This window comes from Ignavibacteriales bacterium, assembly GCA_026390815.1.
In the GTDB taxonomy this organism is placed as follows: domain Bacteria; phylum Bacteroidota; class Ignavibacteria; order Ignavibacteriales; family SURF-24; genus JAPLFH01.
The window spans coordinates 173,015-288,357 of record JAPLFH010000033.1; the positions used below are offsets into that span (position 1 = coordinate 173,015).

Below are 115,343 nucleotides of genomic sequence, written 5' to 3' on the forward strand. Positions count from 1 at the left end.
GGCGGCATAAGTTTTTTAATTTCATCAAGTATATGCAAAATTGCTTTTTCATGAATGTTTAATCGGTCAGTCAAATTTTTTTCTAACTCTTCCAACTTGTTGGATAAAACTTTGCTTGCTGAAAATGTTTGACGCATTTTGATAAAAGCTCTTACAATGAATAGACTCATTTGAATTGCCCTATGACTATTCAAGACGTTTGCCGCCATAATTGTTCCATGTTCTGTAAAAGCATAGGGAAATGTACGTCTGCCACCTCGACCAGTTTTTGACATCGCAATTTGCGATTTCAAAGAATTATACTCATCCTTTGTTAACTGAAATAAGAAGTCTTCAGGAAACCGCTCACGATTACGTTTAACTGCTTCATTAAGACGGTAGGTGGGAATCCCATAAATTTTCGCCAAATCAAAATCTAAGATTACTTTTTCTTCGCGTAGATTAAAAATAATTGTGTCGATATTAATAAGAAGTTCAGTTGTGTTGTGCTTAGATTTCATAAATATTTCCCCAAAAGTTTTAAAAATGTTTAATAACACTAAGAAAATTACAAAGAATAAATGATGGACACAATTAGAAAGGGAATTATAGGTTGATGAGGATATTTCCGTTCTTCATTCTGGTATTTTAATACCACCGTCAGTTATTCCAAATTATATATCCAACGGTGGTAGAAAAAATATACCTAAATAGTTTTGCTTGTTTTTATTTCTCCAATATCTGCGAAAAAGCTGCGTAGATAGCAGATGCCCCACAAATTAATCCTTCGAAGCCGGCAATCGTTTTAATTGTAGTGTTACCGGTAATATCAGAAAGTGCCAGAAGGAAATAGAGTATTGTTAGGGACGCAAACACAAATTGCAATTTTTTTGAAAGTTTTAAGGTGCCAATGAACATAAAGGCAGTGAATATTCCCCAAAGTAAAAGGAAGGCTGCCATTGCGATATTATCAGGAGCAGTTCCCCAACCAATTTTTGGCATTACCAATAATGCCACTAAAGATAACCAGAAAAATCCGTATGATGTAAAAGCTGTTGTTCCAAATGTATTTCCTTTTTTCCATTCCATCATTCCGGCTATAACTTGTGCAATTCCTCCATAAAAAATTCCCATTCCAAGAATCATTGTATCCAGCGGAAAGAATCCAGCATTATGAAGATTTAATAGAACGGTTGTCATTCCGAATCCAAGTAAACCAAGTGGAGCGGGATTTGCCGTTGTATCTTTAATTATTGTCAGTTCATTTTTGGAATTTGATTTACTGGAATCATTCTGCGCCACTGAAGCCTCCTTTGCTTTTTATATTATTTTGCTGTTAAAATATTGCTTGGCAAAATATACTGTTTACAAGTTAAAGTCAATTTCGGCTTTTGCGATAGTAAAATAAATTTTTAGTTTTTCCCCAATTGATTTTTTGTTATTAATAATCCCCCCCAAAAAATTGTTGGAAACTCAAAATGGATGTTCGAAAGAAAGATATAAAAACAATCCGGTTCTTGCCTCTGCATTAGTAATACTTATTGGAACAGCAATTCCAGGAACAACCTGGAGATCACCTATATCAATCGCATAACGTAATCCAGGACTAATAATATTTTCGCTGGTATGAACAGTTTTACCATCTTCGTTTATTTCAGCAAAGTAATTGAAAAGATATTCCATCATAACATTAAAATTATTTTTTGCTAACCAGATTAAACTAATACCGGAAAAGTACGAAACCAGATTCTGTTTTACCGACTGACCCAAAGTATTATAACCTTTAGCATTTGGAATATAAGTTAATCCAACATTGAAATGAGCAATCCAATAATTTGTTAGCCTTTTACTAACCGGCAAATTAAATTGAATTCCAGTTACATCATTTCCTAATCCCTTTTTATAATTTCCAGTGGGAAAAATAATGGAAACGCGTGGGGAAGCGGAAGCCCAATCTTCTTTATAAAATAATTGGTAGCGGTAGTTAACCAGAATATCACCAATACCGGAAACCGAATTGGAATTGTAACTATAGAATGGAATTGTGTAGCTGAGTTGATGCTTTTGACTAAAGAATGGCCACTCCTGAGTGAATGAAAATGTGAAATCTTTTTGAGGTTTGCTGTTGTACAAACCATTGGTTATATGCTGAACGACTCTATCTTCCTGGTTGTAAGCTTCTTCAATAAAAAAAGAATTATCCTCTATGGCTTCTGAAAACTGTTGTGCAAAAGCAAACGATGCACAGGTTATCAAAACAAAAAGTAATATGTAAAAACGATTCATTTACCATCTACTTTTTTTAATTAATAAGTCACGTTACGCATCGTTAGATATTTGAGCCAAAAAACTCATCTCCTTAGTCCCCTTCTCTTTCAAAGAGAAGGGGATTTGGGGTAGAGTTCAAAATGCTGCGTAACGTGACTTAATAAATTATTGGCAAACCATCACACAATTGTTTATTTGAATGTCAACGCTGCCTATTTCATTTTCGATTGGTTTAAGAGAATTAATTTTGCTGCAGTACAGTTACAATCTCCGGCACATGGAAGTATTTTCCTAAGTTTGTGTCTTTTGATTCTGGAACGAATCATAATAACTGTTGTTATTGCAACAAGCATAAAGGATATTATTTCCTGCCAGTTCATAAAAACCTCATATAAAATACAATCCAACCCGGTAAACAATAAATGTAACTATGTATGCCAATGCGGTCATATACCCCAACTGAAACAAAGGCCATTTCCACCCATTTGTTTCCCTCCTCATTACAGCAAGTGTGGACATGCATTGCATAGCCAGTACATAATAAACCATTATGCAAATTGCTGTAAGTACGTTAAACAGAGGCAGCCCGGTTGTGGGATCAATATCTTTCTGAATCTGTTTGCGTAAAGAAACTGTGTTATCATTTGAGTTTTGGATATTATAAATTGTACTGATTGTACTAACAAAAACTTCCCTTTGAAGAAGTGAAGTTAAAATTCCTATACCAACTTTCCAATCAAACCCAAGCGGCTTAATTACTGGTTCAATGATATGTCCGGCTTTTCCAACAAAACTATAGGATAGTTTTTCGGATGGAGTTCCGTGTTCCAGTTTTGGATACGTTGCAAGAAACCAAAGAATAATTGACACACCAAGAATGATTGTCCCCGCTCGTTTTAAAAACAGTAATGATCGTTCCCACATCTGAATAAAAGTGCTTTTCATGGATGGTATACGAAATGGTGGTAGTTCAAGAATAAATGGCGGAGTTTTTCCTTTTAAAATTGTTTTCTTAAAAATCCATGCCATCACCAATGCCATTATCAAACCGAGAAGGTACAGTGAAATCATTACGATACCCTGAAGATTCCAAAACCCAAAGATAAGTGTAGCCGGAATAAATGCGGCGATTAGAAGTGAATAAACAGGCAGTCGTGCACTACAACTCATTAATGGAACTACCAGCATTGTAACAAGTCTATCGCGTGGATTTTCGATTGTTCGTGTTGACATTATTCCAGGAATGGCGCAGGCAAATGAACTAAGCATCGGAATGAATGCTTTTCCATGTAGACCAACTTTATTCATCAACCGATCCATTATGAATGCGGCACGAGCCATATATCCGGTGTCTTCAAGAATTCCGAGAAAGAGGAAAAGCAATAAAATTTGCGGAAGAAAAGTTACAACTGCACCAACACCACTGATGACACCAAAAATTATTAAATCGTGCAAATCTCCCGGCGGAAGTAATGTTCCAACTTGTACTCCAAGCCAATCAAACATTTTACCTATAAAATTCATCGGTACGGTTGCCCAGGTAAAAATAGATTGAAACATTACAACCATCAAGACAAAGAAAATTATGTAACCCCAGAACTTATGTGTAACAACTGCATCAATCTTATCTGTATAATTTACTTTCCTTTTTCCAGCCGTACTTACTTCGCTGTATATTGAACGAATCCATTGATATCGCGACTCAACAAAAATAGAGTGGCGGTCATAACCGAGCGAATTTAATCTTTCATAATCCTTACTTACATGATCCAGAACTTCTTTAGTTATTTCGTGATTGAATTCCTGTAACTGGCGTGGTGTGGAAAGAAGCGTTGTTGCTTGATGAAAAGCTACATCTTCTTGTAAATGATCGTTAGTTATAAGAAGTCCAACAAGTTCTTCCTGCTCTTCACGAACCGCATCCGGTAAACTCCATTTTCGCACTGAAGGGGAAACTGCAAATCCGGAACGAAATGCAGATTTCAATTCTTTAATTCCAATTCGTTTACTGCCAATTGTGGGAATAACTTTTACACCTAAGGATTTAGAAAGTTTTTCGATATCGATCTTGATTCCGGCGCGCTCAGCAACATCAACCATATTAAGAACGATGATGAGAGGGTATCGTTGATCTATAATTTGGGAAACTAAATAGAGGTTACGTTCTAGATTGCTTGCATCAACAACGCAAACTACACCATCCGGGCGGGTTGTATCTGTGCGTTTTCCTAATAGAATGTCTGTAACAACTTTTTCATCCGGGGAATTTGCTGATAAACTATATGTGCCTGGCAAATCAAGCAGAGTAATCTCAAACCCGTCTTCATATGGAATCCTTCCTTCCTTTTTTTCAACGGTAACACCAGGATAGTTTCCAACTTTTTGCCGAAGGCCGGTTAGTTCATTAAAAATTGTTGTTTTACCACAGTTAGGATTTCCAATAATAACAATGTATTTAAGTTTTGAATTGTTCGAAATCATATTGATCATTTCACATCAATTAATTCTCGGATGAAACGATAATATCTTTTGCAATACGATGATGAATACCAATGCGGGTGTTGTGGACTTCACAAATAAGCTGGGAGGAACCATTTACAATATTGCGGATAACGGCATTTTCAGTAAATCCAAGTTCCCGTAACCGCAGACAAATTTCCGGTGATGATTGAATTTCATTAATAAAAAAATCGGTGCCTGTTTTAACTTCAGAAAGTTTTTTCTTTTTCCTTAACAATTCAAATTCTCCATTAGTCAATATCAAAATATTTCTGGATTAAAATTACCATCCTTAATAGGATTGATACAATCCCCATTTATAGTGATTTTGGCTGTGCATTTGGAGGAGCAAATTGCTTAAAAAAAAGATTATTCTATTTCTTTTGAGGAGACCAAGCCATTTAATAGAGCATAAACAGTTAAACCTGAAAGTGTTTTAATTCCAAGTTTGCGCGTAATATTTTTCCGGTGGGAGATTACGGTGTGCTGACTAATAGAAAGTTTATCTGCAATTTGTTTGTTTATGTAACCACGGGCAACAAGTTTAAGCACGTCAGTTTCTCGTAAAGTAAGTTCTTCCTGATGAGCTGTGTTTTTATCTTTTGAATATTTCTGAAAAATAGTTTTAAGGCGATCAATCAAATCTTCTTGCGTAAGTGTTACATTCAACATATCCGGTGCTTCCTGCAACTGTTCTTCAACTTCATAATTAGTAAAAATGATGATCTTACTTTTGATTACCTGAACATACCTGTGATGAGCAAGGTAAACGTCAGAAGGCATAAATATATAATCAGCAGTAGAATGATGAGTTGTATTTTCAAAAATGCTGGCAATAGAAATACTTTCCGGTGAAAAAAAATCCTCCAGAATTGTTTTCAATCCTAAGCAGAGTAACTGATTTGGAGAAATGATTAATACATGTTTTCTGGTAAGCATTGGCTTACACCTTCTTTAGGTTAAGTGATTTTTCCATCTCAGTAACAAGCGGCAACAGGATATTAGTTTCGATGCGCGCATGATCCATTATGTCTTTTTCAAGTCGGAAAAGTTCAAAAATGATTGTATTGCATGTAACCTCATCAAAATTACCGCTGATGTACTTGATAAGAATATTTTTAAGATCGTAAAGTTTATCGTCAACCTCGTCATGCTCCGCCTCATACATTTTCATCGAATAATTGAGATTAGATTTCTGCTTACGATTTTTTTGTTGAGAATTATACAACCTATAAACTTCTTCGATGTATGGAAATGTAATAGTTTCCTCATATTTCAAGTGTGTTAGCAATTCCTTTTTATAAACTAAAAAGAATTTTTTTAAAAGCTGAAGACTTTTATTTCGGCTGGAGGCTCCTTGTAAAAAAACTTTCAAATGCTTTTCAATAATTGGTATTTGAACTTCACGGTAATATTTGTGCGTCTTTTTTAAATACTCCACAATCATTAAAACATTGAAGGTTTGCATTTTCTTTTCAGGAAAGTAGTTTTCGTTGCTGAAAGCATTAATAATAGAAAGAAAAAAATCAATATCAATACCATGTTCTGTACAAACAGTGCGGATGGTATTTTCCCCAAATCCCAAAGGAATTCCAAAACGGTTTACCACTGGTATCAATAAGTAATTGCTATGGATTACATCAGCCATTTTTACATTTGGTGTTAATAGTTTCATATCATTCCTTAAGATTTTTCACTATGCTATTTTTCTAAAAATAATTTAATTGCATAGAATAGTAATAAGACAGCAAAACCTTTCTTAAGCCAGTATTCAGGTAAATCAATTGCCGCTTTTGAAGAGAAGTAGCTTCCGATTACAAAAGTTATTGTCATTATTCCTACTGCCCTCAAGTCGACTAATCCAGCTTTATAATAATTAAGAACCGCAAGAATTCCAATTGGCAGCAGAAGAAAACCAATGGATGTTCCCTGTGCTTGCTTTTGTGAAAAACCAAGCAATGCAACTAATGCGGGGATAATAATAATTCCACCGCCGACACCTAAAAAACCACTTAATATTCCTGCGGCTAAACCGATTAACAATAGAATAGCTATATCCATGTTTTCTCCATAAATAATAATTTATTCTTTGAACGCAAAGTTAATAAAAAGTAATCAAATGTTTGATGTTTGACGTTTGATGAATAATGGATAAAATCGAATTTATTAAGTTTCTTTCATCCATCAACTATTAACCATCATACATCATTTTACTTTGTAATCAGTTTTAGCAAGATTCTCTTTTACTTCTGCAACAGTAAATTCTTCCAGATTCATTTTACAAGTTGGGCAAGTATTAGGCTTATCATCAATGACGTTATAATCCATTGGGCATTCATAAACTTTTCCATCTTTATTCACATCAATTGCGGCAACATCAATAATTCCTTCGCGGACTATTTTATCATCAGTCTTTTTCTCAATTTGCGTTTGTTTAATTGCCTGCTCATCCTTCTTTTGCCCACAACCATCAATAAATAAATTAACTGCTATTAGAACAACAACTATAAAAAATATTTTTCCTGATTTCATATTTGTCTCCTTTGAATAAATAAATATTCTGTAAACAATATATTCTTTTAGAACTTATAATTTGTTAAAACAACAATCAACATTACAATTACAATAATTAATGAAATCCAGCTACCAAAAGTAGAACATTTTGATTTTGGTTCGCACTGCATTTTTTCTCCGATTGATTAAGAATAAATAATAATTTTCTTTCCGTTGTTTACATCAGTTAGATGTACTTTTTGCTAAAAAGATTTTATAATCCTTACTTAATTTACTCAACTAATTTTCTGGAGCAGTTAATATTAATATTTGAAGCAAAAGAATCTGCAAAATTTATTTTCAGGTTGAACTTTTATTTCTTTACCATCAGATTTAACCAATCCGAATGAAAAATTATTTTTATTCCAAATTGTATTTTTAAAAAGGACAGACATTTCTGTCTGTCCTTTAAACTTATCTAAGCAAATTCATCTTCTTAATTAAGCTATTACCATCAACACGCAATTCATAAAAATAAATTCCGGATGATAAAGCACCAGCATTAAAATTTGCTATGTGTAGTCCGGCTTCCATTTGTTTATTTATTAGTACTGCAACTTCTTGCCCTAATACATTATAAACTTTTAGGTTGATAAATGAATTGTTTTTTGTTTCGAATTCAATTGTAGTGGAAGGGTTGAACGGATTAGGATAATTTTGTTTAAGTGAATAGCCACCAGGAATGATTTCAGTATTCTTAACACCAGTTACATTATCAGAAGTTAAAATATAAAAACTGCTCATCTGGTTGGTGGAAAATGTAACAGTATTAGAAGTTAAATTAATAACTGCATCAGATATAACCTTCCATTTACTGTTTTGATCATCCCAGTACTTAACTTTAATAGTATTTTTATCTGTACCGTAAGCTTGCATCTGTTTATCATCAAAATGGAATTGGAAGTGACTGCTTGAACCGAAATTCATCATGCCTCCGCAACTACCACCTTGCATCATTCCGTTTGATCCTTTTGGATTAAACATCCCGAACTCATATCCCTTAAAAATATGTTCACCATTTCTGTTAGGAATATTAATAGGATTTAATTCCAGCATTCTACCGAATAAAGAATCCGACATCATTCCACCCATATTCCAACCACTATCCATCATCATAAAATCATTCTCATCAAATGGATTAAATACTTTATCATTTGGTTTGTTTTTGTGCATCCATCCGCCGCCGAAGTTTTTTCCAATTAATGTTGAATCCCGCCATACTTTATCATTTATCATATACACAATTACTACTGGTAATCCGGACGATTGTAACTTACCGCCAACTATTGTTATTGCATCACCGTTCTTTGGTCTGATAACTCCGGAATTTGGTTCATACCACCATGGACCGAAATTCAAATAATAATTCGGTTTCCCATCATTATTCTCATCAAGGTAATATTGATTCATGAAAAAAGTTGTATCCACTAATGCTAAGCCGGTTATGGTTACCTTGTGTGGGTTTGTGCCATTTGAACCAAAAGCATAACCCATGCAATTACCGGAGTGGTGTCCCATCATATGTGTACTATCGCCAAAGTCATTCCACATTGGATCAAATGGATCTCTCCATAGCTGACCGTTGATTTGATATACTATTATCATCGGCAAACCACCCATATTCATAATACTGTCGAGCTGCCCACCTTTAATTGTTACCTGATCTCCATTCTTTGGTCTTGTTGCAGTAGAATTATCCGGTTTATACCAAATGGGACCGAAGTTAAGATAGTATTCATTTGTTTCGTCCCCGTTTAAATCAAGATAATAAATAGGCATTACATGTAGTGTATCAACAGTTATCTTGCCGGATAGAGTAACTTGTTTTAATGTATCAGGAAACATAAAGCCTGTTCCACCGCCCATCATTGTTTGGGCAAAAACTGGAATTGCTGAAACCAGTATAAATAGTAACAAATTTATATATAGCTTTTTCATTTTTTCTCCTTTAATAAATAATAATAATTCAAATACAACCTTGCCTTTCTCAAAAAAATATAATAGACAATTCGCTTCTTTAAAGTAAAGAATTGTTTTCTATTGCTTAACCTTAAAATCATTTTTCTTTAGATTCGTTTTTGCTTCTTTAAGTGTAACTTCCTTTAAAGTCATTTTGCAAAGCGGGCACTTTCCTGCTTTATCTGAAATAACATTCCAGTGCATTTGGTCCTGGAAAACTTTGCCATCCTTATTTGCATCAATTACTTTCAAATCAATTACTCCTTCATGGATAATTCCGGTTGTATCTGTCATTTTATTTCCCTTCATATCCATTTTCATTCCCATATGATGGTGCATACCGTGTTTCATTTCCATCTTTTTGGTTTTTGTGGTGTCACCAAATGATTTTGCACTGACACTATTATTAGCCATAGTTATTAAAGCGAACATTAATAGTACAGTTAAGACTGAAAATGATTTATTCGTCGTTTTCATTTATTACTCCTTTTTTTTGTTAAACAATGTATTTTATTTTTAACGTTTTTAATTTTTATTTTGTCATGTTCATTCCTTTCATATCATCTGATGAAGACTTCTTTTGCTCTGTTGAAGTTGAACCACCATGCTGATGACCGGTTGGCATTCCGGTTTTAAGTTGGCTTTCAGAATCAATCAAGAAACCGCCGGTTGCTGCGATTTCATCACCTTCATTTAAACCTGAGAGTATTTGATATTTATCTCCGAATCGGTTACCAATTTGAACACTTCGGGCTTCGAACATTCCACCTGCCTGACCGGTAGGCAGGTCTCCAGTTTTTGACCAAACAACCGCTCTCTTTCCAGCAAATATAATCGCATCCGCCGGAACAAGTAAGCCTTGTCCGCTTGCGCGATTAAAAACAGTTTCGCCATACATCTGTGGTTTTAGCTTTCCGCCGTAGCTTGAAAATGCGCTTCTTACTTTTACGGTTCTGGTTTGAGAGTTGATTACCGGATAAATGAAGGTAACTCTTCCGTTAAATTCTTCGCCAGGATAAGCACGTAAGCGTAGTTTGACCGGACTCCCAACTTTTACATTTGATAAATTTTTCTCATATACCTCAGCAACATTCCAGAGAGTTGAAAGTTCAGCAACATCATAAATTTCAGTACCTTCATTCACATATACTCCTTCCTGCACTTTCTTTTCAATCACTGTTCCGCTAATTGGAGAAAAGTATGTTAGAGTAATATTTATCTCTCTTGTTTTCTCAAGTGTTTGAATTTGTTCTGAAGTCAATCCTAAGATTTCCAATTTCTTTTTAGTTGCTTTCAAAAGAGAAATCGAGTATGATGAATTGTTTAATGCAATTATATATTCATTCTGCGCTTGCACTAAATCAGGACTGTAAATTTCAAATAATGGCTGACCCTTCTTAATATAATCTCCGGTTTTATCAACCAACAGTTTCTCTATCCTTCCGTTGAACCGCGCCGAAATTGTTTTGCGATTGTTTTCAACAAAATCCAAATAGCTGTAAGCGGTTACTTGTTCCTGAAGATTTTCTTTCTTAACTACTATTGTGGAAACATTTGCGAGAATCATTTTTTTAGCGCTGAGTGTAACCATATTAGACATATCTTTATCATTTACTGGTTCTTCATTTTCATCTGCAACTTTTTTGATAAGATCCATTCCGCATATCGGGCAGGCGCCGGGTCTATCCATATGAACTTGTGGGTGCATGGTGCAGGTCCAATAATCTTTTTGTTTTACTACTGTGTGTTCATGCTTGCCTCTATCATCCGATTTTGAGCATCCGGATAAAACGAGAAAAATGGTAATAAACGGAATGAATAAATATCTGGCTGTTTTCATTTTTGTTCCTCTATTTAAACTTCTAATATTTTTCATGTTACCACCTAAAACTTTTTGAGTGTTGTTCCAACCATCATTTCAATCTCCGCTAGCGACATTTGCATGTCGGCTTGAGACATATAATAATTCATCTGCTGCATTAATAACATTCGGTAAGAATCAATTACGGTTGTAACGCTGGTTCTGTTATTTTGAAATGCCGAGACTTGCGATTCAGCTGCTTTGCTGTAAAGCGGAATTACTTTGTCTCTGTAGAGTTTTGATAAATCAACAGCAGTATTATATTTAACAAGAGTTGCTTTCAATTGAGATGTCATCTCGCGCTGCATATCGTTTTTTTCAAACTCAATGCTGCTGATTCCGGCATATAACTCTTCTTCCTTTGCCTCGTATTTATTTATTGACCAAGGAGCAAACGGAAGATTGATGGAGAACATTAATGAATACATATACTCGGTCTTAGGTGATTCCATCCAATCCATAGCCAAATAATTTTTTGAAGTTAGAATCATTCCCATCGGCATTCGCATAAACATTCCTTGAACCATTAAGTCTGGAATTAACTCACGGTTGTTTGCATTAATCATTGCTTTGTTCATTTCAATCATACTGCCCATTTTTTTTAGTGATGGATTAGAATAACCGAGCAACTCTTCCAATTTTGATTGAGAAGAAGAAAGCGTATCAACAGAAAAATCTGCAGCTACATAAACATCTTTTGAATCAAGATTGCGCCCGAGAAGTTTGTTGAGTTTATAAATCTCAGCCTCTTTTTGTTTTTCCAGAATCAAAAGCTGGGTTTCGTTAGAGGCAATTTCACTTTGTAGTGTAAGAACGTCTGCTTGATTGATCTTGTTTGTATAGTAAGATGATTCAATCGATTTGACAACCTCATTTATGAAAGAAATATTTTTCTTTTGAACTTCTATTTTTCTATCAATCAGCCAAAGTGAATAGTAAGACATTTTTACTTGTGCAGTAAGATTGATCTTATATATTTCATAATTATTTCCTTCCACCAAAGTATTCTTCTTTTCAACTTCTGCCATTGCATTCAACTTTCCGCCAATTGGAAACATTTGCGATAGAGCAAAGTTGTTTGAAATGGATTGATTGAGAATATCTATTGAGCTTGTTGGAACTTGAGAAAACTCAACGGACAAATTTGGCGCTGAAAGAGTGTTGATTGACTCGGTTCTCTTTTCTGATGCAGTAATTTTGTATTGCAATGATTTCAACTGCGGATTATTTCTTACCGCTTCATTTACCAAGGAATCAACAGACTGCGAATATGAAGTAGCAGACAAACTAATATATAATAGAGGAGCATACAACAAAATGCACAGAGATTGCACAGAGTACCAAAAAGAATTCTGGCTCCTGACCCCCGACTTCTTACTTCTAAATTCTACATTCTTCATTCTACATTCTACATTCATTTTATTCTCCCTCCTTCATCCAATCAGCCATTTTAGATAATTCTAATGTTCCTTTTTTTAGTGCGTGTTCTTTCATCATTGTAAAAAGAATTGGTGTAACAACAAGAACGTGAATAGCACTTGTAAGCAAGCCGCCAATCATTGGCGCTGTTAGCGGTTTCATAACATCGGAACCGGTTCCGGTAGACCACATTATCGGAATTAGTCCAACCATTGCTGTAAAAACAGTCATCAACTTTGGTCTTAATCTTAGAACGGAACCTTCAACGGTTGCATCATAAATATCTTCATTTGTAATTGGTCCGCGTAATCCTTTTTGATGCGCACGTAATTTTTTGTCGAGTGCTTCATGCAAATAAACAACCATTATAACACCGGTTTCCGTTGCAATGCCATATAAAGCGATAAATCCAACCCAAACAGCAACTGAAAAATTGTAACCAAGAATGTAGATCATATACATTCCACCGATAAGCGCGAAAGGAACAGAGAGCATTACAACTCCGGCTTCAACATAATTTTTAAGAGTGAAGAAGAGAAGGAAAAAGATTATCAGGAATACAACCGGCATAATAATTTCAATTGTCTGCTGTGCGCGGACTTTGCTTTCATATTGTCCGCTCCACGTATAAGAATAACCTGCGGGAAGTTTCAATCCATTTTCAATTATTTTTTTTGCATCAACCATTACGCTGCCCATATCACGTCCGCGTGTATTCATAAAAACTATTGATCGGAGCATTCCATTTTCGCTGCTTATCATTGGCGGACCGGTTACTAAGTTTATATCAGCTAATTCAGAAAGAGGTAAATAAGTAACGGCATTTTGATTTACACTCGTGAGCGAAAAATCATTTTGTGTATTAGATGCTTGGGGAATAATGCTTGCCTGGTTTGAACTTCCCATTGAAGAAGACATACCGCCTGAGTTGCCTTTTCCAACTCCACCACCGCTCATAGAGCTTGAGGAAGATTGTGCCGCCATTGGACCTGCCTGTCCGGCAGGCATGTTTGATAATGCAACAGGTACGATTAGGCTTTTCAGTTCTTCTATGTTATCACGGTAATCTTTTTGATAACGCATTCTAATTGGAAAGCGCATTCTTCCTTCTATAACAATTCCAAGATTTTGTCCGCCTATAGCAGTTTCAATTATATCCTGAAGATCGCGGATGTTAACACCATAACGTGCAGCAATATCGCGTTTGACATTTATGTCCAAGTAATAACCATTCTGGACTCTTTCAGCAACAACATCTGCAGCTCCATTTACTGTCTTCAATAGTTTTTCTGCATTTATTGCGTAAGCTTCTAGGGTATCGAGATTAGGACCGAATATTTTAAATCCAATATCCGTTCTTACACCAGTGGAAAGCATATTGATTCTATTGATGATCGGTTGAGTCCATCCGTTACGCACACCGGGTATTTGTAATTTGGAATCAAGTTCTGCAACGATGTCTTGCTTTGTAATACCGGGTCGCCACTCACTTTTTGGTTTTAGCAAAATAATCGTTTCGATCATACTCAATGGGGCATTATCGGTTGCAGTTTCAGCACGTCCGGTTTTTCCTAATACGTGATGAACTTCTGGAATCGATTTTATAATTTTGTCCTGTTCCTGTAAAATCCTATTCACCTCAGCAATAGAAGCGCCGGGCAAAGTTACCGGCATATAAAGAATTGAACCTTCATCAAGTGGGGGCATAAACTCACTGCCCGTATTTAGTATCATAGGAATAGTTATTAAAAGAGCGATTACATTAATTGCAATTGTAATTTTTCTGTGTTTAAGCACCCAATGAATTACCGGCGCATAAAGTTTAATGAAAAAGCGCGTGGTTGGATTTTTATCTTCCGGCTTGAACTTGCCGCGCATTAGCATCGTCATTAAAACTGGAATTAGAGTAATAACCACCAATGCAGATCCGATTAGTGCAAAAGATTTTGTGTAAGCCAATGGATGAAATAATTTTCCTTCCTGTCCGGTTAACATAAATACCGGAAGAAAAGAAACCAGAATTATTAATTCTGAAAAGAAAATTGCTCTACCGACTTGCTTTGCAGAATCAATTGAAATTCTTTTGTATTCATCCGGCGTTAAGCCTTGCTTACCGGCAGGCAGGTGTTTCTTTTCCTCCAACGCTTTAGCAAGATTGCGGTAGGCGTTTTCCACCAGAACAATTGAGGAATCTACTATCACTCCAACTGCTAAGATTATTCCACCAAGGGACATTATATTGGAGGAGATTCCGAAGAGGTACATTAATATGAATGCAATTAGAATTGAAATTGGAAGCTCAATAAGAATTCTTACAATGCTTCTAAAGTGAAGAAGAAAAATCATAACCATTATAGAAACCGTGATTGATGCTTCTACCAAAGCTCTTTCCAAAGTTCCAACAGCTTCTTTAATCAGGGTGCTTCTATCATACGAAGTTATTATTTCAACTCCAGGTGGAAGTCCGGGGGAGATTTCTTTTATCTTCTCTTTAATTCGGTCAATAACTTTTTGAGCATTCTCACCGGTTCGCATAACAACTATACCACCAACAACTTCTCCTTCACCGTTCTTTTCCAACGCGCCGCGTCTTATATCGCCTCCTAAAGAAACCGATGCAACATTTTTAATTAGAACTGGAATTCCATTAGAAGAAGTTTTTATAACTGTATTCTCTATATCATCTTTAGATTGAATGTAACCCTGTCCACGGACAAAATATTCAGCATCGCTAATTTCCAAAATTTTCCCGCCAACTTCGTTATTGCTTCTTTGAACAGCATTTACAACATCAGCAACTGTTAAATTATAAGCGCGTAAATCATTCGGGTTAACATCAACCTGATATTGTTTTACAAATCCACCGATGCTTGCAACCTCCGCAACTCCATCAACAGAAGAAAGTTTGTAACGGATATACCAATCCTGAACTGCACGAAGTGCACCAAGATCATATCCTTTTGCTTCAACAGTATACCAATATACGTGTCCAACGCCGGTTCCATCCGGACCAAGAGAAGGAACAACACCGGAAGGTAATTGTGCCTGAACAGTGTTCATTCTTTCTAAAACGCGGGTTCGTGCAAAGTATGTATCAACTCCATCTTCGAAGATTACAAAGACGAATGACATTCCAAACATTGAAGTTGCACGAACAGCTTTTACATGAGGCAATCCTTGCAAACCAGATACAATTGGAAATGTAACCTGGTTTTCAATTATTTCCGGAGATCGCCCCATCCATTCTGTAAAAATGATTACCTGATTCTCCGAAAGATCTGGTATCGCATCAACTGGCAAATTAATTACACTGTAAATACCGAACCCGATGACGAGTACATAAATTAGAATTACTATGAATCTGTTTTGCGAACTCCATTCAATTATTTTTTCGATCATTGTCTACTCCAAATGCTAAGACTGAGGAAATGTAAAGGGGTAAAACCAGCCAAAGCCATTTTAAAACATTAATTAAATACCAATCTTTTAAGTAAACTTTTGCCGTTGTATGCAAAAACTTCTTTTCACCTAAAAGAGATTTATGTTTTATAAATGAATTTTAAATAACTAATTGGAGATTCAGAATGAATAGAGAATTCCCGGGAATTATTGGAGGAGATTTTTCCAAAACATTGATTTTATCTTGAGTGTAATTGTTATTAGCATAATTAACATCAAGAGGAAATGTGATGATATCAGAAATCCTAATTTGGTCTTGGGAAAATTTTGAAGAAAGATAGTTTTCTGTTAACGGAGAGGCAGCAATTTTATTATTGCAGCAGTCGTTTATTCCGGAAAACTTAATTTCTTTTTCAGTGTTTGATTTTACAGTGCACATTGAGCAGGATTTTAATGATACTTTCCCCATCAGATGACAGAAATGCACAACAACCGGAATTCCAGTTGAAGAAAAAGTAAAGAGAAGTAAAACTACCACGACAATATGTTTGCTAATCTTGTGCATCTGCTTAAAAATTACTTATTACAGTTTGTTAAGTCAAGTTACTTATTCTAATACAAATATTTTAGAATTTAAGTTCCTGTTACTTTACAACTTGGTCAATGAAATTTAATCCGCCAATAAATTTGCCTTAAATGGTTAATGAATTACCACTTTATTTTTCTTATATTTCGTTCAGTTCGATGATGAAATTTTATTCTTAACACTATGAAATCCTTTAAAGAGTAATTAACAAGTTATAAAAAATAAATTAAGTAGAAAGATAGGACATAGGTAACTCAAGTTGGGTAATTGCTGTCCCGATTTATCGGAAGAGAGGAAAGTCCGAACTCCCAAGAAAAAAGTGCCGGGTAACGCCCGGGGTCCCGGTATATATCGGGATACGGAAAGTGCCACAGAAAAAATACTTTCCCGGTTAAAACCAAGTTTTAATTGGGATAAAGGTGAAAAGGCAGGGTAAGAGCCTACCGCTCCGGTAGTAATACCGGGGGTGTCAATAACATTGGCATCCCGCATTTTGCGGGACACGGCAAACCCCACTTGGAGCAAGATCAAGTAGGAAAGTATCCCGATTTCGATCGGGAGATAGGCGTTTGCCTTAAATACTTTCCGGGTAGATCGCTTGAATCCCGGAGCAATCCTGGATCTAGATAAATAATTACCGTCCCGATTAACATCGGGATTACAAAATTCGGCTTATAGACGTGAGTAACCTATGCTCTTTTTCTACTTTTTGGAATCCATACAATGTTACCAAAACAGTGGAAACTTAGAGAAAGTGCTGATGAAAATATTATTAAATTACTTACCGATTCATTAAAAATTTCTAATGTATTAGCAAACCTTCTTGCTGCCCGCGGCATTACCAGCTATCAATTAGCTAAAACATTTTTTAGACCCACTCTGGATGAATTGAACAATCCGTTTTTAATGAACGGGATGGAAGAAGCTTCACTTCGTGTTATTAAAGCAATTACCAGCAATGAACTTATTTATGTTTATGGTGATTACGATGTTGATGGAACATGTTCTGCTGCGCTGCTTTACTTATTTATAAAAGATCTTGGCGGGAATGCGGAGATTTATATTCCCAACCGATTAACTGAAGGTTATGGTTTATCCAAAGCTGGAATTGATGTAATAAAAAGCAAAGGTACATCTTTACTAATTACTGTTGATTGCGGTATTACTGCAATTGATGAGACAATTTATGCCAAATCTCTTGGAATGGAAATGATCATTTGCGATCATCATCAACCAGCTAATTCAATTCCTGACGCATTTGCAGTTCTTGATCCATTAAAGCCAAATTGCAATTATCCCTATAAGCATTTGTCAGGTGCTGGAGTTGCCTTTAAGCTTGCACAAGCTATTTGCGAGCGGATTGGCAAGCACGAATTGCCCCACAAGTATTTGGACCTTGTAGCAATAGCCGGAGCTGCTGATATTGTTCCGCTTACAAATGAAAACAGAATTCTTGTAAAAAAAGGATTGGAGTTAGTAAACACTAATCCAAGACCTGGTATTGCTGCACTAATAAAAAGTGCTGGCATGGTACCCGGTAATTTAACTGCCGGACATGTTGTATTTACAATTGCTCCACGGATAAATGCAGTTGGAAGATTGGGTGATGCAATCCGTGCTGTTGATCTTTTTATTACAGATGATAAAATAGATGCAATTAAACTGGCAGAAGTGCTTGAGGGAGAAAATTATCAGAGAAGAAAGATTGATGAGCTAACTTATTCCCATGCTATTAGTTTGGTGGAAAGTTCAATAAATCTGGATGAAGACATTGCAATAGTTTTGCACGAAGAAAATTGGCATCCGGGAGTTATTGGAATAGTAGCTTCTCGTTTAGTGGAAAAATATAATCGTCCAACAGTAATGTTAACTACTGTGGATGGAGTAGCTAAAGGTTCTGCAAGAAGTATTGTTGGTTTTAATATTTATGAAGCGCTTAAACAGTGTGAAGATCTGCTGCTTCAATTCGGTGGACACGAAGCCGCTGCAGGTTTAGCATTAGAATTAAATAAGTTGGAAGAATTCAAGGAGAAGTTTAACAGGATTGTAAAAAATACTGTTAATCCTGGGGATGTTAATCCTGAACTTTTAATTGATGATAAAATTACACTTTCCGAAATTACACCAAAATTTTTAAAAATCCTGGATGAGTTTTCACCATTCGGACCGGGTAATATGCGTCCAATCTTTATTGTTGAAAATGTTGAATTGGTTTATGCTCCAAGAATTGTCGGATCGAACCATATTGTAATTATGATAAAGCAGAATGGAACAGACAAAATATTTGATACAATTGGATTTAATCTTGGAAGTTTTGCTTCGCTTATTGATAAAGACAAAAATTTGCTGGATATTGCGTTCACGATTGAAAAAACTGAGCGCGATGGAAGAACTTTTCCTCAACTGCGACTTAGAGATATAAAAGTAAAACTAAAATTAAGCAGCTTAAAAGAAGAATTGAAACTAGAAATTTAATTAAGGAGAATAAAAATGTCCGGGCATTCAAAGTGGGCAACTATAAAAAGAAAAAAGGGAGCTTTAGATGCAAAGAGAGGAAAACTTTTTACAAAACTAATTAAAGAAATTACAATTGCTGCAAGAGATGGTGGTGGTGATCCCAATGGAAACCCACGCTTAAGATTAGCAATAGATAACGCTAAAGCAGCAAATATGCCGGCTGATAATATTGAAAGAGCTATTAAAAAAGCAACAGGTGAACTCGAAGGTGTTCATTATGAAGAAATTATGTATGAAGGATATGCTCCAGCGGGAATTGCTGTTTTGGTTGAAGTTGTAACTGATAATAAAAAAAGAACGGTAGCGGAAGTACGCCATATGTTTAGTAAAAGCGGCGGTAATATGGGTGAAGCGGGTTCTGTTGCCTGGATGTTTGATAAGAAAGGTGTTATTACATTACCACTACAGGATAAAACCGAAGATGACATTCTGGAAATAGTTCTTGATGCCGGTGCAGATGATCTTCAAACTGAGGAAGAAATTTTTGTTATTCAAACATCAGTGGAATCGTTTGAATCAGTTAGAAAAGCTTTAGTTGATAAAAAATTGGCAATAGAAAATGCCTCGATACAAAGAGTTGCAAAAAATCTTGTTGTTGTTTCCGGTGAAGATGCTGAGAAAGTGATGAAGCTGATTGAAGCTCTTGAAGATAATGATGACGTTCAAAATGTGTATTCTAATGCCGATATTGACGAAGGAGTGATTCAATAGAAAACAGAAATCAGAAAATAGAAATCAGAATTCGGAAAACAGAAATCGGAAACTAAAACAAGATTAGTCTGAGTTCTGAATTCAATACCGTACATTTTTATCAAATTAAATTTTTTTAGAATGATAATACTTGGAGTAGATCCCGGAACAATTTGTACTGGTTTTGGAATTATCAAACAGGATTTGAGCGAGATAAAGATAATTGCTCAAGGTGTAATTAAACCCTCGCCATTCAAACCACTTCCAATAAAATTAGAAGTAATTTACGACGAACTTGATAAACTAATAAAAAAATTCAGACCAGATGAATTTGCAATAGAAACTGCCTTCTATGGTAAAAATGTTCAATCGGCAATGAAGATTGGATACGCAAGGGGAGTTTCTCTGCTTGCTGCGGTGCATAATAAAGTTCCGACAACAGAATATTCCCCTCGGGAAATAAAAAAATCTGTGGTAGGAAATGGTGCTGCTTCAAAGAGCCAGGTTCAATATATGATCACACATTTGCTAAATTTGAAAAAAGAAAAAATGGCATTTGATGAAAGCGATGCCCTGGCGGTTGCGGTTTGTCATTCATTTAAAATAAAATCGCTTACTCCTAAAAGCGGAAGCTGGAAAGATTTTATCAAAGCAAATCCGGAAAGGGTAATATTATGATTGGCTACTTAATCGGCAAAATAATCTCCAAGAAACCAACAAGAATTTTACTTGATGTAAATGGGGTTGGTTATCTTGTCAATATTTCTCTAAACACATTTGATAAACTTCCTGATGAAGGAAGCAGCACGTCAATTCATACTTTTCTTTCTGTTAAAGAAGACTCTCTTACACTTTTTGGATTTTCAACAGAAGCTGAAAAACAGATGTTTGAATTGCTGATAAGTGTAAACGGCATCGGACCTAAGCTTGCACAAAATGTTTTATCCGGAATTCAAATTGATGATTTGAAGAACGCTTTAAGCATTGGCAATTTAAATAGATTAATAGCTATCCCCGGAATTGGAAGAAAGACAGCGGAGAGAATGCTTGTTGATTTGAAAGATAAGGTTGACCTGGTTGGTGAAGAAAAGGGATTTTCTGTTCCTAATAAAATAAAAGAAGATGCTGTTGCTGCACTTACAACTCTTGGCTACAACCAAAAGATTTCAGAAAAAATTATCCGTGATGTACTTGGTTCAAATCCTGCAATTCAAATTGAAGAATTGATTAAGCAGGCTCTTTTACAGATGAATAGTTAGGTGAAAGTGGTTGGTATTCTATTTATTGTTTTACCCCGCAATCCCAAATCCGCACTCCTCAATCCGAAAATCCCCATTCCGCAATTAAATTACTTCTGCCTCAACCTTAGCTATGTGAGTAATTTCTGCTTCAAGTTTATCACCTTTAACAACTCTGCCAACACCGGAAGGTGTGCCGGTAAAAATCAAATCGCCCTTTTCTAAAACCAAAACTGAAGAAATATATCGTACAATATCAGCCGGCTTAAAAATCATTTTATTTAGTTCGCAATTCTGTTTTATAACTCCGTTTAACTTAAGAGTAATCTTTTCATCAAAATTAAGCGGATGATCTTTCTTCAAATTTATTTCTGAAATTACTGCAGAAGTATCGAATCCTTTGGAGACCGTCCAAGGATGCCCCTTCCTTATTTCTTCTGATTGAATATCTCTCAAAGTCATATCTAAACCAACACCATATCCGGCAATTCCATTTTCAGCAGTTGTTAAATCTACATTTTTTAAATCTTCGCCAATCAATAAAACAAGTTCGGCTTCATAATTTAAGTTTTCAGAAAATGTTGGATGTACAATCTTATCTCCGCTGTAAATTAATGCAGATGTTGGCTTAAGAAAAATCAGTGGGAATTCCGGAACAACATTACCAAGTTCTTCCGCATGCTCTCTATAATTTCTTCCAACACAAATAATCTTGCCAATAATGTAGGTTTCATTTGAGTTTTTAATTTTTACTTGTTTCATTTCGATCCTAAAAATTTTGGACTTAATATACTTACTTATTAATAAGCATTCAATCACCGGCGAAATGAAATTGCGAAGGTAAGTAACAGAATTATTATTGCCTATTTAAACATTCTAAGTTCTGAACTCTTCACTCTACACTATTATCTATCAGGTTTTTTGTTTTTTCTTTTTGGCGGCAGGAAACAAAATATTATTCAAAATAAGTCTGTAGCCGGGCGAGTTTTTATACAAGCTTAAATCTGTTGGAGGATCTTGCACGGCATGCTGATAGTCTTCCGGATCGTGTCCACCATAAAAAGTAAATGTTCCTCTTCCAAAGTTACCGTGCAAATATCTAACTTGATCTGTCCCGGCTCTTTCCCCAAGAATGATAATAGACTTTTTAATAAATTTCTTATGGAACATTGTAGTTTGCCCCATAAATCCATGAACCACGTTTACATGATCCTGTGTTAGCATTGTTGGAACAGGATCGTACTTTGCAGAAAAGTCGAACAAAGTAAAATAGTCATTCTCCGGCGAACCAATCTCCAGAAGCTGAACATCAATATCGCTGTATTCGTAAACATAAGGATTCATTTCAAGATGAAAATTTTCGAAAGCAAATGTTTTGGAAAAATCGAGTTTCTTTTGAGCATCCGGATCTGGTGCATCTCCATCGTACATTTTATCACAAATATCTGTGTTCTCCGCAGCCAGCGCAATATCGTAGGAATCAGTTGCCGAGCACATTGCAAACATAAATCCGCCCTGACCAATATAATTTTTAATTGTTGTAACAACATCTTTTTCCATCTCGCTAACTTTTCTATAGCCAAGTTTTTTCGCTTCAGTTTCATATAGCATTTGTTGATCGACATACCATTGAGCGCTTGCAAAACTTGCATAAAATTTTCCATATTGTCCGGTAAAATCTTCATGGTGAAGATGAAGCCAATCATATTTACTCAACTCACCTTTAAGAACTTCATCTACCCAAATTTTTGTATAGGGCACTTCGGCATATTCAAGAGCAAGCGTTACCGCATCATCCCAGGGTCTAAATCCTGGTGGAACATAAACCGCAATGTTAGGGGCTTTCTCCAAGCGCATTACGTCCATATTATTTTCTTCACTTTGAACAAGTGAAAGAATTTCTACGGCTTGAGCACTGGAAAGAACATCGAATGCAACACCTTTAATCCGGCATTTGGCGGCAAGTTTATCAGAATAATTCAAAAGAAAAGATCCGCCGCGATAGTTGAGTAGCCAATCTGCAGTTTCATCTTCCTTCAAATCATTAAAAGTAATTCCATACGCTTTAAGATGATCGGTTTGCTGCAAATCCATGTAAATAAGTATTTTGGATTGAGGAAATACAATTGAACTAAATAACAGAATAAATAAAAAGCTCTTCATCTTAATCTTATAAAAATTTTTATTGATTGAAAATATTTTATATTATGCCAAAATGCTACCAGCTTGTATCGTAAAGAAAATAAAAAAGCTCCTTATAAAACTATGCTATAAGGAGCTTTGTTCCAGTAGAAAAAAAATTACGCCGATTTTCTATCAACCTCGTAATAAATTGGTTTTATACCTTCCAGAACGGTATCTCTTGTAACCAAACACTTCTCAACGTTTTCCATTGATGGAAGTTCATACATTATATCAAGAAGAAAATCTTCAACTATTGATCTAAGCGCTCTGGCTCCGGTTTTTCGTTCCATTGCTTTATCAATAATTGATTCAACAGCCAAAGGATCAAATTCCAGTTCAACACCTTCCATCAGAAACAACTTTTTGTATTGTTTTAGGATGGCATTTTTAGGTTCAGTAAGAATGTTTGTAAGAGCGTCCCGCGAAAGTGACTGTAACGGAGCAACTACTGGTAATCGTCCAATAAGCTCGGGGATAAGTCCGTACTTTAATAAATCTTCCGGGTGAACCATACTAATGAAATCATCCTGAGTCATATCGTGGCTGCCGGAAATTTCTGAGCCGAAACCCATTTTGTTTTTGTTTACTCTTGAAGCGATAATATTTTCGATGCCGGCAAAAGCACCACCACAAATAAATAATATATTTTTAGTATTAATGTTTATTAAACTCTGCTCTGGATGTTTTCTGCCACCTTTCGGTGGAACACCAGCAACAGTTCCTTCCAGAATCTTTAACAATGCCTGTTGAACACCTTCGCCGGAAACATCTCTTGTTATTGATGCACTCTCGCTCTTTCTGGAAATCTTATCAATCTCATCAATGTAAACAATTCCTTTTTGAGCTTTTTCCAGATTGTAATCAGCCGATTGAAGCAGTCGGACTAAAATCGTTTCTACATCATCGCCAACATATCCTGCTTCAGTTAGTGTTGTAGCATCGGCAATTGCAAATGGAACATCAAGAATGCGCGCAAGAGTTTGTGCAAGCAAGGTTTTGCCTACACCAGTTGGACCAATTAACAAAATGTTACTTTTCTCTATTTCAACGTCATCCAGTTCAAAAAATGTTGAGCGGGATTGAATTCTTTTATAATGATTATATACTGCAACTGATAAAACTTTTTTCGCTCTTTCCTGGTCAACAACATATTCATCCAAACTTTTTTTAATCATTGCCGGTATAAGCAAATAATCACTTCTGGATTTGCTGTTATATGCCGCAAGATTGTTTTTTAAGATGTCTACGCTTGTGGTTACACAAATATCGCAGATGTACACATCTGGTCCGGCAACCATGCTGGAAACTTCGCTGCCATCTCTTCCACAAAACGAGCATTTAACTGATTTTGGATTCGTTTTTTTGTTCATAAATTATTCATTGATTTGTTTTTTAACAGAGTAATGTTTTCTCGAGCGTCATCAAGATAGAGGCTATTGGGGAAATTTGCAAGTAGATTTTCGTAAGATTCCTGTGCTTTAATATTATCATTAATTCCAAACTGGTATACTTTGCCAAGAAGAAAAAGCGCTTGGTCCGAGTATATGTTTTTTTCTTTTTGTTCGGAAATATTTTTTAACATTGAAACGGATTCCGGAAGTTTATCTAAACCAATTAGCATTTCTGCACTACGTAATGATGACAAATCTTTAATAATTAACAAATTTTGATTGTCTGAAAGCGTGGAATAAATTTCTTTTGCTTCGGCATACTTATCCTGCTGAGTAAGCCGTTCTGCTTTTGCAAATTGAACCAGGCTTAATGAATCATTTTTTGTTGAATTGATTATCAATGATAATTCTATTGCGTCATTTGCATTGTTATCAGAAAGATTTTTAATAACAATGTTCAATAGCTTTGAAGCGGATGAAAAATTGCCGCGCCAGAATTCAATTTTAGCTTGCATTAATTGAGATTGATTTCTGTCTTCACTTGTGGCGCGCGGGGCAGAATTAATTTGATTGAAATAATCGAATGCAGCTTGAAGATTGCTCCGGCTTAATTCAATTGATGCCAGTTGATTATATGACAGGATTGAAAATCTGGAAAGCAGATTAAGTGTTAGAATTTTTTTAAAATATTTTTCTGCTTCTTCAACTTCACCAAATTTTTCAAAATAAATTAGTCCGATTCTATAATATGCTTCAAGCTCTACATCAGAATTTTTATTATTCTGTGTTAACTGCGAATAAGCAGAAATGGCTTCATTGTATTCCGCTGAATTTTTAATCCCCGGCTTAAAGTAAGGTTTCCAATTGGCAGTACCAAAATCATTTTTTTTATCAAGCATTGCTTCAAATGTTTTTGCATATCCAATTTTAGCGTTTGGTGTAAAGGGAGAATTCGGATAATCTGCAATTACTTTATTAAAGGCTTTTGCTGCTTCTTTATAATGCTCAGCTTGGTAAGCTTGCTGGGCAAAGCTGAATATATCGGATCCCCCATTATTACGTTGTGTTTCGATCTCTAAATATTTTTCGTATGCTTTATCAAATTGGTTGTTCTGCATGTAGAGCCAAGCAAGAAGAATTGGGAAGCTGTTATCGTCAGAATCCTTAGCCCATTTTTCTATTGTTTCAATTGTTGGAATTACAGCTTCCGGTTTATTTATGTAGGCAGACATTCTTGATTGAACTACGTTCAACTGCCCCGGTTGTTTTTTAAGTACTGAGCAGAACTCATCGGCAGCCTCTTTATATTGCATCAGAATGGAATAAAGATTTGCAAGCTCATAGGAAATATAAAAAGTATCATCAGAAAGTTTTTTACCTTTTGATAGAATTTCCACTGCTTTGTTAAAGGCTCTTCTTTCTATTGCGAAGTTGGCAATTACTCTGTAGTTAACAGTAGTTGGCGGTGATTGCTCAAGTGCATCATCCCAAATTTTAAAAGCTTTCTCTTCTTCATTTTTTAAGTAGTACGTAGCTCCAAGTAATCCTTTCAGATTTATATCCTGTGGATAGAAATTTAATCGTGATTCAATTAAAGATATTGATTTATCAAATTCTTTAAGCTGATTATAAATGCGGTTAAGCGCATCAAAAAACTGAAAATTATCCGGCTCATTTTTAATCAGGTCTTCATAAATTGTTTTTGCTCTCTGCAGATCACCAGCTTGTTCATAACTTTGTCCGAGCCTGAATCGGTTGAACATATCACCAGTTTGGGCGCTAATGCCGGAAGCAAAAAGTAAGAAGAAAAATATGTCTTTAATTTGTCTATTCACTATTTAAATATATGGAAACGACAAGATGGATTAAAGGGAAAATACTGTCCTGAATTAAAATCGGTTTTAATTGTAATGGATTGATGAATTGGCTAAGTTGCAATTAAAATTTCTGGCATTAGTTAGAATAACTCTGTTAAGCTGAATCGAAATTGGTGAATCATAAATTTATTATAGCGGAATATTTAACAACACATAAAAATTTAATTAATTGAAAATGAAAAAAGCTTGTTTATATTTTTTTATCCTGATTGCAATAACTCAATTTTATAATTTACATGCCCAGGAACGAAATATCATAGATCCATGTGGATTCCCAGATACATCCGATTTTTCCTTTCAGCTCAAAGCGCTTGGCAATTGGGGTTACGGATACGATTCACTAAAGGCGGATTTAAATAGATGGGGTAAAAGACCATTTGTAAAAATAGATTCGATAGGTGCAACGGTACAAAGTAGAACTATGTTTATGCTGACAATTCAGGATACTTCTGCAACAGCTACACCGAGGAAAAGGATTTGGATTCATGCACGAACACATCCGAATGAAGTACAGGGAACTTGGGTTACAAATGAGATTATAAAATTTCTTTTATCGGATTCTTTATTGGGCAAAAGGCTACTTGATAGTTGTGTGTTTAACATTGTTCCAATGTATAATCCAGATGGAGTAGAGTTAGGTAAGGGGAGAGAGAATGCGAATGGAATAGACATAGAAAGTAATTGGGACAAAAATCCATCGCAGGCAGAGGTTCAGGTTTTACGCAATACTTTTATCAAATTAATGGCTCAGCCAAATCCAATTCTTGTAGCATTAAATATGCATTCTTCTTATTCCTGTGAAAGATATTTTGTTTTTCACGATTCCACGGGAACGACAAATGAATTTGCCCGGCAGCAGCGGAAGTTTATTAATCTTGTACGGAATTATTCACCGAATAATTTTCAAACATGGGATTACCTGGTAAGCTGGGTTGGAACTCCTTCAACAAAGTATCCTGAAAGCTGGTTCTGGCAAAATCACCGCGAGAAAGTTCTTGCACTTACTTATGAAGATATGAATTGTACTGAAAACGGAAAGTACAATATAACTGCTGTTGCAATACTTAATGGCATTGCAAATTATTTGGAAGTTGGAAATGTAAATGTTGGAGTTTTTGCATCCAACTTAAAAGCGGAATCGTTTCAATTATCTCAGAACTATCCAAATCCATTCAATTCAATAACAAACATCCAGTTTCATATAAATTCTGAGTCGATAGTTTCATTTAGAATTTATGACATTCTGGGCAGGGAAGTAGCGTTGTTAATCAATGATAGAATGAATCCGGGAAGTTATCAAGTAAAATGGGATGCTGGGACACTTGCGAGTGGAATTTATTTTTGTAAGATGAATGCAGGAGAATTTACAAGGACGATAAAATTAATACTGAACAAGTAAAAGGAATTATAATATTTCGCAAAATTTATTATTTATGGTTCAAGGAGTAGGTTAGATAGTCTTATTTCAATTTATCTTTTTTAGTATTATTATCGAAAGATCATCATGTTGTTTTGCATTTCCAACAAAACGAACAACTGAAGTTAGAATTCTATTTCCTGCTTGTTCGGCAGATAAGCCACTAAAATTTTTAAGAATAGCATTTAACCGATTGTTCCCATAAAAAGCACCATATTCATTACAGGCTTCAGTTATACCATCTGAATATATTACAAGAAAGTTGTCCTTTTCAATTTCCAATGTCTGCTCTGTAAAATGTGCGTTTACCATAATTCCTAAAGCAGCTGAACCGCGGGATAATTCAATTGTTTCATTTCCTTTAACAATAACAGGTGGAAAATGTCCGGCATTAAAAAATCTTACTTCGCTTGAGTTCCCTTTTACTTCCAGGTAAACTAGAGATGCAAAAATATTTCTTAGTCCATCACGATGAAATATCCGGTTTACTTTTTCTGCCAATTCAGAAAGTGATTTGAAATCTGAAACTACTGCTCTTAAAGTAGCCTGCAATTTAGCCATCAGCAGGGCAGCACTTAATCCTTTACCTGCAACATCGCCCAGCGCAAAGCCAAACCTGTTTTCTTCAAGCTTAATAAAATCAACCAGGTCTCCGCCGACGTCGTTGGCCGATTGTGTATATAGCCAGGCATCCCAGCCTGGAACATCCGGTTTCATTTGGGGTTTAAGCGCATCCTGCACTTTTCTTCCTGCTTCTAATTCGCTTTTGGCGATCAATTTGTCTTTCAATTCAAGCATAATGATAAAAAGAAGAACCAGTGCTCCTAATTCCAAGAAACTATTCGGCTTCTCTGGTCTATTGGCTAATACCATTATTAGTCCTAATATTAACAGAATTCGTCTTGTAGGTGTTAGTTTTAAGAAAAGTTCTTTGAGCAGCCAGCCAACAGAATAAAAAAACCGCTTAAAGCCGTTCATATTCTGCAAACGATTCTTTCGTTCTTCGTGAAGATAAAAATCTTTTAAATCAGAATAATCTTGTTTAACCGATTTTTGAAAATCACCTCTACGGAAATCATCAAGAATTGTATGAACTAAGCGCGGATTATTATTTGAACCCTCTTCTGGCATATATTTCCATTTGTAAATTATTACTGTATTCCGTTTGACGAATGCTTTCTATCTAAGTTCCAACTTATTTAAGTGGTTTTTTATTAATTGTTGAATTCGGATTCACACGAACTAATAATCTTAAATTATAAATTCCTATCCTCTTTTGGGTCTGAAAAGATGTGTGCTCTGTCCATAAAAAACTTCAGCAGATTCCATAATTGTTTCTGATAAAGTTGGATGAGGATGAATTGAAAGTGCAACATCTTTTGCTAATGCAGCCATCTCTATTGCAAGAACTCCTTCGGAAATCATTTCTCCGGCTCCAACTCCGGCTATTGCCATTCCTAAAATTCTTTCAGTTTTAGGATCGATAATCAATTTTGTAACTCCATCATTTCTATCTAAGGTAGTTGCTCTGCCGGAAGCCTGCCACGGAAACCGGGCAACTTTTATCTCTATGTTTTTTTCTTTTGCTTCCGTTTCAGTTAATCCGCACCATGCAATTTCTGGATCGGTAAAGATAACTGCAGGAATAGCGGCTGGTTTGAATTCAACTTTATTACCTGCAATTACTTCTGCTGCCACTCTACCTTCGTGGGATGCTTTATGTGCAAGCATAGGATTTCCAACTACATCACCAATTGCATAAATATTTGGATCTGCGGTTTGAAGCTGTGAATTTACTTTTATAAATCCACGCTGATCAATTTCCACTTTTGTATTTTCTAAACCAATTCCTTTTGCATTTGGCGAACGCCCTACAGAAACCAGAACTTTTTCGAATACCTGTTCCGGTTCTTTAACACCTTCACCATCAAATTTAACTTTTATACCGCCATCAATTTCCTTCATCTCAATTACGCGCGTATTAACCATAATCGATTTCATCTTACGGTCAAGTGATTTTGCTAATATGTTCACTAAATCCCTATCTGCTCCGGGCAGTAAGCCCGGCATCATTTCAACAACTGTAACCTGTGTTCCCAATGCTGAATAAACACTCCCCAGTTCTAAACCAATGTAACCACCTCCAACAACCAACATCGATTTGGGAATATCTTTTAGCGCAAGCGCTCCGGTTGAATCTATAACCCGCTCAGAATCTAAATTAAAAGCCGGTATTTTTGTGGGAACTGACCCAGTAGCAACAATCGCTTTTTCAAATTCTATTTCTTCTGTACCGCCAGCAAGCAGCTCCACGCTTAGTTTGGAAGAATTAATAAAAGCAGCTCTTCCCTGGAGATAATTTATTTTATGTTGCTTGGCTAATTGTCCTGTACCGCCGGTTAATTTATCAACTACACTTTCTTTAAACTTTCGAAGTTTATCTAAGTCAATTTTCGGTTCACCGAATTCGATTCCCCATTTTTTTGCTTCCGCTGCTTCTGTAATTAATTTAGCAATATGAAGCAATGCTTTAGAGGGTATGCATCCGCGGTAAAGACAAACACCACCCGGATATTTTTCTAATTCAATTAATGTTACTTGCATTCCCAAGTCTGCTGCCAGAAATGCTGCGGCATACCCGCCTGGTCCGCCACCAATAATTGCTAATTGAGTTTTTAACGTCATAATTATTTCTCCAAACTTTATTAATTGTACTTGCAAGAGTAAGATTATGATTAAGAGTAAGAAAGTATTTTCATTCTCTTACTCTTAATCTTACTCCCTTCTATTCGTTTAAATAGAGTAAGATTATGATTAAGAGTAAGAAATGAATTCAGGTTTTTCTCATTCGACTATAATCAACCTTCCAATGCCATAAGGAATGGCTGCTGTATCGCACCGATAATCCATCTTAAAAATCGGATGGCATCTGCACCATCTATTATTCTATGATCATATGATAAAGATAATGGAAGCATCTGGCGAGGTTCAAATTTACCATCAATGTAAACCTGTTCTAAGCTGCCGCGCGACACGCCAAGTATTGCAACCTCAGGCGAATTAATTATTGGAGTAAAATATGTTCCACCAATACCGCCTAAGTTTGTAATTGTAAATGTTCCGCCATTCATTTCTTCTAAAGATAATTTCTTGTTTCTTGCTTTTTCCGCGAGTAGATTCATCTCCACAGAAAGCTCGATAATATTTTTTCTGTCGGCATTTTTTATAACAGGAACGAGTAATCCGAATTCGGTATCAACCGCAACTCCAATATTAAAATACTTTTTATAGATGACCGTATTATTAGCTATGTCTATACTTGAGTTAAACTGTGGGAAAGTTTTAAGTGCGGAAGTAATTATTTTAATTAGTACGGCAGTAACCGTTAGCTTGCCGCCTGCATTTTCCACGTGCTTGGAATACATCTTTCGAAGTTTCTCAAGTTCGGTTATATCTGCTTTATCAAATTGTGTAACGTGCGGAATTGTTGCCCATGCAAAACTTAAATGTTCCGCAGTTTTGCGCCGGATGTTACCCATTTCTTTCTTTTCAATCTCACCCCATTTTGAAAAATCCGGTATTTGTTCAGTTATAATACCACCATAAAATTTTTGTTCCGGTTTTGCTTCTTTTTGTCTATTCAGTTCTTGTGAAAAAGCTTTAACATCGTTGATGGATATTCTTCCACCAGGACCGGAGCCAATAACTTTATTTATATCAACTCCAATCTCTCTAGCAAACCTTCTTACAGTTGGGGCAGCAGGAGCTATTTTACTTGGGTCAACTGATGGTTTCTCTTCAATGTAAACTTTTTGTGTACCTGCTTTGGTTTCCGTTTGTACTTTAATTTCTTCGTTTATTGGTGAAAGTGGGTTAACCTCGTTAGCTTTTTCTATAATTATTGAGCCAGCAGTTTCAATAGTTAGAACATCTTGTCCAACTTTTACTTTGTCGCCTGCTTTAATATGAATTTCCTTTACTACTCCGGCAATATCAGAAGGTACTTCCACAGTTGCTTTATCAGTTTCTATTTCCAAAACAACCTGGTCTTTTTCCAGCTTATCACCAACCGCAACTTTCACTGATAGAACATCAGCAGACAAGATGTTCTCACCAAGCTCGGGTAACTTAAATTTTACCAATCCCGCTGTTACTGAAGTTTTAGATCCAGGTTTATTTTCAGTTTCTGTTTTTTTAACAGACTCAATTTTAACATCTTTCTGTTCTTGTTTTTCGCTCTTATCTTCATTTGCAGAATTAACATCTTCCAAAGTAAAAATCACTTGTCCGACTTTTGCTTTGTCGCCTTGCTTTACAAAAACCTCTTTTACAATTCCGGTAACATCAGAAGGGACTTCGATTGTTGCTTTGTCAGTTTCGATTTCAAGAACCACCTGATCTTGCTTAATTTTATCTCCGGCAGAAACAAGAACTTTTAATACATCTGCAGTTGTAATGTTTTCTCCCAGTTCGGGAAGTTTAAAATCTTTCATAGCCTACTCCCAACCCTCTCCCCAAGCCTGCCTGCCGGTAGGCAGGGGAGAGGGAATTAAATATAAAAGGAATATTTTTTTATTTCTTTCACTTAAATCGCAGTTTATCAATTCCGCTTTTTCCTTAAGTCCCCCTTAGGGGGATTTAGGAAGCTATGATTTAATTGGATTTAGTTTATCCGGATTTATTCCCAAATCAATCATTGCTTTTTTAAGAGTTTGCGGCTTTACTTTTTTATCCTTAGCCAGCGAAACCAATGTTGCCCAAACAATATGCTTTGCATCTACTTCAAAGAAGTCTCGCAAACTTGCCCTGTCCTCGCTTAACCCGAATCCAAAAGTACCGAGTGTTACAATTGGTTTAGGTAAATATTTGGAAAGAGAATCTGCCAGTATTTGAACATAATCCGATGCAGAAACAATTACACCCTCCGTTTTGCCGAGTTGTTGTTTAATAAAAGGAATTTTCTGCTCCTGTTCCGGATGAAGCATATTCCACCTTTCTGTTTCCATCGCTTCTGTATGAAGCTGTTTATAGCTTGTTACGCTCCAGACATCAACCGCAATATTATATTTCTCTTCCAAAATCTCCGAAGCTTTTAAAACTTCATTCATTATTGCACCGCTACCTAAAAGATTTGCTTTAGCCAGGTTATCATTCTTGCTCTTAATCTTACTCTCCTTAAAGAGATACAGTCCTTTCAGAATTCCCTCTTTGGCTTCTTTCGGCATTGGAGGCATTGCATAATTTTCATTCATCACAGTTAAGTAATAATAAATATCTTCCTGATCGACATACATTCTTTTTATTCCATCCTGTATAATCACTGCAATTTCATAAGCAAATGCTGGATCATAAGCCATTAAGTTTGGAATTGGATAAGCAAGCAGATGGCTGTTTCCATCCTGATGCTGCAAACCTTCGCCGGCTAAAGTTGTTCTGCCGGCAGTTCCTCCAACTAAAAATCCTTTGCAGCGAATATCTCCGGCTAACCAGGTAAGATCGCCGATCCGCTGGAAACCAAACATTGAATAGTAAATAAAAAATGGAATTGTGTTTATTCCATGAGTGGCGTAAGCAGTTCCTGCAGCAATGAATGACGACATTGAACCCGCTTCATTAATTCCTTCTTCAAGAATTTGTCCGTCGATTGCCTCTTTATAATAAAGCAAACTTTCTTTATCGACCGGATCATATAACTGTCCAACGTGAGAATAAATTCCAACCTGTCGGAATAATGCTTCCATTCCAAATGTGCGTGCTTCATCTGGAACAATAGGAACAACAAAATTACCTATTTCCTTATCCCGAAGAAGTTTTGCAAGAATTCTTACAAACACCATCGTTGTAGAGGCTTCTCGTCCTTCGGTACCAGCATAAAATTCTTCAAACAATTCATCATTTAGTGGTTTGATCGGTTTGGCTTTTACAGTTCGATTTGGTACAAATCCGCCAAGAGCTTTTCGCTTTTCCATTAAGTATTTAATTTCAGCGCTTTCTTTAGATGGTCTGTAAAATGGGGCTTCAGCAACTTCATCATCAGAAATTGGAATTCCAAACCTTGTTCTAAAAATTCTCAATTCGTCTTCGTTAAGCTTTTTTTGTTGGTGAGTAATATTCTTTCCTTCACCGGCTTCACCGAGTCCGTAACCTTTAATTGTTCTGGCAAGAATAACAGTGGGTTGTCCTTTATGTTCAACTGCTGCCTGGAACGCAGTATAAACTTTTTCGGGATCATGTCCGCCTCGCTTCATTTTAGCAATCTGTTCATCAGAAAGATGCTTTACCATTTCTTTAAGCTCTGGATATTTACCCCAGAAATGGTTACGAATATAATCACCATTTTCCACAATATATTTCTGTGATTCACCATCAAGAATTTCATTCATTCTTTTCAACAACCAGCCGCCGTTATCTTTATCAAGGAATGGATCCCACTCACCACCCCAGACTATTTTAATTACATTCCATCCCGCACCACGGAAATTTGCTTCAAGTTCCTGGATGATATTTCCATTACCACGTACCGGTCCATCCAGCCGCTGCAAATTACAGTTAATAACAAATATCAGGTTATCAAGTTTTTCTCTTGAAGCAAGTGAAATTGCACCGAGTGTTTCGGGCTCATCTGTTTCACCATCGCCAAGGAAAGCCCAAACTTTGCCATTGCCTTGCTGCTTTAATCCCCTGTCTTCAAGATAACGGTTAAAACGCGCCTGGTAAATTGATAGAATTGGTCCTAAGCCCATGGACACCGTTGGAAACTGCCAGAAGTCAGGCATAAGCCATGGATGCGGATAAGAAGATAAACCGCCACCTGGGCGAAGTTCTCTTCTGAAGTTTTTCAATTGTTCTTCAGAAATTCTTCCTTCAAGAAAAGCGCGGGCGTAAATACCGGGTGAAGCATGTCCCTGAAAATAAATTTGATCACCACCACTTTGATCATCTTTCCCTTTAAAAAAATGATTAAAACCAATCTCATACAAAGTTGCTGCAGAGGCATAAGTGGAAATATGTCCGCCAATTCCTGGCGATTTGCGATTTGCTCTAACAACCATTGCCATAGCATTCCAGCGGATTAAACTTTTAATTCTTCTTTCAATTTCTCTGCTTCCCGGAAATGGCGGTTGCTTATCTGCAGCAATTGTATTGATGTACGGAGTGTTTGCAGTAAATGGAATTTCAACCCCGTTCTTATGTGCATGAATCTGAAGTTCTTTCAGCAATTGCTGAACTCTTTCCGGACCGTTATGGTATAGGACATAATCTAACGAATCGCGCCATTCTTTGGTTTCTAACTTTTCAAGTTCCTTTCGATCAAAATTATTATCACACATTTTCTAAAAATCCTTAATTCATTAACGAAGTTTGACTTTCTTCTGATTCTAACAAAAAAAAAACCTTTTGCATTCCATTAATTTAGATTTTTTTCTATTCTAACAGTTCAAATTATAATAGATTTACCAAGAAAAAGCAAAATTAAATGCTATCCAACAAATAATTGCAGAAGTATAGCTCCTGTTCACATTGTAAATTATTGCTGGAATTTATCCGGTTATTACAAAATTGAATTGAAATAATTTGTTGTTTTGCTATCTTGAGAATAAAATTTTATTTTAACTTAAGAATTTAATAGAAAATACTTTGTTACCACTTAAACGATTTATAATCGTACTTACTAAATAAATATAGGAGGGAGAAAATATGACAAGGATAATACTTGAGTCTAAGAATTATAATGATGTATTATTGATTAAAGAATTGGCAAATAGATTAAATATCAAAATTGCTATACAGGATTTATCAGAACAAAGCAAAAATATTGACCAACTTTCAGTAAATGCTGATAAAATTATTGCTAAAGGTGTAGATATTTCTAACTTTGGCGACCCAACGGTATGGCAGAGTGAAGTTAGACAGAGTAGAAATTTTAATTTTGATTAATATGAAACTTGTTGACAGCAATATTATTATTTATTCAGCAAAAACTGAATTTGCTTTTATACGAGAGTTATTTAAGGAAGAAAAAATATTTGCTTCAGAAATTTCTCGTCTTGAAGTTATGGGTTATCCGAAGATAACAGAAGAACAAATTTTGTATTTCAGCGCTGTATTTTCGCTAATTACTATAATCCCGGTTAATTCATTTGTAATTGATGAAGCCATTATATTAAGAAGAAAATATAATTTATCAGTTGGTGATGCAATTATTTCTGCAACCGCCTCAATTAAAAACCTTATTCTAATTACCAACAACACAAAGGATTTTGAAAAAGTAAAAGAAATTGAATTGAACAATCCATTGCTTATTGGTTAAATAAACTTATAAATTATTTACAACACCCCGCACTCTCCTGCAAAACTCAAATAAATACTCATAAATTTTTTCTGGATTTTCAAACCTGTTCGGAATTATCAACTTCAATGTTTCTTTCTGCTGGTCAAATTTAATCTCGTTAAAATAATTTTCCAGAATAAATTTCATCAGTGCAGTGAATCTTTCTTTGTAATAATCTTCATTTGCGCCTTTCGGAAGAATTATCAAAATGTTTTTCTGCTGGATAATTATTCTTTCGAACAAAGCAAAGGAGGCATAGTATTTTAGAATTGCAGTTGCCACCAGTCTTTCTACAAAGATCGGAGGTTTTCCAAATCTATCTCTCAATTCATCTGTAATTTCTTTTGCTTCTTCCAGATTCTTTATGGAAAATAAAGCTGTGTAAAAGCTTAATCTATCGGCTTGATCTGGCATGTAAGCTTTAGGAATTCCAATTTCAAAATAAGCATCGATTGTTGGATCGGTTCTCAATTTTGGTTTTGGAAGTTCTTTAAAAACTTCAGCAAATTCCAAGCGCTTTAATTCTTCTACTGCCTCATCCAAAAGTTTTACATACATCTCAAAACCAACTGCATCAATAAAACCGGTTTGTTCTGTTCCCAAAAGATTACCTGCTCCGCGAATTTCCAGATCGCGCATTGAAAGATTAAATCCCGCACCAACATCAGTAAATTCTTCAATCGCCTGAAGTCTTCGTACTGATTTTTTATTTATAGAATCCAGCGAAGGAACAAGAAAATATGCATAAGCCTGCCGATCAGATCTTCCAACTCTGCCGCGTAATTGATGAAGTTCCGCCAGACCAAAACGATCAGCACGGTTAACAATGATTGTGTTAACGTTTGGAATGTCTATTCCTGATTCGATAATTTTTGTACAAAGAAGAACATCATATTTGCGGTTAAGAAAATCATAAATAACATTTTCCAATTGAAGCGGTTTCATCTGTCCATGTGCGATTCCAATTTTTATCTCGGGAATATATTTGTTCAGATAGTCGGCTATTTTATTTATTGATTGCACTCTATCGTGAACAAAGTAAACCTGTCCGGCGCGTTTTAATTCGTTCATTATCCATTCTCTAACTTTTTGAACATCAAAAGTTTGAACCAGAGTATAGATTGGTTGGCGGTTGGGCGGAGGTGTTGCAATGATTGATAGATCTCTTGCACCAAGCAATGAAAGATTAAGAGTTCTTGGAATCGGTGTTGCAGTTAAGGTAAGAGTATCAACATTCACTCTAAAATTTTTCAATTTCTCTTTTGCCATTACTCCAAATCGATGCTCTTCATCTATTATTAAAAGACCGAGATCTTTGAACTGTACATCCTTTGAAAGCAAACGGTGTGTTCCGATGATTACATCAACTTTACCTTCTCCTAATTCTTTTACAACATCTTTTTGTTTTGCTTTACCATGAAATCGCGAAAGTACTTCAACCTTAACCGGGAATTGTGAAAGCCTATCCTTGAATGTATTCAAATGCTGTTCGGCAAGGATTGTAGTTGGTACAAGCAAGGCAGTTTGCTTTCCATCGTTTGCCGCTTTAAAAGCCGCACGAACCGCAATTTCTGTTTTTCCAAATCCAACATCACCGCATACAAGCCGGTCCATGGGACTTTTGGATTCCATATCATTCTTTACTTCGTCACTTACTTTGGATTGATCTGGAGTATCCTCATAGATGAATGAAGCTTCCAACTCTTTTTGCCAGATAGTATCAGCACTAAATGTAAAACCTTGTGATGCTTTTCGTTTGGCATATAGTTGAATAAGTTCGCGTGCAGCTTCTTTTATTTTCTTCTTAACTTTCTTTTTTGTTGAATCCCATTCGCCGCTGCTAAGTGAATTTAATTTTGGTTCTTCACCTTCTTTAGAAGAGAATTTTTTTACAAGATTGAAATAGTTTAGATTGACATAAACAATTCCACCTTCAGCATAGAGAATTTTTATGCTTTCCTGGCTTACTTCACCGATTTTAATTGTTTCAAGTCCAACGTACTGTCCAATTCCAAAATTTTCGTGAACAACAAAATCTCCTTTTTTAATAGAAGCAAAATCTTTTGTTCTTGATTTCTTTTCTCTTTGAATAGAAGAAATTTTTGATCGGTACGGTTTGTTGAAAATCTGGTAATCAGTAAGCACAAGCAATTTTTCGTTACGTAAGATGAATCCCTTTCTTAATGCCAGCGTTTCTATTTTAACTTTTCCAGTTTCAATCAGTTCGGCAAGCTCTTCTTTGTAATCTGCAAGCAAGTCATATAATCGCTTCGATTGAAACTCATTCTCGGATGTAATTATGATTTTATAATCTTTATTTGAAAAATCCTGTAGTGTATTAAACAACCGATCAAAGTTGGAATTTATGGTTGGCGGTTCTGTTATATTCAGATTTATTTTTTCAACTACATCATCAAACGGATTTTCTATCAGCCATCTTGCTCTCTTCTTTAAGAGCGAGCTGAGATCGGTGCTTTCTTTAAGGTTATTCCTTTTTCCATCATCAATTTTAATTTCTGCTGGTTTAATATTGCCAAGCAGTTCTTGTGCAAGTTCAATATCTTCAATTACAATTCCATCAAAAGCCGATGGTAAGACTATTTCGGTTTTTTTGAAAAGAGAATTCAAATCGTACTTATTTGCAATAACCAGTGGATTGTCTAAATAATCAAATATGTCTGAAGTAAAAATTGTTTCCGCATTTTCAAAATTACCTGCAAGTGAAACAACTTCTGTTTTATCTGCGGAGCGCTGACTTTCAGAATCAAAGTGGCGTATCGATTCGATGAAGTCGCCATCAAACTCTATTCTGCAAGGATTCGCTTCGCTATACGACCAAAAATCTACGATGGAACCACGAATTGCATAATCGCCAACTCCTTCAACAAATTTTGTTTTCTGATAATTTAATAGGTTGAGGTATTCTATCAGTTCATCATATGTAATTCCTCCGCCAAGTTGAATTTTAGTTGTTCGATTATCTAATTGATTTTTAGCGGGAAGGGATACTTTTATAATTTCATAAGTCGAAAGCAGAATAAACTTTTTTTTATTACTGATAAGAGTCAACTTTTCCTGGAGCGAATCAATTTTATTATCTTCAACCGATACTAAATAATTACCGCAGCCAAGAAGCTCCAGTTCTACTTTTATTTCATTTACAGTTTGAACATCGGGGAGAAGGAGAAGTATTTGGTCCTCCTTTTCATTGAAAAACTTAACAAGTATTGTTTTTAAGGAACCAGAAAGTGGAGAAATGTAGTTGAGTTTTTCTTTCTTTGAAATCAGTAATTTATTTATTCCTTCGGATGATTCTAATAGTTTTAGCAGGGACATATTCAATCTTTCTTTTTAAAATAAATATACCAAACCACCTCCACCAGGTGGCAAATAAATTATTTGTCTCATTCAAATGGATAGACAAATAATCTCTAACAGAAAAATATAGTTTTAATATGAAAGATTCTTGGACTAAATCCATCTTATTCAAGTTGTCTGAATTTTTTAAAAAACAGTTAGTTATTGCTCTCCAGGTTAGTTCTAAAAAAAGCTCACATACTAAATGTGAGCTTTATAGAGATTGAGATTATGTTAGGGGAAAAGTTTAATCAATTTTAACTGGTTACTTAGCTTTCTTTAAGTAGATATTTCCATTTACAGTTTCTATAACCACCTTGTTTTTTGCACCATTAAGGTTAGCTTTTCCGTAAATATATTTTCTGTCTGAACCTTTGGTTTCATCCCACTTTTTTGTTTTTTCTTTTGATAAATCAAAATCGCTGATTATATCATAATTGGTTTTATTGTTTCTTGTATAGGTTAAAGTAATATCAACATTCATAGAAAAATTTTCGGGAACAACTAAAGTTATATCACCGCCCATTGATTTTAGCTTAACATCATGATTTTCATTTTTAAGTTCGTCAATTAGTTTTACAGATACATCTCCACCCATTGTTGTAGCTTCAGTCCATCCATCAATCTCATCTATTTTTATATCGCCACCCATTGTAGTAGCTTTTACAAACTTCTTTGCGTTGCCTACTGTTATATCACCACCCATAGTGTGGAGTTTAGCACCAGCAGGAGCATTATCAATATTTAATTCTCCTCCCATCGTGGAAATATCAATTCCTTCGCCAGTCGATACTCCGTTTTTGTTAACTATGTTTTTATAGCTGACATCTCCTCCCATTGATTTACCTTTTATATCGCCACTAACATTTTCGATTGATACATCACCGCCCATAGTTGTTACAGAACCATCAACTGAAGAATTTGTTAATTTTATATCACCACCCATTGTGGAAAGAGATAATTTACCTTTTAGATTGCTTAGTGTTAAATCACCACCTTTAGTTTCCCCTTTTAACTCACCTTCAATTTTTTCAAGATTAATATCTCCACCCAAAGTTTGAAGATCTAAATTACATTTTTCTGGTACCTGAATTTCAAGTTTGCAATCACCATTATGATTATCATGCCCTGATTCATCAAATTTATTTGTAATTTTTATCCCACCGGAAACTTCTTCAATATTAAGTACAGAGTTCGGATCCTCTTTACCATCAACCAAAATTTTGATTGATAATTTTTCTTTATCCCAGCCAGTAATTTTTATTGAACTACCACTCATCATATTAACTTCAAGATTTTTGCCCATTCCAAGGTTATAATCCTTTTCGGCATTCCTTTCATCAGAATCAAATTGTAATCCAATGATAGGTAAACCTATTAGGTAACTTGAATAATTTAAAGAAGCAGCGGCATTGGAATTTGAATTAAGGCACATTAAGAGTGCTGCTAAAGCTATTGGAAAAATATTTTTCATAATTGCCCTGTTGATAATTTTTTATTATATAATTTTTTAATTTCAATAGTTGAATTTATTGTTTGCAGGTAGATTTTTTCTCCGCCTCCATTAAGAATATACTTTGCTCTAATTTCTCCCCGTCTGCTATCTTTTTCATAACTCTGTGTTTTAAAATCCGATTTTATTACAAGACCAGTCTCATCATCATTATTCCATAAATCAGCATCTTTAATAACGGCATCAATTTCTGCGCGTGAATTTTCAGGGACCATTAATTTAATATCACCGCTGCCGGATGTAATTCTGCTTTTACCAGTACCGCCTGGTTGAAGCTGAACAGATATATCGCCACCACCAGTGGAAGCATTTACAGATCCGGTTAATTTCTGTAATTTAATATTGCCGCCGCCGGTTTTAGCAATTATTAACCCGTTTGCACCGGTTAATGTAATATCACCGCCATAAGTATTTAGCTTTGCATTACCTGCTATATCTTTAACATATAAATCGCCGCCAAAGGTAAACAATTCCGCACTTCCCCCAATTTTTTCAATAGTAATATCCCCGCCATTTGTTTTTGCGTTAACATAATTACCAACAACACCAATTTTTATATCGCCACCATAAGTAAAAATATCTGCATCTCTGCTAACGGAATTTAAGGATAGATTTCCACCTGCACTTTTAACTATAGCATTGCCGATAACATCACCTGTAACTATATCCCCGCCAGAAGTATTTAAATTTACTTTTCCAGTTATCTTTCCGGTATGTATTTCTCCTCCATATGATAAAGCTGTTACATCACCTTCCAGCGCACCCTTTAATTTAACATCACCACTGTTGGTTTTAAGATTTAGATTAAATTTTGAAGGAACGCTAATTATAAATTTTGCATCGTCATCAGAACTCCAACCGCCATCAGTAATAGTTATAACATTACCGGATTGTTCAAAAACAATATTTTCAAATTCATTTTCATTGAATCCTCTTACATTTAAATTAACCTCGTTCTTTTCCCAAACATTCACTTCTAAATTAGCTGAGCCAGAAAGAATACTTACTTCCAATGTTCCGCCCCTGCTAACATTAAATGATTTTGATTTACTTCCCTGGTCCGTAGTAGAAGCAAAAGATAATACCGTTGAAAAAACCAGTATTGAAACTAAAGGTTTAAAAAAGACTTTCATTGCTGAACAACCTCCTGCAAAATTGATTTAGCACGTATCCGAACGTACTGATTCTCATCTTCACGACTCCTTTGTTGAAGCAATTCCAGCATTTCTTTTGAAAGATTTTTTTCGCTTATTTTGTCATCACTAAGGCTGTTGATTGCAGCAACACGCAAACCTGAGTTTTTATCATTCTTCAATACAAAAAGAAGCGCTTCAATAATATCTTCATCAACAGGAAATTTCTTTAATACTACAAGTGCTTCACGTCTTACACCGGCATTACTATCAAATTTTAATGCAGAAATAAGCGCAACTTTAACTTTTGCATCTGGTTTCTTTTTATTTTCCGTCTGTGCTGAAATTGCATTTAATGTTCTTAACCTAACTCCATCATTCTGTTCATTAACAAGAGAATGAGCAAGAACTTTTTGAATCAATTCATCGCCAATTTTTCCTTTCATCTTTACCGATTTTACCGCTTCAAAAGAAAAAGAAACTTCATTATTGCCGGATGGAGAATTATTAAACTGAAGGTTTCTGATCTTGATATCATTCCTTTCAAATGGATCAGTTTGCGATGCATTGATAAATTGCGAAGTGTCAATTACATCCGATTTGGTAAAGAGTAAATAACCGATCCCAATTCCAACTAAAACCATAACTGCGCCAGACATGGCAACTCGTATATTAGATGATAGAAATTGATTCAATCTTTCAATTGAAATTTCCCACAAGGATTTCTTCGATTGCTCAATCTGGATATTGCTTCTCAATTCCCTGCGGGCATCAGATAAAAGTTGTTCGCCAGGTTCTGTTGTTTTTAACCCGTTAAGTACAAGACGGAGCTTTTCGACTTTTTCAAATTCACTTTTACAATCAGTGCAGGAAACAATATGTTTATTAAGCTCGCGGCTTTCCTCTTCTGTCAGTTCATTGTATAGTGATAAGTCAATCCATTCTTTATATTTTTCGTGTTCCATTTTACCAACCATTTATCAATTTGATTTTTTATACTAAATGTTTTAGTTGTTCTCTAAGTTTTCTTGTAGCTGTAAACAGATATTTTTTAATTGCGCCTTCAGAGCAATTCATCATCACGGCAATCTCTTTTATTTTATGATCGTTTAAGTATTTGTAAGTAAAAGCTAACTTCTGCTGTGGGGATAATGTTTCAACCGCCAGCCACATTTTTTTTGATATTTCATTATTGTTTAACTGATCGTCAGCTTGATGTCCGGAAACAAGCGAATCACTTACCGGGCTATAATTATCATCGTCATCATAATCCTGGTTGATTGATACGTGCTCATGTTTTTTTTGACTTCTTTTAAATGAAATACAAACATTGGTAACAATGCGATACAGCCATGTAGAAAATTCACTTTTACCTTCAAAATATTTCAAACCTTTGTAAACCCGCATAAAAACTTCCTGGTAAATGTCTTTTGCATCTTCCCGGTTATTCCTGAATTTATAAGAAATAGCAAGAACATGTTTATCGTACCGATAAATCAGTTCTTCAAAAGCGGCCGTATTACCCTGCCTGGCTTTAAGTATTAATTGGTTTTCTTCAGCTGTCATTAACTCTATTGTTTATTTGCCGGTCACATAAGTTTAGACTTTGTAAAAATGAAATGGTTGTGGATAGACATGAAATTTTTCATGTAAAGTATTTCAAGGCGAAGAATACAAAAAACTGAACCCAGAAAACAGAATTCCGGAAACGGAGGCTGGGGAATTTTTAATTCTGCGTTCTGTTTTCTGAATTCTTAATTCTGCTTTGATATGTTCTTTTCATTTGTGCAATGTGAACTGGAATATGGTTTTCGTAAATTTTCAACCAGTCATCCATAGTCATAAGCCCGTTTTCTGAATGTTCAACAACATTTGCCCAAACTTTTTGAGGAAGATCTTTTATTAAATTGTAACTCATCAATCTTAAATATTTGAATAGCGCTAAAGCATCATCTGTACTTTGATTGTGGTAGTTTAAAGAATTTGCCCATAAATCCTGATCGTATCCTAACACGCCACTACCAGGTTCGGCAATAAATCTACGGCAGCGGGTGTAACTATTTGCTTCACTATCAGCAAGATGAATAATTATTTCGTGGATGCTCCACTCTGCAGGTGATGGTTTGTACTTCCACATTTCCTTTGGAAACTGTTTAAGCGCTTCTTCTAAATTATCGTATGCTTTTCCATACGATTCAATTTTTTCTTTTCTTTCTTCAGGTGTCATCTCTTCCTCCAATTTTTCTCTCTTCATCATACAAAAAAGAAAAATATTTTACAAGATAGATTTTGCAGTTTTTATTTATCTTGATAATTAATAGTGTTGTATTTAGATTGCAACACGTCTATAGGATTGTTTATTATGCCTACAGTTTTATTTTATCTGGGTTGGCGGTTCTTCTTTTTTGCTAACGAAGGAAATGAACCTATTCACATACATGCGGAAAAAGCTGATAAAAGTTGTAAATTTTGGTTAGATGTTGAAAGTTATGATATACTTCCTTCGGTTTCATATAAAATGAACCAAGGAGATTTAAATGAAGTAAGAAAAATAATATTCAAACACTTTGATCTTATAGTTGAAGCCTGGGAAGTATTTCAACGGAGAAGAAAAAATGAACAATAAAAAATTTCATATTATTAAGAATCTTCATTTTGAAAACGATATAATGAATATTGAGGTTGATGGAATAAGACACACCTTTAATTTAAAAAAGATTTCTAAACTTTTGCTTAATGCAAGCTGGATTGAACGAAATGCTTTCAAAATACACGAATCGGGTTATGGAATACACTGGCCCTTAATAGATGAGGATTTATCAATTGACGGATTACTTGCAGTTAAATCCAAACAACATCAATCGGCAAAACGAAAACACTCAAAGAGAAACAAATCGGGGGAAAAGTCCACAGAACAATTTATTGTTAAAGAAAAGGGAACTAGGTATTCGGGTAAGAAAGATTGATTCATTAACTTTCATTAAAATAAATGCAGCACCAAAATTCAACTCTATTTGCCAATTTCGATTTTACACAACTTAACTCTCCTGATTTTAAAGAAGATAGCGTTAGAGAAGTAATAATACTTCCAATTCTTAACCGGCTTGGTTATGATGACAAGAACATCGTCCGAAGTAAATCGCTCCTGCATCCATTCTTGAAGATCGGTTCCAAGAAACGTCCAGTTAATGTTATTCCAGATTATCTTCTTAAAGTTACAGATTATAATTATGCCTGGGTGCTTGATGCAAAGTCGCCTACAGAAGAAATTAAAACAGGCGATAACGTCGAACAGATTTTTAGTTATGCCATTCATCCGGAAATAAGAACAAAATATTTTGCATTGTGTAACGGAAAAGAATTTGTACTTTTCCGGCAGGATACAGAAAGACCATTAATTTATTTTGACGTTTCTGAAATCAATCGTTATTGGGAAAGACTTGAGACTTATCTCTCACCCGATTCCTTCCAAATTGGAAAAACAATTTCTTATAGTACAGTAAGAGAAGGCCAAATATCGTATGATGAGGATAAGTTTGATTATCTTAATCGCCCTTTGTTGAATGAAATTAAAGTTCAGAAACAAGCGGCTAAACGACACTTTGGCGTTCATGGATATTTTACTAAACAAGCATGGAATGTAGTACGAACTTATATAAATAATTTTTCTAAACCAGGTGATTTAGTATTGGATCCTTTTGGTGGAAGTGGCGTTACTGCTGTTGAAGCCTTAATGACAGACCGGAAAGCAATACACATCGACTTAAATCCAATGTCGGTTTTTATTGTTGAAAATATGATTGCCCCGGTAGAGATTCATAAATTATCTGAAGCGTTTGATAGAGTTAAAAATTCATTCGAGAAAGATTGTCCAACTACTAAAGCCGAAATTAAAAAAGCTCTTCAAACATATCCTTATCCAAAAGGATTTCAACTTCCTGGTGGTTCGGACGTACCGACAATTGAAAAACTTTTCAGCGAAAAACAATTGGCTCAGCTTGCTTTTTTAAAGCATTTAATTCTAAAAGAGAAAAATGAGAACATCAGGAAAAGTTTATTGCTCGCTTTTTCAAGTACTTTAACTGTTTCAAATTTAACTACTCACGCCGGTGAAAGTGGTGGTCCAAATTCTGGAGCTTTTGCATATTACAGATATAGAATTGCAAAAAAACCATCTGAATTTGAAGTTATCAATAGCTTCGAATCCAAATTCAAACGTGTTCTTGCAGCCAAAAAAGAAGTTGAAGTTAGGATCACTGAAGATACAATTAGCAATGGTCAAATAATAAAAGGTACCGCAACAGATTTGCATTGGATAAAATCCGAAAGTGTGGATTACATTTATACTGATCCTCCATACGGAAAGAAAATTCCGTATCTCGATTTATCAGTTATGTGGAATGCCTGGCTCGATTTGGATGTAACGGAAGAAGATTACCAGCAAGAAGCTATTGAAGGCGGTGAAAGAAATAAAACTAAAGATCAATATAGCAGTTTAATTTCTCAATCAATTCAGGAAATGTTCCGGGTTTTAAAATTTGATAGATGGATGAGTTTTGTTTTTGCTCATAAAGATCCGGAGTTCTGGCATTTGATTTTAGATACTGCAGAACGAGCCGGATTTGAATATGCCGGCGCAGTTAAGCAAGCAAACGGACAGACAAGTTTTAAGAAACGACAAAATCCATTTACTGTTTTATCAGGTCAACTGATTATCAACTTCAAAAAAGTTCGTAAACCTAAAACAATTCTTAAAGCAAACCTTGGAATGAACATAAGTGATATTGTTATGCAAACCATTGAGGGTATTATTGCAAAAAATAATGGCGCAAGTCTGGAACAAATAAACGATGAACTGATAATTAAAGGGCTTGAACTCGGATTCCTGGATTTATTGAAAAAGGAATACACAGATTTGACTCCGCTTTTATTGGATAGCTTTGATTATAATGATGAGACTGAGACATTTCATATTAGGCTTGATAAAAGATTTACAACTCACATCGATATAAATCTTAGAATTCAATACTATCTCATTTCTTTTCTTAGACGGCAACAGTTGGAGAACAAAACTCCAGCTTTTGATGAAATTATTTTTCATATAATGCCATTACTTCGGAACGGAGTTACACCGGAGAAACAGACTATCTTAAATGTTTTGGAAGACATTGCCGAAAGAATTGGGCTCGATTGTTGGCAGTTAAAACGAACCGGGCAATTAAAATTATTTATGTAATTTCAAAACCATTAAAATTGTCCATCTATAGTGGAGCGGTTTATTCCAATTCCCACAGATGAATCTGTGAGCTGCAGATCGAAAAAACTAACACGGATTTTGATTTCTTATAATTTTTCCCATCATTGCACCTGTGTGCTCACCATCTTTAATTACAAATTCTCCATTCATTATTACAAATGGAATTCCTTCCGGATATTGATGCGGTTGCAGGAATGTAGCTTTGTCTTGGATTTTATTGTAATCGAAAAGAACCAGGTCGGCAATCTTTCCTTTTTCAATTCTTCCACGGTTAGAAAAATTTAATTTGTCCGCCGGCATCGAGGTCATCTTCTTAATCATTTCTTCAAGAGTGCAGATTTTTCTTTCCCGTACATACTTTGCAATTACACGTGGAAATGTTCCGTATGCCCGCGGATGTGCAATATTTTTTGTCATCGGTGGATAAGGTGCATGCGCTCCTGCATCAGAAGCGATCATAACGCGTGGATGAGCTAAAATTTGTTCGGTGGATTTTTCTTCCATTCCAAATCCAACCATCATACAATTATTTTCCGAATCATTTATTACTTTTACCGCAGCATCATAAGAATCAATACCGAATTCTTTACCAATCTGCTCAATTGTCTTCCCCTGGTAATTTTTAAATTCATTTTTACCAATACCGGAAATCAAAACTCCGTTCCAGTCTCCATCAAGATTACTGATTTTTTTCTCGGCAAATTCTCTAAGTTTGCTATCAAGCGATTTATCTTTTAATCGTTCCAGAAATTTTTCTGTTCCACCATCTCTTGCCCAAAGTGGAAATAAGTTGGAGAGATTTGTATGATACGCAACATAAGGATAGCGATCCGCATGAACATCCAATCCTTCTTTAACTGCATTATCAATTTTTTCTAATGCTTTATCTGCTTTGTACCAATTGGATTTACCTGAAACTTTAAGATGAGAAATTAAAAGCCGCGATTCGGAATCTTTTGCAATTTTAATCGCTTCATCAATTGCTTCAAGAACTGTGTTGTCTTCATTTCGCATATGTGTGGAGTAAAGACGAAAATTCTTAGGAGCAGCTTTGCAGAGTAGAATTAATTCATCGGTTGAGGCAAAGCTGCCCGGAGTGTATTCCAATCCAGTTGAAACTCCGATGGCTCCCTGTTCAATTGCTTTAACAACTTCGTCTTGCATTCGTTTAATTTCATCAGCTGTCGCAAGGCGGTCATCAACACCAACAACATATTCCCGGACGGTTCCTAATCCAACCAAAGTAGCAATATTAACCGAAAACTTCTTTGCAGTAAAAGCGTTTAAAAATTCGCCCATACTTCGCCAATTAATGTCTTCGCCATATTCCTCTTTAAAAATTTTCAACTTACGATCTAACTCTGGTCCCCCAAATGGTCCCCACGAATCGCCATCCTGCCCTGCAATTTCTGTTGTTACTCCTTGTCGGATTTTACTTTCTGCTTTTGGATTTATTATCAGATCAACATCGGTGTGTGAATGAATATCAATAAATCCAGGAACGACTTTTAATCCTTTTGCATCGATAACTGAAAGAGCATTTTCTTCTGAGAATTTTCCAATTTCAAAAATCTTTCCATCTTTAATTCCAACATCGGCAAGGAATTCTGGTTTGCCGGTTCCGTCAATCACATTTCCATTTTTTATAAGAAGATCAAATTCTTTTGAACGTAAAAATGTTGATGACGAGCAGGCATTTAGAAAAACTGTGGATACGCCAGCAATTGCCGAGCTTTGGATAAATTTTCTTCTGCTGATTTTCATTATTTATTTCGTTTTATAAAAAATTTAAAAAATAATTATTTGTCATTTATCTTTTTTCAAATCATTCTTAACCGGTGCCCATTCCTTTAAGAACGCAAACACCTTATCGTGATCGTGTCCTTTTCCAGCTTCCAATTTTCCAGTATCTTGCGAATGCAGAAACTTGCCATCCTTCTCGAGTACAAAAAGATGCGGATAGCCAGGCACTTTTGGATATTTGGAAAGAAATTTTTCGTTTTTATTTTCCGGGCTAAAGTTTACTTTCATTACCACAAAATTCTTTTGAAGGAAATCGTTCACATCTTTATTATCTATAAAAAATTTATCTAATCTGTGGCACCAGATGCACCACTCGCCTCCAACGTCCAGGAGAATTCTTTTATCAGTTTTTTGCGCAACAGAAATTGTTTGCTTCAAATCTGTTTCTGGATTGCGGGAAGGATCGAATTTGACTTCGTGTGTTACCTTACTAACAGTGTCTTGTTCCTGTGCTTTGCAGAAATTAATGCTTATAAAAATTATTGCTGTAATTAGATATATAAATTGTTTCAACTTAGAATCCTATAAAATGTTACTTTAGATTTCCGGCAAAATTAAATGAATAATATTATCAATCCAACAGAAAAATATTTATTACTGGAAAATATTCGTTTTAAAATATGGCAATTAATTTTGTTCTTTCATCTTCATTATATATACCATAATAAAACATTGGTGTACTTCCTTTATTCTCAGGCATATTCAGATTTTGCCCGCTTTATAAATTTTTAGGAATCGATAGTCTGATGAATGATGTTTGAACCATATTTTTCAATCATAACTTTTTCTCTTTAAGACTTGCTTCACGGGTAATAATCCATCTTTTCCCACCAGAAAAATTTATCTGTTTGCAGAACAATATTATTTGTTTTATTTTTTAACCAAAAATCCGGGGTCAAATGAAAAGGTTAATAATAATAAGCATTGTATTTCTTACAACCCTTACATTTCCGCAAAAAAGAACCCATACCAGAGATCATGCATTTTCCGGAACCGTTGTAATTTCTTTGGAAGGTGGCTCAACTTACGGTTATACCGATTATTATGATTTTATTTTGGATTATGCTGGAAGAGGAATGATAGAATATTTTATCCCAACTTCCTCAGCAGGTTCTTTGGGTTTACGTGCTTTTACCGGTGGCGGTTATCTTTCTGGAAAAGATGGTCACAATTTGCCGGATAAATTCAGAACGGATTTATTTTTTGCTGGCGGGGGATTAGTTTACACTCTTTCTCTTGGTAATGTTATTTTTCCTTATATCTTTGGTGGAGTTTCATATCTTCATTTCAATCCTAAAAATACTTTTGGTGATCTGCTGGTAAATAATAATCTTGGTGCATATGAAAAAACTGCTCTCAATTTTAATGGTGAGTTTGGATTTCGCTTTTTACTTTCCCAGGATTTAAGTTTTAATATAAACGGAGCTGTATATATAAATCCGAACGATAACCTTGATGATGGAAAATTTAAAATAGCTGACCGCAATAATGATTTATTTTTTACCGGAATGGCAGGTGTTTCTTTTTCTTTATTTGGCAAAAGAGATTCTGATGGCGATGGTATTTACAACGGGGATGATAAATGCCCAGACCAGCCGGAGGATTATGATGGCTTTATGGATGAAGATGGCTGCACTGACTATGATAATGATAATGATGGAATTAAAGATCGGGTAGATCAATGCCCTAACAGACAAGAAGATTTTGACGGCTTTATGGATGAAGATGGTTGCCCCGATGTAGATAATGATGGTGATGGTATTCTTGATTTTAACGATCAGTGCCCAAATGAACCGGAAGATTTTGATGGGTTCCAGGATACTGATGGCTGCCCTGATTTTGATAATGATAATGACGGAATTCTGGATAAATATGATAAATGTCCAAACGCATCTGAAAAATTTAATGGTTATGAGGATGAAGATGGTTGTCCGGATGAAGTTCCCGCACCAAAGATAGAACAACCTAAAACCGAACCTGTTAGAGAAATTATTTTAAGTGCTGGCACAACTTTCGAAATTGGAAAATCAACATTAAGCTCTTATGCTTTTGAAGAGCTTGATAAAATTGTTGAAGTAATTAAAAATAATCCGGGTTCAAATTGGCGCATAGAAGGACATACTGATAACACTGGGTCTAATAAAACAAATAAGAAAATATCGCTTGCGCGCGCAAATGCTGTTCTTCAATATTTTCTTTCTAAAGGATTAGTTAAAAATCGATTTGAAGTTGTTGGATTGGGGAAAGATTTTCCAGTTGCTGAAAATAGAACAGAAGCCGGAAGAGCTAAAAATAGGAGAGTTGTAATTCTTAGAGTAAATTAACATTTATCATAAACAATAAATCTTATGAAAAAGCAAAAAGCAATTTTTACATTTTTACTTATTCTAAGTTCAACAATTATTTGCCAGGACCGATTTGAATTTATTGATTCAATTGACAAAGGATTACTTGAATACGAATTACATGGAAATGATAATTCCACCGGTGCTGCTGTTGAAGGAACAATAAAAAATGTAGGAACCGAAATCATCCAGGTTGAAGTAAATTTAGATAAACCACTTTTTCTTGAAAACAATTCAGTTGGACAGAATTTGATTTTATTCCAGATTTATTATTCAAATGGAAAATATTTGCGGGATGAATTTACCACGTACCTTGAATTTAAACCTGATACGGTTTATAACATTGTTGGTAACGTGTTGTGTAATAATTTTGAAAAGCCAAATCCAGTTGAAACAGAAAAATTCACTGTTAAGCCGCTCTCAGATTCTTTAAAGGCATATGATTTCATAATAAAAATGAAAAACCCGATTATTAAGCGTGAATGTAAAATGAAACAAGCACAATGCGCTTTGTGGTACATTCAGGGTGAAAGTTTAGAAAAGATAAACACAAAATTTGAAATTGAATTAGATGAGTTGGAAGAAGTACGTGAATTGATTGATAAGTAAACGTACTTTTACTTTTAGGTAAAGTAAAGCAGTTGTATTAAAAAGTGTTGATAGTCTCACTCTTTTTAGTATATCCAAGAAATATTATCGGATTTTATTGCGGTGATTAAAACTATCGAATTGGCATTTGGGTAATAATTACCAGTAAACTTTTCTTTCTATATCATCGATAATCTTTTGAGGGTGTTAAAAAGCAATAATTTTCAACTATTTTAATCGCATAATATTTGTTATAAATCTATTGGTAAAAATATTTTAAAAACTACAAAAAGAATATGAATACAGGGCAATTATTATTAACGGTTGGTGGTATGTTTCTTTTAGCCATGGTTATTTTAAGGGTTAATAATAATTTTTTATTAACAAATAAGATCATGCTGAATACAAAATTTGGAGTTCTGGCAGTTTCTCTCGGAACTTCAGTTGTAGAAGAAGCAAGTGGTAAAAAATTTGATGCAGCCACAGATACTACTTCTATTTCCGATATGAACCTTTTAACTTCTCCAGGTAGCCTTGGACCAAAAAGCGGGGAAGTATATCCTAACTTTAGTGATTTTGATGATTTTAATGGATTTACCAAAGTCGATAGTACAATGCCCTCAGCTATTTTTTATATTAAATGTAGGGTTTGCTATGTAGAGCCAAATACTACTTCGGGCAAAATAGTTGAGGTTAATAAAAGAACATGGCATAAAAAAATTGAAGTTCGGGTAACCAGTCCATCAATGGTAGATGCCAGGGGAATAAAAGATACAGTAAAACTTTCTTCAATTTATAGTTATTGGTTTGCAAGATAAGAGGCGAATATGGGCTTTTCTACGTTAATTGATTTACTTGGTTCTATTGTTGTTGGCGGATTACTTTTTTTGATTTTGTTACGAATGAATGATACCGCCACTGCCAATACCTACGTTTATGGTGGGGAATTGCTTGTACAAAAAAATCTGGTTGCTGTTGTTCAATTGATACAATATGATTTCCGGAAAATAGGATATTGTGCAAATCAATCTCAAATAGATCCGATTAGATCAATACTACAAGCAGATTCAACAAGTATTAAATTTGTAACTGATCTTGCATCACCCGGACATAATTTTGGTGATGGCATTATGGATACGTTGAGATATTATTTAGGTCCTACCAGCGAACTAACTGGTACTCCCAATCCATATGACAGGAAACTTTACCGAGTGGTTAATTCTGAAACAGCTCGAAGTTCCAATTTAGGAATCACGCATTTTTATATTACTTACTTCAATTCATTAGGTGATTCAATTCCATGTCCAATTGCAAGCCCTGGTGAAATTCAGACAATGCAAATTGATTTGAAGATAGAGAATACCGCTGTATATAATCAAAGGAATGTATACGAAAGAGATAGACACGAAAGCCAATATACCAGTGCTTTCTGGCGGCAAATAAGATTAGCAGCAAGAAATTTACGAAACAGATAGGAGTAAAAAATGGGCGGCAAAGCAAGTTTATATATGGTTTTGGGGTTCAGTTTAATCTTTATGATAGTTGGGTATAATTTCAGCTCTTTAACCAGAAGGGCTGTTAATAATGAGTTTAACTATTATAATGAAACTATGGCTCACGATATTACAGTGAGCGGTGCAAATATGGCTTCAAATCAAATCTTTATGGATAAAACCTGGGATGATGGATATTCCAACCTTAGTTTTAATGGAGGGACTATAAATGTTGCAGTAAGCAGTTATGCAATCAATAAAGTTAAAGTCTTTGCTATTGGTACATACGGGAACGCCAGCGATACAATTCAAATTTTACTTCAGCCAAGCAGCTTTGCAAAGTTTGCGTACTACATGAACATTTTTCCGGGCAATTTATTTTTCTATACCGGGGATACTGTTTCCGGTCCGTTTCATACTCAACAAAAACTTTCTGTTAAAGGAAGACCCGTATTTTATGGTAAGGCATCAGCAAAAAACGGATTGCAATTAGTAAACAATAATCCCAAAACTAATCCTGAGTTTAATGGTGGATTCGAAAGTGGAATTGATATTCCTTTAGTAACCGATTTTAATACAACAAAAACTGCTGCCCAAGCCGGCGGAGCTGTTATTAAAAACAATAGTGGTGGTAAAATAGATGTTAAAATGACCTTTAATGCAGACGGGACTATGACCTTTAAAAAATCAACAAACAGCGGCAGTTCGTGGAGTGCTGATACAACTGTAAATTTAGCAACGTTTGCACCAAACGGAGTTATTTTTGTTGATAAGGGTAATGCTTATATCCAGGGTGTAGTAAACGGACAATATACAGTTGCAGTGGATCAATCATCTGGTTCTGGATCCGGAAATGTTTATTTAGAGGGCGACATTACTTACCATAATCCTCTTGTATACAATCCTGTTACGCATCTTTATGATGTTCAGGGGAATGACATGCTTGGTATTGTTGCTTCTAACAATGTACAAATTGTAGATAATGCAGCTAACAGAAGCAATATTAATATACACGCATCCATTCTTTCAATGAAAGGTGGATTGGGCTTAACTAATAATAATATGCCAGCAAGCGGGTCTATCAAATTAGTTGGTGGATTAATTGAATATCAATCGCAGATTACCGGGACAATAAATGGTTCTGGCACATTAACAAATGGGTACAATGAAAAAATTTATTTCGATCAGAGATTTAAAGATTCTGCTCCGCCATATTTTCCTACAACAGGTAAGTTAGAGGTTATTGCTTGGTATGAATCCACCTGGGTGCCAGATCCAAAAGATGACTGGAAATAGGATTTTATTTGCACAATAAATTTTTTAGAGCATCATTTAAATTGTTGTACTTAAATTGATAGCCATTTTGTAATAATTTTTGCGGTATAACTTTTTGTCCTGTTGTTATTAATTTTGATGCTTCACCAAAAAATATTTTAAATACAAATTCCGGAATATTTAAATAAGCAGGGCGATGTATTGCTTCACCAATCATTCGTGAAAATTCCTTCATTGTAACAAAATTTGGCGCCACTGCATTTACTGGTCCGGAAAAATTTTCATCGTCAAGGCACTTCAGATAAATGTTAACCAAATCTTTAATATGAATCCAGGAAATCCACTGTTTACCGCTGCCTAAAGGACCACCAATAAATAATTGATACGGCAAAATCATTTTTGCAAGTGCTCCTTCATTTTTTCCAAATACAAGACCGGTGCGAATGTTTACTCTTCTTATTCCAAAATTTTCCACTCGGGCTGCCGCTTCCTCCCATTTTTTACAAACATCAGCTAAAAAATCTGTTCCCCCTGGACTTTCTTCTGTAAATATATTTGAATCTGATGCGCCATAATATCCAATAGCGGAAGCGCATATTAAAACTTCTGGTCTATTTTCTACTTTACCAATTGCAGTTACCAATTCTTGTGTGCTTCTAATTCTACTTTCAATTATTTCCGCTTTTATATTTTTAGTCCATCTTCTACCACCAATTGCAGCGCCAGCTAAATGAATTATTGCGCCTTTGCCATCAATTATTTTTTCCCAATTGATCGGTTTTAAATAGTCCCATTCAATATAAGCAACTGCATCTGGGAGTATCTTTTTAGCTGCCGCCGGATTACGAACAAAGACTGTTATTTCATCACCGCGTATTTTTAATTCATTAAAAAGATATTTTCCGACTAATCCCGTAGCACCGGTAAGAATAACTTTCTTTTGCATTTAATCGCTCACTGGTTATCAACAACTAAATTAAAATAAAATTTATTCCAATAAAAGATTAGAAACCTTGAAAGTTTAAATAAACATTAGATAAATTTGTGCAGGAAAATTTCACATCAATTAAGGATAGTAATTGAAAACATTCATTGTACCTATTTTGTTCTTTATACTTTGCGGCGTCATTTTCCCACAGCAATTTCATTTGGAGGGAAAAGTATTTGGTGAAAAGAAAAGTAACCCGCTTAGTTTTGTAAATGTACGGGTATTAAATTCGATGTATGGCACAACCACAAACAGTGAAGGAAAATATCAGCTAAAACTAAAAGCCGGAAACTACAAATTGGTTGCTTCATTTATTGGATACATTTCTGATACAATATCGCTAAACGTGAACAAAAATTTTTCAGAAGTTGATTTCTATCTTAAACCGACTTCTCTTCACACTGAAGAAGTAGTTGTATTACCAGGAAAAAATCCTGCTCTTGAAATTATCCGGAAAGCAATTGAAAAGAAAAATTCCAGAATTGCAAAAATTAATAGCTATGAATTTCTGGCTTACACCAAAGGAGTAATCCGTTCAGATCAAGATATGAATGCTGGGGATAATTCCGTTTCACTTGGTTTGGGAAGAAGTTCAGACACATCCAAACTGAACATACAGGGAATATTAGAAAACCAGAGCCATGGATTTTTTAAGAAACCAGATTATTATAAAGAATTTATTATTGCCCAAAAGCAAAGTTCTAACTTTCCAGCGTCTGTTAATACACTTACCGGTGGAAGAATAATCCAAAACTTTTACAGCAACGATATAAAGTTTTTTAATCGCCCTCTAACCAGTCCACTGGCAGATAATGCGTTGAAGTATTATTACTATTACATTTACGATACGCTTGCCATCGATAAGGAAAAAGTTTTTCAAATTTATTTTGAGCCGGATTATAAAAGTGATCCCGGATTTACAGGATATCTTTTTATTACCGATAGCACATTTAACTTAATCAAGGTAGATGTTGAGTTAAACAGAGCAGCCAACGTAGGTGGAATTTTCGAAAAGGTAAATATCTTTCAACAGTTTGTACCTTATGGTGATGATATTTATATGCCGATAGATTACCGGCTTTTTATTAAGGCTAATGTTTTAGGATTGGTAAGAATTGGTTTAGAAGTAAATACAATTCTTTACGATTACAAAATTAACTCCGAAATAACAGACAACTTTTTTGATAAAGCAATTCTTACTGTGGAAACCGGCGCCGATAAAAAAGATTCCACTTATTGGAAGAATTCGTTAACAATTCCAACTACAGATGAAGAACTTAAAGCTTACAAAGCTATTGATAGCATCAAATCAATTCCAAAAAGTTTTTGGGATAATTTTCCCGGTAATTTGCTTAGCACACAAATAAATCTTAATGATAATTTTTCAATCAGTGGTCCGCTTTCATTTTACCATTTTAACCGGGTAGAAGGGCACGCTTTAGATTTTGGATTTTACTCCAGCCAGCTTTTTGATAAACGTTTTAATTCGAACCTGAATTTTAATTATGGCTTTTCTGATAAAAAATTTAAAACGGATTTAGCTGCATCATATCTTCTTGGAGATTACAGAACTTATAAACTTTCTTTTAACGCATTTAACAAGATGGCTGTACTTTTTCCAGAATCTGATGAATACAACGATCTGACTTCAACTGTGCTGGCATTATTCAGCAAATATGAATTCAGAAATTATTATTACACAAAAGGAATAGATTTTAAAATTTCCGGCGAGGTTTTTCCAATCTTGAATTTAGGACTTGGTTTTATCGCTCACAAAGATGATAGTGCTCAAGTTAATACTAATTATTCATTCTTTAGAAAAGATAAAAAGTGGAAAGACAACCAGAAAATTTATAATACAAACATCAATGCGGTAACTTTCAGTTTCGGTTTGGATTTCAGAAACTTTATTGAAGATGGTTACTTCCGCAGGAGAGTTTCCCAGGGGAATTCATATATTAAAATCGGTGGAGATGTTTTAATTAGCGATTCCAAAACTCTTAAGAGTGATATGGATTTTAAGAAATATTCTTTAACTATTGATGGAACGTTAAATACATTTAATTCAGCAAAATTTGTCTTCAAATATTTTACAAATTATTCTTATGGACCAGTTCCGTCTCAAATGATGTATGCCTTACCTGGCAATATTGATATCGTTTCTAAGAATTGGACATTTAGAACTGTTGGTGTTGGAGAATATTTTGGAGATAGGGTAACTACATTATTTATTGAGCATCAATTCGGAGATGAATTATTCAGACTTCTAAGGATCCCAACGATAGAGGATCTTGAACTTCAGCTTACTGGATTTTTTAACGTCGGGTGGATTGATGTTTCGTCTGAATCAAAAAATATTTTACCAAGCGTTAACAAATCGTTCATCAAACCGCTGATGGAAGCTGGATTTAGTATTGGACATGTTTTATTTCCGTTACGGCTGGAATTTACCTGGCGATTGAATTATACAGAAAAGAATAAATTTGTAATCGGGTTGAACACATTTATTTTTTAAAATAAAAAAGTCCCGATAAAAACCGGGACCCAATAATGCAGCTAATTAAAATTTTTTATTTCTGAGGTTTTGCTTCGTTAACGATAATATTACGGCCGCTAAGCATACTACCATTTAAAGCTTTAATTGCAGCATTTGATTCGGTTTCGTTTGGCATTTCTACAAATCCGAATCCCCTTGATTTTCCGGTCTGACGATCGGTAACAACTTTTGCTGAAACAACTTCACCAAAAGGCTCAAATGCAGTCTTTAAGATTTCGTCATTTACAGCCCACGGGAGATTTCCCACAAAGAGCTTAGTACTCATTAAACCAATACCTCTAAAAAGTTGAAAAAACAGTGTGCTATATACAGTGAGAAATATACTTTTAATTTTTTAAAAATCAAACAAATCATGTGGAGTGTTTCTTAGTAGTGTATCACACAAGCACTTTGTCTATTGCTTCAGATAGGTTTGATACTGGGATTACTTTTATCTTTCCTTTTACCAAAAGTGATTTAAAATTTTTATTTGGAATTATGATATAGTTAAATCCAAGCTTTTCCGCTTCCTGAATTCTTTTCTCGATGTTGCCGATACTTCTAACTTCACCGCCCAAACCAACTTCGCCAACCAAAACAAATTCTTTATTAACACTTCTTTCTAACAAACTGGAGGCAATGGCACAGCAAACAGCAAGATCAACTGCGGGCTCATCAATTTTAATTCCTCCAGCCATGTTTAAGAAAACATTATTGGCAGAAAGACGAAAGCCAGCGCGCTTTTCTAATACTGCAAGCAAAATGGAAAGTCGGCGGTAATCAAAACCAGTTGCTACTCTCTGCGGATTTCCAAAATTGGAAGGAGTAACTAATGCCTGAACTTCCAGAAGGATTGGTCTTGTGCCTTCCATACTTGATGTAACTGCTGAACCAGTTGTTTGATTATCTCTTTCGCTTAAAAATATTTCGCTGGGATTTTTAACTTCACTTAATCCAGTATCGTGCATTTCAAAAATTCCAATTTCATTTGTGCTGCCAAAGCGATTCTTTTCTGCGCGAAGTATTCGGTAGCTGTGGTGTCTTTCTCCTTCGAATTGAAGAACTGTATCAACTATATGCTCCAAAACTTTTGGACCGGCAATAATTCCTTCCTTGGTTACATGACCGATTAAAATCATAACCTGCTGTGTTGCTTTTGCAATTTGCATCAACGCCGAGGTGCATTCCCTTAATTGGGTTACTGTTCCCGCAGCATTGTCTAAAGATGAATTATAAACGGTTTGGATTGAATCTACAATAATAACATCCGGTGCAAGATTTTGAATTGCTGAAAGAATAATATCCAAATCAGTTTCTGCAAGTATGAAAAAATTTTCAGAATTAATTTTTAATCGTGTGGCTCTCAATTTTATCTGCTTGTTAGATTCTTCGCCGGTAACATAAAGAACTTTCCCTTTAATTTTATCAGCCGCCTGCATAACCAAAGTTGATTTCCCAATCCCCGGGTTGCCGCCAATTAAAATAACAGAGCCGGGCATTAAACCACCGCCCAAAACTCTATCAAACTCATTTATGTTTGTAGTTAATCTATCTTCTTCAGTTGATGAAATATCAACAAGCTTGTTAATTGTAAAACCTACTTTGAAAGAAGATTTTTTTTGTTTGTTAGTTTCCACCAATTCTTCTGCAAAAGTGTCCCATGCTTCGCACTCAGGGCACTTACCAATCCACTTAACTGATTCAAATCCGCAGTTTGAGCAGACATATTTGGTTTTAGTTTTTGTCTTATTCATATATTCTAAAAGTTAAATCCTTGGGTAGCAAGATGATTTTTAAAAACAGAGAGATCACAAAATTATTATTAAGTTCTGCTTCGGATTCTAAAAATTTTTCTGTCTCAAAGTTAGTTGTTAAAATCCTGTTCTTTTAATAAAATTATCAATCACCCTATCGTTGGAATTAAGCATCTGTTCCGGTGTTCCTTCAAAATAAATTTTTCCATCATGAATCATTGCGACTTTGTCGGCAACATTCCTAACAGTTACAATATCGTGTGTAACAACTATCGAGGTTACTTTCAATTTTGTGTTAAGCTCTTTTATCAAATCATCAATTGAATCGGACATAATGGGATCCAGCCCGGTTGTTGGTTCATCATATAAAATATAATCTGGATCGGTTACCAAAGCCCGTGCAAGCCCAACACGTTTTTTCATACCGCCAGAAAGTTCGGAAGGTTTTAATCCTTGAATATTAGATAGCCCCACAAGGTTCAACTTATGTTCAACGATTTTCTTTACATCAGGTTCTGCAATATCATGATTGTTTTCAACGATTGGGAGCGCTACATTTTCACCAACAGTCATCGAATCGAATAAAGCTGCACCTTGAAACAAGAATCCAAATTTTCTTCTTACCGCAAACAAATCGTTCCTGCTTAACTCAGAAATATTTTGATTATCAACTTTAACGAAACCTTCGTCCGGAAAGAGTAATCCAACGATATGTTTAATTAAAACACTTTTTCCGCAACCACTTCTGCCAATAATAGCAATCGTTTTACCGGTTTCAATAGTAAGATCAATTCCCAGTAAAACTTTTTTTTCTTTAAATTTCTTATGAAGATTATTAATTTCAATCATCGTGTAAAATAAGCTGCTCCAAATTCATTGGTAAATATAAATGAATTTTGGGAAAGTTATTTGAGTGATTCTATGTGGCGCATACTTGTTATTGGATGATGAATCCAAAGTTGGATGTAAAACAAGCAATTCTTTTTTTTAATTTTGGTGGAAATGTCTAAAACAAACGCAATAAGGATTCTTGAGGCAAATGGAATAAAACATTCTACTTATTCTTATGAATTTAGTGAAGATGAAATTGATGCATTATCTGTTGCAAAAAAAATTGAAGCAGATCCGGAATCGGTTTTTAAAACTTTAGTAACACGCGGGGATAAAAACGGGATTAACGTTTTTTGCATACCGGCAACTGCCGAACTTAATTTAAAGAAAGCAGCACTTGCCAGTGGGAATAAAAGTATAGAAATGATAAAGATGAAAGAAATACTTCCGCTTACTGGTTACATTCGCGGAGGCTGCTCCCCAATTGGTCTAAAGAAGGATTACCCAACTTACATTGATGAAACAGCGCAGCTTTTTGATGAAATATTTATTAGTGCCGGTATAAGAGGTATGCAAATAAAATTGTCACCAATTGATATTAAAGATTTGATTGAAGCAAAATTTGAAGATTTAATTTAGAATTAACAAATTATTTTATTCAGTTATGTTACGCATCGTTTGAAATTGGCAAAGGCTTTTTCTACTTTTAATAAAATGAAAGTGATATTGGTATGGTAGATCCAAAAACTATTTTAATTTTTTCAGATGATCCTGAAAGTATTAGCTTGTATCAAGCTACTTCTTCAGAATTGGGAAAGCAATTACTCTTTAAAAGCAAAAGCCTGGATTCGCTTCGGATTTTGTCAATTCAAAAATTTGATTTAATAATTTATGAATTTCAAAAACCCAATTTTTCTGAAATAGATTTTTTTGATTCACTTTATAGAATCGCCGTTGGAATTCCCATTTGCATTATTAGCGAATTTTTTTACGATACAAGGAATATTGTATTTGGAAATAAACCTGCTGCGTTTATTCTTAAACCACTTAACCTGGATAAAGTTATGTCACTTTTTGAAAATATTTTCGAACAGCCATATTCAATGGAATCCTTGTCCAACAAGGAAACTCAAATTCAATTTTCACTTCAGGCAAAAAAACTTTCGGTCTTATTAGAAATTTCAAAAAGAATAAACTCTAAGACCGATCTTGACGATTTGCTAAATACTATCATTAGCATTTCTTTAGATATTTTAAATGCTGAACGAGCAACTTTATTTATTCTTGATAAAGGAAAAAATCAACTTTGGTCCAGGGTAGGTACCAATATAAATTATAGTGAAATAAGATTTCCTTCTGATCAGGGAATTGCTGGAGAAGTAGCCATTACAGGCGCCTCACAAATAATAGATAGTCCGTATCTTCATCCAAAATTTAATAAAGAGATTGACGCTCAAACAGGATTTGTAACCCGGAATATTCTTTGTGTTCCTTTGAAAAACTTAAAAGGCGATATAATTGGTGTATTCGAAACGATAAATAAAAAAGAAGGAAATTTTACTAAAGACGATGAGGATTTCATTAATATTCTGGCTGTAAATACTGGTATCTCTTTAGAAAACACATTACTTCAGGAAAAACTTGTTAAACAATTTAAGGAGCTTCAACATTCGTATGAGGAGTTGTACATTTCGCAAAAAGTAATGATAAAGGAGGCTAAGTTTTCTACTTTATCGGAAATACACGGATATATTAAGAATGAAAATAATGCTTTAACTATATCCCGTGAATTAGAAGAAATTAAATCTGAAATTCCGGAAAACTTGAAATTAAGGAAAAACATTTCAAGCGTAGCAGAATCGTTAAAGAGTTCATTTAAAAGATTAGAAAATTATTTAGATTCAATGAAGAAAAATCTTTGATTTGAATTACATTCCTTAAAACAATTGTTCTAAGAACGATAGTTTATTTCCTGGCGAAAATCCTACGCAAAATTTTTTCATTTGTCAATTCTTTTAATGCATCTTTTGCAATCCACTTTGCGGATTTGGAATCAATTGTAAGTATTTGATTAGCAACTTCTATTGCTTTTTGATTAAGAAAAACGCTGCGCTTTCCTATTTGACGCAATGCCCAATTAACGGCTTTCCTAACAAAATTTCTTTCGTCTGTTGCCTCTCTTATTATAATCGGGAAAAATTTTTCAAATTCCTTGTCATCATCCTTTTTATTGTGAATAGAGAGTGTAGCCATCAAAACAAACCCTGCACGTTTTACAAATTCTTCTTCTCTTTCACTCCATTCAAATGCTTTTTGATAAGCAAAGCTGGTTTTATCAAATAAGTTGCTGCAGCATTGGTCGCAAATATCCCACGACTTGAATTCTTTTACCCACTTTTCCATTTGCTTTTCAGTAACCTTATCCGGCTCATCTATCATTGTAGCAAGCAAGCGGGCTTCGTGAATTTTAGTCTTCCATAATTCTAAAGAAAGACGATGATTCTTACCAATCAGTTTTGCAAACGGTCTCAGTTTATTAATTGTAACCCCATAAATGATTGGCGAACTGATTGCAAATCGTGCCATTCCTTCAACTGCTTTTGGATTGGCGTTGCTCTTAATCCATTTTAAAACTTGTTCTAATTCCATTATTTCATTTAAATAGTTTTAACTTAAAAGAGGTCAAAAATTATTGATTTGTGTCACTTTATAAAGATTTTTCTTCCATGTAACAAAATATTTCTTTACCAATAATATAGATGCGGACATAAAAAATTGACGTGGAGGAAAAATGAAAAAACTTGCAGCACGACTTTACTTTTGGATAATTTTGACTTTAATTGTTTTTTTGTTTTTAATGATTGGAAACCTGAATACAAGCGAAAATAATAATCAGCTTCATATCAGTCCCATATTAAAAGCAAATGATTCATTGTTTAAGAAACAGACTGATACAACTAATTACCAGTTAACAAAAAACATCTCAAATGAAAAAAATAGATCCTTATCTGAAATTAAACGATAGAATTTATAAAATCTCTTTTATTCTTTTTGCTGTTTCTGTCGTTTATATTTACCCATCAACTGTCCTTGCGCAAGAATGTGACCTTTCATTGCATCAAGAAGTTCATTTTTAGTTGCACCGGCTTTAAGATGAAGAACTACATCGAGCGCATAGATTTTAAAGTAATAATGATGAATACCGGAAGGAGGACAGGGACCACCGTAAGTTATCGTGTGAAAATTATTGGTGCCCATCAGTGCTTCGTCTGGTAAATTTCGGTTTGCACTTGTTTCTTCTCTTAACGCGAATATACTTGGTGGAATATTAAAAACCACCCAATGGACCCAGTCGCCCGAAGGTGCATCCGGATCATCAGATATCAAGGAAAAGGATTTTATTCCTTTTGCTTCTGTCCGCCAAGTAATAGGAGGAGATACATTTTTTCCATCGCAAGTATATTTGGATGGAATCATCTCTCCTTCTTTGAAGGCAGAACTTGTAACTTTGATTTCCATTTTCTTTCCTTTTAAAACAGTTTGTGAAAAAGAAATGCAAGTAATTATTGAAAGAGATATAAAAAGAAAGATACTTTTATACATACTTTCTCACTAAACTTAAATTGCACTTTTTTGGATCGATTGAAATATATAATATTCCACGACAAGAGCAAAGTTAAGTTTTAGGTAATGCGCCCAATTACTAAGCTGTATTTATTAAGAGGTTCTTGAAAAATGCTTTTTAGCTTAATATTAAAGCAATATGAAAGTTTCGTTATTAATAATCTCATAAATGAGTCCACTCTAAAAAGGGCATTCCCGTTAAAACCTGCTTGCAGCAGGCAAGCGGGAATCCAAAAACCTTTATAAATAAAATAGATTCCCGCTCCCACCTACCGCTGGCAGGTTTGTGGGGATGACAACTGGGCAATATTAGCTTATTAGACCGGACTCATTAATCAAAACTGAACTTTTCATTTAATTTTTTATTTTTTATTGGTAATTTTGTCTATCTTCTTTTAGATAATAAATGTGGTAAAGCTTGGAAACAAATATTCAAAATAATAAATTAGAATTATTGGGTAAATTAGCCGCAACGCTTTCGCACGAAATTAGAAATCCGCTTTCTGTACTTAAACTAAATCTGCATTATCTTAAAACATATATCGAAAATCTTAATGAAGAAAATGTTGAGTTGATAACTACTTGTGAAATTTCACTTGATAGAATTACAAACCTGGTAGAAAACATTCTGGAATTTTCTAGACGCCCGGTTGATGACCTCGAAGTAATTTCATTAAAAGAAATAATTGATCAGGCACTGATAGTTCTCAATCCAATTATTATGCGTCAATCAATAAGTATAATAAAAGAATTTGAAGAAAATACTAATCCACTTCGATTAAACAGGAATAAAATTTTGCAGGTTGTTTTGAACTTGCTTTCCAACGCAATTGAGGCAAGTACCAGGGGAAGCAAAATAATTTTATGCACATACAGAATAGAAATGAATGGAAGCAGTTATGTCATTGTAGAGTTTCAGGATTTTGGTGTTGGAATTTCTGATTCAGATAAAGAAAAAATATTTCAGGAATTTTTTACTAAAAAGGTACAGGGTACCGGTTTAGGGCTTAGTGTTTGCAAAACAATTCTTAAGGAATTTAATGCTGAAATTTACTTTGAATCAATGCTTGGCTCAGGAACTAAATTCTTTTTAAAATTTCCTTTAGATGATAATAGGTAACTTTATGAATTATCGTATTCTAATAGTTGATGATGACGATCTTTTTTCTGTTGCGCTAAAGCGAATCTTAGAAAAGATGAATTATGATGTACAAATTTGTCTGGATGCCAGCAGAACTTTTAACATCGTGGAATCTTTTGAACCGGATTTAATATTATTAGATATTTATCTTACTACGCACGATGGAATAGAAATATTAAAGGAACTTCAAAAAGCTCACTCTCAAATTCCGGTAATTATGATAACTGGTTACTCCGATGTTAAAATAGCAGTTAAAGCAATGAAGCTTGGTGCATACGATTTTCTGCTTAAACCTATCGATCTGGATCAGTTGAACAGTGCGCTCGCAAAAATAATTTCGCATATCGATCTTAAAAATGAAGTAATGATGTTCCGGACAATACTTTCATCGGAACAAGAAATTAAAAAAGAATTCTTTGGCAAAAGCAGAAGTATCTCAAAAGTAATTCATTCAGTGGAAAAGTTGGCTGCGAGTGATAATACCACCATCCTTCTTGAAGGTGAAAGCGGGACCGGTAAAGAAGTGTTTGCCCAATTCATTCATCAAAAAAGTCCGCGTAACAGCCGTGTATTTATTCCTGTAAACTGTGCTACCATTACCAAGGAACTTGCTGAAAGTGAATTATTTGGACACGAGAGAGGAGCGTTCACCGGTGCAGCACAAAAAACAAAACTTGGTAAGTTCGAACTTGCAAACGGAGGAACAATTTTACTTGATGAAATTGGCGAGCTTAACTTAGATCTTCAGGTAAAGCTGCTTAGAGTATTACAGGAAAAAAAATTTTACAGGCTTGGTGGCGAAAAGGAGATATCAGTTGATGTAAGAATACTTGCTGCTACAAATAGAAATTTAGAAGAAGAAGTTCAGAAAGGAAATTTTAGAGAAGATTTATTTTACAGGTTAAATGTTGCCCGCATAATTATTCCTCCATTGAGAGAAAGAAGGGAGGATATACCAATCCTTGTTTATTCTTTTATGAATGAATTTTCCCAAAAGTTTTCTAAAAAAATTACAGGCATCGAAGGTGGCGCGCTGGAATTCCTTCAGAATCAGTACTGGAAAGGTAATGTGCGCGAGCTAAGAAACGCTATGGAAAGAGCAATTTTAATGATGGATGATGGGGAATTGAAACTTGTACAATTTAATTTCTTAACAGAAGAAGGGAAAGGGAAAGGAAGAGACGAAGATAAATTTGTGCTTAAAATTCCAAGACAAGGTGTTTCAATTGATTCAGTAATTAAATTCTTAATTCTTCAAACACTCGACATTACAAAGGGTAATCAGGTAAGAGCAGCAAAAGTGCTTGGGCTTTCGCGTTCAAAATTACGATACCGGATGACACAGCTTGGAATTGAGGTTACTAAAAAAGTTAGTTGAAGAGTTATCGGTTATAAAAATTGCAAAACGCATTTCCTCAACTCGGAACCAAATATCAAAACTCCAAATCTAAAAATCCAAATTGACGTACACGTTTGTTTGATTACGATTTGTGCCATTGACATTTACAATTTGATTGATTCTATTACCTCAAAGCGAGAAAATTTTCCGCCATATAATTTACCTGGTTTATTAAAACAACTAAGTTGAAACTAACAGCAACCCATTCTTATTGGTGTTAATCCAATCCAATTGGCTAATATTCCACATTTTCATTTCAATTAAATGTATTAAATACTAAAAAAATATGGGCATTATTATTGTCCATCCCCTCTAAGTTTGAAAATAATATTCGATAATAATTTTGAATATCATTTAAATCGCATCATAGGAATAGAAATGCAAGAAGTAATGGACACTTATCAAGACGATATATTGAGGCTAAATTCTGATGATCCGGCTACACGCCGGGAAGCCGCTGAAAAGTATTTGACGGAAGATTTGCCCGATGAATTAGCAAAGCTGTTATGTACAAAAATGTCTGATGAAGATAAAGGATTTAGAGACGTTGTTGGTTTTGCTTTAACATTCAGCAACAATCCGCAAATCCCCGTGTTCTTAGTTCCTTATATCTCGTCTCCGGATATTTCCGTAAGAAATCTTGCCGGGGAAATTCTTATAAAAAGAGGAAGCGGTTCTATAGATGCATTACTGCGATATCTTAAAGAAGGTGATGATGATGACAAAAAATTTATTATAGATATTTTGGGTTTGATTGGTGACTCCGCCCCAGCCGATGTAATACAAAATCTTTTACACGAATCCCCGAACGAAAATGTTATATTAGCCTGCATTGAAGCACTTGGTAACATCCAAAGGTTGGAAGCGCTTGATGATATTATGTCGTTCTATGATAAAAATGAATTGTTCCGCCCAACAGTTATTGAGGCAATAGGTAAAGTTGGTGAAAATAAATCGTTAGAATTTATTTTAGATAAATATAATTTAGCTGATGATCTGACCAAATTTTCTATGCTGGAAATATTAGGAAGAATTGGTGATGAAACTACTTTCTTTTTCCTTTTAGCTGAACTTGGTAACATTACTGCACCGCTTACCTGGGCTGCAATAACATCCATTAAAAATTTAAAAGAAAAGCTTTCGCTTGATGTTCCTTATGATGAATCCACAAAGAATGCAATTTTAAGCACACTTCATCATGGGGAAATTGATTATCAGCGAGCCGCATCCGCCCTACTAACTTTTTTTAAGGACAAAGATATTCTTGCTGCAAGTTTTAAAATCTATGGTTTCGATCCGGAAATTGATGAGAATATAAAAGCGAACTTCTTTATTAATAAAAAAATTTTCTTCTCGGAAATTATCAACTATATAAAACCAAATTCAGTAAATCTAAAACAACTGCTCGATCTTATTAAACAAATGACTGATATAGATGGTGATGAGTTTGGAAAATTATCTCAATTAGAACAACATAATTTTTGCTCTTCATTAGCCGATCTTCTTTCCCATTCGGATGAAGAAGTAAGAAGAATTTCGATGGAACTGATTTTTGCTCTGGACGAATCCACGGCATTTATCTTTATAGATCTCTTATGTTCAGATAGCAATGTATGGAATAAGATGAAACTGTTGGATATTCTGGAAAATATTTTTAATGAAGAAGCCAATAAGGCGCTTAAAACTTTGATTAACGATGAAGAAGAAATGGTGAAAGAAAGAGCCATAATGGCATTAAATCAAAGAAGGATTTTAAATTAATGCAGGGATTGCAGAATGTTAAACCAGTATAACGCCGCGCCTGTACCCAATAACGTTTATCCCAACTTTAAGTTGAAAAATGATAATGTTCTTTCAGACAAATCGTTTGAAGAATGGCGGCAATACATCTACAGTTTATGTGGAATTTATTTTCAAGACAATAAAAAATATTTGCTTGAAAGCAGACTGCAGAAAAGGATGACGCATATTGGGATAGAAGATTTTGAGAAGTACCTTGAATATTTGAAGTTTGGTACTAATAGAATGAACGAACAGAAATATATGTTCGAGGCAATAACTATAAATGAAACTTACTTTTTCCGGAACCAACCACAGTTAGATGCACTTGTTTCTAACATTGTACCGGATATTTATTCTTTCAAATCGAAGATTTCTAATAATAAAATTAGAATCTGGAGCGCAGCAAGTTCATCTGGTGAAGAAGCATATTCCATTGCCGTAGTTCTAAATGAACTGATTAAACCTAAATATCCATCTTTGGAATTTGAGATTGTTGGTACCGATATAAATAATGCAGTTGTTGAAACAGCAAAGAAAGGTATTTACAGAGATTATTCAATAAGGAATGCCCCGGCATATTATCTTAAAAAATATTTTAAATCAAATAACGGTTATTTTGAATTTGATCCTACCCTGAAACAGAGAGTAAGCTTTAAGATTGTGAACCTGTTAGATGATATAGCAATGAGAGCAATGGCAAATTTTGATGTTATCTTCTGCGCAAATGTACTTATATATTTCGATCTGAGAGCCAAAATTAAGGTAATATCTAAGTTGTATGATTCATTAAACAAAAACGGATATTTGTTTATTGGTTATTCAGAAACCTTACACGGAGTATCTAAAGCGTTTAAATTGGTTAGTTATCCTAAAACAATAGGTTATAAAAAGGAGTAGGTTAATGAAAAAGGTGATACTCATCGCCGACGATTCACCTACGATAAGAAAATTCGTAAGTGTAGCTTTAAGCATTAGAGGATTTGAGGTTGTTTCAGCTTCCGACGGAATGGAAGCGGTTGAAAAGCTTCCTCTGCAAAACATCGATCTTGTAATAACAGATTTGAATATGCCGAACATCGATGGTTATGAATTAATTAAAACAATTCGGCAAGACGTAAGATATAAGGAAACACCAATTATTATTCTTTCTTCACTTTCTAAAAGTGCAGAAATAGAAAAAGGATTGGCGTCCGGTGCAAACTCGTATCTTATTAAACCATTCGATCCTAAAAGAATTCAATATGAAGTTGCCAAATACTTGAATTAGAAAAAGGGAAAAAGATGTCCATTAAATTTTTAGTAGTAGATGACTCAGTTACAATGCGCAGGATAGTAACAAACTCACTTAAAACACTTGGGTACGATAGTTTTATAGAAGCCTGCGACGGTAGAGAAGCAATTGGTAAACTGGCGGTAGAACGCGATATAAATTTTGTTATTACTGATTGGAATATGCCGGTATTAAGCGGGCTGGAATTAACCAAGTCAATACGCAGCGATCCTGCCACAGAAAAAATTCCTATTCTTATGGTAACAACCCGCGGTGTTAAAGAAGATATAATTGAAGCTTTACAGGCGCGGGTTTCCAATTACATTGTTAAACCATTTACACCACAGATTCTTAAAGAAAAGATTGATCAAATTTTAGCGGCAATCTGAACGAGGATTTTATGAACACATCACCAACAAATATGAATTCGCTTTTTGAAAAACTTAATGATTTGAAATCTATATTCAAGTTTACAGAAAAAGTTGTCCCAATAATTCAAAGTCTAACAGAATTTATGAAGGAGGTTGTTCCACTTCTTGAAAATATAAACACCTCCATAGCAGACAGCACATCAAAAATACCACAGGCGTCTAATCAAATTAAAAATGTAACCAGCGCTACAGAACTTGCTACCACAGAAATATTAGATCTTGTTGATGAAATTACCGGCAATCTTAAAAAATCAGAAACTATCCTAAATAACGTAATGGTAAATTGGAAACAAGAAAATCAAACGCTGGTTCAGTTACGTGCTCTTGTAAAAGATAATGAGAAAGCAGCAAAACTTTTGGAAGAATATGTTTCTGAAAACGATTATACCAATCAGTTAAAAGATGTTATAAAGATTCTTGTAAAATCTAATAACGACACTTATAAAATAACACTCTCATTACAAGTTCAGGATATAACAGCCCAACAACTTGCTGCCGTAAATCATCTTATTCAATCAGTCCATGCAAAACTGGCATCTTTAATAGATAATATTGAGCATGCCGAATTGGATGATGATATTAAGATTATTAAACAAGAACTTGATGAACAGGCGCATTATGATCCTAACGCATCTTACCTTAACTCTGCTGGAAAACAAAATGAAGTTGATGAAATAATAAACCTGCAAGGTGCAAAAACATCACAGGAAGAAATAGATAAGCTTTTTAGATAATACTATGGAGAATGAATTACAATTTAGCTTGTTGAATGATCCGGATATGAAAGAGATTTTTGAAAGTTTTGTTATTGAAACTAAGGAAATTCTTGAAAAGCTGGATCTCAACCTTGTTGATCTGGAAAAACGATCCCAGGATACAGAACTTCTTAACGATATTTTCAGATCATTCCATACCGTTAAAGGCACGGCTGGATTTCTGGGTTTAGATAAACTTACTTTCCTAACTCATCATGCGGAAGATATTTTAAATAAACTACGCAAGCTTGAAGTATTGTTAGATGATGAAATTATGAATGCCATACTTCTTGCATATGACAGTATGAAAGAACTTGTTTTGCACATTGAATCGAACAAGAATGAAGAAATTAATGTTGATGAAGCAGTTGAAGCATTAAAGATTGTTCTCTCCAGATGCGAAAGTAAAAGTGCAGCCCAATCGGATATTGAAATTGAAACACAAACCACAGCAATTCAATCGGGGGAAATTCAGAATAAAGTATCGGAATTAGTTGAAGTAGATGAAATACCGGATTTAACTTGTGAAATTACTCCGGAAAAAATAAATATTTCCAAGCAAGAAAAAATAATTGAAGCGGCACATAAAAAGGGTGATAATACAATCCGTGTTGATGTAGAGCGCCTGGATGAATTGGTGAATATTGTTTCTGAATTAGTTCTTGGCAGAAATCGTTTAAGCCAAATATATCACGAAGCTTCCATTGATTATGAAGGTACTAAATTATCGCGCGATCTTGCAGAAACTTCCCGGCATATGGATTTGATGACAACTGAACTTCAGCTTGCAGTTATGAAAACAAGAATGATAAAGATTGGCAAAGTATTTAATAAATTTCCCCGGCTTGTACGCGACTTAAGCAAAGAAACAAAAAAAGATATTGAACTTGTTATCCATGGAGAAGAAACTGAACTTGATAAAACTTTAATAGAAGAAATAAATGATCCGCTTGTTCACCTTGTCCGCAATTCTATTGATCATGGAGTAGAACTTCCGGAAGATAGAATCAAAAAACAAAAGCCGGCTAAGGGAACCATAACTTTAGCCGCAGAGCACGAAGGCAATAACATCATCATTACAATTCAGGATGATGGTAAAGGAATTGACCCTGAAAAGATAAAAGAAAAAGCGATTGAAAAAGGACTTCTTAATAAAGAAAGAGCTAAGGAGTTAACAAAGCAGGAAATTTTTAATCTTATTTTCTTGCCCGGATTTTCTACCGCAGAAAAAGTAACAAACATCTCCGGGCGTGGTGTTGGAATGGACGTTGTAAAAACCAACATTACAAAATTGCGTGGAATTATTAATGTTGATTCGGAAGTTGATAAAGGAACAAAGATAATCCTAAAGTTGCCTTTAACGCTTGCAATAATTCAAGGCTTACTGGTTGGAATAAACAAGGAAACAGTTATCATTCCATTGAATTCAGTAATCGAAGTAGTTCGTGTTTCTTCTGAACAAATCCATACAATAAACAAAAAAGAAGTAATCCAATTAAGGGATTCAGTTCTTCCGCTAATAAATATTCATAAACTATTGTTTAAATTTGCAAGTAATGGACACGATAGAACCTGGCAATATGTGGTTGTTGTAGGAATTGCGGAAAAACGGTTCGGAATAAAAGTCGATATGCTGCTTGGTCAAAAAGAAGTAGTAATTAAATCACTTGGAAGTTATTTGGGAAACATACAAGGAATAGCTGGCTCTACAATTATGGGTGATGGAAAAGTAGTTGTAATATTGGATCTGGCTGAGCTAATTAACAACTTAAGAGAATAATGATAACAAGAAAAATAAAAGTTCTTGTTGTTGATGATTCCGCATTTATGCGCAAATCATTAAGTATGATGTTGGAATCTGATCCGGAGATTGAAGTAATTGCTACGGCAAGGGATGGTCTGGAAGGGATTGAATTAGCAAAACGATTATCACCAGATCTGATTACCCTTGATATTGAAATGCCAAAGATGGATGGGCTGACAGCGCTGCAAAGAATAATGGCAGAACATCCAACTGCAGTTATGATGGTAAGTTCTTTAACAACTGATGGAGCTGATGCAACATTAAAAGCTCTGGAGCTTGGCGCAATTGATTTTATTCCAAAGGAAATGTCTTTTGTTAGCGTTAATATCGTTAAGATAAAATTAGATCTTATTCAAAAAGTAAAATCGATTGTAAGACAGCAAGAACATAAAGCCCGGTTAGTACGTTTAAGAGAAATTACTCACAAAATCCAGGTTGATGTTGTTCCGCCAACAAAGTCGGAAAAACTTCCATCTAAATTTTATAAGGCAATTGCGCTCGGTATTTCTACCGGTGGTCCATTATCACTTCAGAAAGTAATTCCGCAGCTATCAAAAAAAGTTAATTGCCCTATTTTTATAGTACAGCATATGCCGCCAAAGTTTACAAAGTCGCTGGCAGATCGATTAAATGGACTGAGTGCCCTTGAAGTAAAGGAAGCCGAAAATGCAGAGACTGTAAAAGGCGGAATAGTATATATTGCACCGGGTGGTTTTCATATGCACATAGAAAATGGTTCCTTTAGTTCGATTAAAATAAGAATCTCAGAAGAGCCGGCAGATACACTCCATCGCCCATCTGTTGATGTAATGATGGATTCGGTTGTTAAAGTGTATGGCAAGAGTACGCTTGGAATAATTATGACCGGTATGGGTAAAGATGGTTTTGAAGCAATGAAAGAATTGAAAAGTTTGGGTGGAAATACAATTGCGCAAGATGAAGATAGTAGTGTTGTTTATGGCATGCCAAAAGCAATTGTTGATGGCGGGTTAGCAGATTTAATTTTGCCATTGGAAAGAATTTCAGAAATTATAAACATGGCGTTTTAATATGAATGATTCATTTGAAAATTTTGCATTTACTGAAATTGATATTAAGGGAACTGGTTCCAGAAATATTATAAAATCTAAGGATGTAAATATTTTGGGCAAAGCGGTTATCACTATTGATGAAGAAAGCAATAATGGAGTTAAAATAATTCTAAAAAAGGATGACAAAGAAAATATTAAAGAGATTAAGTTTGTTTGTTCCTGCGGGGAAACAAAGTCCGTTATTCTGGATTATTCTGACGAATAATTTACACCTGCACACATTTAGCCATTCTTTTATTCCGATTACTAAATTTAGTTCATAGATTCTGAATATATCTGCTGGCACCACATTTGTCCTTTTTGCTTTAACTTAAAAGCAAAAGCAATATGCCAGAACCAACGATAAAAGTTTTAGAAAGACTGATTTCATATTCAGCGTTACGGCAAAAAGTAATCAGTAAAAACATCGCTAATATTTCTACGCAAAATTACCAGCGCGAAGAAGTTAAATTTAACGATCTACTTACGGAAGGCATAAATGCAAATCTAAAAGCCACAGAAACCCAGCATTTTCAAAGTAAAAATTTATCATCAGCAGATCCATCAGAGTTTACCGTGGTAAAAGATACTGAGACAGAAATGTTATCCGGTATTAACAACGTTAATATCGATAAAGAAATGGCTGACCTGGCAGAAAATTCAATAATGTATAAATTCGCTGCAAAAAAATTACAATTATATTTTAGATCTCTGCAAGAAGTAATTAAAGGACAAAGATAAAATATGAAGGTAGGTTTGAACTTCAATGGTTTTAATATCAGCGCAAAAGGAATGAGCATCCAAAGAAAAAAAATGGATCTGGTTGCAGAAAATATTGCAAACATGGATACTACTAAGGCTGAAAATGGTAAACCTTACCAAAGGAAATTTCTTATTGTAAACTCCGAAAATAAATTACCCGGCATTGAATTAAATAAGAATTCAATTCAATTAAGAACAACTGACATTGAGCATATCCGGCAGGAAGTTGTATTAGTGCCGGAAAATAATTCGGATTTACAAATAAATGGTAAGGAAATTGAAGACTCATCTACAGGTAGCCAAGTCTTTATGCCAGAACATCCGGATGCAAATGAAAAAGGTTATGTAACAATGCCTAATGTAAATATAATTACAGAAATGGTTGATATGATTGCTGCCTCCAGAGGATATGAATCGAACTTAACAGCTTTCAATGCTTCAAAACAAATGGCTAAAGATTCACTGGAGATATGAGAATGAAAATTTCTACTAATGCAATTGGAAATTATAATCCCTATCAAATTAATAATACGCTAAAAACAAACAGTGCTGCTCCAACCACAAAAGTTGATGCGGTAACAAAAGAAGAGAAAGAATTTTTTGTACAGCTTTATCCGGAAAACAAAAAAGAAATAATGGATTATCATTTTTACAAATCTACAGGCAAAATGTCCGGTGTTGCCCTGGGATCAATTTTCGATAGAAGAGGTTAACATGGGAATTGAAGGAATAGCCGGTTCAATAAAATTAATTTCACCGGAAAATACAATTGATAAAAGCAGCAGCCCGGGATTCGGAAATGTTTTTTCCGATTTTATGAAACAGGTAAACGAAGACCAGGCAACATCTAGCAGGATGTTAAATGATTTTGCTTCCGGAAATGGTGTGGAAATTCACGAAGTAATGATAGCTGGTGAAAAAGCCAAAACCAGTTTAGACCTGCTTATGGAAATACGAAATAAATCAATTGATATGTTCAAAGAATTAAGTAGAATTTAAAAACGTGGAACAGAAAAATTCTTATCTTCAAAATATTTTTCAAATCTTTAATAAACTCTCCATCCAGCAGCGTTTGCTAATTGGTGGGGTTTTTATTGTTTCAATGTTCCTTTTTATACTCGTCCTTTTCTTTTTAAACGAACCCAACTATCAGGCATTGTATACAAACCTTGCCCAGGAAGATGCTTCTAAGGTTGTAGAATATCTTACCTCCCAAAAGATTCCGTATAAGATAGAAGATAATGGTCAAACCATCCGCGTTGCAAAAGAAAAAGTATATGAAGCGCGTTTAGCTCTTGCCGGCAAAGGCATTCCAAATAGCGGAATTGTTGGTTACGAAATTTTCGATAAGACAACAATGGGAATGTCTGAGTTCATGCAAAAACTTAACTACAAGAGGGCGCTCGAAGGTGAATTATCCAGAACAATAACCCAGCAGAATGGAATTGTTGGGGCAAGAGTACACATTGTTTTTCCTGCAAAATCTGTTTTTAAAGAAGAGCAAAAAGAACCAACTGCATCTGTGGTGCTAAAAATAAATCAATCGTTCGAGCTAACGCAGAATAATGTTTTAGCCATTTCTCATTTGATTGCCAGCAGCGTTGAAGGATTAACGCCAGCACGCGTTACCATAGTTGATACAAAGGGTAGATTACTATCAAAAGAATTGAATGATAATGCACTAAATGGATTTACAAGCAAACAATATGAAGTTAAGACAAACGTAGAGAATTATCTTGCAGGAAAAGCACAGAACATTCTGGATAATGTTTTGGGTTATGGCAATGCAATTGTAAAAGTTAATGCCGAACTGGATTTCAACCAGGTTGAAAAAACGATGGAACAATACGATCCGGAGTCTCAGGTAGCAATTAGTGAACAGACAAATAAAGCGGCAAGCGGCGGAAAAAGTTTAAGCGATTCTAATTCCGTTAATAATGAAAATTCCATTACCAATTACGAAGTAAGTAAAACAATTGAAAAAGTAATTGCACAAACCGGAGCAATAAGACGGCTTACAGTTGCTGCAGTAATAAATGGAGTAACTAAGGAAGTTACAAAAGGAGATAAAGTAGAAAAAGTTGTAAATCCACGCACTGAAGAGCAAATGAAACAGCTTGAGCAAATCGTCCGACAGGCTGTGGGTATTGATCCGGTAAGGAATGATCAAATTTCTATTATCAATATGTCCTTTGAAAACCCGAATGGAATAGAAAAAAATATTGAAGAGGAATCCGTTGGAAATAGTTTAGAAAAATGGATTAACCTTGTTGTTATTATTGCCTCAATTATTGCAGCAATGATAGTATTGCGAATTTTGTTAAAGAGATTAAAAAACGAAAAAATAGTAATTGGAACTTATGGCCAAAACTATGGCAATGTAGGTGGAGTTAACTTCATCGAAAAGCAATTTACTGAACGACCAAAAATTGCTGAAGAAAAAAAAGCAATCGATCCGCCAAAGAAAAAACGGTCGCTTCTGGAAATTGGCGACATTACAGATGAAATAAGTGATGAAGCAATTACAAAACAGGTTAAACATGAAAAGCTTACTAATTATGTTGCCCAAAATCCTGTAGAAGCTGCAAGGTTGATAAATCTTTGGTTACGTGAAGATGAATATTGAAAATTAAAATAATATGAAAACTGCAAAAACTGTAGATCTCTCCGGACTTCAAAAATCGGCGCTACTTATGATTGCGCTGGATACTGACTCTGCTTCACAGGTATTTAAAAGCCTTGATCCTGCTGATATTGAATTAATCTCAGCAGAAATATCGAAGGTAAAAAATATTTCTTCCGATGTTGCCGATTCGGTTCTTAATGAATATTACGATATGGTTATTGCCAGGCAGTATATGCTCGAAGGCGGCTTAGAGTATGCGCAGGAAGTACTGGAAAAATCATTTGGTCCCGCAAAAGCCATTGAGATTATCGATAAAGTTAAAAGTATAACAACTCTTCGCGGATTTGATGTTCTTAAAAAAGCCGATCCACAACAGCTCGTTAATTTCCTAAATAAGGAACATCCGCAAACTATTGCGGTTATTCTTTCACATCTTCATCCTGATCAAACTGCCGGTGCCTTAAAAGAATTGCCTAAAGATTTACGTAATGAAGTTATTTACAGAATGGCTACACTTGGTAAAATTGCTCCGCAAACTTTAAAGCAGATTGAAAAAGTTGTTGACGAATTAGCCGGAAGCGCAATCAGTCAATCAATTAGTAAAATTGGTGGAACCAAAAGCCTTGCAGCAGTTCTTAACAGAACAAGTATTGGTTTTAGCAAAGAAGTGTTAGGAGAAATTGAAGCAATGGATTATGAATTGGCTACAGAAATAAAAAGGTTGATGTTCCTGTTCGACGATCTAATTCATATATCCAACAAAGATATCCAAAGAATTATGAAGGAAGTTGATAGAAAAGATCTTGCGCTTGCACTTAAAGTGGCAGATGATAAAGTGAAGGAAAAAATATTTTCAAATATGTCTGAACGTGCCGCCGATTTGCTGAAAGAAGAATTGCAATATATGGGACCAGTAAAATTAAAAGAAGTTGAAGGTGCGCAGGCAAAAGTTGTTGACGTTATTAAAGCTTTGGAAGAGCAAGGCGAAATAAGTGTTACCGGACGTGGTGGTGCTGAGGATGTTTATGTCTAACGTTATTAAACTAACGCGCAGACCTCAAAACCTTAAAACTGAAATAGGTGATGAATTTTTTTTTGAGGCTAAGAAGGAAATTGAAATTCAGTTGGCTCAAAAACAAGAAACACAACTTCGCTACGAGAAGGCTTTTCTGGAAGGGTATGAATCTGCTAAGCAAGAACTGCAGAATGAAATTGATAACCAGGTAATGCAGAAAGCTGAAGAATTCTACAGGATACTTGCAAGTTTTGAAGACAAACTTTCCGCTTACGACTCATCCCTGCCGGAGGTAATTTCCAAAGTTTCCGTAATGATTGCGGAAAAAATTGTTTCTACGGGATTGGAAGGTAAATCAAATATAGAAGCAACAATAAAAAAAGCCGTACAAAAAATTATTGGCGCCAGCGAAATTTTAATCAAGTTGAATCCGAAAGATTACGAAATGCTGAACGCAAACAATAATTTAAACTCCCTGGATAATTCGAACGCTAAAGTAAAATTTGAAGTAACTGAGAAAATAGCTATTGGTGGTTGTTTAATAGAATCTGAAATTGGAAATGTTGATGCAAGAATTTCCTCACAGTTAGAAGAAATGACCCGGGCATTTCAAGGTAATTTTTCCAATGTAAATTCAGATATGTAATAGGGTAGATTTTTTAAACGACAATAATTTTGAATACATGATACTGGATTTGATAAGATGGAATTAAGTGATTTGTACATAAACCAATTTAAAGGACTGATAGATCGAGCCGATTTAATTAAGTTGAATGGAAAGGTGACTGATGTAATTGGACTAATTATCATTTCCTCCGGACCGAATGTAACCCTTGGAGAAGTTTGTACGATAATAGATAGAGCGGGACGAGAGGTTTGTAAAGCAGAGGTTGTTGGTTTTAGAGATGGAAAAGTTCTTTCAATTGCCTTAGGCGAAGTAGATAAAATATCTCCACTTTGCGAAATAATTGCATCGGGGCAAAGTTTTCGCGTTGGTGTTGGTGAAGGTTTACTTGGCAGAGTACTGGATGGTTCAGGAATTCCAATTGATGGAAAAGGATTAATTGAAGTTTCGTCTATAAGAGATATTCATAATTCGCCGCCAAGTCCATTAGACCGAAAAAGAATTTCGGAACCACTTCAGTGCGGGGTAAGAACAATCGATTCCCTTTTAACCTGCGGTAAAGGGCAGCGTATTGGAATTTTTTCCGGAAGCGGTGTAGGCAAAAGTGTTTTGCTTGGTATGATTGCACGTAATACAAATGCAGATGTAAACGTTATTGTCTTAGTTGGTGAACGGGGAAGAGAAGTTAGAGAATTTATTGAAAAAGATCTGGGCGAAGAAGGATTGAAAAGATCGGTTGTAATTGTTTCTACCAGCGATACACCGGCTTTGCTTAGAATTAAAGCAGCATTTATCGGCACAACCATAGCAGAATATTTTCGGGATTTAGGAAAAGATGTTGTACTAATGATGGACTCCGTAACCCGCTTTGCAATGGCGCAGCGCGAAATAGGATTAACCATTGGCGAACCACCAACTACAAAAGGATATACACCTTCTGTATTTGCAATACTTCCTAAATTGCTAGAGAGAGCTGGTAATGGAAAGCAAGGTTCCATCACCGGGTTTTATACCGTTCTTGTTGATGGTGATGATTTTACAGAACCAATCGCTGATGCTGTTAGATCAATTTTAGATGGACATATTGTTCTTTCCAGAAAATTGGCAAACCGCGGGCAATTTCCTGCTATCGACCCTCTTGCAAGTGTAAGCAGAGTAATGCCGGATATTGTTTCTGCTGATCATAGAAAGCGTGCCGCAACTTTTAATGAAATACTTGCAACTTATAATGAGGCTGAAGATTTGATAAATATTGGAGCTTATGTAAAAGGCAGCAATCCGCAAATTGATCATGCTTTAACTAAAATAAATCTGTTAAGAAATTTTCTAAAGCAGGATATGAATGAGAAAGCTGTTTTTAAGGAAACAATACAAAAACTTAATATGCTTATTGAACCAAATTTAATTTGATGATTTATGGCAAAGTTTCAATATAAATATGAATCAATAAAAAATGTAAAGAAGAGCTTAGAAAAGAAAGCTCAAAAAGAATTAGCTGCTTTTGATTTTCAGATTGAACTTATAAAAAAAGAAATCATTGATCTGGAGTTAAAGAAAAATCAAATAAAAATTAATACGGAAGAAAATAAAACTATAAAAATTTCCGAAGTACATACGAAAATATATTATGAATCTTTTTTGGATGAGGCAATAAAAACGTTTAAGGATAAAATGATTATTGTTGAAAAAGAACGAGCAGAAAAGTTGAACGAATTGATTTCTAAAAGTAAGGAATATAAAATTTTTAAAACTCTGGAAAATAAAGAACAGCAGGATTTCTTAATAGAAGATAATAAAACTCAACAAATTCAGATGGATGACATTTCAGTTCAAAAATTTGCACGGGGGAAAAATTGAAAGCCTCATTACTATACGCATTAACCTTTATAGTCGCATTTCTTGCCGTAACTGGTTTATTAATGATAGTTAATGAAAAAGTTCAAAACGTATTTTGGTTGGATTTTAGCCCAGCACAAAAAATAACCGCGGTTTCAGATTCATCTAAAAAATATAATTCAGCAGATGTTAATAAAGCACAAGATTCTCTAATTGCAAAGAAAGATACTTTGCAAGTTCTACAAAAAGATTCAATTAAAATACCGACCAAAAATATTACAGCTTTACCAGAAAAACAATTGGACAAAACTGAAATTAAAAAACCAGAAGTTAATAAAGTAGTTGATCAAAAAGATAAACCACCGGTCATCAATATTCCTAAAGAAAAAATTAAAGAACCAGAGATAGTTCTAACTGCAAAAATTCCAGACAGCACTTTTAATAAATGGAAGAAAGCGACGGTGAAAATTTATGAATCGATGGATGCAAAAAAAGTAGCTAAAATTATTAAAAATTTATCCGATAATGAAGCCAGAGAATTAATCTATTCAATGAAAAAGAAAAAGGCGGCAGAAATTCTTTCCAATCTGGATGCTGATACGGTAAAAAGAATAACAAGGTTACAATGATGGTTTTTAATCCTCTCTTCTTTAATGCACCCGGCACTAATGAAGAATTGCGTTCACTCAAAGCTTCAAAATCAAATTTAAATAATTACCTTTTTGCAGATATAATTAAAGTTTACAATTCAGAACTTTTACCAAATACTCAAACACTTTCGCTTTCCAAAACTTATACAGAAAATCTTTTAGCTCTGGGAAGTTTAAACGGCAAAACAATATTTTCAAATAATAGCAGCGAAACATTATCGCCAAACTTAATTCCAGAACTGGTTGAGAATTCAAATGTGCAAAATTCAATTTTGTCCAACCTTGCTGGATTAACAAATATTACCAATACAAGTAATATTAGTAGTAATTCTATTAAAGAAGTTGATTCAACCACCTTGCTTTCAATTCTTGCCAGTACCATACCGGCATTAGCAAAATTGTTTAATTCAATTTCAGCTATTGAACAACCTAAAGTTGATTTAACAAAATCCGAAAACGGTTTAAGCTTTAAAGGAGAAATATCCAAAAATTCAATTGGAGAATTATTACGTAATTTATTAAAGAACATTACTCCAGAAAATTTAGGCGATGACGCTACCAGCCAAAGTCTTAATGGTAAGATTAAGGAAATATTTAAAGCAATTGAATCCGGGAAAAGTATTTCAATAAATGTTAAAAACCAGAATGGTTTGGTTCAACTAAATTTTAATCCGAACAAAAATAATTTATCTAATAAACAGATTAATGAAAATGAAGAAGATTTTAATTCTGATTTGGTTGTAACTGGTAAAGTAGTAAATCAAATTATAAATAAGGTTTCGTATATATCTAAAATTGAAGCACAGAATTCCAATTTAATTTTTAATCCAAATACTGATAGCTTAAGAGCCGCACAAGTATCCGATGCTGAAAAATTTAATTTAGATGACACAGAAAAAAATAATATTGAGAAAGCATCGGCTTCTTTTCCTGAACCTACGATTATTAAAATTGAAGTAGGAAACGCTACTCTCGAACATAATTCTATTGATGATTCACAAATATATTATCCAGCTCAGGATTTTGAAAAAGTTGGCTACGAACAATTTGATATTCTTGCTAACACTACCGGTAAACAAGATTCGACCTTTCAAAACAAATTACTTGTTCCTGGTTTACAAGAAACAAACACCTCAGCCGATCTTTTGAAAATCCAGGATGGCGGGATTATTTTAAATATAGAAATCAAAAATTCTCCTTCAAATAATTCCATCGAGTTACTTCAGGACATGACCACTAAAAATGCAACTCCGGATGCCATAACTGAAATGATTCAGCAGAATAATGTTCAATCCCAGCAAAAAGCTGATGTCCCAGACTCCAACATTATAAAAGGGAATACTTCTTTTTTGGTCTCAAAAGAAAATTTACCACTTGAGAGCGTTTCTGAAAATGAAGTTATACCAGAAGCAAATAAATTTGTTCAAAGCACCATACAACCGAAAGTTCTTGAGGCAGATGGATCGTTAAAGGAAATAAAATTTTTTAAGACGGGAACAACAAATCAAACTGAAATTAGTAATCCGCAAGAGATTATTTCAGATAAACCAACAACAAATATTATTGATAAATCACAACCGGGTCTAAATGCATCTGCGGAATTGGAAACTGAAAAAGTATTGGTTGACTCGAATAATTCTCCGATAATTAAACAGACGGTAAACCCCGGTAAAGATGAGACATTAAAGGAAATTAAGTTCTTTAATCCAGAAACAATAAATCAAATTGAAAAGAGCAATGAGCCAGAAGTTGTTTCAGAGAAACAGACGACAAATATTATTGGCAAATCACAATCAGATTTAGCTACTAAACCTGCTGGAATAAATGTTGAAAAAGAGTTGGTTGATTCAAAGAATCTTAAACTGAATAAACTGCAAACGGAAGAACCGGTGAAAGAGGGATCAGTAAAGGAAATTAAAGTTTTTAAGTTAACAACAAATCAAGTTGAAAAGAGCAATGAGCCAGAAGCTATTGCAGAAAAACAATCGACAAATATTATTGGCAAATCCCAAACAAGTTCTTCCAGTGCATCAGAAGTAATTAAATCCGGTGTGACAATAAAAGGCAGTGATGAAGAAAAAATTAAAACATCCATCAAGCCAACAACTAAAATATTGGAACCAGGTGGCTACGATACTGAGATAAAGGTTAAGAAGGAATATGTAACTACCAGCCGGACTTCAGTAGAAACAATCACTCCCAAAACTAATGCGGATGGTAGTGCACTTACAAACAAAGCTGCAAATGTTCCAGCAAATGAAGTACCTAAATTAAATGTAGATGATAAAAATTCCCAATCACCAGCTAAGGAAATTAGTAATTTAGAAAAGCCAATCGGTTTACAGGAAGCACAAAAAAAATCCTTAAACCAACAATCTTTTGGTAAAACTATTTCAGTTCCCAAGGAAAGTGAAAATGTTACCAACCAAAATAAAATTAAAATTGTTGTTAATGATGAGCAAAGTGTTAATGAAAATAAAACTTCTCAACCATCACAAAAAATAGTTTGTGAGTTAACAGCAGATAAAAAATCAGGTAGTGCCCAACAATTGCAAAGTGCACTTCAAGCTGATATTAAAGAGACAGAAGCAAATAAGATTAAAACAACCACAACACAAGGTAATATTAAAACGAAGGATAAGAATATTGAGGTTGTACAAAACCAGGATAAAGTTACGAAAGAATCCGAGTCTGATAAAAGTAATCCGGAAAAAGTAAAAGTGAAAAAAGATTTTGCTGCACAGGCACAAATAAAATCCGGGAAACCAGCAACTGAAGAATATAAAACTAACATAAAAGAAAGTGTACCAGTTGAATCAGATCTAAAGAAAAATGTTGTGGTTAAAGGTGAATCTATTGTAGCGAAAGAGAGCAACCAAGTTGTAAGTAAGGTGAAAAATCCTGAAAAGATAGATCAAAAAAAAACAGAATCATCGTTAAAAGAAACTGTAACGATAAATGAATTGCCCGAAAGCGAGTTTGTGAATGAAGAAACATCAAACAATCCGGATGATCTTCATATTAAAACAAAGAAAATATCCAACTTAAAATTAATAAATCAAAGCAGTGAAAATATCTCCATAGAAAAAATATCAGTAAAAGAGGGTATTGTAAAATCGGTTCCGGTTTCAAATGAAAAAGATGATACTTTAAAAATTAGCAAAGAGAAAGTGAAGGAAGTTGAAGCGAAAGAAATTGAAAGCAAAGGTTCCCTAAAAAATGATAAACCACCGGTTGTTAAAAATGAAGTTAATGCTGATAAGATTATTCCATTAACAATGCAAGTTGAAAAGGAATCCAATCCTAAAAATTTAGCTAAGGTAGAAACCATCAAGACCAATGCAGCGGAGTCCGATTCGCCATTAAAAGGTAGTTTAAATACGCAAAATAATTCAGATGAGAATCAATCGAATTCCTCTCAATCCGGCAAAAAACAAAATCACGAAAGTATTGCCAATACAAAAGAAATTTCCGGATTAACTAAAACGGCAGGTATGGATGCAACTGGCGGTTTTGATAGTAATAAAACTGTTAAATATGAAAACATTTTAAAAGAAGTTTCCCGGTTCATTATAAAGCACGAAAAGAATTCAATTACTTTTAACGTTGAGCCAGAAAATTTAGGCAAACTTAAAATTACACTTGATATAATGGAGAATAACGCAAAGGTTCATGTTGAAGTGGAAAACGAAGCGGTAAAAAAGCTTATTGAAAATAATGTAACGCAGCTTTTCCAATCTTTAAACCAAAGCGGATTATCACTTTCATTTCTTCAGGTATCTACAAGTGAACAAAAACAAATGAAGCAGGGAAATCCATCTAAGAAAAAATTTGATCTGGAAAAAGAATTGCTTACAGATGTAGACGAAATATTTATGACAAAGAATTTGGGTTATAACACATACGAGTTTTTAGCATAGGAGGATGAAATGGTAGATTCAATATCAAATTTATTTGGAAATCAAAGTCAGGTAAATCAAGGTACAGGAAAAAGTGTTCTTGGAAAAGATGATTTTATGAAGCTGATGATTCAGCAATTAAAATTTCAGGATCCGTTGAATCCTATGGATAGTTCTCAATATTCCGCACAGCTTGCACAGTTTAGTTCCTTGGAACAGTTGACAAACATTAACGATTCGCTTACAAAATCAATTGATGCAAATTTCCAGTTGACTCAATCGATCAACAATACTTTGTCATCAGCATTGATTGGCAAGTCTGTTAAGTTGGGCGGAGGCGATTTAAATTATACCGGGCAAGATAAAGTAAACATGGGATATAGTCTTGCAGAGGGTGCTGATAATGTAGATGTAAAAATTTATGATGAGAATGGAAATGTTGTTAAAACATTTTTAAACAGTGCAAATGGAACTGGTGAGCATAAACTTTCATGGGATTTTACCGATAATGATGGTAATAAAGTTGCAGTTGGAAAATATACATTTAAAGTGGAAGCAAAGGATTTGAACGGAGAAACAGTTACGGCAGAAATTTACAAGCTTGGTGTTATTGATGCAATCAAATTTTCTGAATCGGGTACAAAATTAATGGTGGATAATCTTGAATATTATTTATCAGATGTAAGCGAAATTCAGAATAACTCTGATGGAGGGAAATGATGTCAGAATTAATTAACGGAATCAATGTTCCATTCATTCCCATTGTTCAAAACGATGATTTTGAACCGGGTAAAATAAAAGGGAATGGCAGGAGCTTCGATTCGATTTTTAAGATTGAACTTGATAAGCTTAAATTTTCCAGCCATGCCACAAAACGGCTTGAAGCAAGAAACATCGAGCTTGATGAAAACACGCTTGGCAAACTGCAATCCGCAGTAGACAAAGCAGAAGCAAAAGGTTCAAAGGATTCACTTGTAATGCTTGATGAAACAGCTTTTATAGTAAACATTCCAAACAGAACCGTTATAACAGCATTACATAAAAATGAAAACAAGGATAACATTTTTACAAACATAGATAGCGTAGTATTCGCATAAATTTTTAATTAACACAAGAGCGGGACCTTTTGAGGACGCTCCGGATCTGGCTGACTGACTGATGCCGGATCAAACAAAAAATAAAACCTTAGGAGGTTATTATGTCACTTCTTAATTCCATGTTCGCAGGCGTTTCTGGCTTACGTAATCACCAAACAATGCTCGACTTAATTGGCAACAACATCGCCAATGTAAATTCAATTGGATACAAAGGATCAAGAGTTACATTCAGCGATACATTTAATCAATTCGTTCGTTTTGGATCAAACCCAACTGAAAATTCCGGTGGCACAAATACTTTTCAGGTTGGCTTAGGAATGAAAATAGGTTCTATAGATAGAAATTGGAATCAAGGCACATTTGAAAGAAGCGGGATTCTAACCGATCTAGCGCTTCAAGGAAAAGGGCTGTTCGTTTTAAAGAATAACGGGCAGCAATTCTTTTCCAGGGCTGGTGCTTTTACATTTGATGCTGATGGTAAATTAGTGGTTCCGCAAAACGGAGCAGTGGTACAGGGTAAAGTAGCAACAGATGATGGAATTATTCCTCCTGGAAATCATTTGGAAGACGTACAGATAAAACCTAATATGAAACTGCCAGCGGTTTCAACTACATTAGCAACTTGGGGCGGTAATTTAAGCAGCACTTCTTCAATTACCAGGTCTGAAGAATATGTTGAGGCGGGAAATATAAATTCCTCACTACCTCTTGAAGATCTAACGGCAGTTCCACCTGTTCCTGCCGGAACAGCTACTGATACTAATACTATTTATGATGATAACGGAAATGAATATACATTAACTTCCACATATACAAAGACAGCCGCCAATACGTATGACCTTACCTATGATATTATAAACAAAGAAACCGGCGATTCAATTTATGTTGCACCTGCTACACCACCAGCAGCAGTTTCTATGGTGTTTGATGGTACAACTGGTGCATTGACTACTATGGGAGGAGCAGCGCCGGCTGCCATTGCAATTACAGATACTGATTTGGGTCTAAATTTCACATTTGATCCAACAACAGTAACTCAAACAAATTCTGCCACAACATTAAATTCAACAGTTGATAGTAACCGCGAGCCAACTATAGTTACTGGAACAGTCACAGTTTTCGATTCATTGGGTAATTCTCATTCATTAACTTTGAAGTTCACAAAACTTTCTAACCTTAATTGGAATTGGAGCGCAACAATCCCGGCTTCAAGCGGAACTTTATCCAATAATACAGGAACAGTTTCTTTTAATGCTGATGGTTCAATGAATACTCCGGTTCCCAATCCTCCGGTACTTGCTTTTGCCCCTCTTGGTGGTGCAAGCGCAAATAACATTACTCTAGATTTTGGCTCTGGGTTTGAAGGAATTACTCAATCATCAACAGATTCTGTTGTATCTGCTTTATCGCAAAATGGTTCTTCCGCAGCTACACTTAGCGATTTGAGCATTGACCAGTACGGTTTCATTGTTGGTGTATTTTCAAATGGATATTCTAAAAAACTTGCCCAGATAATGTTAGCTTCGTTTCCAAACTTAGGTGGGTTAACAAGTGTTGGTGATAACCTATACACAGTTAGTGCAAATTCCGGCGATCCACTTTATGGTGTACCAGGTGAAGAAACCGGAACTACAATTCAATCCGGTGCACTTGAACAATCCAACGTTGATTTGTCTGAAGAATTTACCAGGATGATAGTAGCTCAGCGAGGTTTCCAGGCTAATGCAAGAACTATTACAGTTTCTGATACTTTGCTTCAGGAAATTACAAGTCTGGTTAGATAAACAATTCTTATAACCTTCAGGATCATTTACTTGATCCTGAAGGCTTTCATTAATCATCTCGCAGATTTATCTCATATCATAATTTTTTATTCTTTAATCTAATCCTCAACTCTCAATCCTCAATCCTTGATTTCCTATATCAATAATCCATATTCCCCAACTGTTTAATATTAGCCATGTGAAAGTGCAATCGCAGTGGTAATTCAAATAAATTCTTTCAAATTTCAGTTATTAATATTTCGTTTTTAGTGGCACATTGGTTGACCTTAGAGTAGCAAGAATAATAATAATTGTTAAGAAAAATGGAAGATAAACAAGAGATACCGGAAAGCATTCCAGAGTTAAAAAAGAAATCCTCAATAAATCCAAAAGTATTTATTATTGGATTACCGTTATTTATAGTGCAATTGGTAATTGTCTATTTTATAACAGCAAACATTCTGTTAAACAAAACACCGGCAAAGTCATCATCAAACAAAGAAACAGTTACAAATATAAGCGATACTTCCAACGGTCAGCAGAAAAAAAGAAAAGAAAATTTTGGAAAGTACATTTATTCCCTTGATGATGTAATTGTAAATCCTGCCGGTACTTCCGGACAGCGACTTATGCTGGCTTCCGTTAATATTGATGTTGGACAGGAAGAACATCTTAAATTTCTTAAAGAAAGAGAACCAATTGTAAAGGATTTAATAATTTCCATAATGTCAAGTAAGTCGTTGTTTCAGCTTGGACAGGTTGGATTTAAGGACACATTAAAAATAGAATTAACTAAAAGCCTCTCTTTAAAATTTGGTAATATATCTTTTAATGACATTTATTTTAGTAAATATATAATGCAATAATATGGCAGAGCTTTTATCACAACAAGAAATTGATCAACTTCTTAGTACAGTTAAAGCTGGAGTAGATAAACAAACTCCTGTAGAGATAGAGAAAGTTATTGTTCCTTATGATTTCAGACTTCCAAACAGGATTTCCAAAAATCAATTACGAACCTTAAGAAATATTCATGATACATTTAGTGAAAGTATCAGCTCTTTCCTGATGTCTAAATTGCAGTCTATTATCAGCATTAACATAATTTCTGTTGATCAAATTTATTATTCGGAATATGTCCTATCAGTTTCAAATCCAGCCTGCCTTTATACTTTTGATATAAAATCAACAGATATAAAAGGAGTGTTAGAAATAAGTCCGGAACTTGCCTTAACGCTGGTAGATCGCTTCCTGGGTGGAAACGGCAGAGGGGATGTAAAAATAAAAACGATTACACCAATAGAACAGCGTGTTCTTTTTATTTTTGTTGATAAAGTAATGCAAGAACTTCAAAAAGCTTGGTTGATAGTTGGTAATTATGAATTTGTGGTTGAAAGATTTGAATCCGATATAGATTTTGCTCAAATAACGTCTCAAAGTGAAAGTATCCTTTTGTTTAGTTTTGAAATTATGGTTGGGGAAAATTCCTTTTTGATGAATCTTTGTTTTGCCACGTATGCTTTCGATACAATTCTTTCAAAAATAAACAGCCAGAATATCTCAACAATACGCCCGGTAAAATATCATGGGACTTCCAGCAAAACAATCCTGGTAGATCATATTAAAAAAACAGACCTGACTCTAAAAGTTGAATTTGGCACAGCACCTATTAGAATGAAAGACTTATTTTCATTAAGCCAGGGTGATGTAATTATGTTGGATAAGAAAGTTGGAGAGGAACTTACGGTTACTGTTGCAGATAAAGTTGTATTCAAATGCCAGCCAGGAGTTTTGGGGGGACACAGAGCAGTTAAAATAACAAAGCGAGTTGAAAACGAGGAGAAAAATTAATGGAACAAAGTATTGGATCAGATTTAAATCCGGGATCAATAGAAAAATTTGAAGGAAAAAAAGCCGAATTTACCGCTTTGGAGGAATCTACTAAAAAAGGGTATTTCTCAGACGATAAACTTGAATTTATTAAAGATGTAAATCTTAATGTTTATATAGAGCTTGGCAGAACTAAAATGCTGGTTAAAGATATTATTGAACTTGACAGAGGTTATGTAATTGAGCTTGATAAGCTTGCAAGCGAACCAGTTGATGTTTACGTAAACAATAAGAAGATTGCAGAGGGAGAAGTTGTTGTTATTGATAAACATTTTGGTATTCGTATTACAAACCTGATTGAATCACCCGATAGATTAAAAGGAATTTAATTAATGAATCTTTGGGACTTCATAAAAATTTTCCTTGTTCTAATAATGCTTGCCGGGCTAATGTACTTTATGCTCCATTTGTTAAAAAAATATTTTTACAGTGTGGAAAGCAAGCACCCAAAACTGATAAGCATAAAAGTGTTGGCAAATCAAATGCTAATGCCCAAAAAATTTCTATCAATTGTTAAGGTGCAGGATAAATTTTATTTGCTTGGCATTAGCGATCAATCAGTTAATCTGATTGATAAGTTCGAGGATCCGGAGTTAAAATTAAAATTAGAAGCTGGCAGTGTTCCTTCAACTGTAAATTTTTTGGATTATTTTAAGAAGAGTCTGGATAAGAAATGAAGAAGATTTTATTTGTTTGCCTGGTATTGATTGGAATTATTCTTTTTCACGAACCATTGCTGGCTCAGCAAAAAACAACCATCCCGCTTCCAAAGATTGGGATAAACGTTGGTACTGCCGAAAATCCACAAGACGTTTCATCTACCTTGCAAGTGCTTCTTCTTTTAACAGTTTTATCACTTGCACCTTCCATAATGTTGATGACAACATCTTTCCTTCGATTAATAATTGTTTTTCATTTTTTGCGGAATGCTTTAGGAACCCAGCAAATGCCGCCAAACCAGTTGCTGGCAGGGATGGCAATCTTTTTAACTTTTTTTATTATGGCACCCACCTGGAATAAAGTAAACACTGAGGCGCTTAAACCGTATATGGATGGGAAGATGACTCTCGACTCAGCTTATACAAAAGGTGTTGAACCACTAAGACAATTTATGTTTAAGAATACCCGTGATGAAGACCTTGAATTGTTTGTTAGTCTCTCTAATATGCCAAAGCCAAATACAAGAGCGGAACTTCCGACTTATGTTTTAATTCCTTCTTTTGTTCTTAGTGAACTGCGCGCCGGTTTTATAATCGGCTTTTTCCTGTTCATTCCATTTTTAGTTGTGGATATGATCGTCTCCAGCGTTCTTATGTCTATGGGAATGATGATGCTTCCACCAATGATGGTTTCGCTTCCGTTTAAAGTCCTTCTGTTTATCCTGGTTGATGGATGGAATTTAATTGTTGGTTCATTAGTAAGGAGTTTTAATTTATGACGATCGAATTGATAACTGATTTAATGACGGATGTATTCTTTACAACTATGATAATTCTTCTGCCGATACTTGGTGCATCGCTAATAATTGGAATTATCATTTCCATTTTTCAGGCAGCAACATCAATCCAGGAAATGACCTTAACGTTTGTTCCCAAAATTATTATTACAGCAGTTGTTATGATTTTAATGCTTCCGTTTATAGCAGACAGACTTATGACGATGACAATAAAATTCTTTAATATGTTTACAACATTCATTCGATGATAAATATACTGGTAAATGACTTTGTAGTTTTAATTTTGGTTTTCCTTCGGGTTGTTCCAATATTTTTTGTTGCTCCTTTCTTTAATAGTTCGTCAATCCCAAATACTGTAAAAATATTATTTGCTTTAATTGTATCATATATAATTTTTTTTTCAATTAAAGGTTTTACATTTGATGTAAACAAAGGATTGCTGCTTCTTGCCCTTTACGGTGCTAAGGAAGTAGTAACAGGTTTGATAATCGGCTTCTCTATAAATTTTATTTTCTACGGAATTTCTTTTGCCGGATCACTTATAGGTTTTGATATGGGACTTTCGATGGCGTCGGCATTCGATCCTTCTATGGATATGGAAAACAATATTATTGGTCAACTACTAAACCTGATTGCAATTCTAATTTTTTTGACTATTAATGGTCATCATTATGTAATAAGAGCTCTTAGTTATTCTTTTAGCATGGTGCCAATTGGTGAAATTACACTTAGCCAATCATTACTTCTTTTGCTGGTAAAATATTCTGCCGGTGTATTTATTCTGGCAGTTAAAATTGCATCGCCGTTAATGATTTCCTTTTTTCTAATTCACGTTGCTGCAGGTATTACAGCTCGTATCATTCCGCAGATGCAGGTGTTTTTTGTAATTCAACCTTTACAAATTGCAATTGGCTTTATTCTTTTGGCGGCTTTTTCGCCAGTTATTGTATTAGTAATAAAAAATATTCTTGCAGGATATGAAGACACATTATTCGAATTGATAAAAGCGATGGGGAAATAAATGGCTGAAGTTGACGGACAGGAAAAAACCGAACAACCGAGTGAAAAGAAACTCCGCGAAACCCGGGAAAAAGGAGAAGTTGCTAAAAGTGTGGAGATAAACTCCCTGGCAATTTTTTTAACTGGCACAGCTATCCTTTATTATTCTAAAAGCTTCATAGGTGGTAAGGTATCTTCCTTTACCACGTACATTTTTAGTTCATTGAATACACTAACTATAAATCCTGATTTGCTTGGTGACTATACCATAAAAGCAGTTCTATTCTTTTTCTCAATTCTTTCACCAATTCTTATCGGTTTAGTTATAATGTCTTTAGCTGCGGGTTATGGACAAACAGGATTTAAAATTGCTACAAAAGCATTAGCGTTAAAATTCTCTTTTCTTAATCCAGTTTCTGGATTAAAAAAAGTTTTTTTCTCGTCTCACTCTATTACCGAACTTGTAAAATCGCTAATAAAACTAACGATAATCTCTCTTTTTGCATACTGGGTTTTAAAAGATACAATTTTAGATTCCGCTGGCTTAATGGGATTAACAATTCCGGAAATAGCAGAATTTATGATAGATACAGCTTTCAAATTTATCTGGAAAATTTCTTTGGTTTATATTGTTTTTGCAGCTATCGATTTCATTTATCAGAAATTCCAGCATAACAAAAAACAAATGATGACAAAAAAGGAATTGAAGGATGAATATAAAGCTTCCGATGGCGACCCGCTTATTAAAGGAAAAATAAAAAGCAAACAAATGATGATGGCTAAAGCAAGGATGATGCAGGATGTTCCTAAAGCAGACGTTGTAATTACAAATCCTACTCACTTAGCAATTGCACTTAAATATGAACTTGGCAGCAAGTTTGCACCAAAGGTTTTAGCAAAAGGAGCGGATGAAATAGCTCAAAAAATAAAAGAGATTGCTACAAAGCATAACATTCCGTTACACGAAGATGTTGAACTTGCACGCGCTTTATTTAAACACTGCGATGTAGGTGATGAAATTCCAACTAACTTGTTTAAAGCTGTGGCACAGGTATTAGCTTACATTTTCAATTTGAAAAACGCAAAGAAGAAAAAAACAATAGTTTGATGAATAATATATTTAAACATACTGACATTATTCTTGCCTTTGGAGTAATCTTTATACTTGGCTTAATGGTTATTCCACTGCCGGCTTTCTTGCTGGATTTTTTCCTTGCATTGAATATTTCTATTGCTGTTTTAATTTTGGTTGTATCTCTCTACATTAAATCACCGCTGGAAATTTCTGTATTTCCGGGTTTACTTTTGGTGTTAACACTTTTCCGCCTTGCATTAAATATAAGCTCAACAAGATTAATTTTAATTGACGGTTATGCAGGTAAAGTAATTGAAACATTTGGACAGTTTGTTGTAAGTGGAAGTTATGTTGTTGGATTTATAATATTTATTATTCTTGTTATCATTCAATTCATCGTTATTGTAAAAGGTTCCGGAAGAATCTCTGAAGTTGCTGCAAGATTTACACTTGATGCAATGCCCGGAAAACAAATGGCAATTGATGCAGATTTAAATTCCGGATTAATAAATGAATCAGATGCACGCGCACGCCGTGAGAATATAAGCCGGGAAGCTGAATTTTACGGTGCGATGGATGGCGCCAGCAAGTTTGTTAAAGGAGATGCGATTGCAGGATTGCTGATAAATGTAATTAACATTGTTGGTGGAATTATAATTGGAGTTGCACAACGTGGATTAAGTATTTCTGATGCACTTCAAACTTACACAATTTTAACAATTGGTGATGGATTAGTTACACAGATTCCTGCACTTATAATTGCTACAGCAGCTGGTATGGTTGTTACAAGAAGCGGTGGTGGAGGTACTCTTGATGTTCAAATGAAAGGGCAATTGTTCAACAATCCCAGGGTACTGGGAACGGTATCCGGCGCAATTGGTTTATTTTCAATTGTCCCCGGTATGCCAACGATCCCTTTTCTGATTCTTGCCCTGGCACTTGGTTTTGCAACTTTTATGGTTAAAAAACAGAAAAAGTCAGATCAACTTTTAGAAAAAACTCAGGATGTTGTTCAGGTAGAACCGGTGGAAGAAAAAGTAGAAGAATATCTACAGGTGGATCCTATTGAAATTGAAATAGGTTATGGATTAATTTCGCTTGTGGATGAAACACAGGGTGGAAATCTATTTCAAAAAATTTCTTCCACAAGAAAATATATTGCTCTTGAATACGGCGTGCTTGTTCCTCCTGTTAGAGTAAGAGATAATTTACAATTAGGTCCAAACGAATACATTATAAAAATAAAAGGAAATGTCGCAGCCAACTTCCAAATTTACTCCGATAGATACCTGGCAATGAATCCTGGAAATATTTCAGATCAGTTAAGCGGGATTCCAACAGTTGATCCAGCATTTAATTTGCCGGCTTTTTGGATTAACGACCAGGAAAAAGACAAAGCTGAATTATTAAACTTTACAGTGGTGGATAGTATTTCAGTTCTTTCAACTCATTTGCAGGAAACAATTAAAAAGAATTTTGATAGAGTGCTAAGCCGGCAATCAGTTAAACAATTGCTGGAAAATTTAAAGAAAGAATATCCGGCTGTAATTGATGAAATAAATCCGGAAGTTCTTCCATTAGGTGTAATTCAAAAAGTGCTTCAGAATCTATTGAAAGAATTAATTCCGATTAAGGACCTTGTTCAAATTTTAGAATCATTAACTGATTACACCAAGATTACAAAAAATATTGATGTGCTGACAGAATACGTACGGCATTCATTGGGGGATACAATTGCTAATCTTTACCGCGATCAAAATGGAATAATACATTCAGTTACACTTGATGAAGATTTGGAAAAACAAATAACAAACGCACTTCAAAAACAGAAAGAAGCAATTCAAACACTCGGATTAAGTCCGGAACTGCTTATGACGTTAAATAATAATCTAAGGATGTTCATTCAAAAGTTTAAATCGTTGGGTTATGTTCCTATTATTGTAACTGCGGCAACCATTCGTCCGTATCTTTTCCGGCTGCTTAATACAAGTTTTCCAGAGTTAGTAATTCTTTCTTACACAGAATTGCCCGCCAGCGTTGAAATTGAATTCCTGGGCAGAATAGAGGTTTAATATGCAAATAAAAAAATATCTTGCTCCAACACTTAAAGAAGCTTTAGAACAATTGAAAAATGAATTGGGTGATGATGCCGTTGTATTAAGTACGCGGGTTGTTACGAGTAATACTAACACCGGAACAAAAAAACAATATGAAGTTGTTGCTGGAACAGAATCCAATCGCCCAAAAGAAACCGCACACCCAAAACTGGTTGATACAATTATAGATGACAATCCGAAAAATACAATTGAAGAACTACAGCGATTAAAAGACAAAGTTTTTCCACATCACGAAAAACCAAAGAAAGAAATTAAGATTGAGAACCTAAAAAGTGAAAGAATAAAAAATGCTGTTACACCTGCCAAACTGAAAGAAATAAAAGAAGATTTATTGGTTAAGGAAATTTTTCCTTCAGTTGTAAATAAAATTGTGGATCAGTTATCTCAACAATCGGATTTTATTAAGAGCGGTAATATTGATGAAAATATTGTATCAACAATTGCGTCATTGGTGCGTTCAGCAAATTTTGAAGTAAAGAAATCGAAAGAACCAAAAGTGGTATCTTTGGTTGGCTCTACTGGAGTTGGAAAAACAACCTGCATTGCAAAACTGGCAGTTATTTCCAAAATCTTTCACATGCTGGATATTGGAATTATTACAATTGATACATTCCGCCTTGGTGCAATTGATCAATTAAAAATATTTGCGGAAATAAGTAATGTTGAATTATTGGTTTGTTACGAACCAACTGATCTTAAGAAACTTGTAAACAAATTTAAAAAGAAAGATTTGATCTTTATTGATACGGCGGGCAGAAGCCAGAACAACACTGCTTCAATTAATGAAATGAAAAAATTTCTGTCATCAATTGAAATTGATGAAACTTTTCTTGTTCTAAGTTCAACCGCATCAACAAGAAATCTTCTTGATGTGATAAAGAAATTTCAGCCGCTTAATTTTACAGGATTGATTTTTACAAAACTTGATGAGTCGGCTGCGTTTGGAAATATCTTAAATGTTTCCAGCAAAGTGGAAACACCAATTAAGTTTTTAACAAATGGACAGGTAATTCCTGATGATATTATTGCTGCGGATTCTGATTTTATTGCTAAGATGATTTTTACAGGCAATATCAAATAGTTTAATCCGATTGAATTGCAGAATAATGAAATCCGTTTGAAAGATAAGATGATCTATTTTCAGAATTTATTTTTTACGTAAGACAAAAAGATGCTTGGACAGGCGCAAAGAATATTCGAATTAAAAAATTCCTTGGTGGAACCTAAAAATCCATCACGGAGTACTCCAATTATTTCATTTACTTCCGGTAAAGGGGGAACAGGAAAATCGTTTCTTTGTCTTAATGTTGCTTACCAGCTTGCGCAATTAGGCAAAAAAGTATTGGTGGTGGATTTTGATCTGAACTTTTCTAACGTTCACGTTATGCTAAATATAATTCCAGAAAAAACCCTATTCGAATTCTTTTCATCGGAATGTCTTTTGAATGAGTTGATTTATAAGTATGACAAAAAGCTGGAATTTATTTTTGGATTTTCCGGATTTGAACCAAGAAGAGTTACTGATAACAGCATTCAGTACTTCTGGAATCAGCTTAATCTGATCGCTTCTGAATACGACTTTGTTTTTATAGATGTTTCATCCGGTGCAAATGAAGATACTCTGGAAATTCTATCACAATCAGATTACTGCATAGTGGTTGCAAATCCGGAACCCACTGCAACTATGGATGCTTACGCAATCATCAAACTATTAAATTCATCTGAAGGAAAAAATAATATCAAGATTGTTATTAACAAGTATTTTAGCCAGGAAGATGCTGAAATTGCATTTGAGAATCTGGAAAAAGCAGTTAGTCATTTTCTTAAACAGGAAATTTCGTTGCTTGGATCAGTCAGTTTCGATCCGGAAATTGTTAAATCAATTATGACGCAGGAAATTTTTCTTTCTCATCATTTAAATACACAATCAGCAAATCAAATCCAGTTAATTGCACAAGGATTACTAAATATTAGGCAGGTGGCTAATAATAACCAGCGTTGATTTTCCAGCCTTCCAATAGTCCATCAAAGGCTACTTATTTCAATAAAAATCCCATTAGATAATTACACTTAGCTGGTATAGTGTTTGCCCTTTAACATCCAGGAGTAAATATGTATAAAATTGTAATTGAAATCGGACTTTTAATTTTTTTCTTATCGATAATAATTTTTATGCAGCAGGGAATATTGCTGGAGACTGTTCTGTTCCGGTCACTTGTAATTTTTATAGTTGTTACAGTGATGATGAGTTTGTTAATGATAACCTTTATCAAGGCAATCAATAAAAGTTTTTTAAAAAAAGAAAAATTATCAAATCAAAATTAGGCTGGTGAAATAGCATGGATAATAACGAATTATGGGGTTCGTATAAAAGCAATCCCAATCCCGACATAAAAAAACAAATCGTTTTAAGATATTCAAACCTGGTTCACTATGTTATTCAACACTCAAGGTTTCCGCACCCAAGTGTAATAGAAGACAGAGATTTTTACCAGTTTGGAATTGAAGGATTGTTTGAAGCAATTGATAAATTCGATCCGAATTACGGGACAAAGTTTGAAACTTATGCTATCCCGCGCATTAAAGGAAAAATAATTGATGAAATTAGAAAGTTACAGATTAAACCGCGTTCAGACTCTCCGGATGATATTAAATATGTAAATGTATCGCTTAATGATGAAGTGCCAGGAGAAGAAGGATTTCCTTTATATGAAACTATTGCATCAGATGCTAAGACTCCGTCCGATATTCTTGATAAGAATGAAGAAAAATTAATGCTGTTAGAAGCTCTAAAAAAATTGAACGAAAGAGACAGACTATTGCTTACTCTTTATTATTATGAAAATCTTAATTACCAGGAAATTGCAGAAGTTCTGAATATTTCAGTTTCCCGGGTTTCGCAAATACATTCCAAGGTAATAACAAAACTAAGAAGCGATTTAAAGTATCAATATGCTTGATCAAGAATTAAGAATAGAAAAAACTAAAAATATACTTTCAAAGATATATAATCTTCCTGCACTTCCGTTTATAATAGAAGAAGTAAATCAGATAATTGAAAATCCAAAATCAAGTGCAGCGCAGCTTAGCCAGGTAATTTCCCGGGATCCCGGACTTTCTATTAAAATTCTTTCTGTTGCAAACTCACCGTTGTATGGTTTTCCGCGGAGAGTATCAACGATAGATTTTGCAATAATTATTCTTGGCTTTAATCATATAAAAAATATTACAATTGCTTTTTCAATAATGGATTCTTTCAACAATTTCAAGAATTTACATTTCGATCAAAAGAGATTCTGGATCCATTCCTTGATGACAGCTACAGCGGCAAAAAGATTATCGCAGGATTTAGGTTACCGATATGGTGGTGAGGCATTTACCGCAGGATTGCTTCACGATTTGGGGATACCGGTTATTTGTAAATATTTTGGAAAAGATTTTATTCAAATAGTTGAATTAGTAGATACCACAGGCTTAAGTTACGTTGAAGCTGAGCAGCAAGTTCTTGGTGCCACTCATAGAGAAATTGGTCATTATTTAATTGAGAAATGGAATTTACCCCAAACGCTTGCCGATGTAATTCTTCATCACAATAATCCATCAGAATCGGAAGAAAGCCCGATTTTAACATCATTAGTTCACCTTGCTGATTATATGACAAATTTCCTGAAGTATGGTGAGTACGATTGGGATGAAGGATATGTTTTAGACAAAAGTGTAATTGAAATACTAAACCTTGGTAATGAACAATATCTTGAAAATTTCGTTTTAAGTTACAAAGAGCTTTTTCAGAATCAAATGGACTCATTAATTTTTTAACAAAATAATTAAGTTTTATGGAAACACAAGTTTATTTAGAAAAGAGAAGAAAGACCGAAAAACTGTTAGACAATATTTACTCGCTTCCGGTAATTTCTGAGGTAATGTATCAAACAGCAAAAATGCTTGATGATCCGGCTACTTCAACCACTAAGCTGGCAAAGATGATTGGTCAGGATCAAGGCTTAGCCACTAAGCTGCTTTCGATTGCCAACTCTCCGCTTTATGGATTGCCGCGCAAAGTTGCTACAATCGATTTTGCAATTCTGGTAATTGGTTACCAGGATATAAAAAATATTCTAATCAGTCTTTCGATGATGGAAGCATTTAAAATTAAGAATGATGAAAATCTTAATTACCACGATCTCTGGTTGCATTCTTTCCTTACAGGAACGCTTGCAAGAAGAATATCGCTCGATATGGGATTCAATTTTGGCGGTGAAGCTTTTGTTGCTGGATTGCTACACGATATGGGAATTTCTGTCATTCACAAATATTTCCAATCAATATTCTTAAAAGTTGTGCAGTACACAAAAACCGGAGAAAAAAGTTTTCTTGAAGCAGAATTTGATGAGCTTGGATTAACACATCAGGAAATCGCAAAATTCCTGGCGGAAAAATGGAATCTTCCTTCATCTTTATGTGACGCAGTTTTATACCACCACGCACCTAATAAAGCTTTCGTTAATAAAGAACTGGTAGCAGTAGTTCATCTTTCTGACTATGCTATTAACAGCTTTAAGTTAAAAAGCTTTTTCTGGGAGAATGATATTTATTTGGATCCGAATGTTGTTGAGATACTAAGATTTAAAGATTCGGAACATTTGCAAAATTTTGTGATTAGTTATGAAGATGCTGCAAGAGAAGAAGTTAAGTTGATTAAGTTCTAAATGTGACCATTGGAGATTTAATAAGCTCCAATAAATTTTAGTAAGGTCCTGATGAAAGTATTAAGAGAAAATAACGTTGAATATTATCCTTTCTATAAATTCCTGGAAGATTTATCGAGCAACTATGGTTTAGATAAGAAGACCGGAAATTCGCTCCTCAATTATTCCAATAATAAAGGTGAATCAAATTATTTTGAAAAATATAATTATGTATTCAATGTTCTAACTTCATTTGAAAAGGAAACATTGAACCTTAGCGATATAAAAAAGATATTAAATGTATTTAATGACTCACTAAAAAAAATTCTTCCTACTAAAGAAAGCAGTTTACTTTTTTTTGATACAATTTTTTCTACTTTGACTCCTCTCGAAAAGAAAAAGGATTTGCTTACCAATTCCACAATGAACAGTTATTATAAAGAAGGCATTTTAAATAATATTTTCGATACAAAACTTTCGACTGTTATACCATTATTAAGCAGTTACCAAAATGATGGACCAAAATTCAACTTTCTGATAGTTCCGATATTTGAAGAAAACAAAAGACGTGGTTTGTTAACTCTTCTTACGACTTTAAAAGAAGAAAATATTACTGAGTTTGATAAAAAACTGGTTGAACTTCTTCTGTTGCTTACTTTATCCAAGATTGACAAAATTGTCTTACGTAAAAAAGTTACATCAATTCACGAAGATCTTAAAACTTATCAAGCAAAGTTATCAAACGATTATCGTCTTGCAGCCATTGGAGAAATGACGCATGGAATAGTTGAAGATATTCTTTCTCCTCTCCAGGTGTTGATAAGTCAAATTGATATGATAAAATTTGATAAACAGAACAAATTTGAAATTGATTTGCTGAAAGCACAGATAAATAAAATAAATCAAACTGTTGGGCGACTGGTAAAATTTGTGGATGCAAATCCGGATAACGCGAAAATCCGCCCCTGCAATTTGAACGAAGTTATTTCTGATTTCTACCAGATATTTAAATCAACATTACAAAATTTAAAAATAGAATGTGAACTCGATCTGCAAAAAGATATTCCACCAATTCTAAGTCATCCAAATAATCTAAATCAAATTTTAACCCACGTTTTTGGAATGGTTAAAAACAGCAATAAAGACGAAGGTGCAGTTATTCTTCAAACCCGATACCAGGGAGAAGAGATAGTTGTAAAATTAATCAGTTCAAATAATTTGTCAATCGATAGTACATCTGGAAAAAATAATCAAGCTGAAGATTTGAACGTTAAGATAATTGATAATTTGATGGTAAAGCACGAAGGTAAATTTTCCATTACCTCCACGGATATTGGAAGCTCAATTATTACTTTAACTTTTCCACTCAGGAGAAAACTGCGGGTATGAAAATTAAAATTGCATTAATAGCTTTTTGTATTGTGCTAATATTTTCTACCAGCATACTTGCTGAAAGTGGAACTCAGGCAGTTTCTGGTTTTCAGAAAAACGGATTATATAGAACTGGTTTTTATTTTTTTGAGGCAGTTTTGATATTATCGCTTCTGGCTATCTGGATATTTAACCTTGTAACTTATGGAAAGCGCAGCAATGCAAAACTAAAAGCAAATATTGAAAAATTACGGAACGAAGAATTTTATCCTTCACATTTGAAAGAATTAAAAAAATTCCGGTCATCATTAATAAAAAAGATTACTAACCATCCAGGCGAACGAAGAATTAATAAAGCCAGGAAGTATGAAATATCAACAGGAGAAATTGATTTAGCCTTGAAACTAAAGTCGCTTCTAAAAAATTGATTTAAGAAATATGATTGATCAAATTAAAAATACAAGTTTTGCAACAACAACAAACAGCACCAAGACAATTTCGATAACTGGGCAAAGCCTGCCAGAAGTAAATTCCCTTGTTATGTTAAAGGTAATTGAAAAGTTGGGCGGCAATTATAAAATTCTTATTAATGGAAACCTGTTCCAGGCAAAACTTCCTCTTAAGCTAACAGCAGGAGAAGAAGCAATTGCCAAAGTGTTATCCACAAAACCTTTCACGCTTGGATTGAATGACTTACTAAAAACCCGGAACATGTCATCAGAAAACATTTCTTTACTTTTATCTATGCTTGGGCTAGAACAGGATGAAAAAAACATTCGCTTTATTAAAAAATTAATTTCTTCAAAACAACCGCTTAGAAAAGAAAAAATAAAAAGAGGTATAGAGTTTTTGGAAAAAACCAACGGGGAAGTTGATGAACTTCAACTTGCACTTCTTGTTAGAGTTTATGCTTTTCAGAATGATTATTTCGATTACATGGCAGAGAGCCATAATTCTTTTTTTAAATATTCATATTCTCAAATCATTCAAAATATTTTCGGGTTGGTTAAGCAGTTGAATTATGAATTTTCTAATAATACGGTTACCCAAATAGTAAACAATTATTTGGTTTGTAATTATTCATTGCTGGAAAATGAAAACAAGCTACCGGTCTGTTGCGAAGAAAAACTTCTTGAGATGATTGGTATTGTTGCTTTTGAAAGCGGAAATAATTCTTATCCGTTTATTATAAAAGAAATTTGTGATAGCTTAAAGAAAAATATCACCTTATTGATTATTCAGACTGCGGTATACAACTATTTCGGATTATACCCATCGTTTATTATTCTACTTCAGGAAAATAAATTTAACTTAATTGAATTCAATTCATACAAAGAAAAGTCTGATAAAGATGAAAATTATTTCAAGTTTGGAATAAAGATTCCGACCAACAATCCAGATGAAATATTGTTGAAGGGATTTTTAACAAAAGAATTACTCTATACAAACATTTTTTTTATGGGAGAAAAAAAGCATAAACATGAACTTGAATTAACTAAAACATCAGAAGAGTTTCATTTTAAGTATAATCTGGATGCATACATAGGTATAAACGAAAACCCGAAAAACAATAATATTTCAATTTGGAATAGCAACATATTAACAGGAACTTATTAATAAATGAAAAACGATTTTTTCCAAAGCATTGCAATGCATTCAAACGTATTAGGAATAGATATCGCCAAAGATTATTTCCTTCAAGAAGCATTAAAGGATTTGCAGAAGGAACAAAAAGATAAAGAACGTCTTTACAATATTAGTTCAACTTTAGTACGAATGATTTATCGAATAGAAAAACTTAGCAATGGAGAAATAAATGATTAAGAGCATTTATTCGGCTGCACAAAACATGCGGTTTAAAATGAAAGACATCGAGGTTATTGCAAATAACCTTGCTAATATAAATACAACAGGATATAAAAGAGAATTACCATTTGCAGAAGTTTTAAGCAGAGCGGAAAATAAGAATACAAAACAGCTAACTGATTTTAGTGAAGGTGTTGCAATCACAACCGGCAACCCACTGGATTTATCTATTAAAGGCATTGGATTTTTTGTTTTGCAAACCGATGGAGGCGATATACTAACACGCAGCGGAAAATTTATGATTTCTGAGGACGGTTATCTATCCGACGAAAAAGGGAATAAAGTTCTCGGTCAAAAAGGTGCCATCAACTTATCTGATATTCTTTTAGATCAATCCACAACTGTAAAAATAAGCGCTGATGGTGAAGTGAGAATAGGTGAAAAAATAATCGATAAACTTTTAGTTGCTAAAATTGATGATCAGAAAAATTTAATTAGAACTCAGGATCAGGGATTTGCTTATGAAGATGGTGATTTTGAAACAGCGGATGAATCCGGGTACAACATTTTTCAGGGCTATATAGAAGAATCAAACGTTAATCCAATTCAGGAAATGCAATCAATGATTGAGATAAACAGAGATTTTGAATCAACACAGAAGATGATTGTAGCGTTTGATAATTTTTTAGGAAAAGTAAACGAATCTGGTAAAGTTTAATAAGGAGAAATGAAATGTCTACACGTGCATTAAGAACAGCGGCTTCCGGTATGTATGCTCAGCAGGTTAACATCGAAACAATTTCCAACAACATTGCCAACATAAATACAACAAGTTTTAAAAAGAACCGGGCGGAATTTAAAGATTTAATGTATCAGGAGGTTAATACAAGTTCGCTTAATTCATACGTTCCAGGTGTTAATGAAAGCCCAAGTTCAAAAATACAAATTGGAAACGGCATTCAACTTTCCTCAACACAAAAGATGTTCACACAAGGAGATTTACAAAGTTCAGGTAATCAATTTGATGTTGCGATTCATGGCGAAGGATTTTTTCAAGTTAGAAAACCGGACGGATCATTTGCATACACAAGAGATGGTGCCTTTAAACTTTCTGCCGATGGTTCGCTCGTTACTTCAACCGGCTATATCCTGGAACCAGGCATTCGCCTTAACAGCGATGTATTAAGTATGCAAGTTACCCGTGACGGTAATGTTTCTGTTGTTGAAACCGGTGGTAATACGGTTGACCTTGGTACAATGGAACTTGCAAAGTTTGTAAATCCAGGTGGATTGGTTGCTATGGGTGATAATATGTATTCCGAAACAAAAGAATCCGGTGCGCCAATTCTTGGCAATCCCGCTCAAAATGGATTTGGAGAATTACAGCAGGGATTTCTTGAATCATCTAATGTTGATATTGTTGAAGAAATGGTTTCTATGATTACGGCGCAGCGTGCCTATGAAATAAATTCTAAAACGGTTAAAACTGTTGAGGACATGATTACTATGGTGAATAATCTTAAGCGATAAATATAAAATTTAATGAACGTGGAATAAAGAATTAATAATTCAGAGTTCAATATTCAAAGAAAAAATTAAAATGATTAAATGTTTGATAACAATATTGCTTTTTTTATCTGTTGGAAACCAGTACATGGCAGCAAACAGCGGTGAAAATACTTTTACCCGTAAGCTGGAAAATTATCTGGGCAAAAATCTTTCCCGGTTTGAAAAGTGGAGTTATGAATTAGTTTCTAATAACAAAAATAGCTTAAGTCAATCTTCCAATATTGAAATTGATACAGAAAAAGTATTCAATAGAATTACCAGTTATGGATATGTACCGGTAAAAGTATTGCAGGCAAATGGAAAAATGGTTTCTTCTTTTATTACCGTACGATTCCATTTATATCAGAAGGTTCTATGCTCATTGAAGAAAATAAAAAATTCTTCAGCTTTATCTGTTGAGGATTTTGAATTAGTCCTAATGGAAGTATCAAACCTTAAGGATAATCCAATCTGTAATTTGAACGAAATTATAAACTACCGGGCAAAGCTCAATATAATGGATGGGGCAGTTCTTCTTGAAAGAATGATAGAAAAAATACCGGAAGTTATGGCTGGTGATAATGTAAATGCAGTGCTGGATAATGGAGATGTTTCAATTTCTTTTTTAGCTAAAGCAAGAACGGATGGAAGAATTGGTGATGAGATTAAAGTTGTTACCAAAGAAAAAAAAATATTTACAGCTAAAGTGGTTAGTGCGGGTAAAGTAATCATTACGGAGTAAAATTATGAAGAGAATATTAATAATGATCATAATTATTTCTGCGGGTGTATTTGCGCAGGATATGCGTCCGAATGCATTTAGCTCTTTATTCTCTGACTACAAAGCTAACCACATTGGCGATGCAATAACAATTTATGTGGTCGAATCATCTTCTGCCAGTAACGAAGCAGAAACAAGCACCGGCAAAACAAGCGATTTGGGTCTAAGCGCTTCTGCTAATGTTGGCAGCGGCGGTATGCCAAAAGTAGATGCAAGTATTGGTTCAAAAAATAATTTTCAAGGAAGCGGCTCAACAAAATCCAGCGGCAGGGTAACAACAAAAATTAGTGCAATGATTGATTCAGTTTATGACAATGGAAATCTTAGAGTTAGAGGCAGCCGGAAAATTGTAATTAATGGCGAAGAACAAATTATAAGCATTAAAGGAATTGTTAGACCAATCGATATCCAAACAGACAACTCCGTTCTTTCATATAATATCTCAGAAGCCGAAATAATATTTGAAGGAAATGGAATGATTCAGAAAGCGCAGGGACCAGGCTTACTTACAAAACTTTTTCACTGGCTTTTTTAGGCGGTATTATGAAACGACTAATATATTTTTTATTGATAATTATTTTTTCGGTTAGCTCTTATCCGCAAAGAATAAAAGATGTTTCTTTTTTCAAAGGTGTTTCCTCCGAACAGTTAATTGGTTATGGACTTGTAGTTGGTTTAGCCGGCACAGGAGACAGCTACAGGTCTTCTTTTACTGTCCAATCCGCAATAAGTATGTTAAAACGATTTGGCATTACAGTTCCGGATGTTAGTCTTAGAACAAAAAATGTTGCCGCCGTTATGGTTACATCGCGCGTAAGCAATAATCTTAAAACTGGATCTGAGTTTGATGTTAATGTATCATCAATGGGTGATGCAACAAGTTTAATGGGCGGTACATTGTTGATGACTCCGCTTTCCGGTAAAGATGGTAGTGTCTTCGGACTTTGCCAGGGTGCTGTTTCAATTGGCGGATTTGATATTAATACTTCCACCGGAGGAAGAACTGCAAAGAACCATGCTCTTAGTGGAAGAATTCCAAATGGTGGATTATTGCAAAAAGAAATAACCGTTGGACAAATGAATAATCAGGAAGTGAATTTAGTATTAAAAAATCCTGATTACACAACCGCAAACAATATTGTAAATGCTATCAATCAAAAACTTGGCGGCACAGGTGCAGCAGCAGTTGATGCTTCAGAGATTAAAATTCAGGTTCCTGCAGATAAGCAAAGCAATTTGCCGGAATTTTTGGCAGAGTTAGAAAGTATTCAGGTTTTAACAGATGCAATTGCTAAAGTTGTTCTTAATGAAAAAACCGGTACCATTGTAGCTGGTAGTAATGTAAAAATTCTTCCTGTAACAATAACTCACGGAAGTATGAAGATAAATATTAAATCGTATCCAATGATTTCGCAGCCAGGTGCTTTTTCCCAGGGAACAACTGCCGTGTTTAATAATCTTGTTCCAACTGTTGAACAGGAAAACAGCAATTCCGTTTCAATTCAGGGAGCTTCTAATGTTCAGGAAGTTGCAGCAGCGTTAAATTCTTTAAAAGTTACTCCGCGTGATATTATTGCAATCTTCCAGGCGATTAAGGAAGCTGGAGCGTTAAATGCCGAGTTGTTGATTATTTAAAATTTACCTTCACCTAATTTCATCTATTGTAAGGAGTGAAATTAAGATGGCAGTAAAAAATTAAAAAAAGAAAATGGACGAACTAAAACTAAAAATAACAAATCCGCTAAAACATCTTGAGAACAGTGCAGAGGTTAATTCCCGGTTTTCACCGGAAAAGAAAGAGAAGCTTGCAACTGCTGCCAAGGATTTTGAATCGTTGATGACCCAAATGATGTTGAAAAGCATGAATCAAACTACCGGTGGATTATTTGGAGAAGAAGGTTATGGCGGCGATACGATGGATACAATCTTTGAATCTGAAATTTCTAAGTATATGACTAAATCCAAAAGCCTTGGAATTGCCGAGACTATTTATAAAAAGATTACCGGTGAAGATCTTCCTAATTTAAAAGTGGAATATCCTGGTGTTAATAAAACCAAAATCAATGATTTTATTAGAAGCTATTCTCCGGATACTACTAATTCGGTAAAACCAAGCGGGCAATCGTTAGAAAGATTAGACAAATTTGAACCAATAATTAATGAAGCCGCGGATAGTTTTGGCGTTAGCCCAAACATTATTAAATCCATTATCCTTGCAGAATCTGCTGGTAATGAAAAAGCTCGTTCAAGTGCTAATGCTAAAGGGTTAATGCAATTAATAGACTCCACGGCTTCAAATATGGGCGTAAAAAACGTTTGGGATCCAACCCAAAATATTCAAGGTGGCACTAAATATTTCTCAAAATTGCTTCGACAATATGATGGGGATTTGAATTTAGCTTTAGCTGCCTATAATGCGGGACCAGGGAATGTGGATAAGTATAACGGAGTTCCGCCCTTTAATGAAACTCAGACTTATATAACGAGAGTGTTGGGCTACTTAAAACACTTTGAGGAATAAAATGAATACAAAAGAAATATCCAATTGCTTAAACACGGAATTGGAAATATTGAATAAATTGAAAAGCAGTGCAATGGAAAAACAGAAAGCATTAATTTGTTCAGACAGTGGCGGTATTGATTTGTTTACCCACCAGGAAGAAGCACTTCTTGCTGAATTAAGAAAAGTGGAAGCTGATAGATTGAAACTGCTTAATAATGTTAAAGATGAATTTCAACTTATGGAAATTAATAACCAGCAGTTTAAACTTAGCAATATACTTGCAGGTAAGATAGTAAAGGAAGATCTGGATACAATTACTTTGCAGGAATTTCATTTAAGAAACATTATTATTCAGCTAAAGGAAATTAATCAACAGAATCAATTATTGGTGCAGAACTCGTTAGAATTTATTAATGAAACTATGCTAACACTTCTTGGAACCCGGAAACATTCGCTTGTTGATAGAAGAATATAATTTGTTAAATAATATTTTTTTTATAGTCACAAACTTTCGGGTTGGAATTAAACTTCAAAAAAAATTGTGCAAAGATACGCGGTTAAGATAAAAATATGAGTATTAGTAAAATATTAGACATTTCAAGACGCAGCTTATACGTTTATCAAAGAGCTCTGGATATAACTGCTAACAATATTGCAAATGTTAATAATAAGAATTATACCAAGCAGCAGATTGTTTTTGGTACGGTTGCACCGGATAAATCTGATAAGTTTAGTGTTGGTGATGGCGTAACCATTGCCGATGTACAGCGGCAAAAAAATCAGTTTACAGAAACCCAGATAAGAAACTATTCTCAAAATCAATCATACGATGAAAAAAAGGCAAACTTATTAGGCAACCTGGAAACTATTTTATCGGAGCCTTCAGAGCTTGGTCTTTCTAATCAATTAAATTTATTTTTTAACTCCTGGCAGGAATTAAGTGTAAATCCTCTTTCTACAGAACTTAGGGCAAATGTAATTCAAACTGCCCAAAACTTTTCTGATAAACTTCAAAAAGTTTATGATGGTTTCTCTTCGCTTAGAGGTAATTTGAAAGAGGAAGCAGTTGATAGTGTTAATCTTATAAATAAATACACTGAAGAAATTAAAACGTTAAATGAGGAAATATTTAGAGCAGACATTAAAGGTTTAAGCTCAAGCGATTTGCTTGATAGAAGAGATGAATTGATTATTGAGCTAAGCAAAATGGCTAACATAAATGTTTCAATAGATAAAGATAATATGGCAAGCATTAGTATAGGCGGAGCTTATGCTGTAGATCGGTACCATAGTATTAAATTCAAAGCTGTTGAAAATGAAAATGGTTCTCTTTCAATTCAATCGGAAGACGGGCAGCGGACTTTACAGATTAATAAAGGATCCCTGGGGGCATTAGTTGAGTTATCCGGAAAAACTATTCCTGGTTATTTGAAAGTGCTGGATTCAATTGGTAATTCAATTATGAGTGCTGTCAATTCAGCGCATACAAAGGGTTATACAAACACACAACCTCCATTAAACGGTATAAATTTCTTTGAAAGCTACGACTCCGGACAACTAAAGATCAACAAAAATATTTTAGATGATTTGAACTACATTGCAACATCGGCAGATGGAACAGGCGGAAATAATGATATTGCAAAACAAATAGCCGCACTTAAAGATGCTAATGTTGTGGATGGAATGAAATTGAGTGAAAAGTATTCCAACTTTGTGGGTGAATTGGCAAACAGCATAAATGGAAGTGCACATAATACCGATTCCTATAATTTGGTTTTGGATCAATTAGAACAGCAAAAATCATCCTATTCCGGCGTATCTACCGATGAAGAAATGGTGAATATTTTAAGATACCAGAAATCTTATGAAGCGGCAGCAAAACTAATTAAAATTGCAGATGATTTGTTTCAGACTTTACTAAATACGGTTTAATACAAATGCGTGTAACAGATTTTATATTGCAGAATTCTTATTTGAAAAATCTCAACGCTCATAGAGTTGAGCTTAATAAAATTCAAAAACAAATAACAACGCAGCAGAAAATCAATCAACCTTCAGATTCTCCGCTTGGTAGTGCCAGGTTACTTCGTTACAGCGGGCAGCTTGGTGATATTTCCACCTATCAGAAAAATGTTCAGAACAGTTCTGCTTTTGTTAATAAAACTATGTTATCGCTTCAATCAATGCATGATATTGCAGTTAATGCTCAAACTGATTTGGTGAATCTTGGCAATCCTCTCATTAAAGATTCTTATAAAGATTATTCTGATAAAATGGATTACTACATCAAATCGATTGTTGATTTGGCAAATTCGGATTACGACGGTAAATCTTTATTTGCAGGTACTTCTCTTACAACAAAACCTTTTTCTTATGATGATTCAACTGGTCAGGTTTCAGTTACTAGTTCAGATATCAGCGGTGCACATAAAATAAAAATTTCTAAAGCATTAGACCAGCAGATTAATATTCCTGGTGATGAACTATTTATGTCTGCTCTTAAAAACTCCGGAAACTTTGATGTTAGTGCTGCAGATGGAACAACAACAACCCTTGTTAACACAATTAACGATGCTGATGGAAATGTTTATAACATTTCTATTGCATATACAAAAAGTGCCGCAAATAATTATTCTTTACAGTATAACATAACGGATTCTGATTCCAACGTGATTAAGACTGAATCGCATTCTCTTGAATTTAATTCATCCACCGGAGCTTTAAAATCAATTGATGGTGGTTCACCTTCTAAAATAAATGTAGAGATAGATTCTCACAAAATTAAAATGTTGATTGATCCAACAAAATTGGTAGAATCAAATAAAGCAACAAGTATTACACAAGCGCAGAATATGAAAGGTGATGTTTTTGATACTCTAAATGCAATTAAGAATTTGCTAAAGAATGGAGAAAAACCAAATGCAAACCAAACCAGCCTGGTGGATCAATTTGCCTCGGTAATTCTTAACAAAGCCTCTGAAGCCGGAAATGTTTACAATCGCCTTTCAAATTCTACAGAGCAATTGCAATATGAATCAACTGAATTACAAAAAATGGTTTCCACGGAAAGAGATACTGATGTAGCACAAGCCGTACTGGATTTACAAAATCGGCAATATGCTTTGGATTTATCGTATAAAGTTTCTTCCATGATTTTGCCTAAATCATTGCTGGATTATCTGTAATGTTTAAAAAAAATTATGGTTCTATTAATGGTTTGTTATTAGGAATAATTTCTATCTTCGGAGCTTTTCTAATTGAAGGCGGATCATTTAAAACATTGTTCTTGTTGCCCGCCATGATTATTGTTTTTGGCGGTACTTTTTCTGCGGTTATAATTGGGTATGGGTTTCAGAGATTTAAAAAAATATTTTTTTTAATTCACTTAGCATATTTTCCTAAAAAGTACAATCTAAAAAAAGTAATTGACCTGTTCTTTGATATTGCAATAATTATTAGACGTGATGGAATTCTTGCAGTTGAAAAGGAAATAAATAAATTTGATCATTACTTTTCACGTAAGCTGATGCGATACATGCTTGATGGAGCAAACGAAGCGGAATTGGAAAATTTAGCGCAGTATGAAATTAAAGCGATGCAAGAAAGACATTTTTTGAATATGAGTATGTTTGCAAAAATGGGTAGTTATGCTCCAACAATGGGAATAATTGGTACTGTAATGGGTTTAATTATGACTCTGGCAAATGCCGGCGCAGATCCAAATACGTTAATAAGAAATATAGCATCAGCATTTATAGCTACATTGTGGGGAGTTTTTTCAGCAAACATTATGTGGCTCCCTATTGGAGATAAATTAAAACAATGTCATATAGAAGAGAAAAATTTGATGGAAGTGGTAACGGAAGGAGTACTGGCTCTGAGAAGTGGGGAAGTCCCATCTCTGATAAAGACACGCTTAGCGAGCTCCCTTCCGCAAAAAGAACAAGAAGAGTTAATCGTAATTTAAATAATGAATCTCTGTTTCCGGAAGAGAACGATAGAGACAGATACATTATTACTTATGCCGATTTAATTACACTCTTACTCGGACTTTTTATTATTCTATATGCTTCTTCCAATATTGATGTAGCAAAATATCAAAAGATGATGACGGCAATGGGAAGTTTTTTTGGCAATGATTATAAAACTAAACCTGCAGGTTTTCTGAAGGAAAATTTGAATGGAAGTAATGCAATATCCTTAAAGGACAAAGTGAACAGTCTTGTTAATAAATATAACCTTAGTGCCGCAGTAAAAATTTCCAGTACAGAAAGAGGAGTTGTGGTAAGAATTCATGATGACATATTGTTTAATTCAGGCAGTTCAGAACTTGGGAATTATTCAAAAATAATACTTTCAAATGTTGCTAAAGTACTTAAAGAACTTCCAAATGATGTTAGGATTGAAGGACATACAGACAATATTCCAATTAGTACATCCTCAATTTTATCTAACTGGCATTTGTCTGTAAGTCGTGCAACAAACACAGCATTTTATTTAATGATGAACGAAGGACTTCCGCAGGACCGGGTTACAATTGTTGGTTATGCTGAATACAAACCTGTTGATTCCAATGAAACCCCGCAAGGAAGATCAAATAATAGACGTGTTGATATTGTAATATTAAATTAGAGAGATAACATGAAAATCAATAGTATTCATTTTGGTGAAATTGAATTTGAAGAAAATTTAATAATTCAATTTTCCGAAGGGATAATCGGCTTTGAAAAGCTGCAGAAATTCCTTTTGATTAATAACAATAACGGATTATTTTTATGGCTAACATCCATTGATGAACCGGATATAGTTTTTCCGCTTTTTGCCGTAGAGGCGCTTTACAATAACTTTCCACAAGTTGAAGGATTTGAGACTTTTGGAATAGTTAAATTAGACAGAGAACCGGGAAATATTACCATTAACTTAAAATCGCCGGTTTACATTAGCGAAAAAACTAAAAATGGTTTTCAAAGGATCATTGATAGTGATAATTATCCTATCAATTATAACTTATTTAAGAATGAGTAGAATTTTATTATGCTAATTTTAACACGAAAAGAAGGCGAGAAAATCTATATCGGTTCCGATATTAAAATAACTATTATATCGGTTGCCGATAACCAGGTGAAGGTTGGTATTGAAGCCCCGCCTGAGTTGAAGATTCTTAGAGAAGAGCTTTATGAAAAAATAAAGCAGAATATAATTGAATCTAAACTGCAAGTAGAACCAAAAGTTGATAAACTTTCTAATCTTAAGTTGAATAAAAATGAATAAGTTGCTTGGTGGTGTTAATAAAAAACTTATCAGAATTCTTGTCATTGATGATTCGGAAATAATTCAACGGGTATTAAAATCTTTTTTACAGGATTTAGATATTGAAGTTATTACCTGCTCAAATGGATTAGAAGGAATACAAGTTGCGGTTGAAACAAAACCGAGCCTGATCTTTCTCGATCTTATGATGCCAAACCTTGATGGAATAAAAATGCTTCAGCTTAAACAGGTTTTGGCTGATATAAAGAATATTCCCGTAATCATTATCAGTGCAAATGCTAATAAGCAAAATGTCTTCACTGCAATAGAACTTGGTGCAACTAAAGTAATTTCAAAACCACTTCAAAAGGATGTGATTCTTAAAGCGCTTAAAGAAGTTTTCCAGGAAGAACTTTTTTCTACTACGAATGATAAACATATTTATGAAAATGGTTATGTAGAATTACCAACACAGGATCAAGAAAAAGCACAATCCGATTTTCAAAATGAACTGGTAAAAATGTTTTTAAGCAATTTCTCAAATCAAAAGAAGCAAATAGTTGGCGCAATTGGCAATAAGGATAAAAGACTTATTAAAAGTGTAACGCATGATATTAAAGGCGCCGGCGGAACTATTGGTTATAATCAAATATCGGAAATAGCCTCTGTAATACAGGATAGAGAAATAAATTCAGATTTCGATTGGTTCTTTGTTCAGGTAAAATGCGAACAGTTGTTCAAGGAAGTTAGAAAAATAGAAGATTTAATATTTGGTAGTAACTAAAAATGCTCGTAATAATTGGAATCGTTATAGTTTTCGCATCAGTTTTAGTCGGCTTTTCTATTGCCGGTGGCAATGCACTTCTATTACTTCAGTGGGCTGAATTTTTAATTATTGGTGGGGTTGCAATTGGAAGTCTTCTTATCTCCTCACCATTATCAGTTATAAAAAAAATTGTTGCTGCTATTCCTAAAATATTAAGCAATAAAGGATATACTAAGCAAGATTATCTTGATCTCTTAAAATCATTTTATGATTTATTCCTGGTTGCTCAACGCGATGGTTTACTGGCAATAGAAAAACACATAGAAAATCCAACTGAAAGCGAAGTGCTTTCGCAGAACACAAAATTTCTTGCAAACACAAAAGCAGTTTCTTTTTTTTGCGATACTCTTAAAGTAATGCTGTCTGGTGGCGTTCCTCCGCACGATATTGAAGAATTAATGGAAGTTGAAGTTGATACTTTTGAAAAGGAAGGAAAACCCGT

General features: G+C 34.5%; 114 protein-coding genes and 1 other RNA gene (2 of these 115 running past the window's edge). 78 read left to right on the forward strand and 37 right to left on the reverse strand.

Annotation, left to right across the window (positions count from 1 at the left end):
• The 15 genes from NTX22_10540 to NTX22_10610 all read right to left on the reverse strand — a co-directional run.
• A protein-coding gene (locus NTX22_10540; protein ID MCX6150953.1) for an ORF6N domain-containing protein crosses the window boundary here: on the reverse strand, positions 1-500 show its 5' portion. The gene continues 43 nt to the left of window position 1, outside the view; only the first 500 of its 543 coding nucleotides appear in the window; its start codon is at positions 498-500; its stop codon lies off the left edge, out of view.
• Between the two features lie 205 nt (positions 501-705).
• On the reverse strand, positions 706-1,281 hold the full coding sequence (locus NTX22_10545; protein MCX6150954.1) for an acetate uptake transporter: 576 nt from the start codon (positions 1,279-1,281) through the stop codon (positions 706-708).
• Between the two features lie 171 nt (positions 1,282-1,452).
• Positions 1,453-2,265 (reverse strand): hypothetical protein, encoded by an 813-nt coding sequence (locus NTX22_10550; protein MCX6150955.1) that lies wholly within the window; start codon positions 2,263-2,265, stop codon positions 1,453-1,455.
• Positions 2,266-2,634: 369 nt separating this feature from the next.
• On the reverse strand, positions 2,635-4,737 hold the full coding sequence (gene feoB / locus NTX22_10555; GenBank protein MCX6150956.1) for a ferrous iron transport protein B: 2,103 nt from the start codon (positions 4,735-4,737) through the stop codon (positions 2,635-2,637).
• Positions 4,738-4,747: 10 nt separating this feature from the next.
• Positions 4,748-4,984, reverse strand: a complete 237-nt coding sequence (locus NTX22_10560; protein ID MCX6150957.1) for a FeoA domain-containing protein — start codon at positions 4,982-4,984, stop codon at positions 4,748-4,750.
• 131 nt (positions 4,985-5,115) lie between these two features.
• Entirely contained in the window at positions 5,116-5,685 is a 570-nt protein-coding gene (locus NTX22_10565) for a LuxR C-terminal-related transcriptional regulator (GenBank protein MCX6150958.1), read from the reverse strand.
• A 4-nt stretch (positions 5,686-5,689) separates the two neighbouring features.
• The gene (locus tag NTX22_10570; protein MCX6150959.1) at positions 5,690-6,421 is read right to left on the reverse strand and encodes a hemerythrin domain-containing protein; all 732 of its coding nucleotides are present in this window, start codon (positions 6,419-6,421) and stop codon (positions 5,690-5,692) included.
• A gap of 26 nt (positions 6,422-6,447) precedes the next feature.
• A complete protein-coding gene (locus NTX22_10575; protein ID MCX6150960.1) occupies positions 6,448-6,807 on the reverse strand; it encodes a sulfite exporter TauE/SafE family protein in 360 nt (119 codons plus the stop codon).
• Between the two features lie 144 nt (positions 6,808-6,951).
• Positions 6,952-7,278: a hypothetical protein gene (locus tag NTX22_10580; GenBank protein MCX6150961.1), complete on the reverse strand. Its 327-nt coding sequence runs from the start codon at positions 7,276-7,278 to the stop codon at positions 6,952-6,954.
• A 435-nt stretch (positions 7,279-7,713) separates the two neighbouring features.
• Positions 7,714-9,237, reverse strand: a complete 1,524-nt coding sequence (locus NTX22_10585; GenBank protein ID MCX6150962.1) for a T9SS type A sorting domain-containing protein — start codon at positions 9,235-9,237, stop codon at positions 7,714-7,716.
• Between the two features lie 99 nt (positions 9,238-9,336).
• Positions 9,337-9,735, reverse strand: coding sequence for a hypothetical protein (locus NTX22_10590; GenBank protein ID MCX6150963.1), 399 nt, complete (start codon positions 9,733-9,735; stop codon positions 9,337-9,339).
• A 55-nt stretch (positions 9,736-9,790) separates the two neighbouring features.
• Positions 9,791-11,134, reverse strand: a complete 1,344-nt coding sequence (locus tag NTX22_10595) for an efflux RND transporter periplasmic adaptor subunit (GenBank protein ID MCX6150964.1) — start codon at positions 11,132-11,134, stop codon at positions 9,791-9,793.
• Positions 11,135-11,142: 8 nt separating this feature from the next.
• Positions 11,143-12,537 (reverse strand): TolC family protein, encoded by a 1,395-nt coding sequence (locus NTX22_10600; GenBank protein ID MCX6150965.1) that lies wholly within the window; start codon positions 12,535-12,537, stop codon positions 11,143-11,145.
• 1 nt (position 12,538) lies between these two features.
• On the reverse strand, positions 12,539-15,937 hold the full coding sequence (locus NTX22_10605; protein ID MCX6150966.1) for a CusA/CzcA family heavy metal efflux RND transporter: 3,399 nt from the start codon (positions 15,935-15,937) through the stop codon (positions 12,539-12,541).
• Between the two features lie 160 nt (positions 15,938-16,097).
• Positions 16,098-16,502: a hypothetical protein gene (locus NTX22_10610; protein MCX6150967.1), complete on the reverse strand. Its 405-nt coding sequence runs from the start codon at positions 16,500-16,502 to the stop codon at positions 16,098-16,100.
• A gap of 272 nt (positions 16,503-16,774) precedes the next feature.
• Between NTX22_10610 and rnpB the strand changes: the two genes are divergently transcribed.
• The 5 genes from rnpB to ruvA all read left to right on the forward strand — a co-directional run bounded on the left by rnpB (position 16,775) and on the right by ruvA (position 20,989).
• Positions 16,775-17,214: RNase P RNA component class A (rnpB, locus tag NTX22_10615), an RNA gene on the forward strand.
• Between the two features lie 32 nt (positions 17,215-17,246).
• A complete protein-coding gene (gene recJ, locus NTX22_10620) occupies positions 17,247-18,998 on the forward strand; it encodes a single-stranded-DNA-specific exonuclease RecJ (GenBank protein MCX6150968.1) in 1,752 nt (583 codons plus the stop codon).
• A 15-nt stretch (positions 18,999-19,013) separates the two neighbouring features.
• Entirely contained in the window at positions 19,014-19,751 is a 738-nt protein-coding gene (locus NTX22_10625) for a YebC/PmpR family DNA-binding transcriptional regulator (GenBank protein MCX6150969.1), read from the forward strand.
• A gap of 120 nt (positions 19,752-19,871) precedes the next feature.
• Complete coding sequence (gene ruvC, locus NTX22_10630) at positions 19,872-20,408, forward strand: crossover junction endodeoxyribonuclease RuvC (protein ID MCX6150970.1); 537 nt, start codon at positions 19,872-19,874, stop codon at positions 20,406-20,408.
• Entirely contained in the window at positions 20,405-20,989 is a 585-nt protein-coding gene (ruvA, locus tag NTX22_10635; protein MCX6150971.1) for a Holliday junction branch migration protein RuvA, read from the forward strand. Before ruvC ends, ruvA begins: the two co-directional genes overlap by 4 nt.
• An 84-nt stretch (positions 20,990-21,073) precedes the next feature.
• Here ruvA and NTX22_10640 read toward each other — a convergent pair whose 3' ends face one another.
• The 4 genes from NTX22_10640 to NTX22_10655 all read right to left on the reverse strand — a co-directional run bounded on the left by NTX22_10640 (position 21,074) and on the right by NTX22_10655 (position 26,378).
• Positions 21,074-21,730: a fumarylacetoacetate hydrolase family protein gene (locus NTX22_10640; GenBank protein MCX6150972.1), complete on the reverse strand. Its 657-nt coding sequence runs from the start codon at positions 21,728-21,730 to the stop codon at positions 21,074-21,076.
• Between the two features lie 150 nt (positions 21,731-21,880).
• The gene (locus NTX22_10645) at positions 21,881-23,131 is read right to left on the reverse strand and encodes an asparagine synthetase B (protein ID MCX6150973.1); all 1,251 of its coding nucleotides are present in this window, start codon (positions 23,129-23,131) and stop codon (positions 21,881-21,883) included.
• Positions 23,132-23,268: 137 nt separating this feature from the next.
• On the reverse strand, positions 23,269-24,522 hold the full coding sequence (gene clpX, locus NTX22_10650) for an ATP-dependent Clp protease ATP-binding subunit ClpX (GenBank protein MCX6150974.1): 1,254 nt from the start codon (positions 24,520-24,522) through the stop codon (positions 23,269-23,271).
• Positions 24,519-26,378 (reverse strand): tetratricopeptide repeat protein, encoded by a 1,860-nt coding sequence (locus NTX22_10655; protein MCX6150975.1) that lies wholly within the window; start codon positions 26,376-26,378, stop codon positions 24,519-24,521. Before NTX22_10655 ends, clpX begins: the two co-directional genes overlap by 4 nt.
• 217 nt (positions 26,379-26,595) lie before the next feature.
• On the opposite strand from NTX22_10655, the gene NTX22_10660 reads away from it, so the two are divergent.
• Positions 26,596-27,819 carry a M14 family zinc carboxypeptidase gene (locus NTX22_10660; GenBank protein ID MCX6150976.1) on the forward strand — a complete coding sequence of 408 codons (1,224 nt, stop codon included), beginning with the start codon at positions 26,596-26,598 and terminating at the stop codon, positions 27,817-27,819.
• Positions 27,820-27,885: 66 nt separating this feature from the next.
• Here the strand turns inward: NTX22_10660 and NTX22_10665 are convergent, their stop codons facing one another.
• From NTX22_10665 to aceE, 4 genes are all read right to left on the reverse strand, one after another.
• Positions 27,886-28,968 carry a PP2C family protein-serine/threonine phosphatase gene (locus NTX22_10665; GenBank protein MCX6150977.1) on the reverse strand — a complete coding sequence of 361 codons (1,083 nt, stop codon included), beginning with the start codon at positions 28,966-28,968 and terminating at the stop codon, positions 27,886-27,888.
• Between the two features lie 135 nt (positions 28,969-29,103).
• Complete coding sequence (lpdA, locus tag NTX22_10670; GenBank protein ID MCX6150978.1) at positions 29,104-30,522, reverse strand: dihydrolipoyl dehydrogenase; 1,419 nt, start codon at positions 30,520-30,522, stop codon at positions 29,104-29,106.
• A gap of 173 nt (positions 30,523-30,695) precedes the next feature.
• A complete protein-coding gene (locus tag NTX22_10675) occupies positions 30,696-32,330 on the reverse strand; it encodes a 2-oxo acid dehydrogenase subunit E2 (GenBank protein MCX6150979.1) in 1,635 nt (544 codons plus the stop codon).
• 153 nt (positions 32,331-32,483) lie between these two features.
• Positions 32,484-35,168: a pyruvate dehydrogenase (acetyl-transferring), homodimeric type gene (gene aceE, locus NTX22_10680; GenBank protein ID MCX6150980.1), complete on the reverse strand. Its 2,685-nt coding sequence runs from the start codon at positions 35,166-35,168 to the stop codon at positions 32,484-32,486.
• A gap of 367 nt (positions 35,169-35,535) precedes the next feature.
• Here aceE and NTX22_10685 point away from each other — a divergent pair, with 367 nt between their 5' ends.
• Entirely contained in the window at positions 35,536-35,775 is a 240-nt protein-coding gene (locus tag NTX22_10685; protein ID MCX6150981.1) for a hypothetical protein, read from the forward strand.
• Position 35,776: 1 nt separating this feature from the next.
• On the forward strand, positions 35,777-36,148 hold the full coding sequence (locus NTX22_10690) for a type II toxin-antitoxin system VapC family toxin (GenBank protein MCX6150982.1): 372 nt from the start codon (positions 35,777-35,779) through the stop codon (positions 36,146-36,148).
• A gap of 6 nt (positions 36,149-36,154) precedes the next feature.
• Here the strand turns inward: NTX22_10690 and mfd are convergent, their stop codons facing one another.
• The 6 genes from mfd to NTX22_10720 all read right to left on the reverse strand — a co-directional run bounded on the left by mfd (position 36,155) and on the right by NTX22_10720 (position 44,399).
• A complete protein-coding gene (gene mfd / locus NTX22_10695) occupies positions 36,155-39,505 on the reverse strand; it encodes a transcription-repair coupling factor (GenBank protein ID MCX6150983.1) in 3,351 nt (1,116 codons plus the stop codon).
• 286 nt (positions 39,506-39,791) lie between these two features.
• Positions 39,792-41,000 (reverse strand): DUF4097 family beta strand repeat-containing protein, encoded by a 1,209-nt coding sequence (locus NTX22_10700; protein ID MCX6150984.1) that lies wholly within the window; start codon positions 40,998-41,000, stop codon positions 39,792-39,794.
• On the reverse strand, positions 40,997-42,172 hold the full coding sequence (locus NTX22_10705; protein ID MCX6150985.1) for a DUF4097 family beta strand repeat-containing protein: 1,176 nt from the start codon (positions 42,170-42,172) through the stop codon (positions 40,997-40,999). The genes NTX22_10700 and NTX22_10705 overlap by 4 nt, the downstream gene beginning before the upstream one ends.
• Complete coding sequence (locus tag NTX22_10710; protein ID MCX6150986.1) at positions 42,169-43,137, reverse strand: HEAT repeat domain-containing protein; 969 nt, start codon at positions 43,135-43,137, stop codon at positions 42,169-42,171. Before NTX22_10710 ends, NTX22_10705 begins: the two co-directional genes overlap by 4 nt.
• A 28-nt stretch (positions 43,138-43,165) precedes the next feature.
• Positions 43,166-43,738 carry an RNA polymerase sigma factor gene (locus tag NTX22_10715; protein MCX6150987.1) on the reverse strand — a complete coding sequence of 191 codons (573 nt, stop codon included), beginning with the start codon at positions 43,736-43,738 and terminating at the stop codon, positions 43,166-43,168.
• Between the two features lie 160 nt (positions 43,739-43,898).
• A complete protein-coding gene (locus NTX22_10720) occupies positions 43,899-44,399 on the reverse strand; it encodes a DinB family protein (GenBank protein ID MCX6150988.1) in 501 nt (166 codons plus the stop codon).
• Positions 44,400-44,534: 135 nt separating this feature from the next.
• On the opposite strand from NTX22_10720, the gene NTX22_10725 reads away from it, so the two are divergent.
• From NTX22_10725 to NTX22_10735, 3 genes are read left to right on the forward strand one after another with little or no spacing between them, the layout of a single operon-like run.
• Positions 44,535-44,798 (forward strand): DUF4160 domain-containing protein, encoded by a 264-nt coding sequence (locus NTX22_10725; protein ID MCX6150989.1) that lies wholly within the window; start codon positions 44,535-44,537, stop codon positions 44,796-44,798.
• The gene (locus NTX22_10730; GenBank protein MCX6150990.1) at positions 44,788-45,138 is read left to right on the forward strand and encodes a DUF2442 domain-containing protein; all 351 of its coding nucleotides are present in this window, start codon (positions 44,788-44,790) and stop codon (positions 45,136-45,138) included. The genes NTX22_10725 and NTX22_10730 overlap by 11 nt, the downstream gene beginning before the upstream one ends.
• Before the next feature lie 23 nt (positions 45,139-45,161).
• Positions 45,162-47,408 carry a type I restriction enzyme HsdR N-terminal domain-containing protein gene (locus NTX22_10735; protein ID MCX6150991.1) on the forward strand — a complete coding sequence of 749 codons (2,247 nt, stop codon included), beginning with the start codon at positions 45,162-45,164 and terminating at the stop codon, positions 47,406-47,408.
• 87 nt (positions 47,409-47,495) lie between these two features.
• On the opposite strand, the gene NTX22_10740 is transcribed toward NTX22_10735, so the two are convergent.
• Together NTX22_10740 and NTX22_10745 are read right to left on the reverse strand one after the other, a co-directional pair.
• A complete protein-coding gene (locus NTX22_10740; protein ID MCX6150992.1) occupies positions 47,496-49,193 on the reverse strand; it encodes a D-aminoacylase in 1,698 nt (565 codons plus the stop codon).
• Positions 49,194-49,235: 42 nt separating this feature from the next.
• Entirely contained in the window at positions 49,236-49,745 is a 510-nt protein-coding gene (locus NTX22_10745) for a thioredoxin family protein (protein MCX6150993.1), read from the reverse strand.
• A gap of 386 nt (positions 49,746-50,131) precedes the next feature.
• Between NTX22_10745 and NTX22_10750 the strand changes: the two genes are divergently transcribed.
• The 5 genes from NTX22_10750 to NTX22_10770 all read left to right on the forward strand — a co-directional run bounded on the left by NTX22_10750 (position 50,132) and on the right by NTX22_10770 (position 54,954).
• On the forward strand, positions 50,132-51,556 hold the full coding sequence (locus NTX22_10750; GenBank protein ID MCX6150994.1) for an OmpA family protein: 1,425 nt from the start codon (positions 50,132-50,134) through the stop codon (positions 51,554-51,556).
• A 24-nt stretch (positions 51,557-51,580) separates the two neighbouring features.
• Complete coding sequence (locus NTX22_10755; GenBank protein MCX6150995.1) at positions 51,581-52,186, forward strand: hypothetical protein; 606 nt, start codon at positions 51,581-51,583, stop codon at positions 52,184-52,186.
• 275 nt (positions 52,187-52,461) lie between these two features.
• Positions 52,462-52,983: a hypothetical protein gene (locus tag NTX22_10760; GenBank protein ID MCX6150996.1), complete on the forward strand. Its 522-nt coding sequence runs from the start codon at positions 52,462-52,464 to the stop codon at positions 52,981-52,983.
• 9 nt (positions 52,984-52,992) lie between these two features.
• Positions 52,993-53,640, forward strand: a complete 648-nt coding sequence (locus NTX22_10765) for a hypothetical protein (GenBank protein ID MCX6150997.1) — start codon at positions 52,993-52,995, stop codon at positions 53,638-53,640.
• 9 nt (positions 53,641-53,649) lie between these two features.
• Positions 53,650-54,954 carry a hypothetical protein gene (locus NTX22_10770; protein ID MCX6150998.1) on the forward strand — a complete coding sequence of 435 codons (1,305 nt, stop codon included), beginning with the start codon at positions 53,650-53,652 and terminating at the stop codon, positions 54,952-54,954.
• A gap of 4 nt (positions 54,955-54,958) precedes the next feature.
• On the opposite strand, the gene NTX22_10775 is transcribed toward NTX22_10770, so the two are convergent.
• Positions 54,959-55,879 (reverse strand): TIGR01777 family oxidoreductase, encoded by a 921-nt coding sequence (locus tag NTX22_10775; GenBank protein ID MCX6150999.1) that lies wholly within the window; start codon positions 55,877-55,879, stop codon positions 54,959-54,961.
• A 133-nt stretch (positions 55,880-56,012) separates the two neighbouring features.
• Here NTX22_10775 and NTX22_10780 point away from each other — a divergent pair, with 133 nt between their 5' ends.
• On the forward strand, positions 56,013-58,436 hold the full coding sequence (locus tag NTX22_10780; protein MCX6151000.1) for a DUF5686 family protein: 2,424 nt from the start codon (positions 56,013-56,015) through the stop codon (positions 58,434-58,436).
• A 55-nt stretch (positions 58,437-58,491) separates the two neighbouring features.
• Here the strand turns inward: NTX22_10780 and NTX22_10785 are convergent, their stop codons facing one another.
• From NTX22_10785 to NTX22_10795, 3 genes are all read right to left on the reverse strand, one after another.
• The gene (locus tag NTX22_10785; GenBank protein ID MCX6151001.1) at positions 58,492-58,743 is read right to left on the reverse strand and encodes an RNA-binding protein; all 252 of its coding nucleotides are present in this window, start codon (positions 58,741-58,743) and stop codon (positions 58,492-58,494) included.
• A gap of 112 nt (positions 58,744-58,855) precedes the next feature.
• Positions 58,856-60,211 carry a DNA repair protein RadA gene (radA, locus tag NTX22_10790; protein ID MCX6151002.1) on the reverse strand — a complete coding sequence of 452 codons (1,356 nt, stop codon included), beginning with the start codon at positions 60,209-60,211 and terminating at the stop codon, positions 58,856-58,858.
• 117 nt (positions 60,212-60,328) lie between these two features.
• On the reverse strand, positions 60,329-61,060 hold the full coding sequence (locus NTX22_10795) for an ABC transporter ATP-binding protein (protein MCX6151003.1): 732 nt from the start codon (positions 61,058-61,060) through the stop codon (positions 60,329-60,331).
• Positions 61,061-61,213: 153 nt separating this feature from the next.
• Between NTX22_10795 and ybaK the strand changes: the two genes are divergently transcribed.
• On the forward strand, positions 61,214-61,681 hold the full coding sequence (gene ybaK, locus NTX22_10800) for a Cys-tRNA(Pro) deacylase (protein ID MCX6151004.1): 468 nt from the start codon (positions 61,214-61,216) through the stop codon (positions 61,679-61,681).
• Between the two features lie 92 nt (positions 61,682-61,773).
• The gene (locus NTX22_10805; GenBank protein MCX6151005.1) at positions 61,774-62,964 is read left to right on the forward strand and encodes a GAF domain-containing protein; all 1,191 of its coding nucleotides are present in this window, start codon (positions 61,774-61,776) and stop codon (positions 62,962-62,964) included.
• A gap of 43 nt (positions 62,965-63,007) precedes the next feature.
• Here NTX22_10805 and NTX22_10810 read toward each other — a convergent pair whose 3' ends face one another.
• Positions 63,008-63,691, reverse strand: a complete 684-nt coding sequence (locus NTX22_10810; protein MCX6151006.1) for a DNA alkylation repair protein — start codon at positions 63,689-63,691, stop codon at positions 63,008-63,010.
• A 142-nt stretch (positions 63,692-63,833) separates the two neighbouring features.
• On the opposite strand from NTX22_10810, the gene NTX22_10815 reads away from it, so the two are divergent.
• On the forward strand, positions 63,834-64,067 hold the full coding sequence (locus NTX22_10815; protein MCX6151007.1) for a hypothetical protein: 234 nt from the start codon (positions 63,834-63,836) through the stop codon (positions 64,065-64,067).
• Between the two features lie 17 nt (positions 64,068-64,084).
• Here NTX22_10815 and NTX22_10820 read toward each other — a convergent pair whose 3' ends face one another.
• Positions 64,085-64,561, reverse strand: a complete 477-nt coding sequence (locus tag NTX22_10820; protein ID MCX6151008.1) for a YbhB/YbcL family Raf kinase inhibitor-like protein — start codon at positions 64,559-64,561, stop codon at positions 64,085-64,087.
• Positions 64,562-65,084: 523 nt separating this feature from the next.
• Here NTX22_10820 and NTX22_10825 point away from each other — a divergent pair.
• From NTX22_10825 to motA, 58 genes are all read left to right on the forward strand, one after another.
• Complete coding sequence (locus NTX22_10825; GenBank protein ID MCX6151009.1) at positions 65,085-65,786, forward strand: HAMP domain-containing sensor histidine kinase; 702 nt, start codon at positions 65,085-65,087, stop codon at positions 65,784-65,786.
• 4 nt (positions 65,787-65,790) lie between these two features.
• Positions 65,791-67,185, forward strand: a complete 1,395-nt coding sequence (locus NTX22_10830; GenBank protein MCX6151010.1) for a sigma-54 dependent transcriptional regulator — start codon at positions 65,791-65,793, stop codon at positions 67,183-67,185.
• A gap of 399 nt (positions 67,186-67,584) precedes the next feature.
• Positions 67,585-68,967 carry a HEAT repeat domain-containing protein gene (locus tag NTX22_10835; GenBank protein ID MCX6151011.1) on the forward strand — a complete coding sequence of 461 codons (1,383 nt, stop codon included), beginning with the start codon at positions 67,585-67,587 and terminating at the stop codon, positions 68,965-68,967.
• A 15-nt stretch (positions 68,968-68,982) separates the two neighbouring features.
• On the forward strand, positions 68,983-69,885 hold the full coding sequence (locus NTX22_10840; GenBank protein MCX6151012.1) for a protein-glutamate O-methyltransferase CheR: 903 nt from the start codon (positions 68,983-68,985) through the stop codon (positions 69,883-69,885).
• A 4-nt stretch (positions 69,886-69,889) separates the two neighbouring features.
• A complete protein-coding gene (locus tag NTX22_10845) occupies positions 69,890-70,255 on the forward strand; it encodes a response regulator (protein ID MCX6151013.1) in 366 nt (121 codons plus the stop codon).
• Positions 70,256-70,269: 14 nt separating this feature from the next.
• The gene (locus tag NTX22_10850) at positions 70,270-70,647 is read left to right on the forward strand and encodes a response regulator (protein MCX6151014.1); all 378 of its coding nucleotides are present in this window, start codon (positions 70,270-70,272) and stop codon (positions 70,645-70,647) included.
• 11 nt (positions 70,648-70,658) lie between these two features.
• Complete coding sequence (locus NTX22_10855; GenBank protein MCX6151015.1) at positions 70,659-71,423, forward strand: protein phosphatase CheZ; 765 nt, start codon at positions 70,659-70,661, stop codon at positions 71,421-71,423.
• Between the two features lie 4 nt (positions 71,424-71,427).
• Positions 71,428-73,224 carry a chemotaxis protein CheA gene (locus NTX22_10860; GenBank protein MCX6151016.1) on the forward strand — a complete coding sequence of 599 codons (1,797 nt, stop codon included), beginning with the start codon at positions 71,428-71,430 and terminating at the stop codon, positions 73,222-73,224.
• Entirely contained in the window at positions 73,224-74,297 is a 1,074-nt protein-coding gene (locus NTX22_10865; protein ID MCX6151017.1) for a chemotaxis response regulator protein-glutamate methylesterase, read from the forward strand. The genes NTX22_10860 and NTX22_10865 overlap by 1 nt, the downstream gene beginning before the upstream one ends.
• A 1-nt stretch (position 74,298) precedes the next feature.
• Positions 74,299-74,544 (forward strand): hypothetical protein, encoded by a 246-nt coding sequence (locus tag NTX22_10870; GenBank protein ID MCX6151018.1) that lies wholly within the window; start codon positions 74,299-74,301, stop codon positions 74,542-74,544.
• 122 nt (positions 74,545-74,666) lie between these two features.
• Complete coding sequence (gene flgB, locus NTX22_10875; GenBank protein MCX6151019.1) at positions 74,667-75,059, forward strand: flagellar basal body rod protein FlgB; 393 nt, start codon at positions 74,667-74,669, stop codon at positions 75,057-75,059.
• A 15-nt stretch (positions 75,060-75,074) separates the two neighbouring features.
• Positions 75,075-75,554 (forward strand): flagellar basal body rod protein FlgC, encoded by a 480-nt coding sequence (gene flgC, locus NTX22_10880; GenBank protein ID MCX6151020.1) that lies wholly within the window; start codon positions 75,075-75,077, stop codon positions 75,552-75,554.
• Between the two features lie 2 nt (positions 75,555-75,556).
• Positions 75,557-75,793 carry a hypothetical protein gene (locus NTX22_10885; protein ID MCX6151021.1) on the forward strand — a complete coding sequence of 79 codons (237 nt, stop codon included), beginning with the start codon at positions 75,557-75,559 and terminating at the stop codon, positions 75,791-75,793.
• 1 nt (position 75,794) lies between these two features.
• On the forward strand, positions 75,795-76,079 hold the full coding sequence (gene fliE, locus NTX22_10890) for a flagellar hook-basal body complex protein FliE (protein ID MCX6151022.1): 285 nt from the start codon (positions 75,795-75,797) through the stop codon (positions 76,077-76,079).
• Positions 76,080-76,083: 4 nt separating this feature from the next.
• A complete protein-coding gene (gene fliF / locus NTX22_10895) occupies positions 76,084-77,706 on the forward strand; it encodes a flagellar basal-body MS-ring/collar protein FliF (GenBank protein ID MCX6151023.1) in 1,623 nt (540 codons plus the stop codon).
• A 13-nt stretch (positions 77,707-77,719) separates the two neighbouring features.
• Positions 77,720-78,739 (forward strand): flagellar motor switch protein FliG, encoded by a 1,020-nt coding sequence (gene fliG / locus NTX22_10900; protein ID MCX6151024.1) that lies wholly within the window; start codon positions 77,720-77,722, stop codon positions 78,737-78,739.
• The gene (locus tag NTX22_10905) at positions 78,732-79,367 is read left to right on the forward strand and encodes a FliH/SctL family protein (GenBank protein ID MCX6151025.1); all 636 of its coding nucleotides are present in this window, start codon (positions 78,732-78,734) and stop codon (positions 79,365-79,367) included. The genes fliG and NTX22_10905 overlap by 8 nt, the downstream gene beginning before the upstream one ends.
• 57 nt (positions 79,368-79,424) lie before the next feature.
• Positions 79,425-80,756: a flagellar protein export ATPase FliI gene (gene fliI, locus NTX22_10910; protein MCX6151026.1), complete on the forward strand. Its 1,332-nt coding sequence runs from the start codon at positions 79,425-79,427 to the stop codon at positions 80,754-80,756.
• Positions 80,757-80,762: 6 nt separating this feature from the next.
• A complete protein-coding gene (locus NTX22_10915) occupies positions 80,763-81,203 on the forward strand; it encodes a flagellar FliJ family protein (GenBank protein ID MCX6151027.1) in 441 nt (146 codons plus the stop codon).
• Positions 81,200-81,811, forward strand: coding sequence for a hypothetical protein (locus NTX22_10920; GenBank protein ID MCX6151028.1), 612 nt, complete (start codon positions 81,200-81,202; stop codon positions 81,809-81,811). Before NTX22_10915 ends, NTX22_10920 begins: the two co-directional genes overlap by 4 nt.
• Positions 81,808-85,752 carry a flagellar hook-length control protein FliK gene (locus tag NTX22_10925; GenBank protein MCX6151029.1) on the forward strand — a complete coding sequence of 1,315 codons (3,945 nt, stop codon included), beginning with the start codon at positions 81,808-81,810 and terminating at the stop codon, positions 85,750-85,752. Before NTX22_10920 ends, NTX22_10925 begins: the two co-directional genes overlap by 4 nt.
• A gap of 9 nt (positions 85,753-85,761) precedes the next feature.
• Positions 85,762-86,451, forward strand: a complete 690-nt coding sequence (locus NTX22_10930) for a flagellar hook capping protein (protein MCX6151030.1) — start codon at positions 85,762-85,764, stop codon at positions 86,449-86,451.
• Positions 86,448-86,828: a flagellar protein gene (locus NTX22_10935; protein MCX6151031.1), complete on the forward strand. Its 381-nt coding sequence runs from the start codon at positions 86,448-86,450 to the stop codon at positions 86,826-86,828. Before NTX22_10930 ends, NTX22_10935 begins: the two co-directional genes overlap by 4 nt.
• Positions 86,829-86,929: 101 nt before the next feature.
• Positions 86,930-88,612 carry a flagellar hook protein FlgE gene (locus NTX22_10940; GenBank protein MCX6151032.1) on the forward strand — a complete coding sequence of 561 codons (1,683 nt, stop codon included), beginning with the start codon at positions 86,930-86,932 and terminating at the stop codon, positions 88,610-88,612.
• 302 nt (positions 88,613-88,914) lie between these two features.
• Positions 88,915-89,457: a flagellar basal body-associated FliL family protein gene (locus NTX22_10945; GenBank protein MCX6151033.1), complete on the forward strand. Its 543-nt coding sequence runs from the start codon at positions 88,915-88,917 to the stop codon at positions 89,455-89,457.
• A gap of 1 nt (position 89,458) precedes the next feature.
• Complete coding sequence (fliM, locus tag NTX22_10950) at positions 89,459-90,442, forward strand: flagellar motor switch protein FliM (GenBank protein MCX6151034.1); 984 nt, start codon at positions 89,459-89,461, stop codon at positions 90,440-90,442.
• The gene (fliN, locus tag NTX22_10955) at positions 90,442-90,810 is read left to right on the forward strand and encodes a flagellar motor switch protein FliN (protein ID MCX6151035.1); all 369 of its coding nucleotides are present in this window, start codon (positions 90,442-90,444) and stop codon (positions 90,808-90,810) included. The genes fliM and fliN overlap by 1 nt, the downstream gene beginning before the upstream one ends.
• A gap of 3 nt (positions 90,811-90,813) precedes the next feature.
• Positions 90,814-91,158: a flagellar biosynthetic protein FliO gene (locus NTX22_10960; GenBank protein ID MCX6151036.1), complete on the forward strand. Its 345-nt coding sequence runs from the start codon at positions 90,814-90,816 to the stop codon at positions 91,156-91,158.
• Positions 91,155-91,919, forward strand: a complete 765-nt coding sequence (fliP, locus tag NTX22_10965; GenBank protein ID MCX6151037.1) for a flagellar type III secretion system pore protein FliP — start codon at positions 91,155-91,157, stop codon at positions 91,917-91,919. The genes NTX22_10960 and fliP overlap by 4 nt, the downstream gene beginning before the upstream one ends.
• Positions 91,916-92,185 carry a flagellar biosynthetic protein FliQ gene (locus tag NTX22_10970; GenBank protein ID MCX6151038.1) on the forward strand — a complete coding sequence of 90 codons (270 nt, stop codon included), beginning with the start codon at positions 91,916-91,918 and terminating at the stop codon, positions 92,183-92,185. The genes fliP and NTX22_10970 overlap by 4 nt, the downstream gene beginning before the upstream one ends.
• Positions 92,182-92,958, forward strand: a complete 777-nt coding sequence (fliR, locus tag NTX22_10975) for a flagellar biosynthetic protein FliR (GenBank protein MCX6151039.1) — start codon at positions 92,182-92,184, stop codon at positions 92,956-92,958. The genes NTX22_10970 and fliR overlap by 4 nt, the downstream gene beginning before the upstream one ends.
• Complete coding sequence (gene flhB / locus NTX22_10980) at positions 92,959-94,044, forward strand: flagellar biosynthesis protein FlhB (protein ID MCX6151040.1); 1,086 nt, start codon at positions 92,959-92,961, stop codon at positions 94,042-94,044.
• Positions 94,044-96,083 (forward strand): flagellar biosynthesis protein FlhA, encoded by a 2,040-nt coding sequence (flhA, locus tag NTX22_10985; protein ID MCX6151041.1) that lies wholly within the window; start codon positions 94,044-94,046, stop codon positions 96,081-96,083. Before flhB ends, flhA begins: the two co-directional genes overlap by 1 nt.
• Before the next feature lies 1 nt (position 96,084).
• Positions 96,085-97,209 carry a flagellar biosynthesis protein FlhF gene (gene flhF / locus NTX22_10990; GenBank protein MCX6151042.1) on the forward strand — a complete coding sequence of 375 codons (1,125 nt, stop codon included), beginning with the start codon at positions 96,085-96,087 and terminating at the stop codon, positions 97,207-97,209.
• A gap of 90 nt (positions 97,210-97,299) precedes the next feature.
• Positions 97,300-98,130, forward strand: coding sequence for an AAA family ATPase (locus tag NTX22_10995; protein MCX6151043.1), 831 nt, complete (start codon positions 97,300-97,302; stop codon positions 98,128-98,130).
• A 110-nt stretch (positions 98,131-98,240) separates the two neighbouring features.
• Complete coding sequence (locus tag NTX22_11000; protein MCX6151044.1) at positions 98,241-98,453, forward strand: hypothetical protein; 213 nt, start codon at positions 98,241-98,243, stop codon at positions 98,451-98,453.
• A 14-nt stretch (positions 98,454-98,467) separates the two neighbouring features.
• Positions 98,468-99,088: a sigma-70 family RNA polymerase sigma factor gene (locus NTX22_11005; GenBank protein MCX6151045.1), complete on the forward strand. Its 621-nt coding sequence runs from the start codon at positions 98,468-98,470 to the stop codon at positions 99,086-99,088.
• Positions 99,081-99,947 (forward strand): HDOD domain-containing protein, encoded by an 867-nt coding sequence (locus tag NTX22_11010; GenBank protein MCX6151046.1) that lies wholly within the window; start codon positions 99,081-99,083, stop codon positions 99,945-99,947. Before NTX22_11005 ends, NTX22_11010 begins: the two co-directional genes overlap by 8 nt.
• 17 nt (positions 99,948-99,964) lie before the next feature.
• The gene (locus NTX22_11015; GenBank protein MCX6151047.1) at positions 99,965-100,837 is read left to right on the forward strand and encodes an HDOD domain-containing protein; all 873 of its coding nucleotides are present in this window, start codon (positions 99,965-99,967) and stop codon (positions 100,835-100,837) included.
• Between the two features lie 51 nt (positions 100,838-100,888).
• On the forward strand, positions 100,889-102,205 hold the full coding sequence (locus NTX22_11020; protein MCX6151048.1) for a hypothetical protein: 1,317 nt from the start codon (positions 100,889-100,891) through the stop codon (positions 102,203-102,205).
• Entirely contained in the window at positions 102,202-102,615 is a 414-nt protein-coding gene (locus NTX22_11025) for a hypothetical protein (GenBank protein ID MCX6151049.1), read from the forward strand. The genes NTX22_11020 and NTX22_11025 overlap by 4 nt, the downstream gene beginning before the upstream one ends.
• 10 nt (positions 102,616-102,625) lie before the next feature.
• Positions 102,626-103,804 (forward strand): hypothetical protein, encoded by a 1,179-nt coding sequence (locus NTX22_11030; GenBank protein ID MCX6151050.1) that lies wholly within the window; start codon positions 102,626-102,628, stop codon positions 103,802-103,804.
• Positions 103,805-103,807: 3 nt separating this feature from the next.
• Complete coding sequence (locus NTX22_11035; protein MCX6151051.1) at positions 103,808-104,011, forward strand: hypothetical protein; 204 nt, start codon at positions 103,808-103,810, stop codon at positions 104,009-104,011.
• A complete protein-coding gene (locus NTX22_11040) occupies positions 104,004-104,711 on the forward strand; it encodes a flagellar hook-basal body protein (GenBank protein MCX6151052.1) in 708 nt (235 codons plus the stop codon). Before NTX22_11035 ends, NTX22_11040 begins: the two co-directional genes overlap by 8 nt.
• Before the next feature lie 14 nt (positions 104,712-104,725).
• Positions 104,726-105,523, forward strand: coding sequence for a flagellar basal-body rod protein FlgG (flgG, locus tag NTX22_11045; GenBank protein MCX6151053.1), 798 nt, complete (start codon positions 104,726-104,728; stop codon positions 105,521-105,523).
• A gap of 124 nt (positions 105,524-105,647) precedes the next feature.
• A complete protein-coding gene (gene flgA / locus NTX22_11050) occupies positions 105,648-106,283 on the forward strand; it encodes a flagellar basal body P-ring formation chaperone FlgA (protein ID MCX6151054.1) in 636 nt (211 codons plus the stop codon).
• Positions 106,284-106,287: 4 nt separating this feature from the next.
• The gene (locus tag NTX22_11055) at positions 106,288-106,857 is read left to right on the forward strand and encodes a flagellar basal body L-ring protein FlgH (protein ID MCX6151055.1); all 570 of its coding nucleotides are present in this window, start codon (positions 106,288-106,290) and stop codon (positions 106,855-106,857) included.
• Positions 106,858-106,865: 8 nt separating this feature from the next.
• Positions 106,866-107,957 carry a flagellar basal body P-ring protein FlgI gene (locus NTX22_11060; GenBank protein ID MCX6151056.1) on the forward strand — a complete coding sequence of 364 codons (1,092 nt, stop codon included), beginning with the start codon at positions 106,866-106,868 and terminating at the stop codon, positions 107,955-107,957.
• Positions 107,958-108,030: 73 nt separating this feature from the next.
• Complete coding sequence (locus tag NTX22_11065) at positions 108,031-108,843, forward strand: transglycosylase SLT domain-containing protein (protein ID MCX6151057.1); 813 nt, start codon at positions 108,031-108,033, stop codon at positions 108,841-108,843.
• 1 nt (position 108,844) lies between these two features.
• Positions 108,845-109,300: a flagellar export chaperone FlgN gene (flgN, locus tag NTX22_11070; protein MCX6151058.1), complete on the forward strand. Its 456-nt coding sequence runs from the start codon at positions 108,845-108,847 to the stop codon at positions 109,298-109,300.
• A 95-nt stretch (positions 109,301-109,395) separates the two neighbouring features.
• Positions 109,396-110,757, forward strand: a complete 1,362-nt coding sequence (flgK, locus tag NTX22_11075) for a flagellar hook-associated protein FlgK (GenBank protein MCX6151059.1) — start codon at positions 109,396-109,398, stop codon at positions 110,755-110,757.
• A 5-nt stretch (positions 110,758-110,762) separates the two neighbouring features.
• Positions 110,763-112,010: a flagellar hook-associated protein FlgL gene (gene flgL, locus NTX22_11080; GenBank protein ID MCX6151060.1), complete on the forward strand. Its 1,248-nt coding sequence runs from the start codon at positions 110,763-110,765 to the stop codon at positions 112,008-112,010.
• Positions 112,010-112,792, forward strand: coding sequence for a MotA/TolQ/ExbB proton channel family protein (locus tag NTX22_11085; protein MCX6151061.1), 783 nt, complete (start codon positions 112,010-112,012; stop codon positions 112,790-112,792). Before flgL ends, NTX22_11085 begins: the two co-directional genes overlap by 1 nt.
• A gap of 11 nt (positions 112,793-112,803) precedes the next feature.
• A complete protein-coding gene (locus NTX22_11090) occupies positions 112,804-113,457 on the forward strand; it encodes an OmpA family protein (GenBank protein MCX6151062.1) in 654 nt (217 codons plus the stop codon).
• Between the two features lie 9 nt (positions 113,458-113,466).
• The gene (fliW, locus tag NTX22_11095) at positions 113,467-113,850 is read left to right on the forward strand and encodes a flagellar assembly protein FliW (GenBank protein ID MCX6151063.1); all 384 of its coding nucleotides are present in this window, start codon (positions 113,467-113,469) and stop codon (positions 113,848-113,850) included.
• Between the two features lie 9 nt (positions 113,851-113,859).
• The gene (csrA, locus tag NTX22_11100; protein ID MCX6151064.1) at positions 113,860-114,096 is read left to right on the forward strand and encodes a carbon storage regulator CsrA; all 237 of its coding nucleotides are present in this window, start codon (positions 113,860-113,862) and stop codon (positions 114,094-114,096) included.
• A complete protein-coding gene (locus NTX22_11105; GenBank protein ID MCX6151065.1) occupies positions 114,089-114,859 on the forward strand; it encodes a response regulator in 771 nt (256 codons plus the stop codon). The genes csrA and NTX22_11105 overlap by 8 nt, the downstream gene beginning before the upstream one ends.
• 2 nt (positions 114,860-114,861) lie before the next feature.
• Positions 114,862-115,343 carry the 5' portion of a flagellar motor stator protein MotA gene (motA, locus tag NTX22_11110; protein MCX6151066.1) on the forward strand. It continues 376 nt past the right edge of the window, so 482 of the gene's 858 nt are visible here — the first part of the coding sequence; it begins with the start codon at positions 114,862-114,864; its stop codon lies off the right edge, out of view.

Bases quoted from the DNA above. Each gene is read 5' to 3' on its own strand.
- NTX22_10860 (MCX6151016.1), top strand. From the start codon at position 71,428: ATGGAGAATGAATTACAATTTAGCTTGTTGAATGATCCGGATATGAAA.
- fliI (MCX6151026.1), top strand. From the start codon at position 79,425: ATGGAATTAAGTGATTTGTACATAAACCAATTTAAAGGACTGATAGAT.
- NTX22_10770 (MCX6150998.1), top strand. From the start codon at position 53,650: ATGGGCGGCAAAGCAAGTTTATATATGGTTTTGGGGTTCAGTTTAATC.
- NTX22_10935 (MCX6151031.1), top strand. From the start codon at position 86,448: ATGATGTCAGAATTAATTAACGGAATCAATGTTCCATTCATTCCCATT.
- NTX22_10750 (MCX6150994.1), top strand. From the start codon at position 50,132: ATGAAAAGGTTAATAATAATAAGCATTGTATTTCTTACAACCCTTACA.
- fliM (MCX6151034.1), top strand. From the start codon at position 89,459: ATGGCAGAGCTTTTATCACAACAAGAAATTGATCAACTTCTTAGTACA.
- NTX22_10675 (MCX6150979.1), bottom strand. From the start codon at position 32,330: ATGAAAGATTTTAAACTTCCCGAACTGGGAGAAAACATTACAACTGCA.
- aceE (MCX6150980.1), bottom strand. From the start codon at position 35,168: ATGTGTGATAATAATTTTGATCGAAAGGAACTTGAAAAGTTAGAAACC.
- NTX22_10720 (MCX6150988.1), bottom strand. From the start codon at position 44,399: ATGACACCTGAAGAAAGAAAAGAAAAAATTGAATCGTATGGAAAAGCA.
- flgG (MCX6151053.1), top strand. From the start codon at position 104,726: ATGTCTACACGTGCATTAAGAACAGCGGCTTCCGGTATGTATGCTCAG.
- NTX22_10795 (MCX6151003.1), bottom strand. From the start codon at position 61,060: ATGATTGAAATTAATAATCTTCATAAGAAATTTAAAGAAAAAAAAGTT.
- NTX22_11060 (MCX6151056.1), top strand. From the start codon at position 106,866: ATGAAACGACTAATATATTTTTTATTGATAATTATTTTTTCGGTTAGC.
- NTX22_10725 (MCX6150989.1), top strand. From the start codon at position 44,535: ATGCCTACAGTTTTATTTTATCTGGGTTGGCGGTTCTTCTTTTTTGCT.
- NTX22_10815 (MCX6151007.1), top strand. From the start codon at position 63,834: ATGAAAAAACTTGCAGCACGACTTTACTTTTGGATAATTTTGACTTTA.
- NTX22_10550 (MCX6150955.1), bottom strand. From the start codon at position 2,265: ATGAATCGTTTTTACATATTACTTTTTGTTTTGATAACCTGTGCATCG.
- flgN (MCX6151058.1), top strand. From the start codon at position 108,845: ATGAATACAAAAGAAATATCCAATTGCTTAAACACGGAATTGGAAATA.
- NTX22_10845 (MCX6151013.1), top strand. From the start codon at position 69,890: ATGAAAAAGGTGATACTCATCGCCGACGATTCACCTACGATAAGAAAA.
- NTX22_10705 (MCX6150985.1), bottom strand. From the start codon at position 42,172: ATGAAAGTCTTTTTTAAACCTTTAGTTTCAATACTGGTTTTTTCAACG.
- ybaK (MCX6151004.1), top strand. From the start codon at position 61,214: ATGTCTAAAACAAACGCAATAAGGATTCTTGAGGCAAATGGAATAAAA.
- NTX22_10610 (MCX6150967.1), bottom strand. From the start codon at position 16,502: ATGCACAAGATTAGCAAACATATTGTCGTGGTAGTTTTACTTCTCTTT.
- NTX22_10885 (MCX6151021.1), top strand. From the start codon at position 75,557: ATGAAAATTTCTACTAATGCAATTGGAAATTATAATCCCTATCAAATT.
- NTX22_10730 (MCX6150990.1), top strand. From the start codon at position 44,788: ATGAACAATAAAAAATTTCATATTATTAAGAATCTTCATTTTGAAAAC.
- NTX22_11055 (MCX6151055.1), top strand. From the start codon at position 106,288: ATGAAGAGAATATTAATAATGATCATAATTATTTCTGCGGGTGTATTT.
- flhA (MCX6151041.1), top strand. From the start codon at position 94,044: ATGAATAATATATTTAAACATACTGACATTATTCTTGCCTTTGGAGTA.
- NTX22_10995 (MCX6151043.1), top strand. From the start codon at position 97,300: ATGCTTGGACAGGCGCAAAGAATATTCGAATTAAAAAATTCCTTGGTG.
- NTX22_10640 (MCX6150972.1), bottom strand. From the start codon at position 21,730: ATGAAACAAGTAAAAATTAAAAACTCAAATGAAACCTACATTATTGGC.
- NTX22_11085 (MCX6151061.1), top strand. From the start codon at position 112,010: ATGTTTAAAAAAAATTATGGTTCTATTAATGGTTTGTTATTAGGAATA.
- NTX22_11035 (MCX6151051.1), top strand. From the start codon at position 103,808: ATGAAAAACGATTTTTTCCAAAGCATTGCAATGCATTCAAACGTATTA.
- NTX22_10755 (MCX6150995.1), top strand. From the start codon at position 51,581: ATGAAAAAGCAAAAAGCAATTTTTACATTTTTACTTATTCTAAGTTCA.
- NTX22_10690 (MCX6150982.1), top strand. From the start codon at position 35,777: ATGAAACTTGTTGACAGCAATATTATTATTTATTCAGCAAAAACTGAA.
- clpX (MCX6150974.1), bottom strand. From the start codon at position 24,522: ATGAACAAAAAAACGAATCCAAAATCAGTTAAATGCTCGTTTTGTGGA.
- NTX22_10775 (MCX6150999.1), bottom strand. From the start codon at position 55,879: ATGCAAAAGAAAGTTATTCTTACCGGTGCTACGGGATTAGTCGGAAAA.
- NTX22_10970 (MCX6151038.1), top strand. From the start codon at position 91,916: ATGACGATCGAATTGATAACTGATTTAATGACGGATGTATTCTTTACA.
- NTX22_10820 (MCX6151008.1), bottom strand. From the start codon at position 64,561: ATGGAAATCAAAGTTACAAGTTCTGCCTTCAAAGAAGGAGAGATGATT.
- NTX22_11020 (MCX6151048.1), top strand. From the start codon at position 100,889: ATGAAAGTATTAAGAGAAAATAACGTTGAATATTATCCTTTCTATAAA.
- NTX22_10575 (MCX6150960.1), bottom strand. From the start codon at position 6,807: ATGGATATAGCTATTCTATTGTTAATCGGTTTAGCCGCAGGAATATTA.
- NTX22_10600 (MCX6150965.1), bottom strand. From the start codon at position 12,537: ATGAATGTAGAATGTAGAATGAAGAATGTAGAATTTAGAAGTAAGAAG.
- flhF (MCX6151042.1), top strand. From the start codon at position 96,085: ATGCAAATAAAAAAATATCTTGCTCCAACACTTAAAGAAGCTTTAGAA.
- flhB (MCX6151040.1), top strand. From the start codon at position 92,959: ATGGCTGAAGTTGACGGACAGGAAAAAACCGAACAACCGAGTGAAAAG.
- fliE (MCX6151022.1), top strand. From the start codon at position 75,795: ATGGGAATTGAAGGAATAGCCGGTTCAATAAAATTAATTTCACCGGAA.
- NTX22_11065 (MCX6151057.1), top strand. From the start codon at position 108,031: ATGGACGAACTAAAACTAAAAATAACAAATCCGCTAAAACATCTTGAG.
- lpdA (MCX6150978.1), bottom strand. From the start codon at position 30,522: ATGACGTTAAAAACTCAATTAGCAATTATTGGTGGCGGACCAGGCGGG.
- fliG (MCX6151024.1), top strand. From the start codon at position 77,720: ATGAAAACTGCAAAAACTGTAGATCTCTCCGGACTTCAAAAATCGGCG.
- NTX22_11015 (MCX6151047.1), top strand. From the start codon at position 99,965: ATGGAAACACAAGTTTATTTAGAAAAGAGAAGAAAGACCGAAAAACTG.
- NTX22_11000 (MCX6151044.1), top strand. From the start codon at position 98,241: ATGTATAAAATTGTAATTGAAATCGGACTTTTAATTTTTTTCTTATCG.
- flgK (MCX6151059.1), top strand. From the start codon at position 109,396: ATGAGTATTAGTAAAATATTAGACATTTCAAGACGCAGCTTATACGTT.
- NTX22_11030 (MCX6151050.1), top strand. From the start codon at position 102,626: ATGATTGATCAAATTAAAAATACAAGTTTTGCAACAACAACAAACAGC.
- NTX22_10665 (MCX6150977.1), bottom strand. From the start codon at position 28,968: ATGCCAGAAGAGGGTTCAAATAATAATCCGCGCTTAGTTCATACAATT.
- NTX22_10660 (MCX6150976.1), top strand. From the start codon at position 26,596: ATGAAAAAAGCTTGTTTATATTTTTTTATCCTGATTGCAATAACTCAA.
- NTX22_10765 (MCX6150997.1), top strand. From the start codon at position 52,993: ATGGGCTTTTCTACGTTAATTGATTTACTTGGTTCTATTGTTGTTGGC.
- NTX22_10960 (MCX6151036.1), top strand. From the start codon at position 90,814: ATGAATCTTTGGGACTTCATAAAAATTTTCCTTGTTCTAATAATGCTT.
- fliR (MCX6151039.1), top strand. From the start codon at position 92,182: ATGATAAATATACTGGTAAATGACTTTGTAGTTTTAATTTTGGTTTTC.
- feoB (MCX6150956.1), bottom strand. From the start codon at position 4,737: ATGATCAATATGATTTCGAACAATTCAAAACTTAAATACATTGTTATT.
- NTX22_10565 (MCX6150958.1), bottom strand. From the start codon at position 5,685: ATGCTTACCAGAAAACATGTATTAATCATTTCTCCAAATCAGTTACTC.
- NTX22_10870 (MCX6151018.1), top strand. From the start codon at position 74,299: ATGAATGATTCATTTGAAAATTTTGCATTTACTGAAATTGATATTAAG.
- fliN (MCX6151035.1), top strand. From the start codon at position 90,442: ATGGAACAAAGTATTGGATCAGATTTAAATCCGGGATCAATAGAAAAA.
- NTX22_10850 (MCX6151014.1), top strand. From the start codon at position 70,270: ATGTCCATTAAATTTTTAGTAGTAGATGACTCAGTTACAATGCGCAGG.
- NTX22_10590 (MCX6150963.1), bottom strand. From the start codon at position 9,735: ATGAAAACGACGAATAAATCATTTTCAGTCTTAACTGTACTATTAATG.
- NTX22_11025 (MCX6151049.1), top strand. From the start codon at position 102,202: ATGAAAATTAAAATTGCATTAATAGCTTTTTGTATTGTGCTAATATTT.
- NTX22_10625 (MCX6150969.1), top strand. From the start codon at position 19,014: ATGTCCGGGCATTCAAAGTGGGCAACTATAAAAAGAAAAAAGGGAGCT.
- recJ (MCX6150968.1), top strand. From the start codon at position 17,247: ATGTTACCAAAACAGTGGAAACTTAGAGAAAGTGCTGATGAAAATATT.
- NTX22_10940 (MCX6151032.1), top strand. From the start codon at position 86,930: ATGTCACTTCTTAATTCCATGTTCGCAGGCGTTTCTGGCTTACGTAAT.
- NTX22_10580 (MCX6150961.1), bottom strand. From the start codon at position 7,278: ATGAAATCAGGAAAAATATTTTTTATAGTTGTTGTTCTAATAGCAGTT.
- NTX22_10830 (MCX6151010.1), top strand. From the start codon at position 65,791: ATGAATTATCGTATTCTAATAGTTGATGATGACGATCTTTTTTCTGTT.
- NTX22_10840 (MCX6151012.1), top strand. From the start codon at position 68,983: ATGTTAAACCAGTATAACGCCGCGCCTGTACCCAATAACGTTTATCCC.
- NTX22_10945 (MCX6151033.1), top strand. From the start codon at position 88,915: ATGGAAGATAAACAAGAGATACCGGAAAGCATTCCAGAGTTAAAAAAG.
- NTX22_10710 (MCX6150986.1), bottom strand. From the start codon at position 43,137: ATGGAACACGAAAAATATAAAGAATGGATTGACTTATCACTATACAAT.
- csrA (MCX6151064.1), top strand. From the start codon at position 113,860: ATGCTAATTTTAACACGAAAAGAAGGCGAGAAAATCTATATCGGTTCC.
- NTX22_10585 (MCX6150962.1), bottom strand. From the start codon at position 9,237: ATGAAAAAGCTATATATAAATTTGTTACTATTTATACTGGTTTCAGCA.
- NTX22_11040 (MCX6151052.1), top strand. From the start codon at position 104,004: ATGATTAAGAGCATTTATTCGGCTGCACAAAACATGCGGTTTAAAATG.
- NTX22_10715 (MCX6150987.1), bottom strand. From the start codon at position 43,738: ATGACAGCTGAAGAAAACCAATTAATACTTAAAGCCAGGCAGGGTAAT.
- NTX22_10595 (MCX6150964.1), bottom strand. From the start codon at position 11,134: ATGAAAAATATTAGAAGTTTAAATAGAGGAACAAAAATGAAAACAGCC.
- fliP (MCX6151037.1), top strand. From the start codon at position 91,155: ATGAAGAAGATTTTATTTGTTTGCCTGGTATTGATTGGAATTATTCTT.
- radA (MCX6151002.1), bottom strand. From the start codon at position 60,211: ATGAATAAGACAAAAACTAAAACCAAATATGTCTGCTCAAACTGCGGA.
- NTX22_10700 (MCX6150984.1), bottom strand. From the start codon at position 41,000: ATGAAAAATATTTTTCCAATAGCTTTAGCAGCACTCTTAATGTGCCTT.
- NTX22_10570 (MCX6150959.1), bottom strand. From the start codon at position 6,421: ATGAAACTATTAACACCAAATGTAAAAATGGCTGATGTAATCCATAGC.
- flgL (MCX6151060.1), top strand. From the start codon at position 110,763: ATGCGTGTAACAGATTTTATATTGCAGAATTCTTATTTGAAAAATCTC.
- flgA (MCX6151054.1), top strand. From the start codon at position 105,648: ATGGCAGCAAACAGCGGTGAAAATACTTTTACCCGTAAGCTGGAAAAT.
- NTX22_10930 (MCX6151030.1), top strand. From the start codon at position 85,762: ATGGTAGATTCAATATCAAATTTATTTGGAAATCAAAGTCAGGTAAAT.
- ruvC (MCX6150970.1), top strand. From the start codon at position 19,872: ATGATAATACTTGGAGTAGATCCCGGAACAATTTGTACTGGTTTTGGA.
- fliW (MCX6151063.1), top strand. From the start codon at position 113,467: ATGAAAATCAATAGTATTCATTTTGGTGAAATTGAATTTGAAGAAAAT.
- NTX22_10915 (MCX6151027.1), top strand. From the start codon at position 80,763: ATGGCAAAGTTTCAATATAAATATGAATCAATAAAAAATGTAAAGAAG.
- ruvA (MCX6150971.1), top strand. From the start codon at position 20,405: ATGATTGGCTACTTAATCGGCAAAATAATCTCCAAGAAACCAACAAGA.
- NTX22_10785 (MCX6151001.1), bottom strand. From the start codon at position 58,743: ATGAGTACTAAGCTCTTTGTGGGAAATCTCCCGTGGGCTGTAAATGAC.
- NTX22_10855 (MCX6151015.1), top strand. From the start codon at position 70,659: ATGAACACATCACCAACAAATATGAATTCGCTTTTTGAAAAACTTAAT.
- NTX22_10805 (MCX6151005.1), top strand. From the start codon at position 61,774: ATGGTAGATCCAAAAACTATTTTAATTTTTTCAGATGATCCTGAAAGT.
- NTX22_10925 (MCX6151029.1), top strand. From the start codon at position 81,808: ATGATGGTTTTTAATCCTCTCTTCTTTAATGCACCCGGCACTAATGAA.
- NTX22_11005 (MCX6151045.1), top strand. From the start codon at position 98,468: ATGGATAATAACGAATTATGGGGTTCGTATAAAAGCAATCCCAATCCC.
- NTX22_10645 (MCX6150973.1), bottom strand. From the start codon at position 23,131: ATGAAGAGCTTTTTATTTATTCTGTTATTTAGTTCAATTGTATTTCCT.
- NTX22_10905 (MCX6151025.1), top strand. From the start codon at position 78,732: ATGTCTAACGTTATTAAACTAACGCGCAGACCTCAAAACCTTAAAACT.
- NTX22_10735 (MCX6150991.1), top strand. From the start codon at position 45,162: ATGCAGCACCAAAATTCAACTCTATTTGCCAATTTCGATTTTACACAA.
- NTX22_10740 (MCX6150992.1), bottom strand. From the start codon at position 49,193: ATGAAAATCAGCAGAAGAAAATTTATCCAAAGCTCGGCAATTGCTGGC.
- NTX22_10605 (MCX6150966.1), bottom strand. From the start codon at position 15,937: ATGATCGAAAAAATAATTGAATGGAGTTCGCAAAACAGATTCATAGTA.
- mfd (MCX6150983.1), bottom strand. From the start codon at position 39,505: ATGTCCCTGCTAAAACTATTAGAATCATCCGAAGGAATAAATAAATTA.
- flgB (MCX6151019.1), top strand. From the start codon at position 74,667: ATGCCAGAACCAACGATAAAAGTTTTAGAAAGACTGATTTCATATTCA.
- NTX22_10760 (MCX6150996.1), top strand. From the start codon at position 52,462: ATGAATACAGGGCAATTATTATTAACGGTTGGTGGTATGTTTCTTTTA.
- NTX22_10835 (MCX6151011.1), top strand. From the start codon at position 67,585: ATGCAAGAAGTAATGGACACTTATCAAGACGATATATTGAGGCTAAAT.
- NTX22_11105 (MCX6151065.1), top strand. From the start codon at position 114,089: ATGAATAAGTTGCTTGGTGGTGTTAATAAAAAACTTATCAGAATTCTT.
- NTX22_10685 (MCX6150981.1), top strand. From the start codon at position 35,536: ATGACAAGGATAATACTTGAGTCTAAGAATTATAATGATGTATTATTG.
- NTX22_10865 (MCX6151017.1), top strand. From the start codon at position 73,224: ATGATAACAAGAAAAATAAAAGTTCTTGTTGTTGATGATTCCGCATTT.
- NTX22_10810 (MCX6151006.1), bottom strand. From the start codon at position 63,691: ATGGAATTAGAACAAGTTTTAAAATGGATTAAGAGCAACGCCAATCCA.
- NTX22_11010 (MCX6151046.1), top strand. From the start codon at position 99,081: ATGCTTGATCAAGAATTAAGAATAGAAAAAACTAAAAATATACTTTCA.